The organism is Gluconobacter oxydans DSM 3504, from assembly GCF_000583855.1.
Lineage (GTDB): Bacteria > Pseudomonadota > Alphaproteobacteria > Acetobacterales > Acetobacteraceae > Gluconobacter > Gluconobacter oxydans.
Genome location: NZ_CP004373.1, coordinates 2395233 through 2509936 on the forward strand (window position 1 = coordinate 2395233; position 114704 = coordinate 2509936).

General features: G+C 62.1%; 103 protein-coding genes and 1 pseudogene (1 of these 104 only partly in view). 44 read left to right on the forward strand and 60 right to left on the reverse strand.

All coding sequences use genetic code 11. The features are described 5' to 3' along the window. Positions 1-90: 90 nt before the first annotated feature. Positions 91-633, reverse strand: a complete 543-nt coding sequence (locus GLS_RS10635; protein WP_226986573.1) for a hypothetical protein — start codon at positions 631-633, stop codon at positions 91-93. A gap of 144 nt (positions 634-777) precedes the next feature. On the opposite strand from GLS_RS10635, the gene fabI reads away from it, so the two are divergent. Both fabI and aroC read left to right on the forward strand, forming a co-directional pair. Then, a complete protein-coding gene (fabI, locus tag GLS_RS10640; RefSeq protein ID WP_041112199.1) occupies positions 778-1629 on the forward strand; it encodes an enoyl-ACP reductase FabI in 852 nt (283 codons plus the stop codon). 1 nt (position 1630) lies between these two features. Next, entirely contained in the window at positions 1631-2713 is a 1083-nt protein-coding gene (gene aroC, locus GLS_RS10645; RefSeq protein WP_011253504.1) for a chorismate synthase, read from the forward strand. A 25-nt stretch (positions 2714-2738) separates the two neighbouring features. On the opposite strand, the gene GLS_RS10650 is transcribed toward aroC, so the two are convergent. Then, positions 2739-3170, reverse strand: a complete 432-nt coding sequence (locus GLS_RS10650) for an OsmC family protein (RefSeq protein ID WP_148295927.1) — start codon at positions 3168-3170, stop codon at positions 2739-2741. 460 nt (positions 3171-3630) lie between these two features. On the opposite strand from GLS_RS10650, the gene GLS_RS10655 reads away from it, so the two are divergent. Both GLS_RS10655 and GLS_RS10660 read left to right on the forward strand, forming a co-directional pair. Further along, a complete protein-coding gene (locus GLS_RS10655) occupies positions 3631-5484 on the forward strand; it encodes a ribonucleoside-diphosphate reductase subunit alpha (protein ID WP_228119209.1) in 1854 nt (617 codons plus the stop codon). Positions 5485-5509: 25 nt separating this feature from the next. Further along, on the forward strand, positions 5510-6529 hold the full coding sequence (locus tag GLS_RS10660; RefSeq protein WP_041112201.1) for a ribonucleotide-diphosphate reductase subunit beta: 1020 nt from the start codon (positions 5510-5512) through the stop codon (positions 6527-6529). A 21-nt stretch (positions 6530-6550) separates the two neighbouring features. Here GLS_RS10660 and GLS_RS10665 read toward each other — a convergent pair whose 3' ends face one another. Further along, on the reverse strand, positions 6551-7393 hold the full coding sequence (locus GLS_RS10665; RefSeq protein WP_052327560.1) for a tRNA1(Val) (adenine(37)-N6)-methyltransferase: 843 nt from the start codon (positions 7391-7393) through the stop codon (positions 6551-6553). A gap of 150 nt (positions 7394-7543) precedes the next feature. Between GLS_RS10665 and GLS_RS10670 the strand changes: the two genes are divergently transcribed. Then, positions 7544-8599, forward strand: coding sequence for a polyprenyl synthetase family protein (locus GLS_RS10670; protein ID WP_052327561.1), 1056 nt, complete (start codon positions 7544-7546; stop codon positions 8597-8599). A gap of 45 nt (positions 8600-8644) precedes the next feature. Here GLS_RS10670 and GLS_RS10675 read toward each other — a convergent pair whose 3' ends face one another. Both GLS_RS10675 and GLS_RS10680 read right to left on the reverse strand, forming a co-directional pair. Beyond that, positions 8645-9427 carry a glutamate racemase gene (locus GLS_RS10675; protein WP_041112869.1) on the reverse strand — a complete coding sequence of 261 codons (783 nt, stop codon included), beginning with the start codon at positions 9425-9427 and terminating at the stop codon, positions 8645-8647. Between the two features lie 62 nt (positions 9428-9489). After that, positions 9490-10236, reverse strand: a complete 747-nt coding sequence (locus GLS_RS10680; RefSeq protein WP_041112205.1) for an orotate phosphoribosyltransferase — start codon at positions 10234-10236, stop codon at positions 9490-9492. A 207-nt stretch (positions 10237-10443) separates the two neighbouring features. On the opposite strand from GLS_RS10680, the gene GLS_RS10685 reads away from it, so the two are divergent. Next, a complete protein-coding gene (locus tag GLS_RS10685) occupies positions 10444-10680 on the forward strand; it encodes a hypothetical protein (protein ID WP_024716776.1) in 237 nt (78 codons plus the stop codon). A gap of 16 nt (positions 10681-10696) precedes the next feature. Here GLS_RS10685 and GLS_RS10690 read toward each other — a convergent pair whose 3' ends face one another. The 12 genes from GLS_RS10690 to GLS_RS10745 form a co-directional block, all read right to left on the reverse strand. Then, positions 10697-11992 carry a citrate synthase gene (locus GLS_RS10690; RefSeq protein WP_041112206.1) on the reverse strand — a complete coding sequence of 432 codons (1296 nt, stop codon included), beginning with the start codon at positions 11990-11992 and terminating at the stop codon, positions 10697-10699. Positions 11993-12083: 91 nt separating this feature from the next. Continuing rightward, entirely contained in the window at positions 12084-12593 is a 510-nt protein-coding gene (locus tag GLS_RS10695) for a SixA phosphatase family protein (protein ID WP_041112207.1), read from the reverse strand. Then, the gene (locus GLS_RS10700) at positions 12593-12928 is read right to left on the reverse strand and encodes a chorismate mutase (RefSeq protein WP_024716777.1); all 336 of its coding nucleotides are present in this window, start codon (positions 12926-12928) and stop codon (positions 12593-12595) included. The genes GLS_RS10695 and GLS_RS10700 overlap by 1 nt, the downstream gene beginning before the upstream one ends. Before the next feature lie 10 nt (positions 12929-12938). Beyond that, entirely contained in the window at positions 12939-13625 is a 687-nt protein-coding gene (locus GLS_RS10705) for a metallophosphoesterase (RefSeq protein ID WP_011253515.1), read from the reverse strand. 112 nt (positions 13626-13737) lie between these two features. Continuing rightward, positions 13738-18273, reverse strand: a complete 4536-nt coding sequence (locus tag GLS_RS10710; protein ID WP_041112208.1) for an AAA family ATPase — start codon at positions 18271-18273, stop codon at positions 13738-13740. Positions 18274-18307: 34 nt separating this feature from the next. Beyond that, positions 18308-18943, reverse strand: a complete 636-nt coding sequence (locus GLS_RS10715) for a thioredoxin domain-containing protein (protein ID WP_041112209.1) — start codon at positions 18941-18943, stop codon at positions 18308-18310. After that, entirely contained in the window at positions 18944-19579 is a 636-nt protein-coding gene (locus tag GLS_RS10720; protein ID WP_041112870.1) for a DsbA family protein, read from the reverse strand. It abuts the gene before it with no gap. 55 nt (positions 19580-19634) lie between these two features. Beyond that, complete coding sequence (locus tag GLS_RS10725) at positions 19635-20582, reverse strand: hemolysin family protein (RefSeq protein ID WP_041112210.1); 948 nt, start codon at positions 20580-20582, stop codon at positions 19635-19637. After that, complete coding sequence (gene ybeY / locus GLS_RS10730; RefSeq protein WP_011253520.1) at positions 20579-21085, reverse strand: rRNA maturation RNase YbeY; 507 nt, start codon at positions 21083-21085, stop codon at positions 20579-20581. Before ybeY ends, GLS_RS10725 begins: the two co-directional genes overlap by 4 nt. Then, entirely contained in the window at positions 21054-22235 is a 1182-nt protein-coding gene (locus GLS_RS10735) for a PhoH family protein (protein ID WP_041112211.1), read from the reverse strand. Before GLS_RS10735 ends, ybeY begins: the two co-directional genes overlap by 32 nt. Further along, positions 22229-23629, reverse strand: a complete 1401-nt coding sequence (gene miaB / locus GLS_RS10740; RefSeq protein ID WP_148295959.1) for a tRNA (N6-isopentenyl adenosine(37)-C2)-methylthiotransferase MiaB — start codon at positions 23627-23629, stop codon at positions 22229-22231. The genes GLS_RS10735 and miaB overlap by 7 nt, the downstream gene beginning before the upstream one ends. A gap of 273 nt (positions 23630-23902) precedes the next feature. Continuing rightward, positions 23903-24859 (reverse strand): lysophospholipid acyltransferase family protein, encoded by a 957-nt coding sequence (locus tag GLS_RS10745; RefSeq protein WP_041112213.1) that lies wholly within the window; start codon positions 24857-24859, stop codon positions 23903-23905. 305 nt (positions 24860-25164) lie between these two features. Here GLS_RS10745 and GLS_RS10750 point away from each other — a divergent pair, with 305 nt between their 5' ends. Continuing rightward, positions 25165-27330 (forward strand): autotransporter assembly complex protein TamA, encoded by a 2166-nt coding sequence (locus tag GLS_RS10750; RefSeq protein WP_226986574.1) that lies wholly within the window; start codon positions 25165-25167, stop codon positions 27328-27330. Further along, a complete protein-coding gene (locus GLS_RS10755) occupies positions 27330-31475 on the forward strand; it encodes a translocation/assembly module TamB domain-containing protein (protein WP_041112215.1) in 4146 nt (1381 codons plus the stop codon). The genes GLS_RS10750 and GLS_RS10755 overlap by 1 nt, the downstream gene beginning before the upstream one ends. Before the next feature lie 3 nt (positions 31476-31478). Here the strand turns inward: GLS_RS10755 and GLS_RS10760 are convergent, their stop codons facing one another. From GLS_RS10760 to GLS_RS10780, 5 genes are all read right to left on the reverse strand, one after another. After that, a complete protein-coding gene (locus tag GLS_RS10760) occupies positions 31479-33107 on the reverse strand; it encodes a tetratricopeptide repeat protein (RefSeq protein WP_041112216.1) in 1629 nt (542 codons plus the stop codon). 9 nt (positions 33108-33116) lie between these two features. Further along, the gene (locus GLS_RS10765) at positions 33117-33497 is read right to left on the reverse strand and encodes a response regulator (protein ID WP_011253527.1); all 381 of its coding nucleotides are present in this window, start codon (positions 33495-33497) and stop codon (positions 33117-33119) included. A 6-nt stretch (positions 33498-33503) separates the two neighbouring features. Beyond that, positions 33504-34304 carry an SDR family NAD(P)-dependent oxidoreductase gene (locus tag GLS_RS10770; RefSeq protein WP_041112217.1) on the reverse strand — a complete coding sequence of 267 codons (801 nt, stop codon included), beginning with the start codon at positions 34302-34304 and terminating at the stop codon, positions 33504-33506. A gap of 173 nt (positions 34305-34477) precedes the next feature. After that, the gene (locus tag GLS_RS10775) at positions 34478-35065 is read right to left on the reverse strand and encodes a CarD family transcriptional regulator (protein WP_024716784.1); all 588 of its coding nucleotides are present in this window, start codon (positions 35063-35065) and stop codon (positions 34478-34480) included. Positions 35066-35140: 75 nt separating this feature from the next. Further along, complete coding sequence (locus GLS_RS10780; RefSeq protein WP_041112218.1) at positions 35141-36016, reverse strand: bestrophin family protein; 876 nt, start codon at positions 36014-36016, stop codon at positions 35141-35143. Positions 36017-36196: 180 nt separating this feature from the next. Here GLS_RS10780 and GLS_RS10785 point away from each other — a divergent pair, with 180 nt between their 5' ends. Genes GLS_RS10785 through GLS_RS10795 form a run of 3 tightly spaced genes read left to right on the forward strand, consistent with a single transcriptional unit; the run spans position 36197 to position 38924 of the window. Further along, complete coding sequence (locus GLS_RS10785; protein ID WP_041112219.1) at positions 36197-37312, forward strand: S-(hydroxymethyl)glutathione dehydrogenase/class III alcohol dehydrogenase; 1116 nt, start codon at positions 36197-36199, stop codon at positions 37310-37312. A 2-nt stretch (positions 37313-37314) separates the two neighbouring features. Next, positions 37315-38163, forward strand: a complete 849-nt coding sequence (fghA, locus tag GLS_RS10790; RefSeq protein ID WP_041112220.1) for an S-formylglutathione hydrolase — start codon at positions 37315-37317, stop codon at positions 38161-38163. Next, positions 38160-38924: a ribonuclease T2 family protein gene (locus GLS_RS10795; protein WP_041112221.1), complete on the forward strand. Its 765-nt coding sequence runs from the start codon at positions 38160-38162 to the stop codon at positions 38922-38924. Before fghA ends, GLS_RS10795 begins: the two co-directional genes overlap by 4 nt. On the opposite strand, the gene hisI is transcribed toward GLS_RS10795, so the two are convergent. Beyond that, a complete protein-coding gene (hisI, locus tag GLS_RS10800) occupies positions 38912-39322 on the reverse strand; it encodes a phosphoribosyl-AMP cyclohydrolase (protein WP_024716786.1) in 411 nt (136 codons plus the stop codon). The two genes, GLS_RS10795 and hisI, sit on opposite strands and share 13 nt — an antisense overlap. Further along, positions 39319-40212 carry a CAF17-like 4Fe-4S cluster assembly/insertion protein YgfZ gene (gene ygfZ, locus GLS_RS10805; protein ID WP_226986575.1) on the reverse strand — a complete coding sequence of 298 codons (894 nt, stop codon included), beginning with the start codon at positions 40210-40212 and terminating at the stop codon, positions 39319-39321. The genes hisI and ygfZ overlap by 4 nt, the downstream gene beginning before the upstream one ends. Before the next feature lie 195 nt (positions 40213-40407). Here ygfZ and GLS_RS10810 point away from each other — a divergent pair, with 195 nt between their 5' ends. Genes GLS_RS10810 through GLS_RS10830 form a run of 5 tightly spaced genes read left to right on the forward strand, consistent with a single transcriptional unit; the run spans position 40408 to position 46114 of the window. Then, positions 40408-42726 (forward strand): cache domain-containing protein, encoded by a 2319-nt coding sequence (locus GLS_RS10810; RefSeq protein WP_041112222.1) that lies wholly within the window; start codon positions 40408-40410, stop codon positions 42724-42726. Further along, the gene (locus GLS_RS10815; protein ID WP_011253537.1) at positions 42723-43547 is read left to right on the forward strand and encodes an MlaE family ABC transporter permease; all 825 of its coding nucleotides are present in this window, start codon (positions 42723-42725) and stop codon (positions 43545-43547) included. The genes GLS_RS10810 and GLS_RS10815 overlap by 4 nt, the downstream gene beginning before the upstream one ends. Then, on the forward strand, positions 43540-44259 hold the full coding sequence (locus GLS_RS10820; RefSeq protein ID WP_041112223.1) for a P-loop NTPase family protein: 720 nt from the start codon (positions 43540-43542) through the stop codon (positions 44257-44259). Before GLS_RS10815 ends, GLS_RS10820 begins: the two co-directional genes overlap by 8 nt. After that, positions 44259-45215, forward strand: coding sequence for an MlaD family protein (locus GLS_RS10825; RefSeq protein WP_041112224.1), 957 nt, complete (start codon positions 44259-44261; stop codon positions 45213-45215). Before GLS_RS10820 ends, GLS_RS10825 begins: the two co-directional genes overlap by 1 nt. Next, positions 45212-46114: a tetratricopeptide repeat protein gene (locus GLS_RS10830; protein WP_052327562.1), complete on the forward strand. Its 903-nt coding sequence runs from the start codon at positions 45212-45214 to the stop codon at positions 46112-46114. Before GLS_RS10825 ends, GLS_RS10830 begins: the two co-directional genes overlap by 4 nt. A gap of 57 nt (positions 46115-46171) precedes the next feature. Here the strand turns inward: GLS_RS10830 and GLS_RS10835 are convergent, their stop codons facing one another. The 4 genes from GLS_RS10835 to bioB all read right to left on the reverse strand — a co-directional run bounded on the left by GLS_RS10835 (position 46172) and on the right by bioB (position 50935). After that, positions 46172-46453: a hypothetical protein gene (locus GLS_RS10835; protein WP_226986576.1), complete on the reverse strand. Its 282-nt coding sequence runs from the start codon at positions 46451-46453 to the stop codon at positions 46172-46174. A gap of 157 nt (positions 46454-46610) precedes the next feature. Next, positions 46611-48170: a carbohydrate porin gene (locus GLS_RS10840; RefSeq protein ID WP_226986577.1), complete on the reverse strand. Its 1560-nt coding sequence runs from the start codon at positions 48168-48170 to the stop codon at positions 46611-46613. Positions 48171-48469: 299 nt separating this feature from the next. Next, a complete protein-coding gene (locus GLS_RS10845) occupies positions 48470-49771 on the reverse strand; it encodes an Hsp70 family protein (RefSeq protein WP_041112226.1) in 1302 nt (433 codons plus the stop codon). Between the two features lie 123 nt (positions 49772-49894). Then, positions 49895-50935: a biotin synthase BioB gene (bioB, locus tag GLS_RS10850; RefSeq protein WP_041112227.1), complete on the reverse strand. Its 1041-nt coding sequence runs from the start codon at positions 50933-50935 to the stop codon at positions 49895-49897. A gap of 103 nt (positions 50936-51038) precedes the next feature. On the opposite strand from bioB, the gene GLS_RS10855 reads away from it, so the two are divergent. From GLS_RS10855 to GLS_RS10870, 4 genes are all read left to right on the forward strand, one after another. After that, on the forward strand, positions 51039-51860 hold the full coding sequence (locus tag GLS_RS10855; protein ID WP_041112228.1) for an acyl-ACP desaturase: 822 nt from the start codon (positions 51039-51041) through the stop codon (positions 51858-51860). A gap of 58 nt (positions 51861-51918) precedes the next feature. Continuing rightward, positions 51919-52596 carry a Dabb family protein gene (locus GLS_RS10860; RefSeq protein WP_226986578.1) on the forward strand — a complete coding sequence of 226 codons (678 nt, stop codon included), beginning with the start codon at positions 51919-51921 and terminating at the stop codon, positions 52594-52596. A 71-nt stretch (positions 52597-52667) separates the two neighbouring features. Further along, positions 52668-54764 (forward strand): M13 family metallopeptidase, encoded by a 2097-nt coding sequence (locus GLS_RS10865; protein WP_041112229.1) that lies wholly within the window; start codon positions 52668-52670, stop codon positions 54762-54764. A gap of 75 nt (positions 54765-54839) precedes the next feature. Beyond that, positions 54840-55565, forward strand: coding sequence for a glycine betaine ABC transporter substrate-binding protein (locus GLS_RS10870; protein WP_041112230.1), 726 nt, complete (start codon positions 54840-54842; stop codon positions 55563-55565). Positions 55566-55610: 45 nt separating this feature from the next. Here the strand turns inward: GLS_RS10870 and GLS_RS10875 are convergent, their stop codons facing one another. After that, positions 55611-56390, reverse strand: coding sequence for an acetoin reductase (locus GLS_RS10875; protein WP_041112231.1), 780 nt, complete (start codon positions 56388-56390; stop codon positions 55611-55613). A gap of 246 nt (positions 56391-56636) precedes the next feature. Here GLS_RS10875 and GLS_RS10880 point away from each other — a divergent pair, with 246 nt between their 5' ends. From GLS_RS10880 to mltG, 7 genes are all read left to right on the forward strand, one after another. Continuing rightward, the gene (locus GLS_RS10880; protein WP_041112232.1) at positions 56637-57515 is read left to right on the forward strand and encodes a class I SAM-dependent methyltransferase; all 879 of its coding nucleotides are present in this window, start codon (positions 56637-56639) and stop codon (positions 57513-57515) included. 41 nt (positions 57516-57556) lie between these two features. Then, the gene (locus GLS_RS10885) at positions 57557-58303 is read left to right on the forward strand and encodes a hypothetical protein (RefSeq protein WP_041112233.1); all 747 of its coding nucleotides are present in this window, start codon (positions 57557-57559) and stop codon (positions 58301-58303) included. A gap of 72 nt (positions 58304-58375) precedes the next feature. Beyond that, positions 58376-59320, forward strand: coding sequence for an ACP S-malonyltransferase (fabD, locus tag GLS_RS10890; RefSeq protein ID WP_041112234.1), 945 nt, complete (start codon positions 58376-58378; stop codon positions 59318-59320). Between the two features lie 12 nt (positions 59321-59332). Further along, a complete protein-coding gene (gene fabG, locus GLS_RS10895; protein ID WP_041112235.1) occupies positions 59333-60073 on the forward strand; it encodes a 3-oxoacyl-[acyl-carrier-protein] reductase in 741 nt (246 codons plus the stop codon). Between the two features lie 222 nt (positions 60074-60295). Further along, entirely contained in the window at positions 60296-60535 is a 240-nt protein-coding gene (locus GLS_RS10900; protein ID WP_011253554.1) for an acyl carrier protein, read from the forward strand. A gap of 124 nt (positions 60536-60659) precedes the next feature. Beyond that, the gene (gene fabF, locus GLS_RS10905; protein ID WP_011253555.1) at positions 60660-61946 is read left to right on the forward strand and encodes a beta-ketoacyl-ACP synthase II; all 1287 of its coding nucleotides are present in this window, start codon (positions 60660-60662) and stop codon (positions 61944-61946) included. A gap of 17 nt (positions 61947-61963) precedes the next feature. Continuing rightward, the gene (gene mltG, locus GLS_RS10910; protein ID WP_041112236.1) at positions 61964-63013 is read left to right on the forward strand and encodes an endolytic transglycosylase MltG; all 1050 of its coding nucleotides are present in this window, start codon (positions 61964-61966) and stop codon (positions 63011-63013) included. A gap of 35 nt (positions 63014-63048) precedes the next feature. Here mltG and GLS_RS10915 read toward each other — a convergent pair whose 3' ends face one another. The 3 genes from GLS_RS10915 to GLS_RS10925 form a co-directional block, all read right to left on the reverse strand. Beyond that, positions 63049-63933 carry a lipid-binding SYLF domain-containing protein gene (locus tag GLS_RS10915; RefSeq protein WP_041112237.1) on the reverse strand — a complete coding sequence of 295 codons (885 nt, stop codon included), beginning with the start codon at positions 63931-63933 and terminating at the stop codon, positions 63049-63051. 89 nt (positions 63934-64022) lie between these two features. Then, positions 64023-64811, reverse strand: a complete 789-nt coding sequence (locus GLS_RS10920) for an inositol monophosphatase family protein (RefSeq protein WP_041112238.1) — start codon at positions 64809-64811, stop codon at positions 64023-64025. 9 nt (positions 64812-64820) lie between these two features. Beyond that, positions 64821-65360, reverse strand: a complete 540-nt coding sequence (locus GLS_RS10925; RefSeq protein ID WP_041112239.1) for an MmcB family DNA repair protein — start codon at positions 65358-65360, stop codon at positions 64821-64823. Between the two features lie 82 nt (positions 65361-65442). Here GLS_RS10925 and GLS_RS10930 point away from each other — a divergent pair, with 82 nt between their 5' ends. Beyond that, on the forward strand, positions 65443-66333 hold the full coding sequence (locus GLS_RS10930; protein WP_041112240.1) for a glucosamine inositolphosphorylceramide transferase family protein: 891 nt from the start codon (positions 65443-65445) through the stop codon (positions 66331-66333). Between the two features lie 21 nt (positions 66334-66354). Here GLS_RS10930 and GLS_RS10935 read toward each other — a convergent pair whose 3' ends face one another. From GLS_RS10935 to GLS_RS10960, 6 genes are read right to left on the reverse strand one after another with little or no spacing between them, the layout of a single operon-like run. After that, positions 66355-67425 (reverse strand): glycosyltransferase, encoded by a 1071-nt coding sequence (locus tag GLS_RS10935; RefSeq protein ID WP_041112241.1) that lies wholly within the window; start codon positions 67423-67425, stop codon positions 66355-66357. Beyond that, positions 67422-68177, reverse strand: coding sequence for a nucleotidyltransferase family protein (locus tag GLS_RS10940; protein ID WP_041112242.1), 756 nt, complete (start codon positions 68175-68177; stop codon positions 67422-67424). The genes GLS_RS10935 and GLS_RS10940 overlap by 4 nt, the downstream gene beginning before the upstream one ends. Then, positions 68174-68989 (reverse strand): sterol desaturase family protein, encoded by an 816-nt coding sequence (locus GLS_RS10945; RefSeq protein ID WP_041112243.1) that lies wholly within the window; start codon positions 68987-68989, stop codon positions 68174-68176. The genes GLS_RS10940 and GLS_RS10945 overlap by 4 nt, the downstream gene beginning before the upstream one ends. Continuing rightward, complete coding sequence (locus tag GLS_RS10950) at positions 68986-70095, reverse strand: LptF/LptG family permease (RefSeq protein WP_193363817.1); 1110 nt, start codon at positions 70093-70095, stop codon at positions 68986-68988. Before GLS_RS10950 ends, GLS_RS10945 begins: the two co-directional genes overlap by 4 nt. Beyond that, entirely contained in the window at positions 70092-71246 is a 1155-nt protein-coding gene (locus GLS_RS10955) for an LptF/LptG family permease (protein ID WP_041112244.1), read from the reverse strand. The genes GLS_RS10950 and GLS_RS10955 overlap by 4 nt, the downstream gene beginning before the upstream one ends. Then, positions 71243-72184 carry a metallophosphoesterase family protein gene (locus GLS_RS10960; protein ID WP_080691961.1) on the reverse strand — a complete coding sequence of 314 codons (942 nt, stop codon included), beginning with the start codon at positions 72182-72184 and terminating at the stop codon, positions 71243-71245. Before GLS_RS10960 ends, GLS_RS10955 begins: the two co-directional genes overlap by 4 nt. A gap of 139 nt (positions 72185-72323) precedes the next feature. Here GLS_RS10960 and GLS_RS10965 point away from each other — a divergent pair, with 139 nt between their 5' ends. Together GLS_RS10965 and GLS_RS10970 are read left to right on the forward strand one after the other, a co-directional pair. Continuing rightward, positions 72324-73271, forward strand: a complete 948-nt coding sequence (locus GLS_RS10965) for a diacylglycerol/lipid kinase family protein (protein ID WP_041112245.1) — start codon at positions 72324-72326, stop codon at positions 73269-73271. Continuing rightward, on the forward strand, positions 73264-74202 hold the full coding sequence (locus GLS_RS10970) for a hypothetical protein (RefSeq protein WP_041112246.1): 939 nt from the start codon (positions 73264-73266) through the stop codon (positions 74200-74202). The genes GLS_RS10965 and GLS_RS10970 overlap by 8 nt, the downstream gene beginning before the upstream one ends. Before the next feature lie 40 nt (positions 74203-74242). On the opposite strand, the gene spt is transcribed toward GLS_RS10970, so the two are convergent. From spt to GLS_RS10995, 5 genes are all read right to left on the reverse strand, one after another. Next, positions 74243-75436: a serine palmitoyltransferase gene (spt, locus tag GLS_RS10975; RefSeq protein ID WP_041112247.1), complete on the reverse strand. Its 1194-nt coding sequence runs from the start codon at positions 75434-75436 to the stop codon at positions 74243-74245. Next, positions 75433-75687 carry an acyl carrier protein gene (locus tag GLS_RS10980; protein WP_011253570.1) on the reverse strand — a complete coding sequence of 85 codons (255 nt, stop codon included), beginning with the start codon at positions 75685-75687 and terminating at the stop codon, positions 75433-75435. Before GLS_RS10980 ends, spt begins: the two co-directional genes overlap by 4 nt. 114 nt (positions 75688-75801) lie before the next feature. Further along, a complete protein-coding gene (locus GLS_RS10985) occupies positions 75802-77613 on the reverse strand; it encodes a fatty acyl-AMP ligase (RefSeq protein WP_193363818.1) in 1812 nt (603 codons plus the stop codon). After that, the gene (locus tag GLS_RS10990) at positions 77613-78743 is read right to left on the reverse strand and encodes a hypothetical protein (protein ID WP_041112249.1); all 1131 of its coding nucleotides are present in this window, start codon (positions 78741-78743) and stop codon (positions 77613-77615) included. Before GLS_RS10990 ends, GLS_RS10985 begins: the two co-directional genes overlap by 1 nt. Continuing rightward, complete coding sequence (locus tag GLS_RS10995; protein ID WP_041112250.1) at positions 78740-80107, reverse strand: lipopolysaccharide biosynthesis protein; 1368 nt, start codon at positions 80105-80107, stop codon at positions 78740-78742. Before GLS_RS10995 ends, GLS_RS10990 begins: the two co-directional genes overlap by 4 nt. A 239-nt stretch (positions 80108-80346) precedes the next feature. Between GLS_RS10995 and alr the strand changes: the two genes are divergently transcribed. Continuing rightward, positions 80347-81450, forward strand: a complete 1104-nt coding sequence (gene alr / locus GLS_RS11000; protein WP_041112251.1) for an alanine racemase — start codon at positions 80347-80349, stop codon at positions 81448-81450. 6 nt (positions 81451-81456) lie between these two features. Here alr and GLS_RS11005 read toward each other — a convergent pair whose 3' ends face one another. The 3 genes from GLS_RS11005 to GLS_RS13595 form a co-directional block, all read right to left on the reverse strand. Next, a complete protein-coding gene (locus GLS_RS11005) occupies positions 81457-84111 on the reverse strand; it encodes a TonB-dependent receptor (RefSeq protein ID WP_041112252.1) in 2655 nt (884 codons plus the stop codon). A 154-nt stretch (positions 84112-84265) separates the two neighbouring features. Further along, the gene (locus GLS_RS11010; protein WP_041112253.1) at positions 84266-84853 is read right to left on the reverse strand and encodes an HD domain-containing protein; all 588 of its coding nucleotides are present in this window, start codon (positions 84851-84853) and stop codon (positions 84266-84268) included. A gap of 48 nt (positions 84854-84901) precedes the next feature. Further along, positions 84902-85027: a hypothetical protein gene (locus GLS_RS13595; protein WP_255314064.1), complete on the reverse strand. Its 126-nt coding sequence runs from the start codon at positions 85025-85027 to the stop codon at positions 84902-84904. A gap of 208 nt (positions 85028-85235) precedes the next feature. On the opposite strand from GLS_RS13595, the gene GLS_RS13445 reads away from it, so the two are divergent. The 3 genes from GLS_RS13445 (at position 85236) to GLS_RS11025 (ending at position 88154) form a co-directional block, all read left to right on the forward strand. After that, positions 85236-85484: a hypothetical protein gene (locus GLS_RS13445; protein WP_041112877.1), complete on the forward strand. Its 249-nt coding sequence runs from the start codon at positions 85236-85238 to the stop codon at positions 85482-85484. A 139-nt stretch (positions 85485-85623) separates the two neighbouring features. Further along, positions 85624-87045, forward strand: a complete 1422-nt coding sequence (cysG, locus tag GLS_RS11020) for a siroheme synthase CysG (protein ID WP_041112254.1) — start codon at positions 85624-85626, stop codon at positions 87043-87045. 152 nt (positions 87046-87197) lie between these two features. Then, positions 87198-88154, forward strand: coding sequence for a glutaminase (locus GLS_RS11025; RefSeq protein WP_011253579.1), 957 nt, complete (start codon positions 87198-87200; stop codon positions 88152-88154). A 3-nt stretch (positions 88155-88157) separates the two neighbouring features. Here the strand turns inward: GLS_RS11025 and GLS_RS11030 are convergent, their stop codons facing one another. Continuing rightward, on the reverse strand, positions 88158-89492 hold the full coding sequence (locus GLS_RS11030; protein WP_080691962.1) for an Nramp family divalent metal transporter: 1335 nt from the start codon (positions 89490-89492) through the stop codon (positions 88158-88160). Positions 89493-89661: 169 nt separating this feature from the next. Here GLS_RS11030 and mntR point away from each other — a divergent pair, with 169 nt between their 5' ends. Continuing rightward, positions 89662-90153 carry a manganese-binding transcriptional regulator MntR gene (gene mntR, locus GLS_RS11035; protein ID WP_041112256.1) on the forward strand — a complete coding sequence of 164 codons (492 nt, stop codon included), beginning with the start codon at positions 89662-89664 and terminating at the stop codon, positions 90151-90153. Between the two features lie 9 nt (positions 90154-90162). Here mntR and GLS_RS11040 read toward each other — a convergent pair whose 3' ends face one another. The 6 genes from GLS_RS11040 to metH all read right to left on the reverse strand — a co-directional run bounded on the left by GLS_RS11040 (position 90163) and on the right by metH (position 99192). Beyond that, positions 90163-90981 (reverse strand): DeoR/GlpR family DNA-binding transcription regulator, encoded by an 819-nt coding sequence (locus GLS_RS11040; protein ID WP_011253582.1) that lies wholly within the window; start codon positions 90979-90981, stop codon positions 90163-90165. 118 nt (positions 90982-91099) lie between these two features. After that, on the reverse strand, positions 91100-92602 hold the full coding sequence (mqo, locus tag GLS_RS11045) for a malate dehydrogenase (quinone) (RefSeq protein ID WP_041112257.1): 1503 nt from the start codon (positions 92600-92602) through the stop codon (positions 91100-91102). 56 nt (positions 92603-92658) lie between these two features. After that, entirely contained in the window at positions 92659-94077 is a 1419-nt protein-coding gene (locus GLS_RS11050; RefSeq protein ID WP_041112258.1) for an FAD-binding oxidoreductase, read from the reverse strand. A gap of 143 nt (positions 94078-94220) precedes the next feature. Continuing rightward, positions 94221-94667 (reverse strand): hypothetical protein, encoded by a 447-nt coding sequence (locus tag GLS_RS11055; protein WP_148295928.1) that lies wholly within the window; start codon positions 94665-94667, stop codon positions 94221-94223. 101 nt (positions 94668-94768) lie between these two features. Beyond that, a complete protein-coding gene (gene purU, locus GLS_RS11060) occupies positions 94769-95647 on the reverse strand; it encodes a formyltetrahydrofolate deformylase (protein ID WP_041112260.1) in 879 nt (292 codons plus the stop codon). A gap of 38 nt (positions 95648-95685) precedes the next feature. Then, positions 95686-99192: a methionine synthase gene (metH, locus tag GLS_RS11065; protein WP_041112261.1), complete on the reverse strand. Its 3507-nt coding sequence runs from the start codon at positions 99190-99192 to the stop codon at positions 95686-95688. 176 nt (positions 99193-99368) lie between these two features. On the opposite strand from metH, the gene GLS_RS11070 reads away from it, so the two are divergent. Then, positions 99369-99731: a hypothetical protein gene (locus tag GLS_RS11070; RefSeq protein ID WP_041112262.1), complete on the forward strand. Its 363-nt coding sequence runs from the start codon at positions 99369-99371 to the stop codon at positions 99729-99731. A gap of 55 nt (positions 99732-99786) precedes the next feature. Next, positions 99787-100416: a TetR family transcriptional regulator gene (locus GLS_RS11075; RefSeq protein WP_041112263.1), complete on the forward strand. Its 630-nt coding sequence runs from the start codon at positions 99787-99789 to the stop codon at positions 100414-100416. A gap of 19 nt (positions 100417-100435) precedes the next feature. Here GLS_RS11075 and GLS_RS11080 read toward each other — a convergent pair whose 3' ends face one another. Then, positions 100436-102643, reverse strand: coding sequence for a TonB-dependent receptor (locus GLS_RS11080; RefSeq protein WP_052327564.1), 2208 nt, complete (start codon positions 102641-102643; stop codon positions 100436-100438). Positions 102644-102794: 151 nt separating this feature from the next. Then, positions 102795-103349: a 5' nucleotidase, NT5C type gene (locus tag GLS_RS11085; RefSeq protein ID WP_011253591.1), complete on the reverse strand. Its 555-nt coding sequence runs from the start codon at positions 103347-103349 to the stop codon at positions 102795-102797. Positions 103350-103644: 295 nt separating this feature from the next. Here GLS_RS11085 and GLS_RS11090 point away from each other — a divergent pair, with 295 nt between their 5' ends. Beyond that, positions 103645-103923 carry a con-10 family general stress protein gene (locus GLS_RS11090; RefSeq protein WP_024717102.1) on the forward strand — a complete coding sequence of 93 codons (279 nt, stop codon included), beginning with the start codon at positions 103645-103647 and terminating at the stop codon, positions 103921-103923. Positions 103924-104018: 95 nt separating this feature from the next. On the opposite strand, the gene GLS_RS11095 is transcribed toward GLS_RS11090, so the two are convergent. From GLS_RS11095 to GLS_RS13175, 4 genes are all read right to left on the reverse strand, one after another. Further along, positions 104019-105641, reverse strand: coding sequence for a TolC family protein (locus GLS_RS11095; protein WP_080691963.1), 1623 nt, complete (start codon positions 105639-105641; stop codon positions 104019-104021). Beyond that, the gene (locus tag GLS_RS11100; RefSeq protein WP_041112880.1) at positions 105641-107350 is read right to left on the reverse strand and encodes an FUSC family protein; all 1710 of its coding nucleotides are present in this window, start codon (positions 107348-107350) and stop codon (positions 105641-105643) included. The genes GLS_RS11095 and GLS_RS11100 overlap by 1 nt, the downstream gene beginning before the upstream one ends. 100 nt (positions 107351-107450) lie before the next feature. Then, entirely contained in the window at positions 107451-108500 is a 1050-nt protein-coding gene (gene mdtN, locus GLS_RS11105; protein ID WP_024717100.1) for a multidrug transporter subunit MdtN, read from the reverse strand. Between the two features lie 2 nt (positions 108501-108502). Continuing rightward, the gene (locus GLS_RS13175; protein WP_080692005.1) at positions 108503-108778 is read right to left on the reverse strand and encodes a YtcA family lipoprotein; all 276 of its coding nucleotides are present in this window, start codon (positions 108776-108778) and stop codon (positions 108503-108505) included. 165 nt (positions 108779-108943) lie between these two features. On the opposite strand from GLS_RS13175, the gene GLS_RS11115 reads away from it, so the two are divergent. The 3 genes from GLS_RS11115 to GLS_RS13295 all read left to right on the forward strand — a co-directional run bounded on the left by GLS_RS11115 (position 108944) and on the right by GLS_RS13295 (position 110787). After that, the gene (locus tag GLS_RS11115; protein WP_041112265.1) at positions 108944-109498 is read left to right on the forward strand and encodes a YceI family protein; all 555 of its coding nucleotides are present in this window, start codon (positions 108944-108946) and stop codon (positions 109496-109498) included. 85 nt (positions 109499-109583) lie between these two features. Further along, positions 109584-110528 carry a ribokinase gene (locus GLS_RS11120; protein ID WP_041112266.1) on the forward strand — a complete coding sequence of 315 codons (945 nt, stop codon included), beginning with the start codon at positions 109584-109586 and terminating at the stop codon, positions 110526-110528. 76 nt (positions 110529-110604) lie between these two features. After that, positions 110605-110787, forward strand: coding sequence for a hypothetical protein (locus GLS_RS13295; RefSeq protein WP_024717098.1), 183 nt, complete (start codon positions 110605-110607; stop codon positions 110785-110787). 100 nt (positions 110788-110887) lie between these two features. Here GLS_RS13295 and GLS_RS11125 read toward each other — a convergent pair whose 3' ends face one another. Then, the gene (locus tag GLS_RS11125; protein ID WP_041112267.1) at positions 110888-111319 is read right to left on the reverse strand and encodes an RcnB family protein; all 432 of its coding nucleotides are present in this window, start codon (positions 111317-111319) and stop codon (positions 110888-110890) included. Positions 111320-111562: 243 nt separating this feature from the next. Here GLS_RS11125 and GLS_RS11130 point away from each other — a divergent pair. From GLS_RS11130 to GLS_RS11140, 3 genes and pseudogenes are all read left to right on the forward strand, one after another. Continuing rightward, positions 111563-112336, forward strand: a pseudogene (locus GLS_RS11130) (DeoR/GlpR family DNA-binding transcription regulator); the annotation flags it as partial. Between the two features lie 130 nt (positions 112337-112466). Then, entirely contained in the window at positions 112467-114047 is a 1581-nt protein-coding gene (gene glpD / locus GLS_RS11135) for a glycerol-3-phosphate dehydrogenase (RefSeq protein WP_041112268.1), read from the forward strand. Positions 114048-114083: 36 nt separating this feature from the next. After that, positions 114084-114704 carry the 5' portion of an MIP/aquaporin family protein gene (locus GLS_RS11140; protein ID WP_041112269.1) on the forward strand. The gene runs 276 nt beyond the window's last position, so 621 of the gene's 897 nt are visible here — the first part of the coding sequence; its start codon is at positions 114084-114086; the stop codon falls past the right edge of the window.

Below are 114704 nucleotides of genomic sequence, written 5' to 3' on the forward strand. Positions count from 1 at the left end.
GCAGTAGGAGCAACGCAGACCGGTTCGCCAGTGTGAGGATCATAACGCGGATGGCACGTTCCAGCCATCCGGCCCGCTATGGGCACAAGTTTACGCGCTCCGCTCACACCGCGCCTTGATCTGGGACAGCATGCGTCGTCGCAGCAGGCCACTGACGGGGCGGATCACGAGCCAGTAGGGCAGGAAGCACCGCCGGACATGGGAAGTGGGGCACAGGACATGTGTCTGCGTAACAAGGCGCGTCCGTTCCCGCGTGGCTGGCACTGTCATGAAGGACAGGATCAGGGTTGCAGCGGACGCATCCCTGTCACCGAGAAACTCCATGGGTGTGTCAAAACGGCGCAGGCCGTAATCCGTCCGCCAGAAGGCCCCTTTCAGCCCGTAGACCAGACTGCGATTGGTCTGGGAAAGGAGCGTGAAGTCCTGAAGCTCCAGAGGTGGCGGAGAGGGGGCATGCAGCAGGCGGGCCGGCACTCCACGCAGGTAAAAGGCGGGGCGGAGAAGCGGATCATCCCCCAGATGGTAGCAGCGTACGGAGTTCAGAATGGTCCCGGGCCGGGCGCGGATCAGGATGGAATGGCGTTCGGAAAAATCGAACGGGTCCATGGTGGCGCGGGCGGATTTCGAACACATGGGCGGAAATTCCTCAGCGCCGGAGTGATGCCTTAATGCCCTGTCAGAGGGCAAAAAACGGCGCAATCGTCGCAAAGTCTTGTCTGTCACGGGCGCTTGTGCAACCACGGCCCTCAATACGCCAACGCGATTCAGGAAATCACCATGTCTGAAACGGAAGACAACATCCCGGCTCCAGTGACCGGCACGCTCATGAAGGGCAAGCGCGGTGTGATCATGGGTGTTGCCAACAAGCACTCCATTGCCTGGGCCATTGCCAGTGCCTGTGCGGCACAGGGCGCAGAACTTGCTTTCACCTATCAGGGCGAGGCGCTGGGCAAGCGCGTCCGTCCGCTGGCAGAGAGCGTCGGGTCTGAACTCGTCATTCCCTGTGATGTCAGCAATGACGATGCCATCAACACCACGTTCGACGAGATCGAGAAGGTCTGGGGCAAGATCGACTTCGTGCTCCATGCCATCGCTTTCGCCGACAAGCAGTATCTCCGTGGCCGCTATATCGACACGCCGCGCGATGCCTTCCTGCAGGCCATGGACATCTCCTGTTATTCCTTCGTGGCTGTTGCACGCCGTGCATCCGCAATGATGAATCCGGGCGGGGCATTCCTGAGCATGACCTATCTCGGCGCCGAGCGCGTCATGCCACATTACAATGTGATGGGTGTGGCCAAGGCGGCTCTGGAAGCCTCCGTGCGTTACATGGCTGCCGATCTGGGCCGTGACGATATCCGCGTGAACGGCATCTCTGCTGGTCCGATCATGACGCTGGCTGCCAACGGGATCAGCGATTTCCGCTACATCCTGCGCTGGAACCAGCTTAATGCGCCGATGGAGCGTAACGTGACCCTCAAGGATGTTGGCGGTTCGGGCATGTATCTGCTCTCCGACCTGTCCAGCGGTGTGACGGGCGAGATCCATCACGTGGATTGCGGCTACCACACGGTCGGCATGAAGAACCCGGACGCTCCGGACATCGCAGCGGTCGGTTCTGGGAACTGACATGTCGGACAACAGCTTCGGGAAGCTCTTTCGCGTCACCACCTGGGGTGAGAGTCACGGACCGGCCATCGGCTGCGTCATCGATGGCTGCCCACCCCGCCTGAAGCTGTCCGAAGAGGACATCCAGCCTTGGCTCGACCGTCGTCGGCCGGGGCAGTCCCGCTTTACCACGCAGCGGCGGGAGCCGGATCAGGTCCGGATCCTCTCAGGCGTGTTTGAAGGGCAGACGACCGGCACGCCCATTTCGCTGATGATCGAGAATACCGATCAGCGGTCGAAGGATTACGGCGATATCGCAACCCGCTATCGCCCCGGTCATGCCGACATTGCCTACGACATGAAATACGGCATCCGCGACTATCGTGGGGGCGGACGTTCTTCGGCGCGCGAGACGGCCATGCGGGTTGCGGCGGGTGCCGTGGCGCGTGTGCTGCTCAGAACGCTGGTGGGTGAGGGCGTGAAAATCCGTGCCGCCCTGACGGGAATCGGCGGCCAGACCATCGATCCGTCCCGCTGGGACTGGGACGAGGTCGAGCGCAATCCGCTGTGGTGTCCGGATGCGGAATCCGTGGGGCCATGGGAAGCGTTGCTCGACTCCATTCGCAAGGATGGATCATCAATTGGGGCGACCGTCGAAGTGGTGGCGGAAGGTCTGCCTGCCGGACTCGGTGCGCCGGTCTATGGCAAGCTTGATGCCGATCTGGCCGGGGCCATGATGGGCATCAATGGCGTGAAGGGCGTCGAAATCGGAGACGGTTTTGCTGTGGCTGCTTTGCGCGGTGAGCAGAATGCTGATCCGATCGCACCGGGGCCGCAGTTCGCATCCAATCATGCCGGCGGCATTCTGGGCGGTATCTCGACGGGACAGCCCATTGTGGCCCGTTTTGCAATCAAGCCGACCAGTTCGATCCTTACGCCTGTTCCGAGCATCACGCGCGATGGCGAGTCTGTCGAAGTGATGACGAAGGGGCGGCACGATCCCTGCATTGGTATCCGGGCCGTGCCGGTCGCTGAAGCGATGATGGCCTGTGTGCTGGCCGATCACCTGCTGCGCGATCATGCGCAGTGTGGCTGGGGGCGCTAGGCCCCAGCCATAGGTGCCGGGCGCCTCAGCTTTCGAATGTGGCGTCCAGGGTGATCTTGGCCTTGATGACCTGCGACAGCGGGCAGCCTTCCTTGGCTTTGTTGGCAATTTCCAGAAACTGCGCTTCCGATGCGCCGGGAACCTTGCCGCGCAGGGTCAGGTGAGACTGCGTGATGGCAAAACCTTCGCCGGACTTGTCCAGAGACACTGTGGCTTTCGTCTCCAGGGATTCGGCCTTGAAGCCCGCCTGCTCGAGCATCATGGATAACGCCATGGTGAAACAGCCGGCATGGGCCGCGCCGAGCAGCTCTTCGGGGTTCGTGCCGGGCTTGTCTTCGAAACGGGTGTTGAAGCCATAGGGCTGATTCTGCAGGGCGCCGCTCTGCGTGGAAATCGTGCCTTTTCCGTCCTTGAGGCCGCCGGTCCAGTGGGCTGAGGCTGTCTTCTTGATGGTCATGATGGGCTCTTCCATGTTGTGGGCTCGCCCGTTTAAACGTGACATGTCATGGATCGTTTCCCGCGTCGGTGTTCACGAAATTTCCCGATCCTGTGACCGCCATCACACAGTGGAAAAAGTGCCTTGGGAAAACTCGTGGGATAACAGTCTGATAGGGGCGGTTTTCTGCGATTGGTACTATATCTAGGGGCATTCACGAAATCCTTCCCTAGATATAGGAGAGGCCAAATTCACACCTCTTCCGATTTTGCAAGCGAACTTCGTGCTTGCGGTCGGGTTCGGAGTGATGGAAATGAGAGCTCAAGAATTCAAAAATAGATGCCCGGCGGAGAGAGCGATGACCCTTCATGACGTGACGATGGACGTGTCCGACAAGGCCCACCGCGCCCATGATGTACGTCCGCCTCTCGATCATCCCATCGGTGAAGCGCCGCTTCCGGGTGATGCCGATTCCGCGGGCATGTTCGACGATGTCGTGCAGCTTCCTGGCCATCATGCCGTGCGAGTGGACCGTTCGCGCGACTCCCTGCTGACGGATTTCGGCAAGGCGACGCTGAACAACCGCTATCTGCTTCCGGGCGAGGACTATCAGGCGCTTTTTGCGCGTGTGGCCTCCTATTACGGCGCGGATGCGGGACATGCACAGCGGATCTATGACTACATTTCCCGCCACTGGTTCATGCCGGCCACGCCCGTTCTGTCCAATGGTGGCACCGAGCGTGGTCTGCCGATTTCCTGCTTCCTGAACGAGGCTGAGGACAGCCTTTCGGGAATCGTGGGGCTGTGGAACGAGAACGTGTGGCTTGCGTCCAAGGGCGGTGGCATCGGGTCCTACTGGGGTAATCTGCGCTCCATCGGCGAGAATATCGGCCGTAATGGCAAGACGTCCGGCGTCATTCCGTTCATCCGCGTTATGGACAGCCTGACGCTGGCGATTTCGCAGGGCTCCCTTCGCCGTGGATCGGCTGCGGTGTATCTGCCGGTCTGGCATCCGGAAGTGGAAGAATTCGTCGAGATGCGCCGCCCGACGGGTGGTGATCCGAACCGCAAGGCACTGAACCTGCATCACGGCGTGCTCGTGACGGATGCGTTCATGCGGGCGGTTGAGAATGACGAGGAATGGGCGCTGCTGTCGCCGAAGGATCACAGCACGATCCGCAAGGTTTCGGCGCGTGGTCTGTGGATCCGGATCCTGACGGCACGGATGGAGCAGGGCGAGCCTTACATCATCTATTCCGATCATGTGAACCGCGCCCGTCCGGAGCATCACAAGCTGGCCGGGCTGGAAGTGAAGACCTCCAATCTCTGCGCCGAGATCACGCTGCCGACCGGTATCGACCATCATGGCAAGAACCGTACGGCCGTCTGCTGCCTGTCCTCGCTCAATCTCGAGACCTGGGACGAGTGGAAGGATGATCCGCAGTTCATCGAGGACGTGATGCTGTTCCTCGACAACGTGCTGCAGGACTTCATCGACCGCGCACCGGACGACATGGCGCGGGCGAAATACGCCGCTGCGCGTGAGCGTTCGGTTGGTCTGGGCGTGATGGGATTCCATTCCTTCCTGCAGGCCCGGATGATTCCGTTCGAGTCCGTGATGGCGAAGGTCTGGAACCGGAAGATTTTCGAACACATCCGCAAGCAGGCCGATGCGGCATCGAAGCATCTGGCGGAAGTGCGCGGTCCGTGCCCCGATGCTGCCGAATACGGCTTCATGGAGCGTTTCTCACACAAGCTCGCTATTGCGCCGACGGCCTCGATTTCCATCATCACGGGCAATGCCAGCCCGGGCATTGAGCCCATCAGCGCGAATGTGTTCCTGCAGAAGACGCTCTCGGGTTCCTTCTCGGTGCGCAATCGCCACCTGAAGAAAATTCTGGAAGAGCGCGGCTACGATACGGATGAAGTCTGGTCGGCGATCACGCTGAACAAGGGCTCCGTGCAGAACCTCGACTTCCTGACGCAGGATGAGAAGGACGTGTTCAAGACGGCGTTCGAACTCGATCAGCGCTGGGTTGTGGAACATGCCGCTGATCGTGCGCCGTTCATTTGTCAGGCGCAGTCGGTGAACCTGTTCCTGCCGGCCGACGTTCACAAGCGCGACCTGCATCAGATCCATTTCCAGGCGTGGAAGAAGGGCCTGAAGTCCCTGTACTACTGCCGCTCCCTGTCCGTGCAGCGCGCGGATGCCGTGTCCAACCTCGCGGTGAAGAGCGACATTCTGGAAGACGAAAAATACGAAGCCACGGCTCAGGCTGCCCCGCGCGGCGAGATGAGCAGCGGCGATTACGAAGAGTGCCTGTCCTGCCAGTAATGGCGGGATGTGAAAGGACGCGATCATGAGCGACACGACCCCGACAACCGATCATCAGGGCGAGCAGCATTTCGACCTGATGACCGCCAACCCGGTCTACAAGCCCTTCCGCTACCCCTGGGCCTATGACGCCTGGCTGACCCAGCAGCGCGTCCACTGGCTGCCTGAGGAAGTCCCGCTGGCGGATGACGTGAAGGACTGGCACCGCACGCTGACGGAAGCCGAGCGTCATCTCGTGACGCAGATCTTCCGCTTCTTCACGCAGTCGGACGTGGAAGTGAACTCCGCGTACATGAAGTATTACAGCCAGGTCTTCAAACCGACCGAAGTGCTGATGATGCTGTCCGCGTTCTCGAATATCGAGACGATTCACATCGCTGCGTATTCCCATCTTCTTGATACCATCGGGATGCCCGAGACCGAGTATTCGGCCTTCCTGAAATACAAGGAGATGAAGGACAAATACGATTTCATGCAGTCGTTCAACATCGACAACAAGCGTGAAATCGCCAAGACCATGGCGGCCTTCGGGGCATTCATGGAGGGGCTTCAGCTGTTCGCATCCTTCGCGATCCTGCTGAACTTCCCGCGCTTCAACAAGCTCAAGGGCATGGGGCAGATCGTGTCCTGGTCGGTGCGCGACGAGACGCTGCACTGCCTGTCCATGATCCGCCTGTTCCGCACCTTCGTCCGCGAAAACAGCGAAATCTGGACGCCGGATTTCCGCGAGGAACTGACGCAGATCTGCCGCACCACGGTCGAGCATGAAGATGCGTTCATCGATCTGTGCTTCGAGATGGGACCGGTCGAGGGCATGTCCTCCGAGGACGTGAAGAAGTACATTCGCTTCATTGCCGACCGTCGTCTGACGCAGTTGGGCCTGGATCCGGTTTATGGGCAGGAAAGCAATCCGCTGCCGTGGATCGACGACATGCTGAATGCGGTCGAGCACGCAAATTTCTTCGAGAACCGCTCGACCGAATACTCCCGCGCGTCCACGTCCGGAACCTGGGAAGAAGCGTTCGAAGGCAACGTCTTCAGCTAAGACCCTTCGTGCGGAGAAGCCCTAGCCTTCGGGCAGGGCTTCTCCGTCACGCAGAACGCGCTCGGCCGCGGCAGTGAAGCGGCCGTCTGCCTCGTGCAGGACCAGCCCGGCCCGCAGTCGGAAAATCCCGCGGCCACCATGGACTGCGCGGACCAGAACCAGTTTCGCTTCCCGGCCTGCTCGTGGCCAGAAGGGATAGAACTGGATCGAACCACATCCATTTTCCAGCAATGTCTGACAGGCCCGGTCCGCGACGGCGGTGGACAGGACAAAGGTCAGTGTTCCACCCGGAAGCACCCATTTCGTCAGGGCACGGATCCACTCTTCCGGCGCGGTCGTTTCTGCGCTCAGGGCCAGACGGCGCCGGCTGTCGGGCGATGGTGTCCCGGAAGGGCTGTGCCATGGCGGATTAGCCATGATGTGATGGAAGCGGCCGTTCGCCGTGGGGGTGAGGACACGCAGACTCCTGGGGATAGCCGGCAGATGGGCCTGAAGGATCCGGAGCTTCGGGATGCCGTCCGAAAGCAGGTTGTTGCGGATATTCTGTTCGGCCAGTGCCTGTGTCTCGGGATCAGATTCCAGACCGACTCCATGCACACCCGGAATACGGGCCGAGAGGCAAAGCAGGGCAGCCCCTGCGCCGCATCCTCCCTCCAGTACCGTTTCGCCAGGTCTTGCGGGGATCGAGGCCGCCATGAGGACAGGCTCAAGGCCGGTCCTGTAGCCTTTGGCGAACTGGTCGTAGCGCACACGCCCGCCCAGCAGGAAACCCTCTTCCCGGGCGGGGGCAGGAGGGGCAGATGGGGTCCCGGTAAGGGACTTCGGGGGGGGGAATGGGTTGACCGTCTTCCTGCTGCCGCTCATATGGTCTTCCCAACCTGTCGTCCGGCGTTACATGGTCCGTTCGTTCTTCCCGCGACAGGAGAGAAAGAACGGGGCTACGCCACATCATATCGTGCCCGTGCGGTCCTGGGCCAGTCTCCGGGTCCGTTGCGGGAACTGGAGTAATCACCCTTGGATTCTGCCGCACCGGACGTTTCTGCGACCGTTGAGAAAGCTGTGGTCAGGGATGCAGGGGGCGAGAGCGCCCTTTCCGCTCTGTCCGCCTACCTGGAACAGGATATGCAGGCTTGCAACCGCGCCATCATCGCGCGGATGGAGAGCCCGGTCCCGCTCATTCCGCAGCTTGGCGCCCATCTTGTCGCGGCTGGCGGCAAGCGTCTGCGACCCCTGCTGACACTCGCCTCCTCCCGTCTGTGCGGCTACCAGTCGACACCGGAAAACCAGCGCCATGTCGGCCTCGCCGCCTGTGTGGAGTTCATCCATACCGCCACGCTGCTTCACGATGATGTGGTCGATGAGAGCAACCTGCGTCGGGGTCTGGCCTCGGCCAATGCCGTGTTCGGCAACAAGGCCTCCGTCCTGGTGGGCGACTTCCTGTTTGCGCGGTCGTTCCAGCTGATGACGGCGGACGGCTCGCTCAAGGTCATGGCAATTCTGTCTGATGCTTCGGCGACCATTGCCGAAGGCGAAGTCCTGCAGATGGTGACGCAGAACGACCTGTCCACACCGGTCGATCGCTATCTTGAAGTCATCCATGGCAAGACGGCGGCTCTGTTCGCGGCGGCCTGTCGCGTGGGCGCAGTGGTCGCGGATCGTCCGGAAGTGGAAGAGCTGGCATTGGACCGTTTCGGGACCAATCTGGGCATGGCGTTCCAGCTTGTCGATGATGCTCTGGATTACGCAGCCGACCAGCAGATCCTCGGCAAGACGGTCGGTGACGACATGCGCGAAGGCAAGATCACGCTGCCGGTTCTGGCCGCCTATGAAGCCGGATCTGCGGAAGACCGGGCATTCTGGGAGCGTGTGATCGAGAAGGGTGAGCAGACGGAAGCCGATCTGCCCCACGCTCTGGCCCTGATCGAGAAGACCGGCGCCATTGCAACGACGATCGCCCGCGCGCAGGCCTATGCCGCCGAGGCTGTGGATGCGCTGTCGATTTTCCCGGACAGTGAACTGCGTCGTCTTATGACGGAGACGGTCCAGTATACCGTTGATCGCGCCCGCTGAGGCGCTCTGAAACGCCCTGTTCCTGAATGGACAGGGCGTTTTCTTTCAGGCTTCCGCCATGCTTGGTGCGGGAGCTGCGAACACATCCCATTGCGAAAAACCGAGTCTTTGCGCTGCAGCTTCCAGTCTTGCGGTGTCCTGTGGTGCGCAGGTCATCAGAAGCCTGCCGGGGCGGGATGGTGCTGAGGAGCAGGGTGCGTCCTGAAGGACAGTCCGGACCTGCCGTGCGACGGCGGGGGCGGGGTCCAGCCAGGTGATGCCGGGAGGAGACAGGCGTTCGAAAGCATCCATCAGGAATGTGTAATGCGTGCAGCCCAAGCCCACGGTGTCGATTTCGCTGCCATGGGGCTGACTGAAGAGGCAGGTCAGTTCGTATTGTACGTCTGAATCTGCGGTGACCTCACCCAGAAAGGCGCGCTCTGCCAGATCCGCCAGTCGGCGTGCACCATGGGTGATCAGACGGCAGTCGGGCGCAAAATCGCGATGAAGCTGGAGGATGTAAGGGCGTCGCGCCGTGGCCGACGTCGATAGCAGACCGATGACCCGGCTCTCGGAAACACGCCCGGCCCAGCGGATCGGTGGTACGCAGCCGACTACGGGAATGTTCAGGCGCTGCCGCAGGGCAGGCAGGGCAATCGTGCTGGCGGTATTGCAGGCAATAACCAGAACGTCGGGCTGGAGGCGCTCGCAGGCGGCAACCAGAAGACTGACGATCCGGGAGGTCAGCAGATCGTCAGGCTGTTCGCCATACGGGAACAGCGCCGTATCGGCGAGATAGTCGATATGCAGGGCGGGGAGGAGGTCGCGCAGGGCCTGCACGACACCCATCCCGCCAATGCCGGAGTCAAAAACCAGACTCCGGTCGGCTGGCACGGAGGCGCCAGTGTCCATCAGGCTTCGGCTTTGGCCTTGAGAGCCAGCGCTTCTTCCGCGCTGCTCACGCCGCCATGCTTCTTGGACCAGCCGCACGGATCTTCCAGGAAGCGGCGGACTTCGGCGCTGTCCTTTTCGGAGAAGTAGTCACCGCCTGCGCATGCTTCCAGAACGTCCCACCAGGTGCAGAGCGAATGCAGCGAGATGTCCATGTCGGCCAGGGTCTTATGAGCGCCCGGGAACACGCCATAGAAGAACACAACGAAGGTGTGGTTCACGATGGCGCCGGCATCGCGCAGGGCATTGGCGAATCGGATCTTGGACGCGCCGTCCGTCGTCAGGTCTTCGACCAGCAGGGTGCGCATGCCTTCGGGCACATCGCCTTCGATCTGCGCGTTGCGGCCAAAGCCCTTCGGCTTTTTGCGGACATAGGCCATCGGCGTCATCATCCGGTCCGCAATCCAGGCAGCGAACGGAATGCCGGCAGTCTCGCCACCCACGACGGCGTCGATGCTTTCATAGCCGATATGACGGCCGATCTTCTCGACGGCCAGTTCCATGATCTTGGTGCGGGCGCGCGGGAAGAAAATGATCTTGCGGCAGTCGATATAGACCGGGGACTTCCAGCCGGACGTCAGGGTGTAGGGCTCTTCCGGACGGAAGTTGATGGCCTTGATCTCAAGCAGGATACGGGCCGTGGTGAGGGCCGCGTCACGGTCCCACTGGGTGCGGCCCGCCATCGGGCTTTCGGCGAACTGGGTCATGCTTGTCTCCGCTGACGTCGTTTTCTCGTGGTTTACCGGGCTGTTGCCGGGAAGGGTAGGGGCAATATGTTCCGCTTCCGGGCTGTGTGAACTTTATCTGCTGCCTGTCAGTGTTACCGGTCCCATCGATCTTCGTGCTTGCATGGGAGCGTCCGGAGTTCTAGGGAGAGATATCGATATTCATTCTCATTTACGGCAGGAACAGAAGTGAGCATAGAGACCAGTCGGATCGGCCGGAAATGCGAACGCGCTGTTGTGACGGCCTATCAGGAACTGCGTGAAGTCGGCCAGCCGGACATGCAGGCCTTCGCGGCCTGCACGACGCTGTATCGCATCCACCATCCCGAATCTTCCGTGAAGGAAGCACGCCGCCTCGTGGCCGAATGGATCGACCATCACGTTGTCCGTCAGGCCCGCGGCCAGACTCCGGGATGCGACTGCTGAACGCCGCGGAGGCGCTTCAGCGCCTCTCGCTCATGGGGACGAAACTCCGTTCCGCCGCACCGATATAAAGCTGTCTTGGACGGCTGATGCGCACGGACGGTTCCTCGATCATTTCCTTCCACTGACTGACCCAGCCGACTGTCCGCGCAACGGCGAACAGCACTGTGAACATGCTCTTGGGAATCCCGAGCGCCTTGAGGATCAGTCCGGAATAGAAATCCACATTCGGATAGAGACGGCGGCTGACGAAATAATCGTCTTCGGTCGCCACGCGCTCCAGCTCCATCGCCAGATCCAGAAGCGGATCGCGCTTGAGCCCGAGTTCCTCGATGACTTCGTGGCAGGTCGCCTGAAGGATCTTCGCGCGCGGATCGAAGTTCTTGTAGACGCGATGGCCAAAGCCCATCAGGCGTACGCCGGAATTGCGGTTTTTGACCTCGTTGAGGAAGGCGGGGATGCCGTCGCGGGTGCCGATGGTTTCCAGCATGCCGAGCGCGGCCTCGTTGGCGCCACCATGCGCAGGCCCCCACAGGGCGGCAATGCCAGCCGCGATGCAGGCATAGGGGTTCGCACCGGTCGAGCCCACGAGGCGGACAGTCGTCGTGGAGGCGTTCTGCTCGTGATCGGCATGCAGCAGCAGGATGCGATCCATCGCGCGGGCCAGCACGGGATTGACCCGGTAGTGATTGCCCGGGCGGGCGAACAGCATGTGCAGGAAGTTCTCGGAGAACGACATTTCTTCATCGGGATAGATGAAGGGCTCGCCGATGGAATATTTATAGGCCCAGGCTGCGATGGTCGGGACCTTGGCGATCAGCCGGCGGGCCGAGAGATCGCGGGCTTTTGGCTCTGAAATGTCCAGCCCGTCATGATAGAAGGCCGAAAGCGCGCCGACCGTTCCGCACAGGATCGCCATGGGATGCGCATCGCGGCGGAAGCCGTTGAAGAAGTTCCGGATCTGCTCGTTCAGCAGCCGGTGGGTGTTCATGTCCGTGCGGAATGCCTGATACTGCTCGGCGGTTGGCAGTTCGCCATAAAGCAGCAGATAGGCCGTCTCGGTGAAGCTGGCGTTGAGGGCCAGGTCTTCGATCGGATAGCCACGATGCAGCAGGACGCCCTTGTCGCCGTCAATATAGCTGATGGCGCTGGTACAGGTCGCGGTGCTGCCCAGCCCCGGATCGAAGGAGAAGACGCCCGTTTTCTGGGACAGGGCGCGCATGTCCACGACGTCCGGACCGATCGTCCCTTCCAGAACTGGAAACTGACGGCTGAGGCCATCGAGACCAAAGGTTGCGGAACGGTTTTCGGACATGCAGTTGATAACCCGCCTGGAATGTAAGGATGTTGTTCTATTTTATCTCTGAAAGGTTTTTTATGTCCAGAGAAGCCCTCTGGACGCTCTTTCAGGGCTGGAGGAGCGTAATGGGCTGGATCGTGGACGGTCGGACGTCCAGCCATTGCCCCGGAACGCCCAGAACCGTCAGGCCAGCCAGCGGATAAGACCGGTAGAGCGTGGAAAACCGGGCGCTCTGAAGGGCAGGGCCGAGAAGATCGCGGGCAAAGTCGCCGATGGTCGGGTTATGGCCGACGATCAGCAGGGTCTCAACGGTTTCCGGCGTGGCGTGAATAAGGCCGTAAAGATCGTCAGCCGTAGCGGCATACAGGCTGTCTTCGATTTCAAGCGATGCGGCTGTGTCAGAAGCGGCAAGCACGCCCTGCGCGGTCTGCCGGGTGCGGATGGCAGGGCTGTACAGGATCCGGATGGGGGAAGGCAGGTCCAGCGTGGCAAGCTGTCTGCCGATGCTGGCGGCCTGCTCCTGTCCCTTCGGTGTAAGCGCACGGGCGCGGTCACCCTTCTCCGTCAGGACATGGGGGACGGCCTCGGCGTGGCGCAGAAGCAGGAGGCGGCGCATCAGCCTTCCGATGCCCGGCGGGCGTCTGCGGCGATGGCTTCGTGATGGCGGATGACCTCACGGATGACGAAGGCAAGGAACTTCTCGGCGAAATCCGGATCCAGATGGGCATCGCGGGCAAGCTGGCGCAGGCGTTCGATCTGGCGTGTCTCACGGGAAGGGTCAGCCGGCGGGAGATGGGCGCGGGCCTTGAGCTTTCCGACTTCCTGCGTGCAGCGGAAGCGTTCCGCCAGCATGTGGATCAGGGCGGCATCGATGTTGTCGATACTCGCGCGCAGGCGTTCGAGTTCGGCCAGGGCAGGGTCGGAGCCAGCCGGCTTGGAGGTGTGAGGCATGTTGGAGGGCTCAGGGCTCATTCAAATCGATCCATGCAAGATGGCCGCCTTTTCCGGCACCAAGATCGGTAAAGACGGCCGTGCCCCCCAGACGTCCCGTCCGGCGCCAGGGGCGTCCGTCGGTCGAGCGGCGGTCATGGCCGACATAGACCGTCATCCCTTCGGGGATGCGGTTGATCCAGGTCAGGCGGCGTTCGGGATAGCCATCCGGCTGCATGCGGCCGGTGGTTTCACCAAAAAGGGCGCGGGACAGCGGCGCGGACATCTCGCCCAGACCCGGCACCGGGGAATGGGAGAGCATGGCCGTATGAAATCCGCCATGCACAAACAGGGAGCGGCCGATCCGCAGCCATGTCGGCGCCTGATCGATGGCCCTGTAGGCGCGTTCGGGAAGCCCCTCATATTCCGGCAGCGAAATCTGGCGCAGCGTTTCCTCAAGCGGTGGATCGCGCCTCAGGCGCCTGCCTTCGAGGGCACGGCCCAGCTTGCGGTCATGGTTGCCGAGAATGAACAGACCGCGCTGCTGCTCCAGAAGTTCGAGCATCAACTCCATCACGCCGGCGCTGTCGGGGCCATGATCGACGAGGTCTCCGAGCTGGATGACAAAGCGGTCGGTTGCGGTGGCATGACGGAAAGCGTTGAAATCACCATGCACGTCTCCCACCACGCGGATGCCGTGTTCACGGATTCGCGTCATGATGGGGTCGGGAAGAGGTGGATCAACGAAGATGGCGCGTGCTTTCCGGTTTTCCTTCTATCAAAGGGCCAGAACGGTCCAACGTCAATTTATCTGTTTGAGAAAATTGACCTCAGCCGTCCACAAGCGCGACGGCGCGCCCCAGATCGACTGACAGGACCCGGCTTACACCACGTTCCTGCATCGTGACACCATAAAGACGATCCATGTGCGCCATTGTCAGCTGATGATGCGTCACGACCAGGAAGCGCGTGCCGGCTTCCTTCGTCATGTCGGACAGCAGGGAGCAGAAACGCTCGACATTCGCATCATCCAGCGGCGCATCAACTTCATCAAGCACGCAGATGGGCGCGGGGTTGCAGCGGAAGGTCGCAAAGATCAGCGAAAGCGCGGTCAGGGCCTGCTCGCCACCCGAAAGCAGGGACAGTGTCGAGAGCTTCTTGCCCGGTGGCTGGGCAAAGATTTCCAGTCCCGCTTCCAGCGGATCATCGCTGCCGACCATGCCCAGATGCGCCCGTCCGCCGCCGAACATGCGCGCGAACAGGGACTGGAAATGCCGGTCCACTTCCGAGAAGACCGCCAGCAGGCGCTCGCGTCCTTCGCGGTTGATCGTGCCGATCCCGCCGCGAAGCCTGTTGATGGCCGCCGTCAGTTCGGCATGCTCGCGGGCGATGGTCTCGGCCGTTTCGCGCGCTTCCTCGAATTCGGCTTCGGCCCGCAGATTGACCGCGCCAAGGTCTTCGCGCTCGCGGGTCAGGCGGGAAAGGCGGCGGCGGGTCGAGGTCTCGGCCTGTTCGGAAAGATCGGACGGATAGGCAGCGCCCTGTGCCCCGCCTTCGGGAGGTTCGCTGTCGGCCAGGAGGCGCTCACGGGCAGCGACGGCCTGCTCCGCGCGTTCGGTCAGGCGTGCGATCGCTTCCCGACCTGCTGCCAGTGCGAGGTCGGCGTTGCGGCGCTGCTCCTGCGCTTCCAGTCCCGCAGCCCCCGCCGCTTCGTCGCGGGCGCGTGCTGCGTCATAGGCGTTCTGGGCGTCCGTCAGGGTCTGATCGTGACCGGAGAGTTTCCGTTCCAGCTCGGCAGGTACTGCGCTGTGTGTCTGAAAGCTGTCCCGCAGTTCGTCCCGCCGGCTCCTCAGATGCGCAAGACTGGCTTCTTCGCCGGCGATCCGGGTGCCGAGTGCCTCAAGCCGGACGCGGACCGCAGCCAGGGCGCCGGTCAGACGGACGTCTTCAAGAGACAGGCGGGCGCTTTCGGTCCGGGCGGCATCCAACAGATGGCGTGTTTCGTGAAGGGGCGCCGTGGCGTCCAGAACCGCCTGTTCCAGCACCGCAGGATCCGGCCTTTCGGCCAGTTCGGCCGTCCGTCTGGCATGATCGTCACGCAGGCGGTTTACGAGATCGTGCAACTCCCGCTGACGCGGTTCCAGCGCGGAACGCCGGGCGAGGGCCGTTGCGGCGGACTGGTCGAGCGCCTGAAGTTCCCGCGTCAGGCGGGTGGCGTCTTCGCGGCTTTCCCGTGCCGCCTGCGATGCTGCCTCGGCAGAGGAACGTGCCTGATCGAAAACCTCCTGCGAGGCCTGAGACGCGGCTTGCAGTGCCGGGATATCGGGCCGGTTGTCCTGCTGTTGGATTGCAGCACGCTGGGCCGTCAGACGCTCGTGTTCCTGCTCCAGCCGAGTCAGTCCTTCATCCAGATCCCGCAGGCGGGTGAGCGTGCTGTCATGCCGCAGAAGGGCCTGATCCAGGGCGCGTGCTGCGGCGTCTGCGGCGCTCCGTGCATCCTGAAGCCTGCGGCTGGCGTCCCGCAGGGCATTGCGGGCGTTTTCAGCGTCCTGAGCGCTGGTCTGCGCCTTGAGCAGCAGATCATCGAGAGCGGGATGGGCTTCCAGTTCGGCTTCGGCCTGCGTGGCCGCATGCTGGGCAGATTCCAGTGCAGCCTCGGCGTCCTTCAGGCGTTCTGCGGCCTGTTCCCACTGGGTGCGGGCCAGGGCCGCTTTCTGCTCGATCCGCGATGCCACGGTCCGGGCTTCGGCAAGCTGCGGCTCCAGCGCTGTGCGGTCGCGACGTAGGGCTGCGAGTGCCGTTTCGGCCTGTTCGCGCGCCTCGATGGCTGTAGTGCAGGCCTGGCTCAGGCGGGGCTGATCGGCCTGATGGGATTGAAGCAGGGCATGGGCTTCGGTCAGACGGCGTCGCTGCTCCAGCCGGGCGGCTCCGGCATCGGGCGCATCGGCGGAGCGGGTAAATCCGTCCCAGCGCCAGAGCGCGCCGCTGCGGCAGACCAGAACCTGTCCCGGCTGAAGGGTTTTCTGCAGATCCGGTCCGGCGCTGGCATCCTCAAGCAGGAACGCGGCGTCCAGACAGCGTTGCAGCGCCGCAGGGGCCTGAACGAGATCCGAGAGCGGACGACAGCCCGCCAGTTCCGCGACGGTAAGACGATCCAGAGACCGCCAGCGCCGATCGGCTGGAACGTTGTCGGGAGCCAGGGACGCATCCAGCCCGTCCGCCAGCACTGCCGCGACGGCGGGGGCCATGTCTGCCGGGAGGTCCAGCGCGTCTTCCAGTGGATCGGGCTGGGCGGCAACGGCGTTGAGGCTCTGCTCCAGCCCCTCGCATTCGCCCTGTGCGCGCAGGATGAGCGTTTCCAGTGCGGACAGCGCCTGCCGGGCCTGTGCTTCCTGTTCGCGTGTCTCTGCCAGTGTGGCTTCGGCCTCTGTGAGGGTCTTTTGCAGACCCGTCAGACGCTCTTCGGCCTGCGTGACGGTATTGCGGGCATCCTGAACGGCCTGTTCGGGTACAAGGGCGGCCCGGGCCGTTGTCTCCGCCGTAGACGCCAACTGAACTTTCTGTCGCGCCTGATCGAGGGACTGCCGAGCCTGTTCAACGGTTCGGAGAAGCGCCTTGCGACGCTGCGTGCCTTCTTCTGCTGCAGCACGGGTTTCCAGCCAGAGAGCGCCGAGCCGCTCCTGCTCCTGTCTTGCGTGGTTTTCCCGCGTCTGGGCCTCGGTCAGGGCCTGTGCCGTGCTGTCGCAGGCCGCTTCAAGCCCGGCTCTTGCGTCCTGGGTCAGCAGTGCGGCCTGAGCCGCATTCCGTGTGGTCCGGTCCTGCGAGATTTGGGTCTGGGTCGTCTGAAGACGTCTGTCCAGATCGGCTTCCGTGGCCTGAAGTGCTTCGAGGCGGCTTCTGCCTTCAGCCAGTGCCCGCCCGTCCAGCTCGGCTTTAAGGCGCGCCTCCTGCAACGCAGTCGTGCAGTCCTGTTCCCGACGGCTGGCGAGTTGCGCCTGTTCCTGCATCGACGCGGCTTTGCAGCGCAGCGTCTCCAGTGTGGCGTTATCGGGTGTCGCCTGATCCAGTGCCGCGATTTCCGCTTCAAGAGCGTCCAGTGCGCCGATTTCCGCATCCAGACGAAGGGTCAGGGCATCCAGCCCTTCCATCACACCGTCCCTGCGGATGGCTTCGGCATCACGCAGGCGGGTCGCATTTTCCAGAGCGAGGGCCTGCTCCTTTTCGAGCGCATCGAGACGTTCGCACTCTGCTGTACAGGATGAGCGCAGACCGGGCAGTGCGGCCATCTCGGCTTCAAGGCCCGCACATTCTTCCGTAGCATTCTGCCGGGCTTCCCGGTCCGCCGTTAGGCTGGCTTCGCTGCGACGCAGGTCTCCTTCGGCCTGTTCAAGACGCAGGCGGGTTTCGGACTCGGTCTGCCGGGCGCGGTCGAGATCCTGCTTCAGGATTTCGGACTGGACCTTCAGCCGCTCCAGAGCGCTGCGTAGACGGTCCGTTTCCTCGCGGGCCTGCGGGGCGGCCTTGCGGGCCTCGAACTCGGCCGTGGCGGCGGCTTCTGCGGCCTGCTCGGCCTTTTTCAGGTCTTCGCGTGCTTTTGCCAGAGCGTCCCGGCTGCGCTGGACGGCCAGATTGGCCCGGGCATGAAGCAGGGCGTGAAGTTCGGTTTCCGTCTGGCGGATCTTCTCGGAAATCTCACGGTATTTCCGGGCCTGAACCGTCTGGCCCTCAAGGCTTTCCAACCGTTTCTCAAGCTGAAGGCGCAGGTCTTCGGCGCGGGAGAGGTTCGTCTCGGTCTGACGCAGCTTGAGTTCGGCATCGTGGCGCCGGGCGTGCAGGCCGGTGATGCCTGCCGCCTCTTCGAGCAGCAGGCGCCGTTCCTCGGGCTTGGCCGCGATGAGCTGGCCGACGCGGTTCTGGCTGATGATGGCGGAACTGCGTGCACCCGACGCCAGATCGGCGAACAGCGTCTGGACGTCACGGGCGCGCATGACGCGGCCGTTGATGCGGTATTCGCTGCCCGATCCGCGCTCGGCCCGACGGCTGATTTCCAGCTCGTCCGCGTCCTGGAACGGGGACGGGGCCAGTCCGGCGGCGTTGCTCAGATGCAGCGTGACCTGAGCGATATTGCGGGCCGAGCGCGCGCCGGTGCCCGCAAAGATCAGATCGTCGAGTTCCCCGCCACGCAGGGCGCGGGCGGAAGTTTCGCCCATGGCCCAGCGCAGGCCTTCGACGACATTGGATTTTCCGCAGCCGTTCGGCCCGATGATCCCCGTCAGGCCCGGAAGGATATCGAGACGCACCTCATCGGCGAAGCTCTTGAAACCGCCAATGCTCAGGCGGTCGATCGTCGTGGCGCGGCTCGACATCAGGGTATGGAAATACTGGTCCTACGTTAGAGGATCAGGACGCCTTGGCGACGAGATCGGCGAACTTTTCGTAGGTTTCCGGATCCTGGTCGTAATGCGTGTTGTTGAAGCGGAAATACGGCGTGCCCTGGATGTTGTAGGTGTCCGAGTCCTTCTTGACCTGATCGAACAGGGCCTCGGCGAACACGTTGTCCTTGCTGATGGCGTCGAACTGCGCAGCCGAAACGCCGGCGAGGGCGGACATCTGCTGCAGGCGCTGCATCGGATCACCACCGGCAGCGAAGGCCCACTGCATCTGGCTGGAGAACAGGGCTTCGAGGAAGGGGACGTAACGCTCTTCCGGCAGGGAGCGAGCCACCATGGCTGCCGTCAGGCCGACGCGATCGCCGCAGAAATCATGGAACTGATAGCGGATCTTGCCGGTATCGATGAGCTGTTCCTTGATCTTGGGGAACTCTTCCGTCGCGAAATGCGCGCAATGCGTGCAGGTCAGGGAGAACCATTCCTGAACCAGGACCTTGGCATTCGGGTTGCCGATGATGCGCGGGCTGAGCCGGGCGTCGGTCGAACCTGCACCGGCCGCGCGGGCCGTGCCGGCGGCAGTTCCGGCCACGACGAGAGCCGGTGCGGCGGACACGAAAAAGCGGCGGGAAAGGGAGAGACGGGTCATTCAGGAGGCCTTTGCAACTGCTTTGGCGAAATCATCATAGCTCCCGACCACGTCGGGTGCGGGAACATCATTGATACGGAAATATGGCGTGCCCTGGATCTGGAGGAAAGCACCGTCATGATCCTGTTTGTTGATAATGGACTCCCGCAGGGCATTATCGGCATTGATTTTGTCGAACTCTGCCGCGCTCACGCCGAACAGCGCCGCGCGCTTTTTCAGTTCCGCGACGGGATCGATGTTCTGTGCGAAGGCCCACTGGTCCTGATGATCAAGCAGGTCCGTCACGAAAGGCTCGTACCGGTCGGCAGGCAGGGAACGTGACACCATGGAGGCCAGCAGGGCGACCTGATCCAGCGGAAAATCATGAAAGCGGTAGCGGATCTTTCCCGTGTCGATCAGGTTTTTGCGGATCTGGGGAAAGATTTCCTGCGCGAAGTGGGCGCAGTGCGAGCAGGTGAGCGAGAACCACTCGTCCACGATCACTTTCGCATCCGGCGAGCCGATAACCCGGGGGCCCATGCGCGGATCGCTGGCGGGCAGGTCATCTGCCCGGGCGAACGGCACGGCCGCACTGGCCACAAGGGCCATCGCGGACGCGAGAAGGGTACGGCGGCCGAGAGGCTGGTCGGCAGACATGGGCGGGGCTCCGCTGGAAACGATGTGATACTCGAACGATGAACCGGGGCTTCCGTCAAGAGCTCCGGTCATCTTCCTGCGTCTTGAGAGCGGGAAGCGGCTTGTTTTCCCAGCCTTCCGGAACCCGCATGCGCAGGGAACGGATATGCCGGGCATCCGCATCCAGCACCCGGAATTCCAGGCCGCTTTCATGGGTCAGCACCTCGTCCTTGGCCGGGACATGCTCGGCCAGACGGAAGACCAGCCCACCGACCGTCTCGATCTCGGCCTCGCGTTCGGCATCCGTCAGTACGGCGCCAAGCCGTTCTTCAAGCTGCCGGACAGGGAGACGGGCATCGATATCGAACGAACCGTCCGGACGTTCCACCCACATGGTCGTGACCGGATCGTCATGCTCGTCGGAAATGTCGCCCACGATGGTCTCGATCAGATCCTCGATCGTCACGAGCCCGTCGATGCTGCCATATTCGTCGATCACGAGGGCCATGTGCATCTGGCGCTGGCGCATCTGAAGCAGCAGATCCAGCACAGGGATGGTCGGCGCGATCATCAGCGGCTGACGCAGGAGCGGGCGGATATCGAAGGCCTCCGGCTCGCCGACATAGGCGATCAGGTCCTTCACATGGATCATGCCCGCGATGTCATCGAGCTGGTCGCGATAGACCGGAAGGCGGGAATGGTTTTCCCGGCGCATCAGGTCCAGTGCCTCATTGAATGGCAGGGCCTCGGGCATGGCGACGATGTCCGCGCGCGGGATCATGACGTCATCCGCCGTGATGTCCCGCAGACGCAACACGTTCATGATGAGGGCGCGTTCCTGCCGGTCGAGTTCCGGCTCGTCGCCCGCATCCTCGGTCGGCTGTCCGGCTTCCTGAACGAGGGTGGCGATGGACTCGCGCAGGCCCTGATCGCGCCCGCGGCGGTTGAAAAGTCCGAAAAGGCCGCGGGAAGGGCGGCTCTTGCCCGACTCTTCGGTCGGGCGGTCGTGTGAATCGTCACTCATATCCGGACACTCCCAGCCTGCTGCCAGTTCCCCTGGCGCCAAGGATCCCCAAAACCGAGGGACCGCAGGGTACGGGTCTCAATTCCTTCCATTTCCCGGGCCTCGCCGGGATGATGATGATCGTAACCGGCAAGATGCAGTGCGCCATGCACCACAAGATGCGACAGATGCGCCCTCAGCGAGCGCCGGGCAGCCGCAGCTTCGCGGCGTACCGTCTCGTAACCCAGCACGATGTCTCCGCCATGCATGGGCGAGAGAGGCTCGAACGTCAGGACGTTCGTGGGCTTGTTCTTGTCCCGAAAGCGCGCATTGAGGCGCTTGACGATCCGGTCTGTCGCCAGAAGGATCGAAGGCGCCGGAGACTGCGTGAAGTCGGGTCCACCCTGACGGGCGACCGCGACGAGGGCGCGCCGGATTGCACGCTCCGTCCCCGGAACCGAGGCGCGCCAGCGCGCGTCCTCGATGATGATGTCAGTACCGGCGTGTCGACTTGGAGGTTCCATTGTTTTCCCGGCGCAGCCTGTTCCGGAACACGTCCCGGGGGGCTGGCGCTTTCTGTTCATAGGCATCGACGATACGGGCAACCAGCGGATGGCGCACCACATCTTCGGAAGAAAAGCGCGTGATGCCGATTCCCTTGATGCCTTCGAGGGTCTCGACCGCTTCACGCAGACCGGATGATACACCATTCGGCAGATCGATCTGACTCAGATCGCCCGTAATGGCCATGCGTGTGCCTTCACCCATACGGGTGAGGAACATCTTCATCTGGGCTGCGGTCGTATTCTGGGCTTCGTCCAGAATGACGTAGGAATGAGCCAGGGTACGCCCGCGCATGAAGGCAAGCGGTGCCACCTCGATCTCACCCGTCCCCATGCGGCGCACCACCTGATCGCCCGGCATCATGTCATGCAGGGCGTCGTACAGAGGACGCAGATAGGGATCGATCTTTTCGCGCATGTCGCCGGGCAGGAAGCCCAGGCGCTCACCGGCCTCGACGGCCGGGCGCGAGAGAATGATCCGGTCGACCTGTCCGGCGAGCAGCATGCCCACGGCCTGCGCCACGGCCAGATAGGTCTTGCCCGTACCAGCCGGGCCAATGCCGAACACCATGTCGGTATTGGCCAGCATTTCCATATAGGCGGCCTGACCATGCGAACGCGGTGCGATGACGCCGCGCTTGGTCTTGATGGCGGGCAGATCCCCGAATGCCGTTGCGGGCATGTTCTGCGGCTTGCCATGGCTCTTTTCCGGACGTCGGTGGCCGTTGTGGCCGCGCGGGCGTTCTTCGGGAGCGGGCCGGGCCTGTCTTGTGTCAACCGGGCGCTCCGGACGGCTCGGCAGGGCTGTCAGACGGATCACGCCATCGACCTGCGAGGCATCGATCGTTCCGCCCTGTTCGAGCTGGTTGTAAAGCGCGATGATGGCCGCCTGTGCGCGACCGACCGATTCCGTCTCTCCGGAAATGGCGATCTTGTTGCCACGACAGGACAGCTTGACGTCGAATCCTTCCTCAAGCCGGACGAGATGCCGGTCATGGTCCCCCAGCAGGCGCTGGAGCAGGATGTTGTCGTTGAAGCGAAGGGCAACGGTGCGGTTGCCTTCGGAGCCACTGCTGGTGGCGACGGGACGGGGCGGGTGCGTTGTCAGCAAGCGGAGGCTGTCTCCCGGATCAGGGTGCCGCCCAGGGAGTTGGTGCGGCGCGTGGTGATGGCGACCTTGACGGTGGACCCGATCAGATGATCCGGCCCGTCGAAATGAACGGGTTGCAGATAAGGGGAACGCCCGGCGATCTGCCCGGGCTTGCGGCCCCGGTTCGTCACCAGGATTTCCTGCACCGTTCCGACCATGTCGGCATTGAAGGCGTCCTGCTGTTCGCGCAGAAGCGCCTGCAGTTCGGCCAGACGGCGATCCTTCACGTCCTCGGGCACCTGCATCGGCTGGCCGGCAGCCGGCGTGCCGGGACGGGGGGAATATTTGAAGCTGTAGGCCATGGCGAAACCGATATCGCGCACGAGCTGCATGGTCGCTTCGAAATCCTCTTCCGTCTCGCCGGGATGGCCGACGATGAAATCGGAAGAGAGGGCCAGATCCGGACGGGCCTCACGCAGCTTGCGGACGCTCTCGCGGTATTCATCCGCCGTATGGCCGCGGTTCATGGCCTTGAGGATCCGGTCCGAGCCGCTCTGCACCGGTAGATGCAGGAACGGCATGAGGGCCGGATTGTCCCGGTGCGCGTCGATCAGGCTCTGGTCCACGTCGCGCGGGTGAGACGTCATGTAGCGGATGCGGCCCAGACCGGGGATCTGCGCGAGCTGTTCGACCAGCCCGGCCAGAGTCTCACTGCCGCCCTTGCCGTCATCGCCATGATAGGCGTTGACGTTCTGCCCGAGCAGCGTGATCTCGCGTACGCCGCTTTCCGCCATCCGGCGTGCCTCGGCGAGAACCGAAGCGACCGGGCGGCTCGTTTCCGCGCCCCGGGTGTAGGGCACCACGCAGAACGAACAGAACTTGTCGCAACCTTCCTGAATGGTCAGGAACGCCGTGAGATTGCCCTGCGTCTGGGGAGCGGCATCCGTGGGCAGGAAATCGAATTTCTGCTCGACCGGGAAGTCGGTCTCAATCACGGCACCACCGGCGCGGGCGGCGCGGGCCACCATTTCGGGCAGCTTGTGATAGGTCTGCGGGCCGAGCACCAGATCCACATAAGGTGCGCGGGAGAGGATAACCTCGCCCTCAGCCTGCGCCACGCAGCCAGCGACGGCGATAATGGTCCGGTCAGCCCCATTGCTCATCCGCTCGTCGCGGATCTTGCGCAGGCGACCAAGCTCGGAAAAGACCTTTTCGGTCGCCCGTTCGCGGATATGACAGGTGTTGAGGATGACCATGTCGGCGTCTTCGGGGCGCTCGACCGGGCCATAACCCAGCGGCCGCAGGACATCGGCCATGCGCGCGCTGTCATACACGTTCATCTGGCAGCCCCATGTAATGACATGAAGGCCCCGTGGAGCAGGGCCGGGGGGCGCAGTGTCGGAAGAAGCGGGCAGGGCTGGGGAAGTCGGGGCGGTGGTCAAGGTCTCGGTCCGGGAATGGCAGAATCAGGCACACACATCGGGGCAGGCATCCGCGCGGTCAAGCCTGTTCCGTGGAACGGCGTCCCGAATGCGATGGGCCGACGGATGATCAGACGGGCCTGAATGGGTATCACCACCTCCGGACACGAAAGCCGGATTGCTGCCGTGTCGTGTTCCGAAGGTGACGCGGGGGCAGGCTTCAAGTCAAGATAAACCTGATTGTCGGCCCGGTTCTGGCGCAGATTTTCAGGACTCTGTCACTTTCGGCTGACCGCGACGCAGCTCTGCGGCACCGTTGTTGACGGCTTCGAAGGTGGCGCGGGACAGATCCTTGCGGGAGCGGAAATCGTCCGGCGTGATCGGGTCATGCAGCATGAGCGACGCGCCCATGGAGCGCCACTGGCCGAAGGACCACAGATGCGGCGCAAGATCCATGTCGCCATACCATGAGAAGACGTTCCGGCGGCTCCGGCCGACCGGCAGGCCTTCAAGGCTGTCATAGACGACGGAGACGGGCTGGATCAGAACAGGCGGAGCCTTGGGCATGCCGACCTGTTCCAGGCGGCCGGGTTTGGCGACGGCAAAGAACGAGGACAGGAACGGCAGGACGCGCGAGCCGTCCGAAGACGTGCCTTCGGGGAACAGCACAATATCGTCGCCATCCCACAGGCGCGCGGCCATGTCATGAAGCTCGCGTCCGGTTTCCTGACGGTTGCGGCTGACGAAAATGGTGCGGCCCAGTCGCGAGGCGGTCCCGATGAGGGGCCATTTGCCGACTTCGCCCTTGGCCACGAACACGACGGGCAGGGTGCTGCCGATAATGGCGATGTCCAGCCAGGAGCAGTGATTGGCCACGAACACGACCGGCCGCTTGCCTTCACGCACGTCCCGTGCCGTGCGCACGCCGCCGGCGCTGTGCCCGATGACCCTGATCCGGATGCCCAGAATCCGGCAGACGCCCTTCCAGAAAATGCGGGGCATCATGATTTTCAGGCGCCCGGGCAGACGCACGAGGATCGCCTGCATGCTGCACGCCCAGAACGCCCAGATCAGGACAAGCGACAGGCGCCCCGCACAGCGCAGGCGGCTGTACAGGGTGGTCGACGTTGTCGGCTGGGAGGCCGGAAAGTCGGGATTTCCCTCCAGGACAGGACGGTTGTGACCGCGCCGGCCGTTCGGGGTCTTGGCATCACGATGGGACATGGGTGCTGAGTGATACGGTTTTCACGGGGGCGACACAATCTTGTTTGTTGGCTTGTTTGCCTGCCTGCCTGTCGGGGTGTCTGCTGCGCGCCGTCGGTGCAGGGCAGTTTTCCGGACCGCTCCTGTCCGGGAGGACTTGACAGGGAGCGCCGTGCAAGGTTCCTCGGATGGTAGCAGCCGCCTTGTTCGGTCTGCGCTCTCGTGTTCCGGTTTTCACAAGGCCGGAAATGCCCTCAAGACGGATTTCAGGACGCACGGTGAAGTCAGGCCGCAGCCCCGTTTCTTTTTCTGTGTCAGTTGCTTCGATGTCCTGCATTCTGGGCATCGTGACGGTATTCTGCGCGCCCCTGCCGGCGGAAGCGAAGGCGTCGAAAGCGGCTGCAAACGCAAAGCCGGTGACGGATGGCACGTCCGATCCTGCCATTCCCTATGCCGTGACGCTGACGCCGACGAAACAGGCGGATCTGGACGCCGCGATCGCCGCATCCTCACAGCTCAAATCCCTTCAGACGTCCCACACCGTCGGAGCCTATGCTCTCGCCGGGCGGATCCGCAGCGATTATGATCGCGTCAACAGCGCCCTTGAATCGCAGGGATATTATGCGGGCTCGGTGAAGATCAGCGTCAAGGCGGGCGCACGGACCGTGGATGGCAAGGATCCGTCCCTGCCGGATATTCTCAAGGCGCTCGGCAAAAACCAGAAGGTCGCGATCACGATTTCGGCCACGATCGGGCCGAGGTTCAGTCTGGGAAATGTGGCGCTGACCACACCGCCACAGGAAGCCCCCGCCGCATCCGTTCCAGCACCCACGCCAACGACTCCCACGGCGACGGCGCCTGCCATGAAGGACCCGACCGCGAAGGCGCCTGTTGCGAAGACATCAGCCAAAACCCCTGCGGGGAAAGCGCCTTCTGACGGAAAAGCCGTTCCAACGCCGCCGCCCGCTGCGGCGGTGGCGGCGACCTCGGAACAGGCGATCGCACAGGCCCAGCCGGTCAGCCTTCTGCCTGAAGAGCGCAAGGCGTTCGGTCTGTCTTCGGGGCAGCCTGCCGTGGCGGCGGACGTTCTGGCCGCACAGAACAGCCTGCTCAACCAGCTTCAGGAAGAAGGCTACGCTACGGCGAGTGTCTCGACCCCTCTGGCCTATCTGAAGCCCCAGACGCATACGCTGGATATCGTGTTCCGGGTGAACCGCGGACCAAAGGTCGTGATCGGCCCGATCAGCATGACGGGGCTGGCGCATACCAAACAGCGCTATCTCATGAACCGGCTGGAACTGAAGGAAGGCGAGCTTTACCGCCCCTCCCGGATCGAAGCCGCACGGCAGGATCTGGCGAGTACGGGCGTTTTTGCGTCCGTTCAGGTCCGCAATGCCCCGCCGATCATTACCCTTCCGCCCTCGCGCACCCTCATGCCCGGCATCCTTCAGGCCATGCCGATCGAGTTCGGGTTCAAGGAAGCCAAGCGGCGGACCCTGTCTGCCGAAATCGGCTACTCGACCGATCTCGGTGGGCGTGTCGGTGTGAGCTGGACGCATCACAACCTGCTCGGCAATGCCGAGCAGCTGCGTCTGACAGCCCTGATCACGGGGCTTGGCGGCTCTGCCCAGCAGGGGCTGGGTTATGACGTCTACGCCGATTTCATGAAGCCGGATTTTCTGTCCAAGGGGCAGAACCTGAGCGTGCGTCTCGAAGGCATCCGCCAGCTTCTCTATTCCTATCATCAGACCGCCATTATCGGCCGCGCGGGGCTGAACCGGCATGTCGGAAAATACTGGAACGTCTCGGGCGGCGTGATGGGTGAGCAGGAACAGATCCAGCAGTTCGGCGATACGCGGAGCTACTTCATTATCGCCGCCCCCCTGAACGCCACATTCGACAACACCCAGCTCTCCAACCCGATCGACCCGGCGACGCATGGCGTCCGCGCCTCGCTTTCGGTCACGCCCTCGGAATCGCTTGAGAGCGGATCGTCGTTTTTCACGCTGCTGTCGGCGCAAGTCTCGACCTATTTCGATCTGAAGCATCTCGGCATTTCCCGCCCTGGACGCAGCGTGATTGCCGTGCGCGGGATCGTAGGCTCGGTGCAGGGCGCGTCCACCTACCAGATCCCGCCCGATCAGCGTCTGTATGCCGGTGGCCCGGCGACCGTGCGCGGGTTCCGTTATCAGGGTGTGGGGCCGCAATACGGCAAGACGAAATACGGCATCGGCGGCACGTCCATGGATGCAGGCAGTGTCGAGTTCCGCCAGCGCCTGCCGATGAATCTGGGTTTTGCCGGGTTCGTGGATGCCGGTCAGGTCGGTACGGGATCGCGGCCGGGGCAGGGCACGCTGCGGGTGGGTTATGGTGGTGGCGTGCGCTATTTCACGCCGATCGGGCCGATCCGCGTGGATGTGGCGCTGCCGATGAACCGTCCGGCTTACGGCGATAAATGGGAACTGTATTTCGGCCTCGGGGAGACGTTCTGATGCGTGTTCGCAGGATTCTTTTCCGTGTCGCGGCCGGTCTGGTCATTGTTCCTGTAGGGCTTGTGGCCGTGGCGGTTACGGGCGTTCTGGTCGGCATCAACATCTCGCCCGGCCAGCGCCTGATCGAGCGCAAGATCGGCCCGCTAACGGGGGGCATGGTCGAGATTTCCGGCCTTTCGGGCTTCCTGCCGCATCATCTGGCGGTGGCGAAACTGCTCATCAAGGATACGAAAGGCCCCTGGATCGAGCTGGATAATGCCGACTTGCGCTGGTCGCCGCTGTCCCTGCTGCATCTGGATGCGAAGATCACCAATCTGAGCGCCTCGAGGGTCGCCATCCTGCGCAAGATGGTCTCCGGTCCGGAAACGACGCCTGCAAAGCCCACGACGACCAGCACGGCACCCTCGAAGCTGCATCTGCGTGTCGATCTGGCATCGCTGCATGTCGGGCGGCTGGAAATCGGGCCGGATTATACCGTCACGCCGACGGCTTTCTCGCTGGACGGTCACGCCCATATCCACAGCATTGCGCCGTTTCTGGATGGCGTGACGGTGAAGACGCTGCCGGTCATGGATGTGGCGCTGGCGCTGAAGCGGCTCGATCAGCCGGGCAGTCTGACGCTGAACGTCCAGACGCCGAAGAAGCGCATTGCAGTCGGGATCCGGTTTCAGGAAGGCGATAACGGCTTTGCCACGACGCTGGGCCAGATGCCGCAACTTGACCCGCTGGATCTGCACCTGAACCTCAACGGGCCACGTACGGCGTCCGTGCTGGATTTCGGCCTGGGCGCAGGCCCCATCAAGGCTTCGGCTACTGGTACGATGAACCTGCTGACGCGTGTCGGGGACCTGCATGTGAAGGCCAACGCGCCGTCCATGACGCTGCGTCCTGGGATTGCGTGGAATGCCATCGCACTGGACACGGATCTGCATGGGCCGCTGACGGCACCGAACGGGCAGGGCGTTCTGGATATCGACGCGCTGACGGCGGCGGGTGCCGGAATCGGGCATCTGCATGCGCAGTTCGAGGGCGTCGAGAGCGATCAGCCTAATGATGCGACGGGTCATCTGACAGCGTCTCTGGACGGGCTGAGAATCCCGGGTTCACAGCCCACGCTTCTGGCCGCAGCTCCCCTGACGCTGGATGTTCTGGCACACCCGCTGGCACCGTCCGCGCCGATCGTGGCGAAGCTGGATCATCCGCTGGTCCATGCCACGGCCACCGCGGATCTGAAGCCGGCTGCGAAAGGGCATCTGGATCTTGACCTGCCGGATCTGCATCCGCTGGCGGCGATGGGCAGCACGGACCTCAAGGGAAATGCCGGGCTGCATGCCGATTTCGCCATGCCGGTCACGAAACGCGACGACCTGACGCTGAAAAGCACAGGAACGCTCGCGATCACGGGCGGTCAGGCACAGGCCGTGAACCTGATCGGCAAGACGGGCACGTTCTCGCTGGATCTGACGAAATCCCCGGCCAATGTCCTGACGCTGAAAAGCTTCGGACTGGATGGCGCGGCCCTGCACATGCTGGTGTCGTCCGTCATCGATATGGCGCATGGCAACCGGATGCAGACGAAAGCCTCCGTCCAGTTACCCGATCTCGCCAAGGCCAGTCCCGCCATTCTCGGCAATACGACGCTGACCGCCACAGCCGAGGGGCCGACGGATGATCTTGCGGTCAAGGCTGACCTGAACGGTGATTTCGGCACAAAAGAAGTCGCGAAAGGGCCGGTGGAACTGCACGCGGACTTCCAGCATCTGCCCTCCCATCCGGATGGGACGCTGACGGCCAAAGGCACCCTGGACCACGCGCCACTCGTGCTCGATACGGCGCTTCAGCAGGATGATGCGGGCGCGTATCATCTGGATCTCAACACGCTGGGCTGGAACAGCCTGACCGGGAAGGGCAAGCTGCGTCTGCCCAAGGGGGCGAAAGTCCCGCTCGGGGATCTGGACGTCTCGATCCGCAATCTGGGCGATTTCCAGCGTCTGATCGGGCAGGCGATTTCAGGTCATCTGACGCTGGGCCTGCACACGACCGAAGCTGAAAATGCGCCGCCTGTCGTGAAACTTGGACTGGACGGAATGTTGTCGATGGCGCAGGCCGCCGTCCAGTCCCTGAAGGTCAGCGGCACCATCACCAATCCGATCGACGCCCCCGAACCCGCGCTGGTGCTGGATCTGGCCGGGATGCGCTATCAGGCCATGACGGGCAAGGCCCATGCCACGATCAAGGGCCCGCAGACCGCGATGGCCATTGCGCTGAACGCGGCCTTCCAGAACGTGATGGATGCCCCGGCGAATATTGACACCGCCCTTGTCCTGAACGTGCCTGAAAAGACAGTGCGTCTCGGTCAGCTGACGGCTCTGGCCAAGGGCGAGAGCCTGCGTCTGAGCCGTCCGGCTGTGGTATCGTTTGGCAAAACGATGGGTGTGGACCATCTGCTGGCGACGGTGGCCCCGCAGGGTGTTGCACCAGCGACGATCGATGTTGCGGGTACGCTGAAACCGGCGCTCGCCCTGACGGCGCGTCTGGACCACATCACGCCTACGATCGCCAAACCTTTCGCGCCGGACCTGTCGGCCACGGGCGCGATTTCGCTCAATGCCAAGCTCGGCGGAACCCTCGCCGCGCCGACGGGCACTGTCTCGCTGACCGGGCGTGACCTGCGGATGCGGACCGGCCCTGCGGCGTCCCTTCCGGCCGCGCAGATCCTGGCCAATGTGGGGCTCGCCGGCAGCTCCGCGAAGGTTGATGCGACTCTGGGCGCCGGTCCGTCCGTCGCGCTGGCCGTGCGGGGCACAGCGCCGCTTTCCAGCACGGGCGCGATGGCGCTTGCGACCACGGGGCATGTTGATCTGTCCGTGGGCAATGCCGTTCTTGGCGCCAGCGGCATGGGAGTAGCCGGTAAGGTTGGCATCAATCTCAATGTCGCCGGAACGGCCGCGCAGCCACGGGCGACGGGACAGGTGACGCTGGAGAATGCCTCCTTCGATCACTACGCCCAGGGTGTGCATCTCAATCACATCGATGGCGCGCTTGTCGCTTCCGGGGACAGCATCGCCGTCAATCACATCGTCGCCCATGCGGGCCCGGGGACGATCGTTCTGGAAGGAACAGTCGGCGCCTTCCGGCCTGATCTTCCGGTCGATCTGCACATCACGTCCGAAAAGGCGCGGCCGGTTTCAAGCGATCTGCTGACCGCGACGGTCAATACCGATCTGCATATCCATGGGCAGGCCACGACGCGGCTGGATGTGGACGGGAAAGTCAATATTCCCAACGCCACGATCAACATTCCGGACTCCATGCCGGCCTCCGTCCCACAGCTCGATGTCATCCGTCCGGGCCAGAAGCCGCCGTCCAGTTCCAGCTCGAGCCTGATCATCGGGCTGGGCGTAGATGTGATTTCGCCGGGTGAGTTCTTCGTGCGCGGGCATGGCGTCTTTGCGGAAATGCAGGGCCGTCTGCGCGTGCGCGGGACAAGCGCGGAACCTGCGGTCAGCGGTGGCTTTGATCTCAAGCGGGGCAATTTCAATCTGGGCGGCATCAACCTCAACTTCACCAACGGGCGCGTGGCGTTCAACGGCTCGGGCGTGAACCACAAGCTTGATCCGACGCTGGATTTCCGCGCCGACCGCAACGCCAGCGGCACACTCGCCAGCCTGTTGGTGACGGGCTATGCCAGTGCGCCCAAGATCGACTTCGCGTCCACGCCAAGCCTGCCGCGCGATCAGGTCCTGTCTATCCTGCTGTTCGGCACTGATAGCCATTCGCTGTCCACGACGCAGCTGGCCGAGCTGGGTGCGGCCGTGGTGCAGCTTGCCGGTGGTTCGGCCTTCGATCCGCTGAGCAAGGTCCGCAACCTGCTGGGGCTGGACCGTCTGGCCGTGGGCGGTGGCAGCGGCGTGGATAATGGCGGCACCAGTGTCGAGGCCGGAAAATACGTGATGAAAGGCGTCTATGTCGGCGCCAAGCAGGCGACATCCGGTTCCGGCACACAGGCGCAGGTGCAGATCGACCTGACGAAGCGGCTGAAGTTCAACACCACGGTCGGCACGGGCGGTCAGGTCACGGGCTTCACGACCCCGGAAAACGATCCGGGATCGAGCATCGGCTTGTCTTACGGATACAGCTACTGAGCTCTAATGGGCGGAAACGGCGTCTTCGAGGCGCCGTTTCACGCGCTCCACGACGTCCGACCAGTCCCCGAAACGGGTCTGACGGACGATCGTCATCTGCGGATACCAGGGCGTATCCTCACGCCCGTGCAGCCAGCGCCAGCAGTTGTTGACGCGGTCCATCATGATGACGGGTTTGCCCAGCCCGCCCGCCAGATGAACGGCTGACGTATCGACCGAGACGATGATATCCAGGTTCACCATCAGCGCCGCCGTGTCGTCCATCGTGTGACATTCGGGCATGAAATTGATCAGCTCGCCCGGGAAATCGGGGATCTGTTCGGCCGGGCGATCTTTCTGCAGGGAATAGAAACTCGCGCCTTCGATACTAGCTAAGGGCGCAAGGGCGGAAAGCGGCATGGAGCGCTGGCGGTCCACCATGAGCGCCGCCGTATCCTCGGGACGTGCTGCGCCAGCCCAGACGAGACCGACCCTGAATTTGTGATCATCCTGCAGGCGCTGACGCCATATCTCGGCTTTGCGGCGGTCTGCGCTGAGATAGGGCACGGGCGCGCCCATCGCGTCAGGCGTGCCGGAAAAGGCACGGGGCAGGCTGATGAAGGGGCAGTGATAGTCGTATTCTGGCGTCTCGCCGCCAAACTGGACTTCCGCTACCCCGACGACACGTTCGCAGATCGCCGCCAGTGTCTCGGTGCCCCAGATATGGACGATGGCGCCTGTCCGGGCGAGGGGCGGGATGTAGCGCAGATACATCAGCGTATCGCCCAGACCCTCCTCCTGCGTGACGAGGACGCGTTTGCCCCTGAGATCCAGCGATGGGGAAATGTTGGGCAGGAGGCGGTCCAGTGGCATGCTGGTATGCCCTGGTAGCCCGAAACGCCATTCATGTTCTGCCCAGCCCTGCGCCATGCGCCCGCTTTTGAGCATGGTAATGGAATGGTTCAGACGCAGGCGTGGGTCTTTCGGCGCCATGGGGACCGCCTGCCGGTACAGATTGGCCGCTTCTTCCATCCGCCCGAGGCTGCTGAGGATGCAGGCCATGTTGCAGATCGGTTCCCAGTCCTGCGGATCGCTCTCGCGCAGGTCGTTCATGACCGCGAGCGCCCCCTCGAAACGGCCTGTTTCCGTCAGAAGAAGGGCAAGCAGGTTGAGCGTGCTGCGGTTGCCGGGGCGGCGGTGCAGACTCTGGCGCAGCAGGAGTTCCGCCTCGTCAAAGCGTGCGAGCTGGATCAGCACCGTCGCCTCGGCATCCATCAGCCGGGCATCATCGGGTTTGCGTTTGCGGCAGATTTCCAGAAGCGGCCGCAGATCGTCCCGCCGGCGCATGGACACGGCTTCGTCCAGCAGCAGCGCAATGGCATGGGGGCCGACATTGGCGCTGGCTTTTTCAAGCTCTTCCGCACATTCGGCGTAGCGGTGAAGGTGAAACAGTGCGCGGGCCCGGACATAATGCAGGGCCGGGATTTCAGTCGTATCGTCCGCGGAGGCGTCCACGATGGCCAGCGCTTCTTCAGGGTTCCTGCGGGCGAGGGCATCCTGTGCCCGGGCCAGGCGGCTGGCTGATGTAAGCTGCTCTTCTCCGGATGTCAGGGCCGGATCATCAGGGGCTGGTCTGTCCAGACTGGCAGACATGCGGATCTCCTAGTCCGAGGCCGCCGATGTCATTTCCAGAAGGGCCTCCAGGATGCTTGCTAGCGTATAAGGCTTCGAGATGAAACGGTCCCGCGCGGGATCGCCGGAGGTCTCGTCACGCCGCAGGTCGCCATGGCCGCTGATATAGATGACCGGAAGATCGGGCCAGCGCTCACGGGCCGGCTGGACAAGGGTCATGCCATCCCCGTCCGGGAGGGTCATATCCGCCACGAGGGCATCGAGCTTCGGCTCCGCGCCGATGATGGCGCGGGCTTCGGCACAGTTGTCCGCTTCCCTGACCGTCAGGCCGCTGTCGAGCAGGAACTCCGCCAGGCAGGTCCGGATGAGGAAATCATCCTCGATCAGCAGAACGGTAAGGGAAGGGGCCATATAAGTTTACGAGGACCAGTTGTTTTCGAAATCGCCGTAGAGCGTCAGACCACCATCGACATACAGGGTCTGACCCGTGATGTAGGTGCTGTCCTCGGCGGCGAGGAAGGTGATGGCATCCGCGATTTCGCGGCTTTCGCCCGGGCGCTTCATCGGGATGTGGCTTGAAACGGCCTTGTACTGTTCGGGATCATCGATCCACGACATGTTGATCGGCGTCACGATGGCGCCGGGCGCCACGGCGTTCACGCGGATGCCGCGGCTGGCATATTCCAGCGCCAGCGTGCGGACGATATTACCGACAGCACCCTTGGACGCGGAATAGCCCAGATAATGCGGCTTGGGGATGATCTGGTGGACGGAGGAGTTCACGATGATCGTGCCCTTGATGCCGTTTTCCAGCCAGTAGCGGATGACTTCGCGACAGGGCAGCATCACCCCCGTGACGTTGACGGCCATCACGCCTTCAAAATCTTTGAGCTTGATGTCTTCGGAGGGAGAGGGGATCTGATAGCCCGCATTGCAGACCAGAACGTCGAGACCGCCCATGGCCTTGATGCTCTCGGCAACCAGACGTTTGACGTCGTCTTCTTTGGAAATGTCACCCGTGGCGATCGGGTGCTCTCCGCCGGAAACCTTGGGCAGCTTCTCGCGAACGGCGATCAGCTTGTCTTCCTTGCGGCCGTTGAGGGCGACCTGCGCGCCTTCTTCGGCAAAACGAAGCGCGGTGGCCTCGCCAATTCCCTGGGATGCCCCGGTGACGAGGACTTTCTTGCCGGCGAAACGGTCTTTGTAAGGGGCAGGCATCTGGCCTCACCTCTCCTTGTGAATGCAGGTTTGAAACCGTGACTGAAAACGCATCACGGAAAAGATCTCTCGTGTCGCCAACGCGAGAGACCCCGTCCGGGATGCGAAGAAAACCACAGCCTGATCCATATTGGAGAAGTGCAGCCTTTTCAAACTGCGCTCCTGACTGCGATTCAGGCGGCCTTCATGGTCTTGGTCAGGTTTTCGAGAACCTGTGCGGGATCGACGTTTTCGAGAACGGCGACCTCGGCCACGAAACGCTCCTGCGCGGCTTCGAACAGCTTGCGTTCGGAGAAGCTGCCATCGAGGCTGTCGACGTTGCGACGCAGGTCACGCAGCACTTCGGCGATCTGGATCAGGTCACCGGAGTTGATCTTTTCCTGATAGGCCACGGCGCGGCGGGCCCACATGCCCTTGCTGACATGCGGCTTGCCCTTGATGACGGTCATCGCCTTGTCGACGATGTCGCGCGTCACGATCTTGCGCAGGCCGGCCTTGCGGGCCTTGGCCAGCGGGATGCGCAGCGTCATCTGGTTGCCGGGGAACGAGATCTGGATCATCTCGATGACGGTATCGGCGACTTCGACCATGCCGATCTTGTCCACGCGTCCGACGCCATGCGCGGCGTAGACAATGGAGTCACCTTCGCGGAACGGGTCCGCGTCGTGTTCCGGATCGGTCTGACGGGCAGTGTTGTTGGCTGCGACACGAGCCATTTCATCGGTCATGCCGCCCTTCTGGGGGCTTTTGAACGTGTTCATAGCCCCGGCTTATAGCAGAAAAACCCCCTGCTGTCTTGTCTGATCGCAAGGGGCAGCCGGGGGCTCCTGTGTCCGTCAGGGCTGAACGCCGTGGATGGCCTGGATGGGATCGGGCGGGAGATCCCCGATCGGTTGCAGAAGGTCGCGCTCGATCGTGCGGGCCATGGTCAGCATGGGCAGGGCGTGGACGCTCTTCGTGAACGGTTCCTGAAGGTCGCGTCCACTGCGGTCGAGCATCTGGAACAGCATGCCGATGATGCTGGAGCCCAGGGGCGTGATCCAGCCGAGAGTCTGTACGGCCGAGAGCGGCAGGATGATGCAGAACAGATGCGTCGCGATTTCGGGCAGCAGGGAATACTGCGCGGGGAGCGGCGTGTTCTTGATCCGCTCCAGGCCGCCCTGTGCGTTGGCGATGTCGGACAGGATGCGGTCCACGGTGCCATGCACCGCGCCGTCGATTCCCTTGCGTTCGACTTCGTCCCGGACCCCCAGGCCGATCTGGTAGAGCAGCATGTTGGCCGTGTTCGAGCAGGAAAAGACCTTCTCGTACATCTCAGGCGTCAGCAGTCTCCTGGTGTCCTCGTTGGGCGGATCGCCCCTCAGCGCCGCGCGCAGGACATGCGGATAGGCGGCCATGGCGCGGGCCAGATCCGGACGTCCGCCCAGAAGGGTCGCGGCTTCGCGGCCGAAGGAGCGGCAGTTGTTGGTGATCGCGCCCCACAGCGTCCGGCCTTCCCACCAGCGGTTATAGGCCGCGTTGTTGCGCATGCTCAGAAAGATCGCGAGTGCTGAGCCCATCAGCGAAATCGGAAGTGCCGGCTGCTCCATCCAGTCCTGGTGAAAGATCTGGAACAGGACGACCACGACGAAGTCCCACAGGGTCAGGATGATCAGGGGAGGAAGGGATTCCCGGAAAAGAATGGCCAGTCCATGTGGACGGTTGACGATCAAACGGCTGTCTCCTCGGATGACGGGATGTGCAGGGAAGTTGTGCGGAAGCGTAGCGGCGAAGTCAGTCCCCGGCCAACACCAAAGGGTGTCTGTCACTTTACTTTCTTTTGCAGCGGCCTCTTGCCGCCATGCCATTTAATACGACACCCTGTCCGGACCGTTTCAGAGGAGAGTGATGTTATGGACGTGACCGCCGCCATTGCGTTCGAGGCCGGCAGGCCGCTGGAAATCGACACGGTTCAGCTCGAAGGCCCGCGTGACGGAGAAGTGCTGGTCGAGATTATGGCGACCGGTCTGTGCCATACCGACAAGTACACGCTCTCCGGACAGGACCCCGAGGGTCTGTTTCCGGCCATTCTCGGGCACGAAGGCGCGGGCATCGTCCGGGAAGTCGGGGCCGGGGTGAAGCATCTCAAACCCGGCGATCACGTCATTCCGCTTTATACGCCCGAGTGCCGGGAATGTCCGTCCTGCCTGTCGCGCAAGACCAATCTGTGCACGGCCATCCGCAGCACGCAGGGCAAGGGCCTGATGCCGGACGGCACATCCCGCTTCTCTTATAAAGGTCAGCCGATCCATCACTATATGGGCTGCTCGACCTTCGCGAATTTCACGGTTCTGCCGGAAATCGCACTGGCGAAAATCCGCCCCGATGCGCCGTTCGACAAGGTCTGTTATATCGGCTGCGGCGTGACGACCGGCATTGGCGCCGTGCTGTTCACCGCCAAGGTTGAGCCTGGATCGACCGTTGCGGTGTTCGGGCTGGGTGGCATCGGGCTCAATGTCATTCAGGGCGCAAAGATGGTCGGCGCGAACCGGATCATCGGCATCGATATCAACCCGGAGCGCGAGACGATTGCCCGCAAGTTCGGCATGACGGATTTCGTGAATCCGAAGGATCTCGGACCGGATGGCGACCTTGTGGGGCATCTGATCGAGATGACCGGTGGTGGTCTGGACTACACATTTGAGTGTGTCGGCAATCCGACGCTGATGCGTCAGGCGCTGGAAAGCGCGCATCGTGGCTGGGGCGTGTCCTGCGTCATCGGTGTGGCCGGGGCAGGGCAGGAAATCAGCACGCGCCCGTTCCAGCTTGTGACGGGACGCCGCTGGATCGGCTCGGCATTCGGTGGGGCGCGCGGGCGGACCGACGTGCCGAAGATCGTGGACTGGTACATGGAAGGCCGGATCGATATCGACGATCTCATCACCCACAAGCTCAAGCTCCCTGACATCAATCTGGGCTTCGACATGATGAGCCGCGGTGAGAGCATTCGCACCGTCGTGGAGTACTGAGCATGTCCGATATCGAAGTTCTGGCGCATCACGCCTGTTTTGACGGCTCCCTGCGGTTTGTCCGGCACAATTCGCAGGCGCTCGGTGTTCCCGCGACGTTCGGAATCTTCCTGCCGAAAGAGGCGCTTGCGGGGCAGAAAGTCCCCGTCATTCATCTGCTGGCCGGACTGACCGCCACGCAGGAGACGTTCCTCATCAAGGCCAATGCCATCCGCTTTGCCGCCGAACATGGCATCGCACTTGTCGCCCCGGACACGTCCCCGCGCCATACGGGCATCAAGGGCGAGGATGACAGTTACGATCTTGGATCGGGGGCCGGCTTTTATATCGACGCCACGTCCGAACCCTGGAGCCATCACTACCGGATGGAGACCTATGTCGGCGAGGAACTACCCGCGCTGACGGAGCGGCTCTATCCGTTGGACGGCGCGCGGCGCGGCATTATGGGACATTCCATGGGCGGCATGGGCGCACTGCTTCAGGCGCTGAAATATCCCGATCGCTGGAAGACCGTCTCGGCTTTCGCGCCGATCTGCCATCCGAGCATCGTGCCCTGGGGGCAGAAAGCGTTTGATGCATATTTCGGCGGTGATCCGGCGAAATGGCAGAGCTGTGACCCCACGCTTCTGCTGCGTTCAAGGCACACGCATCCGTCCACCATTCTCGTGGATCAGGGGCTGATGGACCAGTATCTGGCAGATCTCTGCCCCGATGCGCTCGAAGCTGCGGCCAGGGAAGGCGGACAGTCCCTCGAACTGCGCCGGCATGCCGCGTATGACCATTCCTACTGGTTCGTGCAGAGTTTCATTGCGGACCATCTGACCCATCATGCCAAGGGACTATCTGCGTGAAGCGTTCTGTTCTTGCCGCTCTTTTCCTGCTGGGAGGCTGCGTTTCGCAGGCTCCAACCGGGCCTTCGATCACACCCACGGCCCATACCGATTTCCGACATGACACGCTGGCGCTGACATGGCAGCCGGGTTTCTGTGCTTCGGGTGCAGGATGTGAGTGGGACCAGACCCATCGGATTTCGATCGGTCTGCACGGGCTGTGGGCGTCCGAACCACATGCGCTGGAAGCGCAGGGGGTGCCGGTGCAGGAGTGGTGGTCCAAGGGGTGTGATCTCTACGATCACAACGACACCCCGCCGCAGCTTCTGCCGACAACGGTTGAGGCGCTCCGGGGTGTTGTGCCGCATCTGAAGAAGCCGCTTTACGTGCATGAATACACGAAGCACGCCCGCTGCTTTGGCTATGATGCGGACCGCTTCTTCATCACGTCCATGGAAATGCGGGACCGGTTCGCGGCCTCGGCTTTCGGGCTGTGGCTGGCGCAGCAGGCCGGATTTCAGGTCAACCGCGATGACATGCTGGCCACCTTCGCGCGTCTTATGAACGTCCGGGACAGCCGGGCGCTTCAGGTTCGCTGCGAACCGGCCCATAACGGCCAGATGGTGCTGACGCAGCTCTGGTTCACGCTGGATCCGAAGAAGCTCTCGCGCTTCCCCTATGAAGGCGCCTATCTGTCCTCACCGGACGACCAGAACGGCTGCCCGGCCACGTTCCTCGTGCCGGGCTGGACGGCGCCGTCTGCGGCTGATCAGCGGCCGTAAAGCTCTTCGGCGCTGATTTCGGGCTGCGAGGTGTCGCGCAGCCCGTCCGGCGTCACCCCGTGATAGAAACAGCTCCGGCGCCCGGTGTGGCAGGCCACGCCGGTCTGGTCGACGATCATGAGAACGGCATCCATATCGCAGTCGAGCCGGGCTTCGATAAGCTTCTGCTGCTGGCCCGAGGTCTCCCCCTTGCGCCACAGCTTCTGGCGGCTGCGGGACCAGTAACAGACCCGGCCCGTCAGCAGCGTCTCGCGCAGGGCGTCTGCGTTCATCCAGGCCAGCATCAGCACCACGCCATCCGGCGCCTGTGCGAGCGCGGAAATCAGACCGTTCGCGTCGAACTTCACCTGCGCGATGATGTCATCGACGATGGACGGGGCAGGGGGAACATAGGTCACGAACGCATCTCCTCGGGAAACCAGACGGGCCAGACTACAGAAAGTGGCTGTCCATTGCATGTCAGGTCCGATGCGGACCAGGCGTCACGTCGCAGCATGGCGAGCGCCCGATTGCCGCTGCGGGAGCGGATGTCGCCCACTTCACGCTCACCGGAAACGATGATGCCGCCTTCGTCGGGGAACGTGCCCTCCGACAGGACAACCGGTAGGAGGCGGCGTTTGACGAGGCCGCGGTAATGGGTGCGGGCGGTGAGTTCCTGCCCCATATAGCAGCCTTTTTTCCAGGACACGCCGTGCAGCAGGTCCATGTCGGCTTCGAGCGCCAGTGTCTGCTCGCTTTCAAAATCCATGACGTCTGGCAGGCCCAGCGTCAGACGCCGTTCCAGAAATGCAGGCGCCGTCTCACCGCCCTGGGCGGGTTCCGTCACGACCGCCCGCCATCCAGCCCCCTCGCAGCGCGGGTCGGGGGCACTCGTGAGGACGGTTTCCGGAACCGCGTGGTCTTCCGCGCCGGTGATGACCTGAAAAGGCGTGTTCTCGATCTGCACGTCCGCGCGCAGACGGAAGCGGGAGAGGCGCTTGACGAGCATCTCCGCGTGATCGGCCGGACAGTCCATCAGGATGCGGTCAGGCGTGGCATACAGGAAGAATTCGCTCAGCCAGCGTCCCTGCGGGGTGAGCAGCGCGCTCCAGACGGCTGTCGTGTCCGTCAGGTTCTGGACGTCATTGGTGATGAGTCCCTGAAGAAAGCTGGCGCGGTCCGTTCCCGTAAATGACAGGACGGCGCGGTGAGAAAGATATTCGTGCATGTGAGACACCGCTGTTCCGACGGCTTCCAGCAAAACCACCCTGCTGGAAAAGCGCCCGACCATAGCGGGCAAATCCGTCATCCGCCATCTCTGTGTCGGGCTGGAATGCGTGGAAGACCTCTGACCGGATTATGTGGAAACAGTAAACTTCGGACGTGCAGGCGTGTTTCAGTTCATGGCTGCGGGTTGCAGTCTGGTAATAGTCGGAGGATATTGGCCTATCGCGGTAGTACGGCCCTGTTCCGCGACCCCGTCTCTGTTCGGAGTGAAAGAACGTTGTCAGCCGCAGAAATCGTGGATCCCACCCAGAGCCCTGCCAGTGACCGGCGAAGGATATTCCAGATCCTGGGTCCTCTCGTGGGCGTGCTTCTGGTCATCGCCGCGATTACAGGCATCAGCCTTCACAATTACCAGACGACCCGCAAGGGCGCGATTTCGCTCTCTAACGATCTTCTGCGCAGCCAGCAGCGCTATGTGACACAGGAGGTCAGCGACTATCTCGCCCCGGCCTCCATTGGTGCCCTGATCGCGCAGGACATGTTCCGCGATCCGCTGACGAATGCCACGCCTGACACGTTCATGCTCTATGGCCGCTCCATCCTGACGCATACGCCGCAGGTGGACAGCTTCTATATCGCGAATGATCAGGGCCAGTTCTGGATGATCACGCGGCACGGTCAGGACGGGTTCGAGCAGACCCATTTCCAGACCGATGACGGCAAGCAGGTCTATCATCACGTCTATACGGACAAGGACGGCAACGTTACGGGTGAAAGCTCGGACCCGGCGGAGGGCTACAATGTCGTCACCCGCCCGTGGTTTGCCAAAGCCGTCAAGCATCAGAACGACCCGGAACGGCAGCTCCACTGGACTGATCCCTACGCCTATATTTCGACCCATCAGTTCATCATCACGGCCTCGCTCGCCTTTGACGGACATGACGGGCACAAATCGGTCTTTGCGATCAACATTTCGCTGAACCAGCTGACCTCGTTTCTCAACAAGCTTCAGGTCGGGCGCAGTGGACAGGCGGTGATCGTGGACATGCACGGCCAGATCATCGCCGGGCACAATGTCGCCGCCGGGCAGGATCCCAAGACCTTCGATCCGGGGAATGTGTTCCTCGATCCCAAGACGCAGCCCGTCTTTATTCATGCGCTTAATCGTTTCCGGATCAAGGGACCGGGTACAGGCGTGGTGCAGGCGAGGGGCAAGAATTACGTCACCATCGCTTCCGAACTGCCCTTCGTGCATCGGCACTGGGTGCTGCTGCTGAATGCGCCGGAAAGCGATTTTGCCGATTTTGCCCAGACGGCCCGGCGGCAGAATATCGGGTTCTCGCTGCTGGTCGTCGGACTGGCCTCGGTGCTGGCGCTCGCGCTGGTCGCGCAGGGGCGGCATGTGGAACGTCTGAGAAAGCGGCTCCAGCGGGGGCGGGATCAGGTCAAGGCGGAGAATGCCTCGCTGCTGGAAATTGCCAGCACGCCGGACCTGTTCGATCCCGCGCATGAAGTCCCGATCCTGACGGAGGCCCTGACAGCCCGGACCAGCGCACGGCGTGCCAGTCTGTGGCGCCTGCTGCCGGATGGCGACCGTCTGCTCTGCGAAGATGCTTTCGATCCGTCGCGCGACGTGCACAGCACGGGCGTCGAGATCAGCCGGCGGGACAATGGCAAGCTGTTCGAGGCTCTGGACGAGGGGCATACCCTGTCGATCGCGGATGCCTCGCAGGACGAGCGCACCCAGAACTTCCAGCGTGTCATCATGCGGGCCGTGGGGGCAAATACGCTGCTATTCCAGCCGGTCCGCAACGCGCACAAGACCGTTGGCGCGATCGTGCTGGAAGATCCCGGCCAGCCGGAGACGATGGAGCACATCATCGCCATCGTGGGCTCCATCGTGGCTCTGCGTTTTGCCAAACCGTTCGATGCGGCGGGGGGCGAAGGGCCCTCCGGTCTGGCGATACCGGCAGAAAAGCATGACACGCGGTTTGACGAGGGTTTTCTTCTGGAGCCGTCGGCCACGGCCGGTGAGCCGGTTGCGGCGGGTGTGTATCCGCAGGTTCCGGTCATGGTCATTTCCTTCGTGGACCCCTATGCGCCGGATCGTGACAGCATCGCGCGCGCCATGAACGTCATCCGCACGCTCAGTCTGGAAATCCAGAAAATCGCGCGTGACAGCGGACTGTTCTCCGTTCAGGTCGTAAGCAACCGGCTCGTCCTCGTGGGCGGCTGTTCGCAGACGCCGGACCCGTCCGCGGCTGTGCGGCTGGCGGATGCGGCGGTCTCGATCCGTGAGGCGTGCCTGTCCTCGCTGGCCGCGGCGGATCTGGATCCCGTTTTCCGGATCGGCATGGATGTGGGTTCGGTCATGGCATCGGAGCTCGGAGAAGGGCCTTCGGTCTTCAACATCTGGGGTGATGCGCTCAATGGTGCCGAGTTGCTGACCGGCAGTTCGCCGGATGCGGGGACGATCCAGGTGTCCGAACAGGCCTATATGATCCTGCGGGAGCATTTCCTCTTCCGTGAGAGGGGAATGTTCTACCTGCCCCATAGCGGGATTACCCGCAGCTTCATTCTGGCGGGCCGTCGATGAAAGTGCTGCGCAATCTCGACCGGATCACGATGGTCCGGAGCATGCTGGTGCATCTGGGATATTTCTCCCGCACGCAGATGCGTTTTACGCTCATGATGATCGGCGCCGGCTGGGGCATCATGCGCGAGGCGACGCGGCTGACGACCTGGCGGCGGACGGTGCGGATCGAGTTCTGGGCCTCCCTGCATCAGGCTGTGGGCGGGGGCATTCTCAGCACGCTGGTGACGGCGGCGCTGACGGGTTTCGGTATCGTGGCGCAGACTGTCTACTGGCTCGGTTTCGCAGGCATGGCACAGATGACGGGCTCCATCCTCTCCACGGTTCTGGTGCGCGAGATCGCCCCGGTTCTGGTCGGCGTGATCCTGCTGGGACGGTCGGGCATGCTGATGCTCACCGAACTCGGCACGCTCACGACGGGTGGGCAGATGCGTGCCATGACGGGGATGGGGATCGATCCGTTCATCTCGTTCCTGCTGCCACGCAGTCTCGCCATGACGATCAGCGGCTTCACGCTTGGCGTTATTTTCAGCATGACGGCCCTTCTGGTCGGCTATGCCGTCTGTCGTGTCGAGGATGCGATTACGATGCCGATCTGGGCGTTTCTGGATCAGGTCGTCAGCAGCGTGAAGCCGATCGACTATTTCGTGATCCCGGCCAAGTTCATTTTCAGCGGCTATGCCGTGGGCGTGTGTTCGTGTCTGTCCGGCATGGATGTCACCACCGAGGACGACCTGTCGAGCATGCTGCCGCGCGGATTTGCACGCGGGATGCTGTCCATCATGGTCATCAACGTCGTTTTCAGCGTGTGCTTCGATGGCTGAGACTGACGATGTCTTCCCGAATACGCTGGATGCCCGGCTTGAGCTGCTGGATGCTAGGCCGCAGTTCGATGAGAGCGGTCTGGTGTCGAGCCGCTATAACCTGCGTCTCAATGCCGGCGAATGCGCCCTGATCGAGTGCCGGGACATGGGGCAGGCTGCGCTGTTTGCCGATATGTGCGTTGGCCTTATTCCGCTCGGCGATGGTCATGTCCGCTGCATGGGGCTGGACTGGGCCGATCTTGATGAACGGCGCAGCAACGCGCTGCGGGGCCGGATCGGGCGGGTCGTGATGACGGGCGGATGGGTGGACCTGTACGGGACGCACATGAACATCCTGTGGCCACAACTGCACCATACACGCATCCCGATCGACAGGCTTCAGTCCCAGGCTGTGCATCTTGCCGTCCGGCTTGGCCTGCCTGGCCTTCCGGTGATCCCGCCGAACCGCCTGTCGGCCATGGACCGCCAGCGCGCGGCCTGTGTGCGGGCCATGATGGGTGAGCCGGCGCTTCTGCTGCTGGAGCATCCGATGGAAGGGGCCTCGGCCGGGCTGATGAATGCGTTCCTGTCTCTCGTGACCGATCTGCGGGACCGGGGATGCGCGGTTGTGTGGATGGCTCCGGATGAAAGCGGGTGGGGGGATTATGCGTCCGACGCCACCATCCGCCTGCGCCTTTATGATGACGGACTGTTTTCGATGCGAGGTTCCTGATGTTTCGCGTACGCCAGACCGAAACCGCCCGTCCGCTCTTTCAGAACCGCTATGCGGATGAATGGGTCGGGCTGCTTGTCCTTGCCGCGATCGTCATGTTCTCGGTCGCCGTCGTGGAGGCCGGTTTCCTGCGCCAGTGGCTGACGCCGGAAAAGAAACTGCATTTCGTGCTCCCCGAAAGCGGCGTGGCCGGGCTTGCGATCGGCAATGATATCGAGGTCATGGGGGTTCATGCGGGTGAAATCCGGCGACTCAAGCTCAACGAGACGGGCCGGATGTATGCGGAAGGGGATCTGGACCCGCAGTTCGCCAACTTCATCCGCCAGGACAGCACGGCCATCATCCGCCATCGCCTGATCGTGGCGGGCGCAAGTTACATTGAGCTGGGCCGTGGCAAGGGCAAGCCGCTCGACTGGGATTACGCGGTCCTTCAGGCGACGGTCGAGGCCAACCCGGCGGATGTGATTACCCAGACCGTCATGGATCTGCGCAACAAGCTCGTGCCGGCCATGAACAACGTCCAGCTCATTACGACGCAGGTCAACGACATGCTGACTGACATGCGAAAAGGGCAGGGCACGATCGGCGGACTGCTGGTCAAGGATGACGTGCTCGACAAGGCCAATGCGGCCCTGGCGCATCTCGATGCTGTCATCGCGGATCTCAGACCTATTGAAAAACAGGCAGGCGGCGTCATGACGAAGGTTGATGGAACGATGGCCAATGCCAGGGCCGCCACGGCCAGCCTGCGTCAGAGTATGCCGCAGGTGCAGCAGACCGTGGCGCATGCCAATACGGCTACGGCGCAGCTTCCGGCCCTGCTGGCGCAGGCGGAGGCCAGTGCGAGCAGTCTGCGCAAGCTGACGGATCAGCTGCGCGGGTTGTGGCTGCTGGGCGGTGGGGGCAGCAGGCAGGAGCCCTCTCGTCGTCTGCCGGCACAGGCGGTGCGGCCATGAAGCGCGTTCTTCTGGCCTGCACGGGCGTGATGGTCCTGACGCTGGGCGGCTGCTCATCTTCGACCGCGACGAAGGGGCCAAAGCCCGATCAGCCTTATGAAGATGCCATGGATACCGGCAAGAGCGTCTATGGGATCGGTCAGGCCACACAGGCCGAGGCCCAGTACCGGACCGCGATGGACCGTGCCCTGATGCGCGATGATGCGCCGTCCATTCACGAGGCCGGTTTCAATCTGGCGACAGTCCTGCTGGCGGAAGACGAGCCGCAGAAAGCCCTGCAAAGTCTTGGGGAGACCGAAGCCGCGCTCAGCCTGCGCGGTGTTTCGGATACGTCCGACCTGGCCGTGATCCGCGCGGCCGCCTTGTACAGGCTTCATGACACGGTGTTTGCGTCCCAGGCTGTGGCGCGGGCGCTTCAGTCTCCGGATATGGGAATCCGTGAACGGGCGCTTTACCTGTCAGGTCTGATCGCAGCGGATCTGAGGCAGGACACGGTTCTGGCCCAGCGCGTGAATGATCTGGCGGCCTTCCGTGAAAGCAGCGCGCAGGTTGACCAGCAGGAACTGACGGCCCGTCTGAACCTGCTGCGCGGGCAGCCTGAACTGGCCAGCAGCGAGGCCCTGTCGGTTGTGAAAAGCCGCCGTGATGCGCTGGATTATCGCGGGATGCGCCGTGCGCTCACTCTGGCGGCGGATGCGGCCGAGGCGGCGGGGCATCAGCCACAGGCTGCGGCCCTTCGCCAGCAGGAAAAAATCAGCGAGCAGGTGGCGGCAAAGCAGGCTGGAGACGATGGGGCCGCGCCCAAAGAGACTTCATCTGAAAAGGCGGAACCCGGAAAGGTTACGGTGCAGGTTCATGGAACCCCGGTCGACCAGTCAGGTCTCGGCGCATCCGACTGACCGATCACAGGCTTCAGACCCCATACCTCATGAGGTCTGAAGCCTGTTGTAACGTTGTCAGAACTGGCCGCGGGTATTGCCTGCACGCTTGGCGTCCGCTTCACACATATAGGTCCCGTGGGCCGTGGCGCCGTACCAGAAGCTGCCCTGAACGTGATAGACATGCGTGGCGGTATTGACCCAGACCTGATTGCAGGTCTCGCTGTTGGGGCGGTCTGCCGCCTGTGTAACCCGGGGCTTCTCGCCTGAAGTCGTGCTGGCGACAGCATTCTCAACCTTGGGCTCCTGCGCAAGGGCTGTGCCGCCCAGAAGTCCAAGAACGAAAAAAGAAGCAAGCATCGTTTTCATGCTGAAAGTCCCTTGGCTGTAATCCTTATGGGATTTCAGATTATGTAAATGGATGTCCTGCTCCAAATCACGAACGGGTAATTACTATGTGGTAGAATAACGTTTCTGTTAAATCACAAGTAACGGATTCGTTATCTATGACTTAATATTACAGGTTCCCGAGGACCTTGAGGCCCACCAGTGTCGCATTCGGAATAATCGAGGTCTGGCCGGGGCGCATCATGTATTCAAACTCCGGCTGCGGAACGAGACCCGGCCGGATGGGGACACCGTAATAGGCTTCCAGAATGGCGGAATGGGTCTGCGGGCCGTTGACGAACGCCCCCATGGACATGCCTGCAAGCTGTCTCAGACGCTGACCGACCGTGATGGCCGGGCTCATCTGGTAATAGGAATACATTACGCCGAACCGGTCGAACGGGCGGCGGGGGATAATGCCGAGGAGTGATGCGCCGACATAGACCTGATCCGAGAACGTCGAAACGCTGGGCGTATTGTGCACATAGCCGGCGAGGATGTATCCGCCTGCCATCTGATGCTGGCCGCCCTTGCGATACACCATCTGGTCCGCTTCGATATAGAACGTGTCGCGCGGTTTTGTGGCGTCATGGAAGACTTCCTTCGCGAACATTGCCGGAATGGTCCCGAGGCGATCCGCATAAGGCGATGTGTCATGCGCAAAGCCGAGCTTGTAATGGCCGGGAAGGTTATCTGGACCGATAAAGGGCTCCCAGGTCAGTTCGATCGGAAGCATGACACCGGTTGAGTGTTCACTGCCCCAGGCCCAGCCGCTGGGATTTTCCGTCAGCGCACCGACCCGGTAGACGCCGGTTCGCAGGGTCAGGTCCCGTGTGGGTTTGAAACGCAGCGTGCCGCCCCAGTTGGCTTTCGGATAGACGCTCCAGCCCTCGTCAGCCTTGATGGCGGGCGGCGCGGAGCACTGCACCATGAACGTGCAGAGCAGCACGGACGTCGCATAGGTATGCGTCAGCGTGATGCGGCCGATATTGATGTTGAGGCGGTTATTGAAAAACGATTTTTCAAGATAGATGTCCGCCAGATGGGCTGCTGCATGGCCCGAGAGGCTGTAGACCTCGCTCAGCAGGATATGGTGGTCCCCGACATGGTCATAGGAGACCTCGCGGCCAGCACGCTCCATCATCACGGCGTGCAGGATCCAGCCATCCAGTCCGAGCAGCTTGCCCAGATCCCATCGTGTATTGAAGGTCAGTTCATGGGCGTAGGACATGCCTTTGCTGATCCCGCCGCCGACATTCGCCATGGCTTCCCCCTTGTAGGAGAACTCGAAGCTGAAGCCGCGCTCTGCCAGCCAGTTCCGGTAGGGCGAGAGCTGGGGCGCGATATGGCCGAAGGCTTCCGCCGGTACGTAATAACCGGCGGTGAGATCGCTGCGCCGCAGAGCGTCATCATTGCGATTGAGCAGCGACGAAATACTCTCCCTATCGAAAATCGCGCCCAGATGATCGGCAGATGGTGCGGGCGGATGCGCAGGGTGAGCCGGGGCTTTCTGGACGGGTGGCAGGGCGATGGCCGAGCCTGTGGAGGGCAGTTGGCGAGGCGCCGCAGGGAGAACATGCTGGGGAGCGACGGCGGATGTATCCTGAGCATGAACGGTCAGGGGAAGGGTGCCAATAGCCGAAAGAATATTAATCTGCAGGAATATTTTTAAAAAATACTTACAAGACATCTTGGTATTCTTTCCTGCGATCATAGTAAATATGGCGCGTTATTTTAAATATAGTGGACGAGCACAGAAGGCCCAATGAACGTGCATGGTGCGTTTGTGGCGTTTCATGGAAAGATAAAGTCCTTAATGAAGAAAATTCCCAATCACATAATCTGGAATTTTCTTCACTAAATAAAAAAGTATAATTTATTGTCGTGGATTTGCTCAGCCATTCCGCAACTTGCAGGATGGCTGACGCAGCTTTTCCGAAGACCGGTTTGGTACGGATTCAGAGGGCGCTTGACTGGATCAGGACCTGTTCAGGCCTGATGGTGCTCACGTTCGATGAGGGCCAGGCCTGCGGCGACCGAGACGAATTCCGATCCGCCGTCTACACGCTCCGCCCCGAAACGACGGTCGAACAGATCGCGGACAGCAGGCACGAAGGACGTGCCCCCGGTCAGGAAGACCCGGTCGATATCGTCCGGTCCAAGCCCGGCCTGAACCATGGCGTCTTCGATGGCGTCGTCCAACCGCGCCAGATCAGGCGCAATCCAGCTTTCAAAATCCGCGCGCGTGATGGTCTCTTCGATCTTCAGATCGCGGTGAATGAAGCGCAGGACGGTGCTGTCCTGACGCGACAGGTCGCTCTTGGCCTGTCCGACCGCGCGATAGAGGTTCTGGCCTTCCTGATCCTCGATCAGTCGCAGCAGGCTGCGCAGCTTTTCCGGCTCGGACGATGTCTTGGCCACATCGGCGATGTCCCGCAGGGTCTGGGGCGTGCGCATCAGCGACAGGCGATGCCAGCGGCCGAGGCTTGCGAACCATTCGGCAGGGACGGGCAGGGGCTGACCACCCATGACGCGATAGGTCGCATCGCGTCCCAGAGCCGGGGCGACGGCATGGCTGATGATGCGGTAATCGAACTGGTCACCGGCGATGCCGACACCCGAATGGCCCAGCGTTGTGACACGCTGGCTTCCATGCGGATCAAAACGCATGACCGAGAAATCGCTGGTACCACCGCCGAAATCGCCGACGAGAACCGTGGCGGGCTTGTCGAGACGCTGCATGAAGCGCCAGCCTGCGCCTTCGGGTTCAAGGACGATATTGGGCTCGGGAAAGCCTGCTTCCAGAAAGCTCTCGCGCAGACGGGTGACACCGAGCGAATCATCGGCCAGCTCGCCCGCAAACCGCACGGGACGGCCGATCGTGGCACTTACATCGCCCGGGTTCAGTCCGGCCTTGTCCATGAGCGACGTCAGGAAGCGCGCAATCAGGGCTTCAAGCGTCATGACGCTGCTGAAAACCCGCGTCTCACGGAAAGACCCCTGCGCGAGATAGGTCTTCATGGACATGATGAGGCGGCTCTCGGCCGGATCGTCCAGATAGGCCTCGATGGCGTCCAGCCCGATCGCATCCTTCATGACGCGGCGTCGTCCCTCCTGATCCATCCACAGGCAGAGCAGCGTGCGGCAGGTTTCGCTGGTCGCATGATCCGTGAAGACGAAGCGGGCAGGGTGCGTATTGCCGTTTTCATCGGCGATCACGACCACGCTGTTGGTGGTGCCGAAGTCAATTCCGACGCGGATTTTGGTCTGGTTGTGTCCGGGCGCCGTCATTGGTTCTGCTTTCTTCCGGTTTGGGCAAAGGGCGTGGGTTTAGGGAAGAAGCGGGCAAAGGCCAAGCATAAAAAAGGGGAAGCGCCCTTTCGAACGCTTCCCCTTTCAGACGTGGACCAAGGATCAGGAGACGGCCATCTCGCAGACGGCGTCTTCCGTCACGGCCGGGCGCATCGTGCCCATCTCGGCTTCGGACTGCACCATGGGCGACATGCCAAGCGCGGAGAGGAGCTGCCGATCACGGTGTTCGGCCGGGTTCGGCGTGGTCAGGAGCTTCTCGCCGCAGAAGATCGAGTTCGCACCCGCCAGGAAGCACAGCGCATGCGCTTCGTCCGTCATGTTCTCGCGGCCTGCGGCGAGGCGGACATGGCTTTCCGGCATCATGATGCGGGCCGTGGCGATGATGCGGACGAAGGTGATCGGATCGACGGCTTCGGCCTCACCCAGCGGGGTGCCTTCGACGCGGACGAGCAGATTGATGGGCACGCTCTCGGGGTGCTTGGGCAGGTTGGCGAGCGTCATGAGCAGGCCCGCGCGATCGGACAGGTCTTCACCCATGCCCACGATTCCGCCGCAGCAGACATTGATGCCCGCGTCGCGCACGTTCGAGAGCGTATCGAGGCGCTGCTGGTAGGTGCGGGTGGAAATGATGGAGCCGTAGAACTCCTCGGACGTGTCGAGGTTGTGGTTGTAGTAGTCCAGCCCTGCGGTCTTAAGGCGCTCGGTCTGCTGGGCGTCGAGCATCCCGAGCGTCACGCAGGTTTCCAGCCCGAGGGATTTTACGCCCTCGATCATCTCGCAGACGGTGTCGAGGTCATGATCCTTCGGCGTGCGCCAGGCGGCCCCCATGCAGAATCGGCCTGCACCGGCCTTCTTGGCAGCCCGTGCTTCCTTCATGACGGACTCCACGGCCATCAGGCGCTCGGCCTTGACGCTTTTTTCGTGCAGCGCGCTTTGCGGACAATAGGCGCAGTCTTCCGGGCAGCCACCCGTCTTGATCGAAAGAAGCGTGGAAATCTGCACTTTCGTGGGGTCAAAGTACCGGCGGTGCAGGGTTTGCGCGCGGTACATCAGCTCCGGAAAAGGCAGGCTGATAAGGGCTTCGACTTCGTCGCGGGTCCAGTCGTGGCGGACGTCTGGCTTGGTCGTGGTGGTGGCCGTCACGGATCAATCTCCAAGGGTTGCTGCATCACACCTACCCAAAATTGTCCCATCGTGTCATCTCATCGTCACTCTTGATGAGCCGGAAAACGGACGAGGTCGCAGAATGAAACACTGGCATATCGATCAGATGGACTGGAACTCCTTTGATCCTTCCCGCGTCGATCCCGAGATCATCCCCCTCGTGAAGGCAGCTTCCGTGGTGGAAAAGAACGGTCTCGACTACGCCCAGTATCTCCGTCGCGTCTTCGTGGGCGATCCGGATTTCAGCAAGGCAGCCGAGAACTGGGCCGTCGAGGAAGTGCAGCACGGGGACGCGCTCGGCCGCTGGGCCATGCTCGCCGATCCGTCCTGGGATTATGAAAAGGCGTTCGACCGCTATCGCGCGTCGTACAAGATCGATGCCGATGTGGATGCTTCGATCCGCGGGTCCCGCACGGGCGAACTGATCGCGCGCTGTATGGTCGAGACCGGCACGTCGTCGTTCTACACGGCGCTGGCCGATGCGACGGATGAGCCGCTGCTCAAGGCCATCTGCAAGCAGATCGCGGCCGATGAATACCGGCATTTCAAGCTGTTCTACGATCACATGCGCCGCTACCTGAAGCGCGAGAAGCTCGGTGTCTGGGCGCGGACGCGCATTGCGCTGGGCCGTGTGACCGAGAGCGAGGACGACGAGCTGGCCTCCGCCTACCACACCACCAATGAGCCGCCTGGCATGGCTTACGATCACCAGCGCTGCATTGCGGCCTACATGTCCAAGGCCATGGGGTTCTACAAGCCCAAGCATATCGACCGGGTAACGGCGATGATCTTCAAGACCATCGGTTTCACGCCCCATTCGCGCTGGCAGAAGCTGGCCGCGAATGTTGTCTATCGTCTGATGCAGTGGCGCCGGAAGGTCTTCCAGAAGGCCGTGGAAGCCTGAGTCCGGAAACGAAACATTGGGATACTGAAAAAAGAAGACGAAACAGGGCGGTTGTGCCATGAAAGGCAGCAGTTTTCCCACCCTGCGTCCGGAGATCGAGATGACCGTTTCCGCCCTTTTCTCCCGTCGTGCCGTCTATGGGGCCACTCTGGCGCTCTGTGCCGTCGGGCTGTATCAGTTTCCGGCCGCAAAAGCGGATCCGTATTCGCTTCCAATCGCCTCATCCGGGCCGGTCAAGACCGATATGCTCAGCCCCGCCACCCTGTCCGCCCAGCAGCTTGCAAAGCAGGTCGGCTACGCACAGTTCACGGCGCCTGACTGGCATGTCGGTCCGGTCCGCCACATGGTGATGTTCCGCTACACCAAGGACTCAACGACAGCCCAGCGTGCCGAAGTCTCGGGCCGTTTCCTGCATCTGGTGCAGGACAGCCGCCGCATGGACGGAAAGCAGGTCGTCGCCAGCATTGAAACCGGCTTCCAGAGCAGCGGGGAAGGGGCGGATGCCGGCCTGCAGCAGGCGTTCCTCGTGACGTTCCGTTCGGAAGGCGACCGCAACTACTATGTCGGCAAACCCATTGTAACGGATCCTGCATTCTTTGACCCGGCCCATGAAGCCTTCAAGGAATTCGCGGCCCCGTATCTCGAGAAGGTTGTCGTGTTCGACTACACGGTTGCGGCTGAAGTCACTCCTGCCGGGACGGGCACAAAGGCGAAGAAAGCCAGGCACAACCGCTGATCGCGCGGTTTACGTTCCGTCCTTTTGACGAAATGATATTTTATACCTCATTCTAGGGGCACCACTCTGGAATGAGGTTTAATGTGAAACGATTCCTTACGTCACGACATGCTCTGAAACACGGAGCCAGCCTGTTTGCCCTGGCAGCAGGACTGATGGTCTCTGGCGCGCAGGCTGCAGGATACAACGCGGGCTGGGGCTTTGACGAAGCCGGAATGAACCGCGCTGTCCAGCCGGGCGACAATTTCTTCGAGTATGCCAACGGCACCTATCTCAAGAACCTCAAGATCCCTGGCGACATGAGCAGCTACGGCCCGTTCCGTATCCTCTACGAACTGTCCCTGTCGCGTCAGAAGACCATTCTTGACGAAGCCGCAAAGAAGTCCGTTGACCAGCCGACGGACGACATGGGTAAAATCGGCACCTATTACGCCAGCTTCCTGGACCAGAAGGCTGTGGATCGCCTGGGTGCCAAGCCGCTCGCTGCCGATCTTGAAGCCATCCGCAACGTCAATGACGGCAAGGGTCTGGCCGCGGCATTCGGTTCATCGCTCAAATCCATGGCTTTCACGACATTCCAGATCGGCGTGGAGCAGGACCAGAAGGACCCCGAGCACTATATGCTGATGCTCGATCAGGGCATGAGCATTGGTGTGGGCGGCGGGCTCGGCCTGCCGGATACGAGCTACTATACAAACCCCAAGCTGGCGGACAAGAAGAAGGCCTATCAGGCCTATATCGCCAAGATGCTGACGCTTGAAGGCTGGCCGGACGCCGAAAAGAACGCACAGGCCGTCGTCGATCTCGAGACGGCTCTGGCCAAGGTCGAGGTCCCGCGTGACCAGACCCGTGATCCGATCAAGACCTACAATCCGATGCCGGTTTCCGAACTTCAGAAGCTTGCTCCGGACTTTGACTGGGCCACGTTCCTGATCAGTGCCGGCCTGCCGGCCGAAGGGCTGGAAAACCGCAAGATCGACGTGCGTGAGCCGGCCGGGATCAAGGCCATGGCCACGGTCCTGAAGGGTGCGGATATCGGAACGCTGCGTGCCTGGCTCGCTTTCCATCTCGGCGACAATGCTGCGGCCTATCTGTCCAGCACGTTCTATGACGCGTCGTTCGAGTTCAACAGCCATACGCTGTCGGGCGTGGCGCAGCAGTCCCCCCGCTGGAAGCGCGCCGTGCGCGTGACGAACGGTGCTCTGGGCTGGGCTCTGGGCCGCGAATATGTCGCGCGTTACTTCCCGCCTTCCGCACAGGCGCAGATCACGTCGCTGGTGCAGGAAGTGAAGGCGTCCTTCCACGAGCGCCTCGAGCACAACAGCTGGATGGACGAGCCGACCCGCAAGGCAGCCCTGAACAAGCTCGATCATTTCGCCATTCAGGTCGGCTATCCGAAGAAATGGTGGGATTACAGCAAGCTCGAGATCCGCAAGGGCGACGTTTACGGCAATGCCGTGCGTGGCGTGGCGTTCAACTGGCAGCACGATCTGGACAAGCTCGACAAGCCGGTCGACCGTGACGAATGGGGCATGACGCCGCAGACGGTGAACGCCTACAACGATCCGACGATGAACGAGATCGTGTTCCCGGCCGCGATCCTTCAGCCGCCGTTCTTCGATCCGAAGGGTGATGTCGCCGTCAATTACGGTGCCATCGGCGGCGTGATCGGTCACGAAATGAGCCATGGTTTCGACGACCAGGGCCGTCATTACGACGAGCATGGCCGCCTGAGCGACTGGTGGACCAAGGCCTCCACGGATGCGTTCCAGAAGCTGGCCGACCGTCTGGGTGCGCAGTACGACGCACAGGAAGTCCTGCCGGGGGCGCATGTGAACGGCAAGATGACCATGGGCGAGAATATCGCGGATTCCGGCGGGCTGAACCTAGGTCTGCAGGCTTATCATGACTCGCTGCACGGCAAGCCCGCGCCGGTCGTGCACGGTCTGACCGGTGATCAGCGCGTGTTCCTCGGCTGGGCTCAGGTCTGGCGTGAGAAGGATCGTCCGGATGCGCTGCGTCAGCAGATGCTGTCGAACGAGCACGCCCCGGCCATCACCCGCGTCAACATCCCGGCTCACAACATCGATGCCTGGTATGACGCGTTTGGTGTGAAGCCCGGCCAGAAGCTCTATCTGGCACCGGATCAGCGCGTAAAGATCTGGTAAGGTCGTGACAAATCGGAACGTGGGGCCTAATCACGGTCTCACGTTTCACTTTTTCTACCTGACGGACCCATTCTCATGACGCAAATGACGATCGGCCATCTGTACACCTCGTTGCATGCGGGCTGTGCCAGCGCGGTCGCGCGCGTTCTTGAGGCTTACGAGGTCGAGGTCGAATATGTCGATCTGGACCCCGATGATATCGAGGACGCTCTCGAAGGGGCGGAAGTCGATCTTCTCGTCTCTGCATGGTTTCCGCGGGACGAAAAATTTGCCGGTCCGGGGCGTCGGGTTCTGGGCGATCTGTACCAGCCTGTCGTCAGTTTTGCGGCCCTGTCACCGCTGGGTGCCGTCGGGACGCTCACATCCGCGGACGTGGACCGCATCATCGTCAGCGATGACAGCCGTCAGGCGCTGGAAGATGCTCTCAAGCAGCTTCCGGCCCTCTCGGTGCTGCCGATCGAAAGCATCGGGGAAGGGGCGCTGATCGAGCGTCTGGAAAAGGCCCGCGATGCCGGAGAGAAGCCGCTGGTCGTGGCGACGCAGCCTCATGCGGTCTTCCATACGGATCTGCTGACGGTAATCGAGGATCCGGCCCATCTGCTGGGCGGGGAAATGTCGGCCCGGATGATCATGCGTGAAGACGTGGCCCGTCAGGCGGACAGCGATCTGCTCGACGAGCTTTCGGAAATGATGCTCGGCAATAGGGTCATGAGCGCCCTGGACTATGTCATTTCCGTGGAAGGGCAGGACCCGGAAGGGGCCGCCGAAGCCTGGCAGCGCGGCCGTCTCATCGGTCGCTGATAAAAAAAAGGGGCGCGGGAAACCGGCCCCCTTTTTTTTATGATCTCAGCGGAAAACGAGACCACCGTCGATCAGGACGGACTGACCCGTCATGTAATCGGCGTCGCTGCTGGACAGATAGGCGACGAAGCCCGCCACATCGTCCGCCGTCTCCACGCGGCCCAGAGCAATTCCTTCAACGTATTTCTTGTAGGTCGCGCCGATTTCCGTACCGGTGATTTCGGCCATGCGCTTGTCGATCGTAACCCACATGTCGGTTCCGACAATGCCGGGGCAGTAGGAATTGACGGTAATACCCGAGGAGGCGAGTTCTTTGGCAGCCGACTGCGTCAGGGCGCGGACGGCGAACTTGGTTGCGGAATAGGCGCCCAGAAGGGGATAGCCTTCGTGACCGGCGATCGAGCAGGCATTGATGATCTTGCCCTTGGTGCCCTTCTCCTTGAAGAGGGCCGCAGCCGCCTGCATGCCCCAGAGCACGCCCTGAACGTTGATGCTGAAGATCTTCTCGATTTCCGCAGGCTCGATGTCCAGGATCGGCTTGACCTGACAGATCCCCGCATTGTTGACCATGATGTCCAGGCCGCCGAGCGTCTTCGCAGCATCGGCCAGTGTGCTGCGGAACTGGTCGCGGTTGCTGATATCGGCCGTCAGGGCCACAGCGCGCCGGCCGAGAGCTTCAACTTCCTTTGCGGTTTCGGCAAGCGTGTCCTGCTTGACGTCGAGCAGGATGACATCCGCGCCATCCTTGGCCAGACGAAGCGCAATGGCCTTGCCAATACCCTGGGCTGCACCCGTGACTGCGGCGATTTTTCCAGAAAGGGACATTGAAAAAAGATCCTTCGATTGTCCGTCATCGGCATGTGACTGCCATGACGGCGGGAACCATCGACCCTTTGCTTTCCGTATTCCACAAAAAATCGCCTGTTCGGCAGGCCTGACACAGGATTGTGTCAAAGAGGACGGGGGCTGTCCTGGGTAAGGATAATTTTCATAAACCTGCTCTGGTCATCTGTTTCCGGGCCTGCGAGGATGCGTTAAATAAACGTTACGAAGAAGCCTCGGCAGGACTTGATGAACCACCCGGACAGCATTAGCGCCGTTTTTGAGACCTTTGGTGGCATCAGCGATGAGGAATGGCTTCAGGTTCTGGTGTCGTCCGTCCATATCCCCGAAATCCAGGGTGTGACGATGCCGTCGTTTCCGCCGGATGATCTTCAGCGGGAAATCCATGGGCATCACGGGGAAATTTCCATCCATGAGGCGCATGTCTTCTTCCGGGAAATCAAGGCGTACTGCGCCTATGCCGGGCGTCCGGTCCGCCCCGAGACGACGCTGCTGGATTTTGGCTGTGGTTGGGGACGCATCGCACGGCTGTTCATGAAGGATATCCGGCCGGCCAATCTGTACGGCGCGGAAACTACGGACCGTTTTCTTATGGCGGCGCGGCGGGCCAATCCCGCGCTCAACTTCCTGGGGAGCAGTCTGGTGCCGCCGATGCTCCTGACGTCCGAAAGCTTTGACCTGATCACGTCATGGTCCGTGTTTTCGCATCTGGACGAATTTCTGGCCGGGCACTGGGTGCGGGAGTTCCATCGCCTGCTCAAACCGGGCGGGATGCTGGTCATGACGACGCAAAGCCGCAGGTTCATCGCCTTCTGTGCCGAGCAGAGGCTCAAGCGCGCGTCCGGGATCAGGCTTGAACACCCCTGGCATGAAGTCTGCGCGGACAGTTTTATCGACGAGGCGCGGGCCAACGCAGAATTCGAAGCCGGGCGCTTCCTGCATGCGGCGTCCTCGAAACCACCACAGCCCCAGTCGCATTATGGCGAGGCGATCATTCCGCGCAATTATATCATCAAGACCTGGGGCGGTCTGTTCCGTCTGATCGAATACATGGACAACCCTGTGCGGTTGCCACAGGTCCTGATCGTGATGCAGAAGATCGGGTAGTCATCATTTGTCATGAAGCGACGGGACGTGAGGAGAGGGGTTTGAGAAAAGCCGGTATCGGTGCGGTCCTGTTCGCAGCTCTCGTGCTCTTGTCTTTCTCCGCTGCACCTGCCCAGACAACGGAGACCGTCACCGTCACCGGGCAGCATGCGATGCGCGTCGGCAGCTACAAGGGCATACACTGGGTCTATGACCGGTTCGACCGTCTGCCCGAACGCGCGCGGAAGGACCTGTCGCTGCATTTTCTGGGCGATATCCTGCCGGATCATGGCGTGCCGTCCGAGGCGCATGTCGTGCTCCATGCCAAAGGCGGCGATATTCCGCTCTTCGTAGGGCAGGACCGGGACATGCATTTTCCCCGTTCCGATGCGCTTCTGGCCGAAAATCCGCCCGTTCTGCTGACCCTGTCGCCCGATCGGAAAGTCCAGCTTGAACTGGCGATCGAGGTGGCTCCTCTGCCCACGCCCTCTTTCACGAAAGAGCAGGCCGGGGTCTGGATGGGGGAGATCAACGCCGCTATCCGGGATTTCTTTGGCGTGATCCTCGCCTTTCTGGCCCCGGACGCCCATCGCCTGAAGGTCGATGTCGCCCCCGGCGCACGGTTCGAGGCTGTGGAGAACGGAACGACGCGGCTTCTGGTCGATAATCAGGGATCCGTGCCCTACACCTTCATTCTCCGGCCTCAGGACTATCAGGACGGCACGGTATTCCGCTCGGACCGGCCGTTTTCCATGATCCGCGTGAAGGTGCCGACGAACGAGTTCTTCACGCTCAAACGGAAAAAGTGACGCGGGATTTGACAGATGGCCCACAAGGACGCATCACGCGGAACCTTAAATTCACTGCCAGCAGGGGGATCCATGTCGGTTCACGCGTTCGTCTTTCCGGGACAGGGGAGCCAGTCCGTCGGGATGGGTCAGGCCCTGAATGAGGCTTTTGCATCCTCCCGCGCCGTTTTTCAGGAAGTGGACGAGGCGCTCGGCGATCATCTGTCGCGCCTGATGTTCTCCGGCGATGCGGACGAGCTGACGCGGACCGAAAACGCCCAGCCGGCGCTGTTCGCGGTTTCGCTGGCCGCCGTGCGTGCTCTGGAAAGCGAAGGTGGCTTCAAGCTGGCAGACAAGGCGGCTCTGGTGGCCGGTCATTCGCTGGGTGAGTATTCCGCCCTGGCTGCCGCTGGTACGCTGGGGATTGCGGAAGGCGCACGTCTACTGCGTCTGCGCGGACAGGCCATGCAGCGCGCGGTTCCGGCGGGTGAGGGCGGCATGGCCGCTCTTCTGGGTGTTGATGCCGCGCAGGCCCGTTCGATCTGCGATGAAGCCTCCCAGGGCGAGACGCTTGAGATCGCCAACGACAATGGGGGTGGCCAGATCGTGGTCTCCGGTGTGATGAGCGCCATTGACCGCGCCATCGTCGTCGCCAAGGAGCATGGCATCAAGCGCGCCGTGAAACTTCCGGTCTCCGCACCGTTCCATTCGTCGCTGATGGCGCCGGCTGCCCGCGAAATGGAAGAGGCGCTGGCGACCGCGACCCTCAACGCACCGTCCATTCCCGTCATCGCCAATGTCACGGCCGCCAAGGTCACTGACCCTGCCGTAATCCGCGACCTGCTGGTCAAGCAGGTGACGGGTACGGTACGCTGGCGCGAAAGTGTGCAGACGATGGTGGCCATGGGTGTGACGAACATGCACGAGCTTGGCGCAGGCAAGGTCCTGTGCGGTCTGGCCCGTCGCATTGCTCCGGAACTGGTGACCAGCAATGCCGGGACGCCCACTGAAATCGAAGCCCTGCTCAAGACCCTGTAAGGACAACCGATCATGTTCTCTCTTTCCGGCAAGACTGCTCTCGTCACGGGTGCCTCCGGCGGCATTGGCGCCGCGATTGCCCGTCAGCTTCATGCACAGGGTGCGACGGTCGTGCTCAGCGGCACGCGCGAAGCTGCTCTTCAGGAACTGGCTGACAGCCTGGGCGAGCGCGCCCATATCGCCGTCGCCAACCTGTCCGATCCGGCCGAGGCTGATGGCCTCGTTGCCAAGGCTGAAGCCGTTGCGGGTGCGCCGCTGGACATTCTGGTCAACAATGCCGGCCTGACGCGTGATACGCTCGCCATTCGCATGAAGGACAGCGACTGGTCGCAGGTCATGACTGTGGATCTGGAAAGCCCGTTCCGTCTGGCACGTGCCGCGCTCAAAGGCATGCTGCGTCGCCGTGCGGGGCGGATCATCTCCATTGCCTCCGTGGTGGGCACGACGGGCAATGCCGGTCAGGCCAACTATGCCGCTGCCAAGGCCGGTATCGTGGGCATGAGCAAGTCGCTCGCGCAGGAAGCCGGTCCGCGAGGTGTGACGGTCAACGTCGTGGCGCCCGGTTTCATCGAGACGCCGATGACGGATGTGCTGCCGGAAACCGTGCGCGAGAAGCTGGTTGGCTCCATTCCGCTTGGCCGGATGGGGAATACTGGTGACGTGGCGTCCGCAGTAGTATATCTGGCTTCCGATGAGGCGGCATGGGTCACGGGTACGACCCTGCACGTCAATGGTGGCATGGCGATGGTCTGAATGCTTGGCCTTTTTGGTTAAAGCATGCTAATCGCGCGCTGCTTTGCCCGGCCTGCTTAAGGCTGATGTCCGGTTCTTCCGGCGGCAACGCCTCCCCTGCGAAGGGGGCGGTCCTGCGCTGGAGGAACCTCCGGGCTTCCGGACTGGCAGATGGCAGTACGAGTTTTGATGTAACGCACCGGACGGGCAAAAGGGTCCCGGATGGGCAGAAGGAACGAACAGATGAGCGATATTGCTGACAAGGTAAAGAAGATCGTTGTCGAGCACCTCGGTGTGGACGAAAGCAAGGTAACGCCGGACGCGTCGTTCATCGACGACCTGGGCGCTGACAGCCTCGACACGGTCGAGCTGGTCATGGCTTTCGAAGAAGCCTTCTCCGTCGAGATCCCGGAAGATGCAGCCGAGAAGATCGCAACCGTCAAGGATGCCATCGACTACATCGAGAAGCAGAAGGCAGCCTGAGGCTGACCGGAGCCGGTTTTCCGGCTCCGGATTCCCGTCTCGTCATACGAGGCGGAAGACCAGCCGGGCCTTTTCCTGAGGCCCGGCTGCAAGACCCGGACATAACGTGAGACAAGAGGCATCGATGAGCGGGACTGCAACTAACGGGCGGCGTGTCGTCGTAACCGGTATCGGTGTTGTCAGCCCACTGGCTGTGGGCGCGGAACTGACATGGAAGCGGCTGATCGAAGGACAGTCCGGCATTGGCCGGATCACGCATTTCGATCCCTCCGAACTTCCTGCCCAGGTCGCCGGACAGGTTCCGGACGGCCCGACGGCGGAAGGCGGTCTCACGTTGTCCGACTGGGTGCCGGTCAAGGACCAGAAGAAGATGGACCGCTTCATCCATCTGGGCCTTGCCGCAGCCATCCAGGCTGTCGAGGATTCAGGCTGGAAGCCTGAGGACGAGGATGGTCGCTGCGCCACGGGCGTGATGATCGGCTCGGGTATCGGCGGTCTCCAGACGATTTATGACGGCTCCCTGACGGTTTCGAGCGGCAAGGCCCGCCGTCTGTCGCCGTTCTTCATTCCCTCGGCCCTGATCAATCTGATTTCCGGTCACCTTTCGATCCGCTACGGGTTCAAGGGACCGAACCATGCTGTCGTGACGGCCTGCGCGACCGGCGTTCATGCCATCGGTGATGCCTCGCGCCTCATCCAGTATGGTGATGCCGACGTGATGGTGGCTGGCGGTGCGGAAGCCGCGATCTGCTCGCTCGGTATTGCCGGGTTCTGCTCGGCCCGTGCACTTTCTACCGGCTCCAACGATGATCCGACCAAGGCCTCGCGCCCGTGGGACAAGGACCGTGACGGCTTTATCATGGGTGAGGGCGCGGGTGTGGTCGTGCTTGAGGAACTCGAGCATGCCAAGCGCCGCGGTGCGAAGATCTATGGTGAGATCGGCGGCTACGGCATGTCCGGTGATGCGTATCACATCACGGCTCCTGCCGAAGGTCACAACGGTGCATTCCGTGCCATGAAGGCCGCGCTGCGCAACAGCGGTGGCCTGACCACGGCCGATATCGACTACGTCAACGCCCACGGCACCTCCACCATGGCGGATGATCTTGAGCTTGATGCGGTCGAGCGCTTCTTCGGCGATGACGCCAAGCGTCTGGCCATGTCCTCCACGAAGTCGGCCATTGGCCATCTTTTGGGTGCGGCCGGTGCGGTCGAGGCCATCTTCTGCCTTCAGGCCATCCGTGACGGCATCGTGCCGCCCACGCTGAACCTGGACAACCCGGCGCGGGAAAGCGTCATCGACCGTGTGGCGCATGTGGCCCAGGAGCGCAAGATCGACGTTGCCCTGTCCAACAGCTTCGGCTTTGGCGGCACGAATGCGAGCATCATCCTCAAGCGCTTCAAGGACTGAGGAAGGGTTCGTTTTCAATGTCTGAAGGTCAGCCTGACGGCGAGGAACCGCGGAAGCTTGTTCTTCCGCCAAAGGCTGGCCGCAAGCTGGCGCTGTTCGGGGCGCCACTGCTCCTCGTCGCAGGACTGGCCGCAGGTTACGGGCACTACACCGATCCCGGACCGCTGCAGGACGAGAAGACTTTCGTCATTCCGCATGGCAACAATGCCCGTGTGACAAAGGCGCTCCAGGACGACGGGATCCTCTCCCCGACCTGGGCATCCGGCACGTTTTTCCGGATTGCCGCGTTCCTGACGCATCGTGATGGCCAGATCCACGCCGCGGAACTGCAGTTTCCGGCCCGGGTTTCGGTCGCACATACCCTCGAAATCCTGCGTCACGGAAAGCCCGTTTCCCATCAGCTTACGGTGCCCGAGGGGCTGACGGTCCTCAGGATTGCGGCCATTCTGAACAAGGCTCCGGCGCTGAGCGGTGAAGTGCCCACGCTTGCCGAGGGCAGCGTTTTTCCGCAGACGGTCTCTTACGTCTGGGGGACGTCGCGGCAGACTCTGGCCGAAAAATTGCAGAAAATGATGGCGGCCAAGCTCGCCGCGGCCTGGGACGGCCGTAATGTCGAAGCGCTGGACGGGCTGATCCAGTCTCCACAGGAATTGCTGGTTCTCGCATCGCTGATCGAGCGTGAGACGGCCGTGCCGTCCGAGCGGCCGATGGTGGCACGTGTGTTCCTGAACCGTCTGAAACTGGGCATGCGTCTTCAGACGGATCCGAGCGTGATCTACGGGCTCAGCAATGGCACAGGAACGCTGGACGCACCGTTGACCCATGAGGATCTGCAGACCCCGGGGCCTTACAACACCTATCTTCAGGCGGGACTGCCGCCCGGCCCCATCTGTTCGCCAGGACCGACCTCACTGGATGCCGCAGCGCATCCGGCTGACGGGAAGATGCTGTATTTTGTGGCGACGGGGACGGGCGGGCATAATTTCGCCGAGACGCTCGCCGATCAGGATAAAAACATCCGCGCCTATCACGCGCATCTATCAGCGACACCCCAGAACCAGAACTGAAACCCCGTCCTCCGGAGAGGACGGGCGTAATGGCCTCAGTGCTTCAGCGGGGCGAGAGTCTGGCTCTGTACGCTGGATGTCTGTGCCGAGTAGGGGCGACTGGCGTCATAGCTCGCCGGATAGGGATTGTTGCCGACGACGTCCTGCGTGGCAGTTGTACGCGCGGCGGTGGCAGCCTGTGACACGCGGGACGTCGCTGTGGCTGCGCTGCTGGTGGGCAGCTTGGCTACGGACATCAGGGCGCGGCGCAGCGGATCGGCAGACGGGTTGTTGACGCGCATCGTTACGACGATGTCTTCGGGGCCGACGGTCTGGTTGTAATAGGCCCGGTTGGCGCCACTATCGACCGTCAGCTTGGAACCACCCAGCGCTGCACCGGCATACAGGCCCTCGTTCTTCTGGGCGGCGTAGATGTCGGTATTGTGCGCACCAGCCGTGCTGTCCTCCAGACCCGAGCCGATGCTGGCGAAGGAGGCGGAGGCGGAGGCATCAAACTTGAACTGGCTGTCCAGAATGGCCTGGATGCCGCGCTGGGACATGATGAACAGGATTGTTTCCGTGCTCTGCACACCAAGCTGAAGCCCCATCGAGGCCGTACCCAGACGGTAGAATGCCGGGTCGGACCATGACCCGCGGGCATCGCGGCTCAGAAGCACGCAGCGGCCACCCGAGCCGCCGATCCCGAAGGACATGTTCAGCACGGAGGGGCAGACCATGACGGCCTTGGCTTCTGCCAGCAGTTTCTGGGAGCGGGACTGCGCTGTTGTTCCCGTGAAGAGATCCTGAACCGCCAGCGTGGCGCGATCGACAATGATCTGCTGCTGGCTGGCCGTGGTCTGGGGAGCATCGGAACAGGCTGACAGGGCGGCGCAGCCCGAAGCGACGAGCATGGTCTTACGCAGGAGACCGGACAGGGTCATGGAGGATACCTTCTGCAGTCATCGTAGGAATATTTCCCCGCACTATGCGCCAAATGCGGCCAAATCACGAGTGCGGGGCGGAAGGGATGTCAGATTTCCACGTCAACGGCGGCGGACAGGGCCTTCGCAATGCCGGGCGCGGCAGCAAGAATGGTTGCCCCGCCCGTCAGGCCGCCTGTCTGAAGGAAAGGCGAGACCGCGGCCCCGGCTTCCGAAAGGATGACCAGTGCGGCTGCCACATCCCAGAGCTGGATGACGATTTCCAGATACCCGTCGGAGCGCCCGCAGGCCACGTCGGCCAGGGCCAGCGCACCCGATCCGCCGGAGCGCGGCATTGCGCCGAGCGCCATGATGGCGGCGATCTTCTCGTTGAAGGTTTCGGTCGTCACGCGCGCGGACCAGCCCATTTCGATCATGGCTTCCTGCGTGTTCGTGATGGGGGACGCCTTGATCGGCTTGCCGTTCAGGAACGCGCCCTTGCCCTTCTGGGCCGTGAAGACTTCGCCAAGCGCCGGAGCATCGATTATGCCGGCAACGGGCTCGTCTCCGTCCAGCAGGCCGAGCGACACGCACCAGCGGTCACGGCCGCGTGCATAATTGGAGGTACCGTCGATCGGGTCCACGACCCAGCGGAAGCCGCCCTGACGCGTCGCACCATTTTCCTCGCCCTGAAAGCCATCCTCGGGGAAAAGCTCCTGGATGCGGCGGCTGACAAAGGCTTCGACGGCGCCATCCGTCTCGGTCAGGTAGTCCTGCCGGCCCTTGAGGGTCCCGGTCGGACCACCCGGAGCAGGGCGCAGGGAGAGGGCAAGCCGGGCCGCATCGCGCACAACGGAACGGGCGGCTTCGAGGCGGACGGCAATCGGATCGAAGGTCATGGAACTGTCCTAGTCTGTGCGCCGTGCAGCGCGGAGAGATGCCGTAATGGCGGGGTCTTCAAGGCTCATGAGACGGCTTGCGGCCGTTGTCGCAAACAGATGCAGCAGCGTGCGTCGTCGTGCGGGAGCCAGCTTGTGGAGCGCGGGCTCCCGAATGATCGTGCATTCTGCCAGAATATTGTCGCGCAGGGCAGCAGGGACGGCGCTGACGCTGACGACGATCAGGCCCACATCCGGCGGAATAAGATCCAGCGGAAAGCCATCATCCACCGCGAAAAACAGCCGGTCGGACCAGTCCCGGTATTCGGGCCATTTCTGATCGGTTTGGAAATCGCGCAGGCCGGATTTGATCTCGATGCAGTTCAGGGAATGATCGGGCAGGAGCGCCATGATGTCCGCGCGGCGTCCCGCGGCGGGAAGAGCGAATTCATTGATGGCGGCCCAGTTCATTGTCCGGCACAATCCGAGGACGGCGCGCCGGATGGCCAACTGCGTTTCCGGCAGGCCACAGGATGTTGCAGCGGGATTTTCGGCAAGAACCGTACTCATGGTTCCATCCTGCCCCGATCTGCGCTCTACGTCTGCCCCGGCAGGCTTTTTTTGAAGCTGTATTTTTACGGGAGAGTGCCTCATGCCATTTTTGCGAACGGATCACTGGCGATGCGCCATCGTTCATGCGCCTCTGGCTGAGGTGGTCGAAGCGGCCAGTCTGAACGGCTTTCCCATCACGACTCTGCCCGATATCGGGGATCACTGTTTTCTGGCCGATCCGTTCGGATTCTGGCGGGACGGAAAGCTGTACGTCTTTGCCGAGGCCTTCGATTACCGCAGCCCCACGGGAACGATCGAGGTCCTGATCTATGACGGAACGGGCCGTCTGCTGTCGCGTGAAACCGTTCTGCAGGAGCCCTGGCATCTGTCCTACCCGTTCGTGTTCGCGCATGAGGGCGAGGTCTATATGCTGCCCGAGGCCAGCGCTTCGGGGCGTCTTTCGCTTTATCGGGCAAAGTCGTTTCCGCGTGAGTGGGAACGGGTCGAGGCCTTCGACTTCCCCGAAGCCGCGATCGATGCCACGCCATTTCAGTATGCCGGTCGCTGGTGGATGTTCTGGACGCCTGCAGGGAGCAAGGACGAACGGCAGAGCCTTCTGAACATTTCCGTGGCCGACACCCTGATGGGGCCTTGGAAAAACCTCGGGCTTTTCCTGAACGACCGGGCAGGGGCACGTCCCGGGGGCACGCCGGTTCTCGTGGATGGAAAGATCTTCCTGCCCACGCAGGACTGCCGGGGAACCTATGGCCGCGGGATCCGGCTGCTGGAAATCGAAGGGCTGGAGCGGGGGCTGCCGAAAGTCACGCCTGGCCTGTCTATTTCCATCCCGGCGTCTTTGAGGAAGCGGTATCCGGACGGGATGCACACCCTGTCCGCAGCCGGGCAGGTGACGCTGATTGACGTCAAGAAAATCGGGATTGGCCCTAGGCGGGACCTGCTCAATCTGAAGCGCCGGATTTTCGGCGCCTGAGAAGTGCGTATCCCCGGGCGCTCAGAAGCCCGGGATACGATCCAGCACGGCATTGCCATGCCTGACGAACGCTTCAGGCCCGAAGCGTTCCAGCACCCGCTTGCGGGACCGGGCGCCCATGGCCGCGAGATCGGCCGGTCTGCCGATCAGGTCCGCCAGAGCTGCCGCAAGGGCAGGGGCATTGTCGAACGGCACGATGCGTCCCGTCTCACCGTCGAGAATGCTCGACGCCAGTTCGCCCGCAGGGGTGGAAACGACCGGAAGGGCACAGGACATGGCTTCATGCCCCGCGACACACATGCCCTCCCAGTGCGAGGACTGGACGTAAAGATGCAGCGTCTTCAGGAAATCAAACGGCTTTGACTCGTAGCCCAGCAGGTCGATCGGCAGGTTGCCGGCCGTAATGCGGGCCTGAAGCGCTGCATGTTCGGGACCATCCCCTGCAATCTGAAGACGGAATGGCGGTAGGTCCGGATGGTCTTTGAGAAGGGCTACGGCCTCGCACAGAATGTCATACGCCTTGACCGGGTTCAGACGTCCCAATGTCCCGACGCGCACAACTTCGCCTTCTTTCCACGGCGTGGCCACAGGGGCGTCCGGATCGGCACGGAAAATGGGCCAGGCGACGAAATTGTCCGTGAGGCCCAGTTCCTTCGCGGCAAAGGTGATGACGGACTGGGAGTCGGCGACCCAGAGCGTCGTGTAGGGGCGGCACAGGCGCAGCAGGAAGGCGTTGACCTTCTTCAGCCGTCCGCAATGCTGCCAGTGAACCGTCGGGGTCTTGTGACGCAGGGCAACCAGCTGCCCCAGAAGCGTGGCGCGACTCAGCGACGTCCAGATCAGGTCCGGCTGAAACGCCTCCATCTCGTCCCGCAGCCAGCGATAGGCCGCGATATGGTCCCGCGTCGTGCCTTCCCGGACGCGCACGGGGATGCCGGCGGCTTCGATCAGCGGGATGGCGAGGCCGTCCTTGCGGGCCAGGGCGAAGACGGTCACATCCCCGCCGCGCGCCTTCAGAACGGATACGATGTCCGGAATGGGAAGCTGTGCGCCACCACATTCGAGGGAATTTATGATGTAGGCGATTTTCATGGGGTCGTCTGGGCCAGGATTTTTTCAGCCAGCGTCAGGTCGGAGGGCTTGTCCACGTCCACGGCAGCGCGCCCGTCCGAGAGTGTCACCAGACGCACATTTGCGCCCGTCAGCGTCCGGATGCGGCGATACAGGGCCGTGGAATCGAGTGTACGGGTCACGGCCCGCAGCAGAGTGCCGATCCCAAGCGTCAGGGCCATCCGGAGCGGGCGCTTGCGGTTCTGCTGAAGGCGCTTCCACAGTTCGATGATATTCCGACCCTTCGGCGTATTGATCAGGAACAGGTTGCAGCCGGAAAAGCTCATGTCAGACAGGTGGATATAGGTCCGTTTCGTGCCGGGCACATCGCGTTCAACCGTCGCACGCAGCGCCACGCCCGCCGCAAGATCGCAGCCCTGCGCCTTGGCGAGGAATTCCTGAATCCATTCCGGACGCAGGAGGGCGTGATCGGCTGTCGTCACCAGACAGGGCGTGCCGATCCGGACAATGGCTTCAGCCACGCTCTCGCTGGGAGAGGGGGCAGAACGCAGGATGGTAGCGTTACCGGCAAGATCCCTGATGCAGTCCGGATTTTCGATGCTGATCGTGACGGGGCCAAGGCCGGGCGTGCGGGCAATCGTATCGAGCACGCGGGCCAGCATGGGCTGACCGCCGACGGGAAGGAGAGCCTTGTGGGAAACCTGACCGAGTTTCGCAAGCACATCGTTCTCGCCGTCCCGGGACCCGGCGAGAACCAGAACCGGAAGCGTCATGCCGCGCGGTTACGGTCTGCTGCGGCGCGGGCGGAGGCCGGACGTGCGCCATCGGGACGGTCACGCGGGGGGGAGCCTGTCAGGTCCATGACCCACGGATAACGATGGGCTTCCTCAATGTCGTAACCAAGGTTGAAGACATGCTTGCTGCGGGGCCGGTCGCGGGCTTCGCGGTAGAAACTGCTGAACAGACGGTCCGGCACGTAGTTCGTGATGCCGTAATTGCCGTCTTCATCGTGGAAATGGTGCAGGACGTGAAGCTGCTTGATGTCCGCCACCCATTTCCAGCGCGGCTTGTAGGCCAGATGCTGGATGCAGTGGAAGAATTCGTAGATGCAGGTCATGACCAGCGCGGTCGAAAGCGCACAGAACGCACCGCTCCATCCTGCGATCAGCCCGCCGATCGGCATTGTGATGATCGCCATGGTCGGCACCGTGTTCAGCGGGGAGCCGAAAAGCACGTCCAGCAGATGCGGGTCCTGATGATGGTCGAAATGGATGCGCTTCCACAGGGAAGCGGTCCAGTGGTTGCGGTACAGCCAGCGCCCGTGAAGGATGAAGCGGTGGATCGCATACCAGGCCAGCGGATAGACCACGATCACGACGGGAACGGGAATGAGCGTCGCCCACAGCGCGGTCGAGAAATGCAGGGCGGCCCAGGCGGACACTGCGATCAGCGCGAAATAGAGCAGGATCGTCGGATAGGTCAGATAGGCGAACCACAGCTGCGGGAGGTTCATCTTTCCCAGATCGAAGCTGCGACCCGTCCTGATGGCGGACATGTTGCGCCAGGGCGCCTTGAAGTTGCTCATCGTTCCTCCATCCGCAAAAGCCAGGTCAGCCCGAGAAGGGTCCCCAGGAGCGGTCCGACGCTGACGGCCAGCGGAGCTGGCAGCGTCCCCGCGTTTCCAAGTGCGGAAATCATTCCCTGCAGGATGACGAAACCCATTCCAGCGGCCAGAACATACACCGGCAGCGGATTTCGAAGTCCTGCACGGGGAGGGATATAGATCACCGGGAGCGTCAATAGAAGCATTACTGCAATTTCGACAGGTAAAATCATCCCGCTGAAGAGGGCCATACGATACGTGGCCCGGGGTAGACTTGCGGGTGCGCCCTTGTGAAGAATGGCGCTGACCTGCGCCGGCGTGACGGTCGCTCCGTTCTGCGAGAGCGTCATGATGACCGAGGGAGTGGCCGGGATGACGAAGGTGCTGTCGCCCTTTGTAACATTCACGTACGACTTGTCATCGGACAGGGAAAGATCCTGCGCCCCATCGGGATGCCACTGTCCGTCACGGTATGTCAGGACATTCGTGTGTTCGGTGCCGGTCAGCAGACCCGTGTTGTCCCGGTGATAGATCGTCACGTCCCGCAGGAACGTGCCGCCCTGGGCGATCTGCCCGATCCGGACCAGCATGGGCCCCGCGCGAAACCACAGGATATTGTCCTCGGGCTGCCCGTCCTGCCCCGCGAGCGGATCCGTGCGGTTCCACCACGTTGTGAGGGCGTTTTCGCAGGCCGGGACCAGCCAGTACTGGGCGCAGGTTCCCCCGATCCCCGCGATCAGCACCGCGGGAAGGAGAAGACGGTACAGCGCAGGGGTTGAAAGCCCGGCCGCCCGCAGGGCCGAGATTTCGCTCGACAGGGTCATCTGCGTGAGCAGGAACAGCGCGCCCACCATGAAGGCGAGCGGCAGGATGTCGATGCTCAGGGCAGGCAGGTGCAGGAAGGCGAAGGTCAGGATGCCGCGAAAGCCGAGATGTCGGTTCAGGATTGGCGTCGTCTTTTCAAGAAGCGCCAGAATTTCCAGCAGCGAGACGAGGACGGCCCCGCACAGCAAAAAGCGTCCCAGAAGGGCACGGTTGAGCGCCTTGATGAGGACATGGCGCGGCATGGCAGGTGTGGAGTCGCTCATGCCGGCGCCCTTGTAAGCTTGCGCCGTCGCCACGACCCACGGGAACGGCGCAGCAGGGCCGCCAGACAGCCGACGCAGAACAGCAGTTCCGGGACCCAGATCGCCAGCCAGATGGGAAGACGTCCGGTCGAGGCGAGGCTGTGGCCGAACATGAGTGTCTGGTCGAAGCCGATCAGGATTACGGCCACCGCAATCAGCCCCCAGACGGATTTTCTTCGCCGGGCGCTGATGGCCAGCGCGACAGCAAGCGGCGGAATGAACGGAATGGCGATGGCGCGGGCCATACGGAAATCCATTTCGGCCCGGAGTGTGCGGTATTCGATGCCAGGCAGGCCATAACGCAGGTCATGCGCCAGTTCGAACAGGGTCAGTTCACGCTCGTCGGCCCCGCGGGAGCGGAAGGAGGTTTCCTTGTTCGGCCGGTCGATAACGCGGACGACGTGTTCGAAATGCGTCACGGTCGGCTTGTGGGGTTTGGTGGCCTGGAACGGATCATCCACGATTTCCCCGTTCCACAGGTCGAGGCGGGTGCTGCGGGTCTTTTCCGAAATGGTCAGCGCGCCGGTTCGGGCCGTGATGATGTGAGCCACGCCATTGGCATTCACTTCCCGGATGAAAACCCGTCTGAGGCGGGTGCCGGCATGGCTGACACTGTCGGCCGTCATGACGGCCTTGCTGGACGTGGAGGCGAACATTCCCGCCTGAAGATGTGGGGCCCAGCCGGTATGCTCGGCGAAATAGAAGCCCGCGCGATAGTCATAGCGGGCCACGGGCTGGATATAGCCGTACAGGAACACGCTGGCCGCCCCGAGAAGCAGCCCCACGATCATGAAAGGGCGACTGATTCGCATCAGCGAGACCCGCCCGGCCTGAAGCGCGTCGATCTCGTTGTTGTCGCTCATGCCCCGGATAGTGAGGAACACCGCGATACACAGCGCCGCGGGCAGGGCGATACCGAAATAATGGGGCAGAAGATCCGTCAGGAGCGCGATACAGGTCCCGAGCGAACTTCCCGCCGAAGCCAGATAGTCGAAGAGCGACAGCAGGCGTTCCAGCAGCAGCGCGACCAGCATCGCCAGAAGCGCGATCGCAAAGGGCGGTGCCATCTGTGTCAGCAGATACCGGTCCAGAATATGGGCCCGCTGTTTCACGCCTCTGTCCTTCCCGAGCGGTTCCATGACGCCCGTTCACTGACGGAGCCATCGAGCCGGTGACGTGCCAGAGTGATTGTCCAGCCCTTCCTATATGGGTGGATGCTCAGGCGATTCCAGCAGGCCTGACGGTGCGGGCGTTCATCCGTCAGCGAGGCAGACGCCACACCGAGCAGCGGAATGTCCGTGCCGGCGATATGGGTCAGCGTTGCGTCATGGGAGTGTCCGTGCAGCACGATTTCCGCTCCGGCCCGCCTGAAAACGGCGGCGACTTCCCTGTGATCGAGCAGGGACTTCCGCCAGGGCACGAGCCCGCGCCGGGGAGGGTGATGGATCATCACGACCCGGCACAGCCCTTCCCGGCCGAGCTCTTCCAGCAGCGCCTCAAGCCGCTCACGCTGCCGGTGTCCGACGCGCCCGCAGGCCATGAACGGCGCAGTCGGAATGCCGGAATTGACGCCGACGATCGCAACCCCGTTCTGGATGCGGACATACGGATACTGCCGGGCCGACCAGCGTTCCCACTGGTGCAGACCGGCCGAGGCCGGCTGGCGGACCATGCAGTCATGATTGCCGGGAATCACGAGTGCCTGAGCAGGCAGGGCATCGAGCCAGCGTGCGGCTGCGGCAAACTCGTCGTGCGTTCCGAAATTGGTCAAATCCCCGCTGACGAGGATGGTGTCCACGTCCGAGCGCCCGATATCTTTCACCAGCGCAGCGCAGGTCTGTTCGAGATGGACGTACCGGCGGTGCTTCTTCCAAGACAGAAGGCTCAGGGCGCGCTTGTTGAGCGCCTCACGCCAGTGGACCGGGGGCGGGGGCAGGTGCGGATCCGAAATATGGGCCAGTGTGACAGTGGGGGTGACAGCGGGCGCAGGCGTGATGACAGGGGACGTTTGCCGCGACGAGATGGGATCTGCGGGCAGGTCAGGGGTCATGATCAGAAAAGGGCCTTGTCAGTATCCACGTCAGAAGCCGGCATCCGGGCGCGCCGGGATGCCATGTTCTGGCAGTTCCATCATAGCCGTGCTAGACCCGCCCGCATAGCCGAACGCCATACGAAGATTGCCTCACCTAGTGCGCATTGCCTTGATCCATAATGCCCGTAGCCGGAAAAACCGCCGGAACGGTTCCAGTTTTGCTGTCGAGGCCCAGGCCCTTCTGGGGAAGGATTTCGTGCCTTCCGATACTCGGGAGGGGACAACCGAACATGTCCGCCAGCTTTATGAGCGTGGGATCGACACCATTCTCATCGATGGCGGCGACGGGACGGTCAGCACGGCCCTGACCGCCATCGCACGCGCTTATCCTGCCGACAGGCTTCCGGATATCGTGGTCCTGGCGTCCGGCAACACGAACCTCATTGCAGGAGACGTTGGTTTCGGCCTGCGCGGAATGGAGGCAATCCAGCGTCTGCGGCAGGGCGCGCTGCGCTCCAGCGTGCGGACGCCGATCCGTCTGTCCTGGCCCGGAACCGACCGCATGCCCGTGCTTGGCCTGTTCGGGGGCTGCGCGGGATATGCACGTGCCGTCCGCATTGCCCATTCGCCGACCGTCCTGCGTTTCGCGCCCCATGATCTTGCGGTCGGCATCACGCTGCTCTCGACATTCGTCAGCCTCATGTTCCGCAAAAGCCGCGAGGAATGGCTCCGTGGCGACCCGCTGCGGATCGAAACCGGCGGCCATGTCTATGACGGGCAGAGCTTCATGTTCCTGACGACAGGGCTTTCGCGCCTGTCCCGCGGGATCTGGCCCTTCTGGGATGCCGAGCCCAATGTCGAAGGACTGCGCTATCTGGACGTGAGCGCCTGGCCGGACAGTCTGCTCCGGGCGACGGCTGCCCTTCTGTGTGGACGCGCACCGCGCTGGCTGCGTCGTCACCCGGATTATGTGAGCGGACGGACGGACGACATGACGCTGGTGACGGAAAGCGATTTCGTGCTCGATGGCGAGGTCTTCAGTGCAGCACCAGGCGGTGTGCTGCGTCTGGAGCGTGCGTCCCGCTTCCGGTTCCTGCATGCCTGACGCGCTCGAACAGCGCCTGATCGGCGAACTGACGACGCCGGTCGATCCGGGCGTCGTCGCCTTTGCCGATGCGCTGGCCCGTGCCTGTCCCGTCCTGCCGCTGGGCGTAGTGTTCTATGGCTCGCTTCTGCGCAAAGCTGATCCGGACGGTATTCTCGACTTCTATATCATTACCGAAAACGCCGCGGGTTTTGCGGGTGGACTGGTGGCCCGGACCGGTAATCTCGTCCTGCCGCCCAATGTCCGTTATTCCGAATTCCGTCATGACGGCCGGGTTCTGAGAGCAAAGATCGCAGTACTGTCACAGGCGCAGTTCGAAGCCCGAACGGGGCTCGGCGCGCTCGACACAACGATCTGGGCGCGGTTCTGTCAGCCCGTGCGGCTGGTCTGGGTGCGGGATCCGCAAAGCGCGGATGCCATCCTGTCGCTGATCGCAGGCTGCGTGACGACGGCGGCGTGCTGGGCGGCTCTGCTGGGCGATGTGTCCATGACGGCGCTGGAGTTCTGGCAGACCCTTTTCGCCCATACCTATGCGTCCGAACTGCGGGTCGAGAAGAAGGGACGAGGTAACAGCATTCTTGAAGGGCAGGAGGCGCGTTACGCTGCCCTGCTGACACTGGGATGGGCACGGGGACATCTTCAGTTCTCGGCTCATGGCGACAGGCTTGAACCCGTCATCCACGAGGAACTTCGCCGGAAAGCGGCCCGTCGCTGGGCGCTGATCCAGACATCCGGGCGGCCACGCAATGTGGCCAGACTGCTGAAGGCCGCCTTCACTTTTGAAAACGGCGCGTCCTATCTGGCATGGAAGATCCAGCGCCATACGGGTTTTGACATGCAGCTGTCGCCCTTCGAGAGCCGCCATCCGCTTGTGATGCTGCCCCGGCTTCTGTGGCGTGCGCGGCGGCTTCTGGTTCGTCCGAAAGCCTGAAGCAAAAAGGGGGATCCGGTGGATCCCCCTTTTTTATGGATTACAGTCCGAAGTGCCGGGCAACTTCGCCGAAGACGGCCACGGCGCGGTCGATTTCCTCGGGGGAATGGGCCGCCATGACCGAGCAGCGCAGCAGCGGCCGGTTGTCAGGCGTGGCCGGCGGGAGCGAGAGGTTCACATAGACCCCGTTTTCCAGCAGCGCGTTCCAGAAGCCCACGGCCTGATCCACGGTCTCCAGCGTCACGGCAACAACCGGGGAGACGTGCTCGCCTGTTTTCAGGCCGACCTTCTGGAGCCCGGAATGCAGACGGGTCGCATTTTCCTGAAGCTTCGTTCGCAGTTCCGGACGGGCCTGCATGTCTTCAAGCGCTGCCATTGTGGCTGCGATGATTTCGGGGGGCAGGGACGCCGTGAACATGTAGGGGCGCGAGCACAGACGCATCAGGTCTACGCCGTCATGGTTCGTGACGCAGTAACCGCCGACGGTCCCGAGGGACTTGGAGAAGGTGCCGACTACGAAGTCGATCCCGTCCTCGCAGCCCTGCATTTCAGCAACGCCACGGCCATGCGCGCCCAGAACGCCGAACGAATGGGCCTCGTCAGCCATCAAATACGCGCCGTAGCGCGTCTTGATGTCGACGAACTTGTCCAGCGGGGCAACATTGCCCGTCATGGAATAGATGCCCTCGGCGATGATGAGCTTGGCGCCCTGGTGGTCCTTCAGGCGTGCCAGACGCTTTTCCAGATCGACCGGATCGTTGTGGCGGAAGCGGATGACCTGCGCGCCGGACAGCTTGGCGCCGTCATAGATGCTGGCATGGCTGTCCGCATCAAGCAGCAGGACGTCGTCCTTGTTCACCAGAGCCGAGATCGTGCCCAGATTGGCCTGATACCCGGTCGAGAACACCATGCAGTACTTGCGGCGGAAGAACTCGGCGAGCTTTGCTTCCAGCTTGCGGTGCAGACCGAAGGTGCCGTTCGCAATGCGGGAGCCCGTCGTGCCGACGCCCATCGTCTCGGCCGTTTCCACGGCTGCTTCGATGGCTTTCTTCGACTGGCTGAGACCAAGATAGTTGTTGGTCCCGAAGAGCAGCGTCTCGCGCCCTTCGATGATCCCGACGCTTGCGGAGATCGGACGTTCGATCACGACCTCGAACGGGTTGCGCGGGGAAGCGGCCGTGAGGCCTTCATAGGCTTCGCGCAGCCCCTGGTGCTTGGCGAAAATATCCGTCACGCGTGGGCGACCTTCAGCGTGTGCAGGCAGCCGGCAAGGTCGTTGATGGTGCGGATATCGGCCAGCTTGTCGAGTGGGACGGAGACGTCGAGCTCGTCTTCGATTTCCATGACGAAGTTCATGACGGCCAGGCTGTCAAAGGCCAGGTCTTCGACAATCTTGCTGTTGCCATCGATGTCCCGGGGAACTTTCGGATTGGCAAGCAGTTTCTCAATGATCATTCCGGAAATACCGGCGACGCTGTCAGTCATGGACTTCAACTCTCGGTGTCTGTGCAATCTTGGGCAAGCCTTATGCTCCAAACCGGCCCCCTTCGCCACCCCTTTGCCTCTTCAGGCAGCAGGGCGGTCGGAGCCGGTCCGGGATCAGGCGACCGAAGACGTGGTTTCGGGCTGCTGCTCGAACTGACCGGAGAGCAGCATGGTCTTGGCCTTCGCGCGGGTCAGCTTGCCCGACGAGGTCTGGGGAAGCGTGCGGGGCGGTACAAGAATGACGTCGACATCCACGCCGTGCTGGCGGCGGAACAGACTCGTGACCTCGTCGCGGAGCTGGTTGCGGCTCTCATCCTCGGTCGCGCGGCACTGGACGAGTGCGACGATCTTCTCGCCTTCGTCGCCATCCACGGAGAAAACGGCCACGTCACGCGAACGCAGGCTCGGGATCTCGCTTTCGGCGGACCATTCCAGATCCTGCGGCCAGATGTTGCGGCCGTTGATGATGATCAGGTCCTTGGCGCGGCCGGTGACGACGATCTGGCCATTGAGGTGATAGCCAAGATCACCCGTGTTCAGCCAGCCATCCGCATCGAGGACGGCCTCGGTCTCGTCGGGACGGCGGAAATAGCCGCACATGAGACTCGGTCCACGGACATAGACGGTGCCGACCTGCCGGTCCGCCAGATCATGTCCTGCGGCGTCGCGGACTTCGATCTGATGATCGGGAAGGGCCTCGCCGCACAGGACGAAGGTCCGCAGCGGATGGGACGGATCGTTGGAAGGCTCGGCAATACCGTCCTTCTCAAGGCGGCGCAGATCGATCGTGTCGGTCTGGATGCCGGTGTTGAGCGGGGCGAAGCTGATGGCAAGCGTCGCCTCGGCCATGCCGTAGCTCGCGACGAAGGACGTGGCCCGGAAGCCGTTCGAGGCGAAACGCTCCGCAAAGCCTTCGAGGATATGATGGCGGATCATGTCACCGCCAATACCGGCAATGCGCCAGCACGACAGATCCAGATCGGCCTGACCGCTGCGGCGGGCGCAGAGCTCGTACCCGAAGGAGGGGCTGTAGGCGATTGTGCCGCGGTTGCGGGAAATCAGGTCCAGCCAGACATGCGGACGACGCGCGAATTCGCGGGTAGGCAGCAGATCGACGGAAAGCTGGCAGGTCAGGGGCGTCAGGAAGAAGCCGACCAGTCCCATGTCATGATAGAGCGGCAGCCAGGAGACGCAGCGGTCATCGCGCGGGTCTTCGGCTGGATAGACGTGAAGACCGTCGCGGGCGATGGCGCGGGCATTGGCCATGCCGGCCGCCTGCGTGACCGAAACGCCCATCGGAAAACGTGTGCTACCCGAGGAAAACTGGAGATAGGACAGGGCTGTCGGGGAGATTTCCGGCAGTTCGACACGGGCTTCGGCGTGGCGGTACAGATCGGCCGGCGAGCCGCCGAAGACCAGATCGAGACCATCGACGATATCCGCCGTCCAGCTTCCGATCACGTCGGGCACCACAACGGCGCGGGCCGCAGCGCTCTGGATCATGCCGCGCAGCGTCGTCACATAACCCTCGCGGCCGCCGAAGGCGACCGGCAGGGGGAGCGGCGCCGGGACCAGGCCAGCATACTGGCAGCCGAAGAAGATCCGGGCAAAGTCCCCATCGCTTTCCGCCACGATCGCAACGCGATCGCCCGGGACCAGACCAAGACCCAGCAGGCGGCAGGCCATGGAACGGGCCTGCTCGCGCAGCAGACGGTATGGCAATGCCTCGAGAAGCTGCCCCCGGCCGGAATAGATGTTGAATCCGCTCTCACCCTGGGCCGCGTAATCAAGGGCGGCCGCAAAGCTGGGGAAATCTCCGTAGCGTCTTTCCAGGCCGGAGCGGCTTGGCGTCGGAACGGGATTGGCGGTTGGGTTCTGGTTGGCCTCGGTCAAACCTGGACTAGCTCCGTTTGGATTACCTGACATCAGGCAGCCCTTTTCAGAAAATCGACAATTGCATCCGCGGCAGCGGGAGCAGTGGGCTCATCGCCCAGTGTTTCGAATGTCTCTAATACATATTGGCGCTGCGCCTCAAGAAAACGAGGATGCGTTTCGAAAGCATTCTCTATCTTGGAGCCCAGATCCGATACATTTTCCGTCACTGGCCCCAGTGTCCAGAACTGGTAGTCCGGATTTCCATGCCATTTGACATGGTGGGCGTTGAGAAAGAGACAAGGGCGCGGGCGGATCATGAACTCGGCCACCTGGCTGCTGACATCCCCCAGATAGAGGTCTGCCCCCATCGTATAGGTCATATCGATGCTCCGGTGGCTGCCCGGGTCGATCAGCATGTGCGGCAGATGCCCATACTGGCGCCTCAGGGCTTCCCCCTCTTCTCGGTGATTGTCGAAGAGACGGAAATGCGGTGCGAAAACAAGGTTGTAGCGATCCTGCGTGGCAAAGAACTGCAGGATATGATGACCCATTTCCGGCCAGGAGGACAGGCGGCGCAGGAAATGCGGATTATACAGGATCGTTGGCCGGTTGTTGTTAAAGAGTTTTGGCCGTTTCGCATCCATGCGCCGCACGAGATCAAACTTGGCGTAGGTGCCGCGATGATAGGCGCCGGGGCGGATGATACCCTTTTCCAGCATGCGCTGTTCCACCTTGCGTCCGGGAACCAGCAGGAAATCGAACTTTCCCAGATGCCGGGCAAAACCGATCGCCCGGTCCCCGGCGCCATGGCCCGTCCAGATCATTTTCGGACGCCGCACGCCCATGCGGCGGAGCTGCAGGGACGTCGCTTCCGGCACGATGATCGCATCGAAGGTCCGGAAATAATGCCGGGAGGCGAAAAGCCCGATCAGGCGGTCCACCACCCGAAGCCCGTGCAGTTCGATCCGGCGACGGAGCTTGGGGGAGATCGGGAGCAGATCGAACTGCACCCGGGCTTCCGGATAGAGCGTGGCCAGTGAGCGTGCCAGTTCGAGATGGCTCACGGTCAGGCATGAGACATGGACTGCAACGTCCGGATGGCGCGCGGAGACTTCCAGCGCGATCGGCAGGGCGTGGAGGGTCTGGTGACGCTGGCCGATAAGGGGGAAAGCCACCTTCATGCCGCAAGCCCCTGCGGGCTGCGGGCCGTGCGGATCACGAAGACAAGCTGGATCGTGATCAGAAGGGTGACGCCACATAATGTCGCCGGGCCGACGCCGCTCAGCCCGTAATGGCGAACCATCATCACCAGGGCCGGAAGGAAGAAGGTACATTCCAGAACACGGGCTCCGATCGCGGCGCCGGAGCGGTTCGTCGTGAACAGCAGCGGCTCCAGCGGCAGGCCCCAGACGGTGACCACTTCCGCGGCCAGCAGCCACAGCGTGACGGGAAGAGCCTCTGTCGCCCCCTTGTGGCCGATATAGAGCTGAAGGAGCGGGCGTCCGGCGAACAGCGTCAGCAGGAGCAGGGCCGTTCCGATTCCGCCAGCCATCAGGGCAATCTGGCCCGTCAGGCGATACAGCCGGTTCATGGCCCTGTCGCGCCACAGCCGGGCCATTTCGGGATAGACGGTCGTCTGGATCAGGGTCGCCGGTTTGGCGATTCCGGCCGCGATCTGGCTTGCGATCCGGTAGTAGCCAGCGCTCGTCGGACCGACGAAGGCGCCGACCACGAGGGTGCCGATATGGCCGAAGGCGAGGGCGAGCGTGGAATTGAGGTTCGTGTTCAGCGCGAAACGCCAGATCCCCGGATAGGTGCGGAAAAACTGTCCGCTCAGGATCTCTGGAAGGATACCGCGCATTTCATGGAAGAGGCCGCGGATCAGGTCCCGGCGATACATCTCGCGGGCCGCCATGAAAAAGATCGTGCCCCAGGCTGCCACTTCCGCTGCGATCCAGACACTGGCAAGTGCCGTCACGGACGCCCAGCCCAGAGCCATCGAGGCCGTGCCGATCACGCGGACGATGGTGGCCACGGTGCCCTGTACGGCCAGCAGGTCGTACCGGTCGAAAACCCGCAGAAGGCCCGTTGCGGTGGCGGATGCCATGAAAAGGATGGAGACGCAGTAAACCACGCCGATGACGTGAATCTCAGGTGGCCAGCCCAGAAGATTCATGGCCAGAAGGCTGATGAGGACGCCCCCGCCAAAACCCAGCAGACCGCCGACGCTGTCCAGCAGCAGACTGAAGGAGACGATTTTCTGGAAACCGCGACGGTCACCCTGCGTTAGGGGGCGCAGGCCATAATGCAGAACGGTCTGCCAGGACTGGAAATCCACGATGTCGCCCATCGTCCGTGCGAAGGCATACATCATCGCGACGAGTCCGAAGCTGTAGCTCCCCAGCAGATGGGTCGCCATCCAGATATGGATGAGGCTCAGCGGAGCATTGACTGCGCGCCCTCCCAGAAGGACGCCCAGATTGCTCATGACGCGCTGGACACCGCCGGGTCTTGCAGCCTGAGAAGACGATGAGTCGTCTGACATCAATTTATGGAAACTTTCGTGACAGTCTTGCCGTTAACTCCGTTGGGCACCAGAAATAGGCGTTTCCCCGGAAATCTGAACTCACTTTTTGTGACCGAAGATTGCATTCGCATGCAACGCATGGCGTCTTGTTGCGCAGAATTCCCGATGTGAAAAGTCCGGTGTGAAAAGAGGGGCATGACATTGCTTCATGGGACTGGAGTGCCATAAGAAAGCATTGCAGTCTTTTGGGCAGCCTCATGCAAACAGTTTTCCAGGACGCAGCATCGGCACGGGCCGGAGCCTGGCTGGGTGTCAGCCTGCGGGCCATCGCAGAAAATTACAATCTCGTTGCCGCTCTTGGCGCCGGCGCGGAATGTGCAGCCGTCGTCAAGGCCGACGCCTATGGGCTGGGCGCGGATCGTGTGGCGCCCGTTCTGGCCGCACGCGGGGCGGGAACATTCTTCGTGGCGCATCTCGACGAGGGGATCGTCTTGCGGGCCATACTGCCCGAAGTCCGCATTTTCGTGCTGCACGGTTTCATGCCGGGCTGTGAAGGCAGCATGCAGGCCCATAACCTGATTCCCGTCCTCAACGATCTTGAACAGGTTCGCAGCTGGCAGCGGCTTTGCGGGGAAAAGGGCTGTGCCTTTCCTGCAGCCCTCCAGTTCGATACCGGGATGTCCCGGTTTGGACTGAGTGATCACGACCTTCAGGACCGCTCGGTTTTCGAAGGGCTGAACCTGCAACTGGTGATGAGCCATCTGGCCTGTGCGGATACGCCGGACAATCCCGCCAACGCGATGCAGCGGAAGCGCTTTGTTGAAATGGCCGCCGGCTTTCCGGGCGTGCCGCGCTCCCTGGCGGCCTCTTCGGGGATTTTTCTTGGCCCGGACTACCATTTTGAACTGATCCGTCCAGGTGCCGCCCTTTATGGGATCGCGCCTTTCGAAGGGAGCCGCGCCCTGAAGCCTGTTGTTTCGCTCGATGCGCGGATCGTGCAGATCCGGACGGTGCAGGCTGCAGACCGCGTCGGGTACGGGCTGGGCTGGACAGCCACGAAGCCCACACGGATCGCCACGCTGGGGCTTGGTTATGCGGACGGGTTCTTCCGGGCCCAGGCGGGGCGGGGCGCTGTCTGGCACGGACAGACCCGGCTTCCGGTCATCGGACGTGTCTCGATGGACAGTATTTCCGTTGATCTGACCGATGCGCCTGCCGGTTTGAAAGCAGGGGACGTGCTGTCGGTGCTGGGGCCGGCGCAGGATGTGGATGCGCTGGCGCGCTCGGCAGGGACGATCGGCTACGAGGTCCTGACGGCGCTGGGAAGCCGTTTCCATCGTGTCTATGTGTCGGATGACTGAGCCGGGTCAGACCGATTTGCGGATGGAAAACGAGATGGTCCGTCCGAGCGGATCCAGAAAGGCCGGTTCATAGCCAGCAGGTGTGATGCCCGAGCCGTTGCGGGCCCGGATGCGGCTGTTGAACAGGTTGCTGACCGAGACCATGACCCGGAAATTCTTTGCCCAGTTCCGGTTCTGCCAGCGGGGGATTTCTCCCAGATCGGCGAAGGCCGTCATATCCACGGTCGCCAGATCGCTGAAGAACAGGCTGTTGGCGTGGGTGCTGGCGAGGGTGGAGGTCGCGGACTGCCATTTGGTGACGAGGCGGAAGCCCAGTCCGTTCTTGAACACGCCCCCCTGAAGCTCGACTTCATGGCGTGGCTGACCGCCGGTGCCGCCGATCGTCCCGCCATTGAGCAGATCGATTGGTGCCAGGCCTGACCGGAGCTGCACCGTGTCCTTAAGGCGCCAGACCTGCGTCAGAACGATGTAATACCGGCCGCCAGCGCCATGTTTACCGCCTTTTCCTTCGGGCTTTTTTCCCAGCGGTCTGGAAAACGAGAAAGTCGCATTCCATTCATTGCGCTTTTCCATGAGCGCATTGACGGGGCGGATATCGACGACATCCAGAATCCCGTCCGAATTGCGCTGGTAACGGTCCGGGAAGGCTTCCTCGATGGCCGCCGTTGCGGTTGGCAGGCTCATGACCGGGTTGTGGTTGCGGTCCCGGACATAATTGACATGCAGCCGCGCGCCTTCGAGAAAAGTGGGGGAAAGGATCGTGCCGATGCTGATCTCGTGCCGGTCCGCCGCCCGCAGGTTGCGGTTGCCGCCGGAGATGGTCGTTACCTGCACCGAGCGTCCCGTGATATAGTCATAGGTCGTGACGTTGGGGGTCTCGATCTGCGGGGCGACGAGACTGGTAGCGCTGGGCGCTTCTGTCCGGTCGGTCACGGAGAAGGGGAACTGGACCCAGGGGACAGGCTCCCACGTCACGCCTCCGCCGATCGTCCCGAGTGTGCCGAAATGGGACACCTGACTGACGGCGCCGTTGACGTTCGCATCCAGCTTTCCCAGGAACGACAGGACATGCTTGCGCGCATTGGCAATGGGAATGTCGCCGTTGATCTGAAGGGTGCCGACATCGCGGCTGATATGGGTGCGCTGCAGCTTGCCCTGGCTGATGGATGTCGCGTTCTGTTCGGTCAGGGTTCCGGTGGGGGCAATGCTGGTCGAGACATCACCGGCGGGCAGCGAGAACAGCGAGCCGGAGACGAGACCGCTGATCTTGCCGGTCGTTCCGGTGGTATGGCCCTGATTGACCAGCCGGCTGTTCAGCCAGCTTCGGTCCACTTCCGAGAACGGATCGAAGCCGACCAGACCTTCCGTCAGCGCCGTCTGGGCGGCGCTCAGATCAAGCCCGGTCTGGCTGTTGGTTGCGGTGGTGGAGCGGTCGAAACTTCCGGTGCTGTTCCACTTCCAGTTCCCCACGTCGCCATTGAAATTCACCCCGGCATGAACGGAATCCGTATGGGATCTCTGCTGAAGCGCGGAGACGTTGGTGTAGTCCCGGTACAGGAGTGTGTCCTGCGAGAACGGAGAGTAAAAGCTGCCGGCCGGGAGGGTCAGGATGCCGCGCGCCGGTCCCTGAAGGCTTTCGGAATTGCTGTGGGTGTAGCTGGCGTTGAAGGAGGCCGAGACGTCCTTGAAGATCTGGTCCGCATAGACACCGTTCAGGTTCAGTTCATGCGTTCGGGGCTGAAGGCTGTAATCCGAGGCATCTGAACTAACATGCGGTGCATTGGCATACGCCGTGAAATCCTGAAGGGTCGGGATCTGCCCGGATGCGAGCGACGGCACGCCCGCAGATGTCACGCTCTGTCCGGCAAGTGCATCAAGCGCCGGATCAAGGCTGCCGCCATCCGTGGATGTAACGTTGCCGGCATTGGAATAGAGACTGCTGGCGGAAGGGGGTGTGACGCCGCGATCGCTGTCCAGAAGCCGCGCCTGTGCCTCATAGCGCGCGCTCAGATTGATCCGCCGCTCTCCGGAGAGCTTCGTGAAGCTGGCGCCCAGAACACCATCATCGCCGCCGCCATCCGTGGATGTGCTGCCATAGGCCCGCATCCGCACGGCCCGGAAATTCTTCACGGTGATGATGTTCACCACGCGCTCGTCGGCCGGATAGCCGTAGCGCAGGGCCTCTTCCTCGGTGAAGATCTCGACCCGCGCGATGGCCTCGAAGGGAAGGTCATTGACTTCCTGCATCCCCGAAATGCGCTTGCCGTTCAGCAGGACGACCGGCGTGTTGCCGGTCGCGCCACGTCCTGAACGGGTTTCGGGCGCAATGGCCGTCAGCAGGTCCGCTGCGGTATCGACGCCATAAGAGCGGATTTCATCGGCCTGGATCTGCATGATCGGCTTGGCATCACCCAGCACGGCGCTGGCGGGTTTATGGGCTTTGACCTCGATTTTCTCGCCGCCATTGATGGACGTCGTGGACGTGGTCACGGTCGCCGCGCTGTTCTGGGTGGTGGACGGCGTGGTGGGGGTGTTCGCAGCGGTCTGCGCGAGGGCGGACGGAGCGGAGAGGAGGCTGCCGAGGCCCCAGACAAGACCGAGAGCCGGACGCAGCCCCGGCCGTGCCGGTGCTGCTGGGGTTTTCAGGTCATGATCTGGCATGCGCGCGTCTGCCGGCTCCTGTGTCTGGTGCGGGCCTGGAACGTCTGCATCCGATGCAGAATGTCACGAATCTGCAAGGATATCGTAACAGCGGAAGGCCATTTGGAGCCGTTTCTGGCGGATTTATGTTACGGTGTCGAGCATAAAGGGCCGTTCAGCCCGGAACCATGTTCCGGCTGCGCATCATGTTCCGCCGTGTTTCCTCGTCGAGAATGGCGCGGATCCGGCGCGTCAGTTCCGTGGCATCGGTATATTTGCGGCCATAGGTCAGATTGAACGTATGGTCGAAATCATCCGGATTGAGGCCGGCATTGTGCTGGCTGATGGTCTCGATCTTGTCGAAGGCCTTGGCCAGCCGGGCTTCGGGAGAGGCCGCGTTTTCATATTCGTCCCACAGCGCAAGAAACTCGGCCTGAAGCTCGTCAGGCAGCGGCGCCATGATCGTCAGCAGATCCTCACGTTCCTGCGCGGACTTGTTGGCCGAGGCGTGCAGCGAGATCGCGGGCACATCACCGTGAATGGCTTCCCCGAGATCATGCAGGATGCAGATTTTCAGCAGCTTCAGAAGGTCGATGCCCTCAAGCTGGTCGGCGAAGGTCATGACCAGCAGGCAGAGCGCCCAGGTATGCTCCGCCGTGCTCTCGGTCTGGCCGCCATGGGTGTAGGTCCGCCTCAGGATGTCCTTGAGGCGCGACGCTTCCCGGAGAAAGTCGAGACGCTTTTCAAGATCGCCTTTTGTCATGCTGGGGTCCTGTCTGTGGCGATGCGCATCGCGGCGGTCGCGAAAGCCTTATCCGACCAGCGCATGCAGGACTTCATATCCCACAAAGACCGCAGCGACCAGAAGCCCGAGCAACACAAGAAAACCGGGCCCCTCCTGAATGGACTTGAAGATTTTCACCATCAACTGAGCCATGAAACCTCTTTCCTGAAAAGAAGTGCAGTCCGGGAGCGCCAGTCAACAGGACCTCTGTTCGCGAACGGTTATAGCATTTCCACGCATCCGTCTGCCTGAATATCTGCGCAAAATCGCGTTCTGTCATTGTCCGTTACGTTCCTGTCCTTGAGAATACCACATTTCATCGGGCATCCTCGGCACCGAAACATTGCTGATGGAGCATCTTATGAAAAAGATTCTTGCTCTGGCTCTCGGAGCCGGCCTGACCCTGTCTCTGACCGCCTGTGACGGCCCTTACGATGACCGTCGCGGCGGCGGCCATCACCATCACCGTGGCGACGACCGCGGTTATGGTCAGGGTGGCATGGGCGGCCAGGGTATGGGTGGTCAGGGCATGGGTGGTGGCCAGGGGATGGGCGGCATGAATGGCGGCGGCGGCATGGGCGGCGGTCAGGGGGGGCAGGGCGGCTGGTAACAGCGCCTACCGGGACGTGCCGGGCAAAGGCACGTCCCCGAACCTGAAGGCACGGAACTGCCGGATTTGACCTTCCGGCCAGCCTGTCGCTGAATGCGGCACGCAAGCGTCTCCCCCGATCCGGAAAATCCGTGCCTCGATGAACACCCAGCCTCACCATTCCAGCCCGGATTCTCCTCAGGACGGCGGCTGGTTTCCTATTTCCATCCGTCTTTCGGGCGCACGGGTCCTGCTCGTGGGCGGCGGAGAAATTGCTGTCAACAAGGGACGGCTGCTGCTCGATCACGGAGCGCGGATCGATGTCCTGGCCGAAAAACTGCACCCGGTCGTACAGGGCTGGGTTGAGAGCGACAGGGTGCGCCATGTGGGCGAACGCGCGGATGAGGCGGTGTTGCGCCGTCTGCTTCCGGGCTGTCGGCTGGTCTATGCCGCGACCGACAACCGGGACACCAACCGTCAGGTTGCTGCCCTGGCGGATGAACTGAATATCCCCGTCTGCGCGGTGGACGATCCCGGACCTTCCAGTTTCATCACGCCCGCTCAGGTGCGCCGGGGCATGGTGCGTGTGGCCGTCTCCACGGGAGGCGCGGCCCCCGTTCTGGCGCGTCGCCTGCGCGAACAGATCGAGACACTGCTGCCCGAAGGCACAGGCCGTCTGGCGGCCTATATGCAGTCCCGCCGGGCGCTCGTTTCGGGGCGCTATCCCAATGTTCAGGATCGCAAACGCATCTGGGAGGATTTTCTGGATGGCCCTGGCGCGGAAGCCGCGCGCTCTGGTGATGAAAGCCGGGCGGATACGCGACTGGAGGCGCTGCTGGACGGGGAGCGCAAGTCGGGAGAAGTCTGGCTGGTCGGGGCCGGCCCCGGTGATCCGGATCTGCTGACCCTCAAGGCGCTGCACCTGATGCAGAATGCGGATTCCGTACTCTATGACAATCTGGTCTCGCCAGCCTTGTTGGACATGGTGCGCCGGGACGCCGAACTCGTCTTCGTTGGCAAGCAGCGGGACCGTCATGCCCTGCCGCAGGATGAGATCAACCGAGAGATGGTCCGCCGTGCACAGGCCGGCGAGCGCGTCCTGCGTCTCAAGGGTGGAGACCCGTTCATTTTTGGGCGTGGCGGTGAGGAAATCGAAGCTCTGGTCGAAGCCGGGGTCGCGTTCCGGCTGGTGCCGGGCATTTCCGCCGCCAATGGCTGCGCAGCCTATTCCGGCATTCCGCTGACGCATCGGGACTGCGCGCAGGCCTGCCTGTTCGTGACCGGACATGCAAAGGCGGACGGTGTTCTGGATCTGCCCTGGGACGACATGGCCGACCGGCGCCAGACAGTCGTGATTTATATGGGCATCTCGACCCTGCCGCAGCTTGCCGCCGGACTGCTGGGAAAGGGACTGCCGGCTGACTGGCCGGTGGCGATCGTGGAGCGGGGCACGCAGCCGCGGCAGCGGGTTTTCACCGGGACGCTGTCCACCATCGCGCAGCAGGCGGCCGAAGCGCAGGTGAAATCGCCCGCGCTGGTGATCGTCGGGCAGGTGGTCCGGCATCGGGTCGTTTCGCCCTGAGGCGACGGGGTCTGCATGGCTGGAAGACATACTCTTTCAGCCATGCTTTGAGTGCATATCGCTCCGTATGATCCTGCGGGTTGCTCACGGGCTCACCTGCCTGTGAAACTCCTGTTCTTTCAGTCACATCGCGTTTCACAGTCCGGGGCCCCATGAGCACAGTTGCGTCCATTATCGTCTCGATCGCAGAGGAGATGCGCACGGCCTCCGAACGGGGCACGGTCGCCAATTACATTCCCCCGCTCGCACGGGTGGATCTGAACCGGTTCGGCATGGCCGTGGTGGGCATGGACGGAGAGACACATACGGTCGGGGATGCGGAAGTCCCGTTCTCGGTCCAGAGTGTGTCCAAGGTTTTCAGCCTGAGCATGGCGCTCAATGCCATGGGTGACGAACTGTGGGGGCGGGTGCGTCAGGAGCCGTCGGGCAGCGCGTTCAATTCCATCGTCCAGCTTGAAAACGAACACGGCATTCCCCGCAATCCGTTCATCAATGCGGGCGCCATCGTCATCGCTGACATTCTGGTCTCGCGTTATGGCCGCGAGAATGCCCAAACGCGCCTGCTGGAGTTCCTGCGTCCGCTGGTGAGCGATCCGTCCTCAATCGACATCGATACCGATGTCGCCCGGCAGGAACGTGAGACCGGTTTTCGCAACATGGCTTTGGCCAACTACATGCGGACCTTCGGGAATATCCGCAATGTGGTCGAGGACACGCTGGATTTCTATTTCCATCAGTGCGCGCTCACCATGAGCTGCCACCAGCTGGCGCAGGTCGGGACCTGTCTGATGACAGGCGGCCGGAACCCGCTTACGGGTGAGCGCATCATGTCCGAGCGCAATGCCCAGACGATCCTCGCGCTGATGATGATGTGCGGACATTATGACGGCTCCGGGGCCTTTGCCATCCGTGTCGGTCTGCCGGGAAAATCCGGCGTCGGGGGCGGCATCCTCGCCATTGCGCCGGGCGTGGCATCCATTGCCGTCTGGTCTCCGGGCCTGAATGCTCAGGGCAACTCCCTGCTGGGGACCCGTGCGCTGGAACGGCTCGTGCAGCACACGGGATGGTCCGTCTTCAGGGCAAACCCGTGGGTCGCCAATCCGACCTGATCTTCAGCCTGCCAGCGTGTCGTAAAGCAGCTTGAAGTTCAGCAGCAGGATCAGCCCGGCAACACCCCAGGACAGGATGCGGACAGGGGCGGAAATCACGAACTCGCCCATCTTCCGGCGGTCCGAGACGAACATGACCAGCGGTATGACGGCAAAGGGCAGTTGCAGCGACAGGATGACCTGACTGGCCATCAGCAGATCGCCCACGCCCCGGTTGCCATAGATCAGCGTAACGATGGCCACGGGCACAATCGCCAGTCCGCGCGTCAGAAGCCGTCTGGCCCAGTGCGGGATGCGGAGGTGCAGGAAGCCCTCCATGATGATCTGTCCTGCCAGCGTACCGGTGATCGTCGAATTCGTGCCTGCTGCCAGAAGGGCAAGCGCGAACAGCGTGGACGCCATGCCAAGCCCGAGGATCGGGGAAAGCAGCCTGTAGGCATCCTGGATTTCCGCTACGTCCTGATGGCCGGAAGTGTGGAAGGCTGCCGCCGCCACGATCAGGATCGCTGCGTTGATGAACAGCGCCAGCGTCAGGGCAATCGTGCTGTCCCAGGTCGTCCAGCGGATCGCATCCCGCCGCCCCGCTGGTGTGCGCTCATAGGCGCGGGTCTGCACGATCGAGGAATGCAGATACAGGTTATGCGGCATGACCGTGGCACCGATGATGCCGATGGCGACATAGAGCATCCCTGGTGTCGTCACGATCTTCGGATCGGGGAGCAGACCGGCCAGAATGCTGTGTACGGGCGGGGCTGCGGCGACAAGCTGGATGCCGAAACACAGCGCGATGATGCCTAAAAGCGCGATCACGAAGGCTTCCAGATAGCGGAAACCCCGGTTCATCAGCAACAGCACGATCAGTGCGTCCAGAATGGAGAGCAGCGCGCCGCCCAGAAGCGGCAGGCCGAACAGAAGCTGAAGCGCCACGGCCGTACCGATCACTTCCGCCAGATCGCAGGCGATGATGGCCAGTTCACAGGCCAGCCACAGCACGATGTTCACGCCCGGCGAGAAATGATCTCGGCACGCCTGCGCTAGATCGCGTCCCGTTGCGATCCCGAGGCGGGCGGAAAGCGCCTGAAGCAGGATCGCCATCAGGTTCGACAGCATGATGACGCAGAGCAGCGTATAGCCGTAGCGCGACCCGCCCTGCAGGTCCGTGGCCCAGTTGCCTGGGTCCATATAGCCGACCGACACCATGAATCCCGGCCCCACAAAAGCCAGGAAGCGCCTGAACCAGGACGCATCCGCTCCCGGAACCCGGATGCTGGAAAAGGCATCAGGCAGGCTCGGGCGCATCTCCGGGGATGGTGTGTGGGGTGAGGGGGTGTCTGACATCAGGGGTGTATTCAATCCCATCGGGAATGAATATTCAACATGCTATATTGATGAGCCTCATGAAAAACCGGGATATCGGGAAAACGTGATGGATCCTACTGGCATACATGTCGGGAATGTTTTATTCCGCCGTGAATAATGTTTTCTGCATGGAGGCACAGGACGGCGCATGGAACGGAAAAGACGTCTCAAGGATATCGCGCCCAAGGAGACGCTGCCTGACGTCGAAACCCATTCCGAAGGGTTCCGCGCCAACCGCGAGGCGCGGCGCAATGTGCTGGTCGAGGACTATGTTGAGCTGATCTCGGATCTGCTGTCCGAAGGGCAGGAGGCCCGGCAGGTCGATATCGCCGGACGTCTGGGCGTCTCACAGCCGACGGTTGCGAAGATGCTCGCCCGCCTTGCGACGGAAGGCTACGTGACGCAGAAGCCCTATCGCGGTGTTTTCCTCACGCCCGCCGGGCAGGACATGGCGGACAGGGCGCGGCACCGGCACCGGATCGTGGAAGCGTTCCTGCTGGCGCTGGGCGTGAGCGAGGAAAATGCCCGCGTCGATGCCGAAGGCGTGGAGCATTATGTCGGGAGCGAAACCCTGACCCTGTTCGAAAAGGCGCTTCGCGGAAATCTGAAACAGTTCATGCAGGCGCTGCCCGACGCCTGAGAACGGGAGTCAGGTGCAGATTTCGAGCTTCACGTCCTCCTGCGCCAGGGCCTTGGCGATGGACGGCTTGAGATGGGAGTCCGTCAGAACCCGGTCGAATTCCGACAGGGACGCCAGACGGTGCAGGCCGCCTTTGCGGAACTTCGTGCTGTCCACCAGCAGGACGCACTGATCCGCGATGTCCATCATGGCCCGCTTGACCTTCACCACGTCCTGATCGTTCTGGAACGCGGTTCCGTTGTGGATGATGGATGTTGAGAGGAACATCATGTTCGCCCGCAGCGACTGCGCCGCCTGCTCGCAGACCAGACCGAAGAAGGCATTGCGCGGCGGGTTATAGTCGCCGCCAAGGCAGATCAGCTTCAGATTGGGATAGGGCGACAGTGCCTGGATCACGCCGACAGCGTTTGTGATGATCGTCAGTGGCGCCAGGGCCGGGAGCAGGGGCAGCATCGCGGCTACCGTTGTGGAGTCATCCAGGACCAGAACCTGTTCGGGCTGGATCAGCGAGATGGCCCGCTGGATGATGGCGTCCTTGAGATCCGTAGCGCGCGAGCGGCGGAAATTGACGGTTTTCTGTGTTGTAACCTTGTTGCGCAGAACGATGCTGCCATGCAGCTTGTCGATCAGACCCTGCTGGACCAGCGCATGCGCATCGCGATGGATCGTCATGCGGCTGACATCGAAACGCTCGGCCAGACCTTCGATCGTAGCACTACCGGTTTCGAGAAGAACGTCGAGGATCTGTTTCTGGCGGGCCGAATTATCCCGTCGTTTTGAACTCTGCGGCAAGGCGGTGGGGATCACGGAGCCCGGACCATCAGTCATGTCTCAAATCGATTCCTGAGCGTGAAAGCAAACAGATGAATGTAAAATCACATTCATCATATCAGGCCGGAACAGGTCTGTAACGCCTCATGAACACAATCCGGCCCCAAAAAGGTGATCATCCGGCCTCACTCGCAATGCCCAGCACCTGCGCCGTGTCCCGGCGAAGCGTTGCGCAGGCGGCTGCATCCTGCGTCAGATCCACGCCATAGGCAGGGAAAACCTGACGCAGACGGGGCAGCCAGTCGCCCTCGACAAGCCGTTTGGGGAAGCAGCCCTGCACGACCTGAAGTGCCACGGACGCCGCAATCGACGCGCCGGGAGAGGCACCCAGCACCGCGACGAGGGAGCGATCGGCGTTTTTGACGAGTTCGGTGCCGAAGCGCAGTTTCCCATGCAGGCCGCTGTCAGGCCGGATGATCTGCACCCGCTGCCCGGCCACGACCTTGCTCCAGTTCTCGGGGCGCGCGTTTGGATAAAAGTCCAGAAGGGCCTGAAAACGCGCCTCGTTGGTCTGGATGACCTGTTTCACGAGATAGTCCAGCAGGCCGAGATTGTCTTTTCCGGCCGTCAGGGCCGGGATGATGTTTTTTGGCGTGAGGGAGCGGAAATAATCCGTCCACGATCCGCTTTTGAGAAACTTCGTAGAAAAACCGGCATAGGGCCCGAATAACAGGCAGGATTTCCCGTCGATCACGCGGGTATCGAGATGCGGGACCGACATGGGTGGGGAACCGACGGGGGCCTTGCCATAAACCTTGGCGTGGTGCTGGCGGGTGATGGCCGGGTCGGTGCAGCGCAGCCAGAGCCCGCTGACCGGAAAGCCAGCGTAATGCGTCGCTTCGGGGATGCCGGATTTCTGAAGCAGCGGCAGGGCATTGCCGCCCGCGCCGATGAAGACGAAGCGCGTCAGAACCGTCGTGGCGTGGCCGCTTTCGGTGTCTGTCGCTGTAACGCGCCAGCGGCCGTCCTCGGTTCGGGTCAGATCTGTGACGCGATTGTTGTAGTGGATTGAGACGTTGCGGTCGGTCCTGAGCGATGCGGTCAGGGCATGCGTCAGGGCACCGAAATTGACGTCCGTGCCTTCTTTGATGCGCGTGGCCGCGACGGGCTGTGTCGTATCACGTCCGGCCATGGCGAGCGGGGCCCATTGCGCGATGACCGCCGGATCATCGGTATATTCCATGTCGGCAAAGCAGTGATGGGCGACCATGGCCTCATAGCGGGCCTTGAGGAACGCCACATTCTCCGCACCCCAGACCAGACTGATATGCGGGCAGGGTTGAACGAACGCGGCCGGATCTGCAATCCGGCCTTCACGGACCCAGTGGGCCCAGAGCTGCCGGGAGAGGTCGAACTCCGTATTGACCGCCAGCGCCTTGGAGATATCGACGCTGCCATCCGCGCGCTGGGGCGTGTAGTTCAGTTCGCAGTTGCCTGCATGTCCGGTCCCGGCATTGTTCCAGGCATAGGAGCTTTCCTGCCCGCAGTCGGAGAGGGTCTCGAACATCACCATCGAGAGCGACGGGTCCAGCTCGCGCAGCAGGGCGGCAAGCGTGGAGCTCATGATCCCGGCGCCGATCAGGACGATATCGGGGCAGAGGCTGGAGAGTGACGGCATGATGCTGAAATCCGGCAGGGACTGGAAAGAAAGGCGGCTGAAAGATCCCCGAAAGCTCAGCCCGTGTAAACAGGACCTGGCGGAAGAAGCTTGCCGGGGTTGAGGATATGGTGCGGATCCATCGTGTTCTTCAGAGCGCGCATCACGCTGAGGCTTCCAGGCCCATGCTCGGTTTCCAGAAACTCCAGCTTGCCCATGCCGACACCATGCTCCCCGCTGCACGACCCGTTCAGCGACAGGGCGCGGGCCACGATCTTGCGGTCCAGATCCAAGGCCTGCTGATGCCCTTCGGGAGTATCGTCCGTAATGATGAGCGTATGGAAATTGCCATCGCCCACATGGCCCAGAAGGGGCGCACGCAGGCCGGAGGCTTCAATATCGCGGTGCACGCCCTCGATCAGTTCGCCCAGACGGGAAATCGGGACGATGCAGTCCGTGGAAATGACGCGCGCCCCCGGAACGATGGCCTTGGCCGCCCAGTAGGCATCATGCCGCGCTTTCCAGAGGCGGGTGCGGTCTTCGGGGCTTTCGGCCCAGGCAAATCCCAGCCCGTTATTGCCGGACGCAATGGCTTCCGTCGTCTCGACCTGCTCGCGTACCGCTGCGGGCGAGCCTGTGAACTCGAAAAACAGCGTGGTCAGCGGCTGATATTCGTTCAGGCCGGAATACTGGATGGAAGCTGCCATCTGCACGCTGTCCATCAGTTCCACGCGGGTGATGGGGATGCCGCACTGAATGATTTCCATGGCGGTCTGGATGGCATCATGCAGGTTCTCGAACTGGCAGATCGCAGCCGAAACGCTGTCCGGACGCCCGTGCAGGCGGAGCTGGACTTCCGTGATGATCCCGAGCGTACCTTCCGAGCCAACGAACAGTGACGTCAGGTCATAGCCGGTGGACGATTTGCGAACGCGGCCGCCGGTGCGGATGACTTCGCCGGTTGCGAGAACGACGGTCAGGCCCAGCACATTCTCCTTCATCGTGCCGTAGCGCACGGCAGCCGTGCCTGAGGCACGGGTTGCGCACATACCGCCGATCGTGGCTTCTCCGCCCGGATCGACCGGAAAGAACAGGCCCGTATCGCGGATTTCCACATTCAGGGTCTGACGCGTGATGCCGGCCTGGACCCGGCAATCCAGATCCTCGGCGTTCAGGTCCACGATGGCGGTCATGCGGGACAGATCGAGGCTGATGGCCTGTTCGGGCGGCACGACATGGCCTTCCACCGAAGTGCCGGCCCCGAACGCCACGACCGGAACGCGCCATTCATGGCAGTGCTGCAGGACGGTTGCGACATCCTGCGTGCTTTCCGCAAACACCACCGCATCGGGCAGGTTGGAGGCATTCATGGCCTCGCCGTGACTGTGCTCTTCGCGAACGGACGGTGCCATGCTGATCCGCTCACCCATGACAGGCTGGAGGGCTTTGAGAACGGCCTGAAGGCGGTCCGGAGCGGAGGCGGAAGAGGCGGTCATGACTGGTTCCGGCATGAAGAAAGGATGCCCTTCATAAGCCGGATCGGAGCCCTGGGAAATATCTTCGGATCAATATGGGGGTATAAAATGGAATAATCTGTCGGCAAATGAATACACGATGCAAGATCAGATATTATCCGTGACTATCTCAGGAAAATATTGCTCGCCCGGCTGACGAAGATATAGGTCCGGTAATCGTCCTGGTTGTTTACGATGATCCCCTGTTCCAGATCCGCGCCAACCTTCATGGCCGACCCGATCACCAGGATCTTGCGGTTCAGGACCATCTTGCGGAAATCGCCGCCGAAACGGATATCGGCGTTATAGGCCACGGCGGACGTGATCTGCACGGCCACATTGGCCCGGTCCAGATAGGAGTCTTCCGAATTGAGGAAGACCATCTTGTTGAAGACATTCACGCTTTTCACGGTCATGACGAACGTGCCGGGCACGACGGTCCGGTTTGTGGTCTCACGCAGGGTATCCGCAGGGGTCAGCCGCTTCTCGAGAACCAGGTCACCGGAGCAGGCAGTCTGCGCGACCAGCGACGTGAACAGGGCAAGTGAAAGAAGGGTTTTGCGGACGGTCATCTGAATATTGCTGCCGGCTGTGAACATGCCGGGTCGAGCCTAGGAGAGAATATTCCGGGTGTCGTGCGAAATATTCATGTCCTGTCGACGAAAAGCAGGGCTCAGGGCGTGAAGACGACTGTCCTGTTGCCGTTGATGATGGTCCGGCGTTCGATGTGATACCGGACAGCACGCGCCAGAACGCGGCGTTCGATATCGCGCCCTTTGCGGATCAGGTCATCGGGCGTGTCGGCATGGGAAATGCGCTCCACGTCCTGTTCGATGATCGGGCCTTCATCCAGATCGCGCGTGACGTAATGGGCAGTCGCGCCGATCAGCTTCACACCCCGCGCGAAGGCCTGATGGTAGGGACGCGCGCCCTTGAAGCCCGGCAGGAAGGAGTGATGGATGTTGATGCAATGCCCCGACAGGCTGGCAGCCATCTCATTGGACAGGACCTGCATGTAGCGCGCGAGAATGACCAGTTCGACCCCGGTCGCGGCAAACAGGTCCAGAATTTGCGCTTCCTGCGCGGGCTTCGTGTCTTTCGTGACGGGAAGGTGGTGGAACGGGATGCCGTAGAAATCCAGATCCGTGAACACTTCCCGCGGATGGTTCGACACGATCCCGACGGGCTCGATCGGCAGTTCCCCAATCCGCCAGCGATACAGCAGATCCACCAGGCAGTGATCAAAACGCGAGACCATCAGCAGGACCTTCGGCTTTACGCTCCGGTCATGCAGCGCCCAGTCCATGCTGAACGTCTCACCCAGAATAGCCAGCGCCTCGCGAAGCTGCTCCATGCTGGTCCGGCCATCCGTGATCTCGAAGACGATCCGCATGAAGAAGACCGTGCTGTCCCGGTCATCAAACTGCTGGGCTTCGGTGATGTTGGCGTTCAGTTCCGCAAGCCTGCCGCTGATTGCCGCCACAATGCCCGGGCGGTTGGGGCAGGAAAGCGTCAGGACATAGGTGGTCTGCGGAACTGATGGGGCCGTCATGGACTGTCTTTTCTCGTCTTTTTTAAAGCCTGCCGTCCTCAGACGGTGAAGTATTTTGCCCGGGGGTTGAGCATCACGAGCGCGGATGTCGACTGTTCTGGGTGAAGCTGATAGCCGTCCGAAAGCGACACGCCGATGCGTTCGGCATCCAGCATTTTCAGGATCGGTTCCTGATCCTCAAGCCGGGGGCAGGCGGGATAGCCGAAGGAATAGCGCGAGCCGCGATAGGACTGCGACAGCAGCTTCTCCATGTCACGATCGTCTTCGCCGGCAAAACCCAGCTCAGCGCGGATGCGCTTGTGGGTATATTCCGCCATGGCTTCCGCCATTTCGACCGACAGGCCGTGCAGGTACAGATAGTCCTGGTAGCGGTTTTCCTCGAACCATACCCGCGCCAGATCGGACGCCTTCTGCCCGACGGTCACGACCTGAAGCCCGACCACATCGCGGACGTCATCGCTGATGTCACGCACGAAATCGGCGATGCACTCGCCGTCATCCTTGGGCTGGCGCGGCATGGTGAAACGCGCGGCTTCCGTCTTGCCGTCTTCCTCAAACAGTACGAGATCGTTCCCGTCGCCTGCGGCCTTCCAGTAGCCATAGATCGCCTGCGGCCGGATGATGTCCTGCTCCGCACTCAGCGCCAGCATGCGCTTCAGCACGGGGCGGAGTTCGGTCTTGGCGTATTCCATGAACTCGTCGAGCGAGCGGCCCTGTTTCCTAAAGCCCCACTGGAACTGGTACAGCGAGCGCTCATTGAGGAACGGCAGAACCGCATTGGGCGTCGCTTCGAGCACACGTCCGCCCCAGAAAGGCGGCGTAATCATAGGCTCAGAGCCTGAAATCCGCTCACGCCGGGCCTTGGCGGCTTCGCGATCCACCACGCCAAAGCCACGCGTTTCCGCGATTTCCGGTGCACGCGCCGTCTTGCGGCTTGCCTGGCTGGCACGGCGCGTCTGGATCGCGCCCAGATAGGAGTCGAGTTCCTTGTTGGCGATCTTGTCCATCAGGCCCAGACCGTCGAACGCATCGCGCGCATAGGCCACGCGCCCCGGTTCACCCGCGCCATAGGAGCGGGCACATTCTTCCTCGACGTAATTGCGTGTCAGGGCCGCGCCACCGAGAATGACCGGAACATCAAAGCCCTGACGGTGCATTTCCTCAAGGTTTTCGCGCATGATGACCGTGGACTTCACCAGAAGCCCGGACATGCCGAGCGCATCCGCCTTGTGTTCCTTCACGGCCGCGATCATGTCCGCGAGCGGCACCTTGATGCCCAGATTGATGACCTGATAGCCGTTATTGGTCAGGATGATGTCCACGAGGTTCTTGCCGATATCGTGCACGTCGCCCTTGACGGTGGCGAGCACCATCGTGCCGCGATGCTGGCCTTCCACACGCTCCATGTGAGGCTCAAGCCAGGCCACGGCGGTCTTCATCGTCTCGGCGGATTGCAGCACGAACGGAAGCTGCATCTTGCCCGAGCCGAACAGCTCGCCCACGACCTTCATGCCATCGAGCAGGACGTTATTGATGATGTCGAGCGGCGGCATTTCCGCCATCGCGTCTTCCAGATCCTGCTCGATGCCCTTGCGGTCACCATCCACGATCCGGTCTTTCAGACGCTCCGCCGGGGTCTCCGCGCGGCGCTTCTTTACGGCATCGGCAGCCTTTCGCCCGGCAAACAGCTCCAGCAGCTTCTGGAGCGGATCGTAGTCCTCGGTACGGCGGTCGAAGATCAGGTCTTCCGCGACCTTGACCTCTTCCGGGGCAATCAGATGCAGCGGACGGATCTTGGAGACGTGGACAATCGCCCCCGTCATGCCAGCCTTGACCGCATGATCGAGGAACACCGAGTTCAGCACCGCACGCGCAGCCGGGTTCAGGCCGAAGGAGATGTTCGACAGGCCGAGGATGATCTGGATATCCGGGAACTTGTCGCGGATCAGCTTGATGCCCTCAAGCGTCCACTGGCCGAGCTTGCGGTCATCTTCCACGCCTGTGGCAATGGTGAAGGTCAGCGGATCGATCATCAGGTCGGACTGCGGCAGTCCGTACTGGTTGCATGCAAAATCGACCAGACGTTCGGCAATGCGCAGCTTGTCCTGCGGCTCCTTCGCCATGCCGACTTCGTCGATCGTGAGCGCAATCATGGCCGCGCCAAATTTGCGGGCCAGCTTCATGCGGTCATGGGCCTGCTGCTCGCCATCCTCGAAGTTGATCGAGTTGATGATGGGCTTGCCGCCATGCAGCTTGAGCGCGGCCTCAATGACCGGCGTTTCGGTGGAATCGATCACCAGCGGCGCATTTACGGACGACGTAAAGCGTGTGACGACCTCGTTCATTTCGCGGACTTCATCACGTCCGACGAACGCCGTGCAGATATCGAGCGCGTTGGAGCCTTCAGCGGCCTGTTCACGTCCGATGGCAACGCAGCCATCCCAGTCGTTGGCTTCCTGAAGTTCACGCCATTTCTTGGAGCCATTGGCGTTGCAGCGCTCGCCAATGGAGAAATAGCTGTTTTCCTGACGCAGCGGCGTCTGGGTATAGAGGCTGGAGACCGACGGCATCCAGACCGTGCTGCGCTTGACCGGGGCAGGGCGGAGTTTTGTGCCACCAAGGCGACGCAACATGCCGTCCAGCGCCTGGATATGCGGCGTGGACGTACCACAGCAACCACCGATCAGGTTCAGCCCGTCTTCCTTGACAAAGCGCTCCATCCAGACGGCCATTTCCTCAGGGCTGAGCGGATAGACAGTCTTGCCGTCCACAAGCTCCGGCAGGCCGGCATTGGGCTGCATGGAAATGAGACCGGGCCAGTTCTCCGACAGCCAGCGGACATGCTCGCCCATTTCCTGCGGGCCGGTGGCGCAGTTCAGGCCGAGGGAGGGGACATCCAGCGCCTGCACGGTCGTGGCGGCGGCGGCGATATCGGGGCCGACCAGCAGCGTGCCCGTGGTCTCGACCGTGACCTGCACGAAAATCGGCGCATCGGAGCCGAGTTCGATCCGCGCAATCTTGGCGGCATTCACGGCGGCTTTGATCTGGAGCGTGTCCTGACATGTCTCGATCAGGAACCCGTCTACACCGCCGTCAATCAGGCCGCGGCACTGTTCGACCAGACCGGCTTCCAGATCGTCATAGGCAATGTTGCCCAGCGTCGGCAGCTTCGTGCCCGGACCGATGGAGCCCATGACATAGCGGTGCCGCCCGTCGGCGAAAGTCTCGGCGGCTTCGCGGGCCAGCGTGGCGGCCGTACGATTGATTTCGCGCGTGCGGTCCTGAAGCCCGAACTCCGCCAGCGTAACGATAGAGCCGCCAAACGTGTTCGTCTCGACCATGTCCGCACCGGCTTCGAAATAGCCGCGATGGATTTCACGGACGAGCTCGGGACGGGAGAGATTCAGGATTTCGGTGCAGTTTTCCTGCCCCCAGTAATCCCGCTCGACTTCCAGATCCAGCATCTGCACGCGCGATCCCATGCCGCCGTCACACAGCAGGACCTGATCGGCGAGGGCGTCAAGCAGATGGGGACGTGAGGACATGGGCAGAACGCTCTGTAGCTGTGGATGACTGGGAATGGATATGAGGGCCGCGATCGGGCTTGCGCCTCTATACACGGTCAGGGACAGGAGGGTGTAGCAAAACGGTTCCCCTCCGGCAAAGAGGCAACACCATGAAAATGCTGCCCGCTCTGTGCAGGGCTGCTACAGAAGATCGCATGACGTCTTCCGGTACCGCACTGATCCCGCTGACCCTTCTGTCCGATCCGGCGGAATGGCCCGAAGAGCGCAGGCGCGACGCCCTGCTCATCGGTGATCCGGGGGTAGCTGGCGGGTGGGGAGATGTGGCCGATATTCCGGCAGCCTCGCCTTTTATGAACCGTCATGCGGCGGGATGTCTGTGCTGTACGCGTGACCCCGTGACCATGGTTCTGGCGCAGGTGTTTCAGGATCGGGTGGTTGGCAGGCGCCCGTTTTTCCGCGAAGTCGCAGTTCTGGCCGGGGCCGGGGATCTTGTGGCGGTCCGGCAACAGCTTGAAAATGACGTTCTGGTCCGCGCCCGTTACAGGCTCATGCCCTGAAGGGTTTTTCAGATCGGGTCTATGCTCTTTGGGGACTTCGGGATAACTGGACGGCATGACGACTGACGCAGAACAGGACGGGCCGCTCCGGCAGCGCAAGAAGGACCGCACCCACGCCGCGCTGGTGCGGGAGGCCATGCGCCTGTTCTCGACCTATGGTTACGAGGAAACATCGGTCGACGAGATCGCAGAAGCCGCGCAGATTTCGCGGCGGACGCTGTTTCGGTACTTCCCGGGCAAGGCGGACATCATCCTGGCCTGGACCGGCAGCGTGACCACGATCCTGACCGAAGCCATCCGTGACGTGCCGCTGGATGTTCCGCTACAGGATGCCGTTCTGGCCGGACTGGTGCCGGTCGTGGCGTGTTATTCGTCCGACAGGATGGACGCTTATGCCGTTGTCAGGCTCGTGGAAGGGACGCCAGCCCTGAGGGATATGGCCCTGCGCCGATATTCCGAATGGGAGGAAACGCTGGCCAATGCCCTGATCGCCCGCTTGCCCGCGACTGAAATGCCGTCTCTCGTGGCCCGTCTGCTGGCCCGGACGGCGATTGCGACGTTCCGGACCGCGCTGGACGAATGGATGAAAACCGAGGGTAAATCCGATCTGGAAGCCATCCTGCGCCGGACCTTCACGCTCCAGCCCCTGCTGTGGCAGGACGACTTCCCCCTGAGTTCAGGCTGAGAGTTCGGGCTGGACCTCCTCAGAGGTCCAGTTCGATGCTGAAGTGATAGGTGCGCGGCAGACCGGCGACAGCCGAGTTCGTGGCCGTGCTCACACCATTGATGCTCGACGGATAGACGGACGCCCAGTAGCTCTGGTTCGTCACATTGTTCACCCCGAAACGGAACACCAGCGGCTGCCCGTAAGCGTGGGTCGCATAACGCGCGCCCAGATCCAGCGTGACATAGGACGGTGCGAAGGTCGTGTTGTACACGTTGGCGGCGCGACGGCCCATGTAATGGACATTCGCGTTCACGGCAGCGCCCTTGAGGAACGGCAGGCGATAGTCCAGCAGCGCATTCGCCATCAGCGGCGGCACGCCCACGACCTGCTTGTTGGCCGTCAGCGATGATCCCGTACCCAGCATCTGCGCATCCAGCCAGGTCATGCCGCCGAGGAAGGTCAGATCGTCGGTGATGTTGCCGGAAGCCTGGAACTCGACACCGTAGTTCCGCTGCAGGCCGTAATTGGCATAGACCTTGGTAACGGGGTCCGTGAAGCCGTACGGGCGGGCCATGCGGAAGCCGGCGATGTTTACCTGCATGCGCTTGGCGATCAGGATCTTGTAGCCGACTTCATATTCTTCCGAACGCAGCGGCGCCGTTACTTCATTGACGTTGACCGATCCGGCAGGTGCGATGGTACCGGCCTGTAGCGACTTGCCCCAGGTGAAATAGATGGTCTGGTTATCGGTCGGCTTGTACAGCAGGCTCGTCATCGGGCTGAACGCGGCCGAGCGGGTGTAGCTGGACGTCTTGGTGCCCGTCTTGGCGTAGTTGTTCGTGCTCAGCCAGCTCCAGGCGAGGGAGCCCATGATCGACCAGTGCTTTCCGAGCGAAATGGTGTCGCCCGCGAGAAGCGACTGGTTCATCGTATCGGCGGATTTGTAACGGCCGGAATAGTAGGGCTGCGCGCTGGCGAAGCTCTTGGGATGACCGATCGTGGCCTCACCCAGCGTCAGGGTGCCGGTGGAGGAGGTGGGGTTGTAGTTCCCCATCACATAGCCGTTCGTGCCGAGTTCGATCTGGTGGCGCAGCGGGCCGGTGCGGAACTTGCCGTTCAGGTAGGCCATGTTGCTGCCGGCCACGAAGTCATTGGCCGTGAGGGCCGCGGAGATCGTCTGCTTGTACAGGCCGGCGGAATTGAGAAGCTGGTTGGACGTGCTGAAGACGTTACGGGCCGCGTTCTGCCACAGACCACCGAGCTTGAGGCTCCAGTTGTCGTTGAAGTTGTGGATGATCTTGGCCATGGCCGTATCGGTTTCCATGTTATAGCCCGCCTGCGGCTGACCATAACCCTTCTGGCTCAGATCCGGCGCCTGGGGCAGCTGGATCGCGGTGCTGTAGGCGAAACCTCCCGGAAATCCGCGCTCGGCATAGGTGTACTGGCTGGCGTCGAGCTGGATGACGGTCTTGGGCGAGAGATGGATGTCGAAATCGCCGCTGACGAGATCACGCCGCAGATGCGAGCCCTCGACATAGCCTTCGCCGTTCTGGTTCAGCAGGTTCAGGCGATAGCCGAACCAGCCGTTCCGGCCGACGCGTCCGGAGACATCCGCGCTTTCCAGCGGGGCGCCGATGGAGTCCGTCCCCACGACCAGTCGCTCGGTCATGCGATCCGTCGGGCGCTTGAGCGTGAAGTCGAACGTGCCAGCCGGATTCTGGGGCCCGTAAAGCGCGCCGGCCAGCCCGTTCAAAACCTGCATGCTGTCGAACTGCTCGGCCGCATAAGGCGTGGTGATGACCATGTTCAGCCCGTCCATGCGGGTGTTGGCAATCACGTCACCTTCGAAACCGCGGGACTGCGGGCGGCTGGTGTTCGGATCGCCGCGCATTTCAAGCTGCGCGGACGGGACATAGGCCACAAGATCGTTGATATTGCGCGCCTGCTGGTTCACCAGGACGTCATGTGGCACGACCATGATGGACATGGGTGTGTCGAGGACGGAGCGCGTTCCAAGTGGGCCGAGCGCCACGTCCTTGGTCCGGTAATCGGCAGCCGTACCGGTGCCGTTGCGGCTGTGAACCGTGATGTTCTCGGCCTTCGGGGCGGCAGGGGCGGCCTTGGCCGGAGCAGCGGGATGTGCTGCTTTCTGCTTGGAAGCCGGTTGTGTCTCCGCTGCAAATGCTGGCATACTGCTCAGTACAGATCCGGAGAAGAGACAAAGCAGCAGGCGTGCGGATTTCATGGGCGGTCGGTCCTGATCGGTCTATATTGTAAAGCTGGACTTTCCTCTCTACTTTATGACACCTGGTGTCAAAATAATTCGTTCGCTTCAGCGACCCATCCGGTCCGCTTTGTCCATGGCTGTTTCCTGAAAGACACAGATGTGGCCGATTTTACCGATCCCCATCAATCCGGTCCACGATCTTCAGAACATCCTGCCAGTTATCCGCGCGCGGACTCCAGGTTTCCAGTGCGTTGTGAGGGGCCGTGAAAAGCACGCCCTGACCCTGAAACCGCCTGAAGTGGCGCAGGTTGTCATCGATCATCACATCGGCGGCCAGAATGCTCTTGTCGCCGCAGAAAACGATGTTCAGCGGCGAGATGCAGGGAAAATGTTCCCTCAGCCAGGCGAATTTGGGCGCGCAGGACGCCGGATATTCCATGGCGGCCGTCGTGATGAAGACTTCGCAGGTCTCGCACAGGGCAGAAATGGCATCCTGGGCGCCGGGCATGACGGCGAGTGAAGCGAAGAAATCACCCTGGTGCAGCATGGCTTCCATGGCCGCATAGTCTTCAGGGGAGACAAGATCCCTGAAGCGGCGTCCGCGCAGTTCCGCATCGGTCCACTCATAGCCGCAGGTTTTGCGGAACCACGTGCGTTGCGCAGAGAACGCATCGGCCAGGACTTCATCCATATCGACGGCCAGACGCAGGCGGAAGGGGGTCATGGGAAGCTCCGAAGCTGAAAGAGGTGCAAACTCTCGTCCTGATGGAGGGCCAAGGCAAGGGGGTGGGTATCGTGACTGGTAAAAATATCTGAATACTTTAATGAAAGCGTTCCACTCCCTGATGATCAAGTATTTCAAATATATCATTCCGAACAGAAAACTCTTTACTTAAAGTAAACTATTCTTGTTCTGTATTTCAGCAACTGCAAGCATGGGGTTCTGTTGTCGGATGGTCCGGTTCAGAACTTCTTTTTCCAGAAGAGGACGAACCGGCACCCGTAGAAGGAAAACCATCATGTTTCGTAAATATGAAGAGAATTTCCGTATCGTTTCCGCAGCTCAGGGCACCGGAAGCGGCAGCTCCGGCAATCCGGGCAATTTTTCGCAGGATCGCGAAAGGGCCTCGGAAGCTGGCCGCAAGGGCGGCGAGCACAGTCATGGCGGTCACTCCACCAAGGAGACCTCCAAGTCGTCCTCTTCAGGGGGAGAGCACTCCACTCGTGGCTTTGCCAAGGATCCGCAGAAAGCGTCCGAAGCCGGCCGCAAAGGTGGACAGGCTTCTCACAAGTCCTGAACCGACCTGCGCGCAGACAGGAGACAATTCTCTCTGCGCGACTGCTGCAAAACCTGCCGAGGGGCTACCCCCGGCAGGTTTTGTGCATTGGAGCCTTACTCCCGGCTGAGCGATCCCGTCCCAAAGGCCAGTCCGGCCGCCGCAATCAGCGCGGCATAATAGGCATCAGAATGGCTGAGGGTCGCGTCCAGATAGCCGTTCTGGGCAATGCTGGTCTGGGTCAGGGAGCCCACGCCGCTGCGATAGGCGGCGGATGACGCCTCAAAACTGGTGCGCGCTGCCGTCTCCAGCCTGCCGGATGCGGCATAGGCGCTCAGGCTGGTGCGGAGGGCATTTTCCGCCGCAACGATCTGCTTGACCGAACTGTCCACGGTCTGCCGCAGGGTCGCATCCGCGCTGTCCGACTGGTCCTGCGCCTGTTTCAGAAGGGCGGCCCGCGTGCCGCCGTCAAAGATCGGCACGGTAATGCCGCCGAGGATCAGGCTGCTGAACGCATTGCTGGACAGGTTGAGCGTCGGCGGCGCCTCGCTCCCCACACCGGGAATGGAAGACAGCGCCAGACGTCCGGTCGTGTAGGCCACGTTGCCCGTCATGAAGATCTTGGGCAGGAACTCGCTCCGCGCCGCCTGAACCCGGCTTTTTGCGGCCTTGGCGTTGGCATAGGCGGCCAGAACATCCGGCCTGCGCGAGACAGCCTGCTGTACGAACGCATCCGTCAGACGCATATCGTCCAGAGCGAGGGGGCGGCCGGAAATATCCAGCGTGTCCAGCTTCGTAGCAGGGGAAATGCCGATGGCATTGAGCAGTTCCAGCCGGGTATTTTCCTCGTCGCCCTCAGCCTGGACGAGCCGCAGTTCCGTCTGGGCTGTCGCCTGCCGGGCCTGTGTGACATCCACAATCGTGCCCTGGCCCTGATGCAGCCGGGCTTCCGCGGCCGCTTCCACAAAGCGCGCATTGTCCCGCGCCTGACGCAGGAGCCGCACCCGGCCCGTGGCGGCGGCATGCGTGTAATAGGCTGTTGTTACGCCATAGATGATCTTCTGATGCGCGGCGGTGAACAGCACGTTGCTGGCGATTTGGGCCTGTTTCGTGGCCTCGATCACGGCTTCGCGCTTGCCGAAATCGAACAGCAGCCATTCCATGCCAAGCGTCTGGACTTCACCCGCGCCCGAATTGTTGTTGCGTACGCCGCCCAACGCATTTTCCAGCCCGCTCAGGCCGGAATTGACGATGCCTTCGGCCGCGCCCGCATTGCTGATCGTGGGGTTCGCGCCGTCATTGCGACTGTGATTATAGCCGCCCACCACGGTTGCGGTCAGGCGGGGCAGATAGGCGCTGCGGGCAATGCCGACCGCCAGAGCAGAATCTCGGGCAAGATTCCAGGCCCGGCGTGTTTCCGGATTGGCGGATTGCGCAATATCGATCAGTTCCGCCAGCGAATAGGCATGCCCGTTCTGCACCGCAATTTCCGGGGCCGGGGGACGCACGCGGATCTGCGTGTTCGACGGCAGGGTGTATCCGGCCGGCAGGTTCAGGGCATGTGGATCGTGTCTGCCGGGCAGGATTTCGCCATTGGCCGCGATATTGGGCTGCCACGGTCGGTCAGGGGCCGCGGGCGCGCTGTCCAGAGCCTGCGTGGCGCAGGACGACAGCAGAAGCGGAGCCGAATACAGCGTGACCCGGATCAGGCACGGAAAAGGACGGGCAGGGCGGGTCATCAGGCAATCTGTTCCAGTCGTGCCATGCGGTCAGAAAAATCCGGTCGGCCCGGCGTGACGAGCAGTTCTTCCGAAAGTTCTGCCGCGTCGTCGAGCGCCTTTTGTGTTGCTTCTAGGCGGGGCAGATCGGTGCGCATATGGGCGGGTTCTGACATGGCATATTCCAGTGTGCGTTCGCTTTCCAGAAGGGCGGACTGGGTGCGGGCGATGGCATCCGAGCGGGCCTGCGGTGTTGAGGCATTCGCCTGACCCTTCAGGGAGTCCGCCAGCTTGCGCAGTCCGTCTCCAATTCTATCGAAGGCGCTGGCGGGCCAGAAACTGGTGAACATGGCGTAGGTGATGAAATTGCCGAGCATGATCCCCACGATCCGGTCCCGGGCGGTCGCCATGTCGGCCGTGGGGCCGTAGCCTTTCAGATCCGTCAGGTAAAAGGCCAGCCCGATCTGGAAACCGGCATAGGCAATGCGCTCATCGCCGGTCTTGACCCAGGCCGCGATCAGGGAAACCACGAAGACCAGCACCAGAAATCCGGTGATGTCGTTCAGATGCGGCATGACGAAAACGATGGCGGCAATCCCGAGCGCGCCGCCCACGAGGGCACCTGAAATGCGCAGGGTCAGCTTGGAGACCATTTCCCCCATCGTCGGAAGGGCGACGATGAAGCAGGTGATGATGCAGGTATGAATGCCCGGCCAGTTCAGGACCTTGAACGTCAGATAGCTCAGCATGACCGCCGCCGTGCCTTTGACGGCAAAGCGGACATGATCGGGGTTGCTGAAGGCATCATCGGCCAGAAACCCGGATTTTTTCTTCTGTGAGGGCGCTTTCGCATCATCCGCAGGGGGCGTGGCAAAATCAGGCAACAGATCCGCCAGAGCGCAGGCGGTGGGGGATGCTGCGCTGACAGCGGGCCGTTCGATGGCGGCCGGATAGTCCCCATCGGCGAAAATGGCGGCCATGTCCTCAAGTGTTCGGATCAGGCAGGCGGCGTCTGCCTGCGACAGTCCGCTTCGGCTGGCCTCGTCGGCCAGGGCGAGGATGGCCACGCTGCTGCTGGCGGCCTGTCTGAGGCACGCGAGATCGCGGGTGGACCAGATTTTTTCCAGCCCGGCCATTTTCGCTGATTTCATCATGTCGGTCGTGCCGGCGCGCAGCATGTCCGTGGCCTGCTCCCGGATGCGCTCATCCGGATCTCGCAGGAGACAGCATGCCATGCGAAGACGCGCGGCAATGCTGTCAGTCAGGATCCGGCGCGGGGACGGGCAGATCAAAAGGCCAAGCACGACCATGACCGCGCCGGGAACCGCAAGAAACAGGTCCGTATAAAGCAGCGCGCGCGTCACGACTTCGCCGACCGGAACCTCATCGATCGCGATCAGCCCGTACACGGTAATCAGCCCGAGCATGTAAGCCACGGGTTTGAGCTTGCTGGCCGAGCCCAGGAAGAAAAACAGGAAGGACAGCAGGGCAATGACGATGACCAGCCCCATCGGGTGATCCAGTGTCAGGCGGATCAGGCCGTAAATGATCGTCAGCAGGATCAGGACCGCGACATTTACTCCGACACCGGCCAGAGCATTGGTCACGCGGTCCTTCTGCCACAGTGCCATCGTCACGAGGGCCGGGACGGCGAGTTCCGGAACCTGCCAGATTTCCCCGACCAGCACCGTCGTCGTACACCCCGCCGCCATGCGAAGCGCATAGCCCATGCGTCCCGGAGCGGGATTGCACACCAGACGCCAGATGCGCGAAGGACTCAGTCCGGGGCGCATCAGGTCCGGACGTGGGTCCTCCAGTGAAGGGGCGGTTTCAGGGACAGGCAGCGCCATGCCGGATCTCGACCGTCGCGGTGGCGCCAAGCCGCAGCAGAAGGGGATTTGCCTTTTCCAGCCGGATGCGGACCGGGAAGCGCTGGGCCACATGCACCCAGTCCATCTGTCGTGGCACGATCGGCAGGGAGCGCGCAATTCCAGCGGAATCCGCCGAGAGCACACCCCATCCAATGCTTTCGACATGCCCTCGGAGCGGCGTGCGTCGGTCGATCATGGAATGGACCGTCACGCAGTCTCCGATCTGCACGGCGCCGAGATTGATCTCGCGGATATTGGCTGTGGCGTACCACTCATCATCCGCAATCAGCGTGAACAGAACCTGCGACGGCGCGAGAACTTCGCCCGGTTTGACCCTCAGGCTGGTGACGTAACCGTCAACCGGAGCGATCACCGTGGTCTGCCGCAGTTCATAACGCGCATGATCGAGTGCCGCCTGACTGGCATCGCGCGCGGCGATCGAGCTTTTCAGGTCCCCGATCGCAGTGGTCGCCGCAGCGGACTGGTTGCGGGACTGGGCCAGCGAAACTTCGGCATCATGCAGGGCGACACGGGCCTGATCGTATTGCTGCCACGGGATGTACGATTTCCCCGCCAGAGGCTGAAGCCGCTGGACGGTGCGCGCTGCAAGATCACGGTTGGTCTGGGCCCGGACGACCTGATCGTCGGCGGTGGCGGCATTGGACGTTTTGATGCTCAGCAGACGCGTCTGGTTTTCAACTTCCGCGCTGGCCAGATCCAGATTGGCCTGCGCCTGCCGGACGGTCAGTTCGTAGGGCTCGGGATCCAGCCGGTACAGTACGTCGCCTTTGTGAACGTGCTGGTTGACCGAAACATCCAGTTCCTTAAGGCGTCCGCCCACGGTAGAGGCGACATGCACCATTTCCGCGTCGATGCTTCCGCTGTCGGAGGAGGGGTGGGTGCTGTCTTCGTGGGAGACGTGGACGCCGAACAGGACGGCCACTCCCACGCAGACAACCGCGATGACAATGCCGATCGGCTTTTTGCCGGAGACTGAAATGCGCTGCACGGTCAGGGTCCGAATACCAGGGTCCACACGCCCAGTGCGGCGATGACACCCAGGGCGACATAGGTGAAAAGGCGGAAACTGAGCAGGGCGTCGAGCCCCGTCAGCAGAAAGAGGACCCGCAGTCCAACGGCTGTGGCGACACCCACGAGCCCGCAGACCATCCAGTCCGGAAAATAGGCGCCCACAACGGGAAAGGACGGAGCACCACGAAGAGAACATCCCCCTGTCGCCAGAAGGGTGAGCCCGGGAAGGCAGGGGCGGAGGCGGGCAGGTCGCATGAGGGGAATGGAAACTTTCGCGCGGCCATGAAGGGACTCGGAGCCTATCACATCCTTTTCCGAAAGCCACAGTCCAGCGGAAGGGACGGCCAGTCGGAAAAGAAAACCGGAGCGTCGCGCGGAAGTTTCAGTAGACAGGAACTGTGAAGACAATGGTGTGGAGCAATGACGGACAGATTTTTCCCTGCAATGTTTCTTCTGGGTCTGCTGGCAAGTGGGCCGGCCTTCGCCGCCCGGCAGGATCTTGTCCTGTCGCCGGTCAATACTCAGGCTCTTCTGCACGCGCGTTCGGCCCTGACGGATATTGACGGAAATTTCGGAGATGTGTCCGGAGCACTGACTTACGATCTGGACCGGCAGAGCTGTCATGTGGACATGACCATGAATGTCAGTTCCCTCAAGGTCGGCAGCGCTGTCCTGAAACAGGTCATGCTTTCGGGCATCATGCTCGACAGCGACACCCATCCTGTCATGAAATATCTGGGAGACTGCCGTCCTCGGATCGTCAAAGGGCAGCTCCGGATGGAGCTTGCGGGAAAACTGACCATGCGCGGACAGACGCATCCGCTCGTTCTGACGACGGAGCTTCAGTTCCAGGGCAATACCCTGATGCGCATCGTCAGCCATGGCAGCTTTGACCAGCGGCAATGGGGCATGAGCACGCTTCTTCATTCGGTGGATCCCATGGTCCGTGTCGAGACCGTGATCCTCATGAAGTAATCTCCGTCCTGCTTGAAGGGCTGCGGGCCATCCGATAAGCAGGCTCGGAAAAATCCCTGTTTCTCCAGCTTCTGGCCCTTTGGACATGACCTTGCGGACGCCCCTGATCCTTTCCTTCGGCAGCATCAACATCGATCTGACGGCCCGCAGCCAGCGGCTTCCGCGCCCGGGTGAGACCGTTCATGCCGAGAGCTATGCGATCGGTCTGGGCGGCAAGGGCAGCAACCAGGCGGCCGCGGCCGCGAGACTGGCGCAGGCATTCGACGTGGATGTCGCACTGGCGGGGCGTGTGGGATGCGATGCGTTCGGGGCTCAGGCCCGGGCCAGTCTTGCCGGGTTCGGGGTGGATCTGTCGCCCCTGCGGGATGATGCGGACAACCCGACCGGGATTGCCCTGATCGGGATCGATGCGGCGGCCGAAAACTGCATCACCGTCGCGGGTGGGGCGAACATGGCGGTGGATGAAACGGATATCGTGGCCGCGGCCCCCTGGCTGGATCGGGCGAAAGTCCTGCTGCTTCAGCTAGAAATCCCCCAGTCTGCCGTTCTGGCTGCGGCGCGTCGGACCCGGAGCGCGGGTGGCCTTGTCGTGCTGGACCCGGCTCCCGCGCCGGAGCATGGGCTGCCTGAAGCGCTGTGGTCCGAGATCGATATTCTCACGCCCAATGAAAGCGAAACCTTCAGCCTGACCGGCATCCGTCCTGCAACAGTGAAAGAGGCGCGCAGGGCAGCGGAAATCCTGCTGGCGAAAGGTGTCCGGGCGGTTCTGGTGAAGATGGGGGCGAAGGGCGTGTTCTGGCATGACGGGACCGGATCGGGCCATCTGGCGCCATTCCGGGTTGTTCCGATCGATACCGTGGCGGCCGGAGACTGCTTCAACGCCGGACTGGCCGTGGCACTGGCCTGCGGGGAAAGCCTGCCCGATGCGGCACGGATTGCGTCCGCCTGCGGGGCCCTCGCCACGACCCGTCATGGCGCTGCCGATGCTGCTCCGGAATGGAATGAGGTCGAAGCTCTGATCCGGGTTTGAAAAAACCCTGCTTGCGCCATCAGTTTTTTGGGTTCAGGGTCCCCGGCACTAAATTGCAGAATGGGCCTGTGGGAAAATGACCAGAAAACGCATTATCTGGATGGTTCTGTCCGGCGCTCTCATGACGGCGTTTTTCCTTGTCGCCTGTATGACGACGACGATGGATGCCGCGGGGCATATTCATGCCAGTTATTTCTGGATGACCGGCTTCGTCATTTTCGCCATCGTGCATGTTTACTGTACCTGCATGTCCAAATGATCCCGGATCACTTCCGTTTTGCGCAGGCCCTTTTGCGCAGGCACGAAAAAAGGCAGGGCCCCGTGGGAGCCCTGCCTTTCCGGTCTGGAACGGAGCGTGATCAGTACGGTCCGGGGCCATATCCCGGAGCCACGGTGCCCGGCGGGGGCGGCGGGGGAGCCACGGGAACGCCCGGCTGCACCACGCCGCTGTTGGCCGTCACGACGCCGGCGATGAGGCCGGTCGCCAGAGCCGTCAGCAGGAACTGGTTGCCGTAGCGCATCCAGTAATAGCCGCGCGGCGGAGCATAGAGGCCGCGATAGTTGCGCCAGTTGTTCACGGCCCAGCGGCTGCCACGGGGACCGTCATAGCGGTCGCCACGACGCCAGATGCGGTTCTGTCCGCCGCCATGACCGCCACCGCGGAAGTCCCCGTGACCGCCGCCGGGGCCACCCGGACCACCAGGGCCGCCGCCACGCGGATCAGCAGAGGCGAGAGGAGCTGCGGCGAGGAAGCAGGCAGCCATCAGTCCTGCAAAAAGTCTTGTCTTCATAACGCACCTTCAAACCCAGTCATGACCTCCCGGCTGAAACGGCCGGGGGCATGCTCTGAACTGTCATAAAGCCCTTCAAGCGTGGCTGGAATATGGCTTTATGGACCGGGCGATGTAACGGCCCGGAAGAGCCCCGGTTTCTTTTGGTGTGATGGAAAGGGCGGGGAGGGTCTTCACCGGCTTTCCGTGTGATACAATGTGCGCTTATGTTCGTTTTCTCACATTCGCTGCCCGGACCGCACCATGCCTCATGAGACCCTTCAGACCAGCCCCCGACAGGACCAGATTGTGCGTCTGGTCCGCAGCCAGGGCTACATGGCCAATGAGGACATGGCCCAGCATTTCGGCGTTGCGGTCCAGACCATTCGCCGGGATGTGACGTATCTCGCCGGGCTGGGTCTGCTGTGCCGGCATCATGGTGGCGCGACACCGGTTTCGACGGTCGAGAACCTGGATTATGACGCGCGTCAGATTCTCAATTCCGCGTCCAAGACCGCGATCGGGCGTTATGCCGCCGCGCTGATTCCAGACCGATCTTCGCTGTTCATCAATATCGGCACCACGACGGAAGCCTTCGCCCGTGCGCTGACAAACCACAGGGATCTGCGGATTGTGACGAACAACCTGCATGTCGCGTCGCTGGTTTCGGGGCGGGCGGATTTTCATACCGTCCTTGCCGGCGGGCAGTTGCGACCACGGGACGGGGCCATTCTCGGGGCGACCGCCATTGAGACCCTGTCGTCCTTTCGCACGGAATTCGGCGTGATCGGGATCAGCGGAATCGAGGAAGACGGAACCCTGCTGGATTTCGATCTGAGCGAGATCCAGTGCGCGCGGACAATCATCCGCAATTCACGCCGCGTCCTGCTTCTGGCCGATCACACCAAGTTCACTCGCCGCCCCATGGGGCGGGTCGGCAATCTTGAGGATATTGATGATCTGATTACCGACCGGCCGGTCTCAGAGGCGTTTCAGCGCCATCTGGACGCGGCAGGCGTCACGCTCCATGTGGCTGAAAATAACGTCTGTTTCCTCACAGCTCCACACTATTGCGTTACGAATCACATAAAACGCTTTCTTTATCGCTCAACATGCTCCAAAACGAACATCGACCGCTCGTTTTGGAGCGTGATGACAGGAGAGTGTGATGTCATCGATTCACGAGGTTTCATCCCCGGCCGGCGCATCCGCGCCTTACGACCTGCTGGTTGTGGGTGGCGGGATCAACGGCTGTGGAATTGCGAGGGATGCCGCGGGCAGGGGGGCAAGCGTGCTTCTCGTCGAGCAGGATGACCTTGCCAGCCATACGTCGTCCGCAAGCACCAAGCTGATTCACGGTGGCCTGCGCTATCTCGAATATTATGAATTCCGGCTGGTCCGTGAGGCCCTGATGGAGCGCGAGCGTCTGCTGAAGATCGCACCGCACATCATCTGGCCGATGCGCTTCGTGCTGCCGCATTCCAAGATGCTGCGTCCGGCCTGGCTGCTGCGGACGGGACTGTTCCTTTACGATCATCTGTGCCCGAACATGACGCTGCCGCGAACGAAGGCTCTGAACCTGCGAACGGCTCCTGCCGGGAAGCCGCTGCGTTCGGACTACGTGCGCGGTTTCGAATATTCGGATGGCTGGGTGCAGGACAGCCGGCTCGTGGTTCTCAATGCCATGGACGCCGTGCGCGTTGGCGCGAAGATCGAAACGCGGACCCGTCTCGTCAAAGCCGTGCGGGGGCCGCAGGGCTGGACCGCCACGCTTGAAAACACCCGCACGGGTGAGCAGAGCACGGTTCAGGCCAAGGCCCTCGTCAATGCGGCAGGTCCGTGGGTTGCCGAACTGCTGAAGGATCGCCTGAACGTGCCGAGCCGCAACCGCGTGCGCCTGGTCAAGGGCAGCCACATCGTGGTGCCGCGCGTTTTCGAAGGGTCGCAGGCTTACATTTTCCAGAACCCGGACAAGCGGATCGTCTTCGCCATTCCCTACGAGCAGGATTTCACCCTGATCGGCACCACGGATGTTCCGTGGGAGCAGGATCCGGGTCATGTCGAGATCTCGCCGGACGAAATCACCTATCTGTGCGAGAGCGTGAACCGCTACTTCACGAAGACCGTCCGTCCTGAAGACGTCGTCTGGACGTATGCGGGCGTGCGTCCGCTTTATGACGACAATTCGGGCAACGCTTCGGCTGTCACGCGCGATTACGTCCTGGATGTGGATGCGACTGCCGCGCCGATCCTGTCGGTTTTCGGCGGCAAGATCACGACCTTCCGCAAGCTGGCCGAACATGCTGTCGAGAAGCTTGCGCCCCATCTTCCGGTCCTGCGCAAGCCGGGCTGGACAGACGGCACACCGCTTCCGGGTGGAGAGTTCGCGCCGAAGGATTTTGACGCCCAGCTCAGCCGTTTCCGGGCTCATGCGCCGCATCTGTCCGAGCGCACGTCCTGGCGTCTGATGCGCAATTACGGTCTGCGCGCCTATATCATCGCCACGTCCACGCCCGAGGGGATGGGCCAGATGTTCGGTGACACGCTCAGCGCCCGTGAAGTGGACTACCTCATCGACAACGAATGGGCCCGTACCGCCGAGGATATCCTGTGGCGTCGCTCGCGGCTTGGCCTGTTTGTCAGCGATGCCGATCGCGCGGCCCTTCAGACCTATGTCGAAGGCCGTCTGCAGGGCGATGTCACCCCTCTTTCCAATCCAGGCCAGGTCGCACGTCAGAACGTGGCCTGAGCCTTATCGCTTCCTTTTTCATGGCGGATGCCAGTCATGTCAGAAAACAGGCGTTACCTTGGTGAACTCCTCTCGGAGTTCTTCGCTGTCGCAATCATCATCCTCTTCGGAGATGGGGTTGCGGCCATGTACTCGCTCTACGATCCCAGTCCGTACAAATCGGCCTACTGGGGCGTGTGCATCGTCTGGGGTCTGGGCGTGACGGTGGCGATCTATGCCACCGGCGCGATCAGCGGCACTCATGCAAACCCGGCGGTCACCCTTTCACTGGCCATGTTCCGTGGCTTCTCGTGGAAGAAAGTGATTCCTTACATGAGCGCTCAAGTACTCGGTGGCTTTGCCGGTGCGGCGCTGGTGTACTCGCTTTACGTGCCGGTCATCGACCACTTCAACGTGGCGCATAACCTGACGCGTGCCGTCGATGGTGGTTCGGCTGGCGTGTTCTTCACCCATCCCGGTGATTACGTGACGGTGGCGCATGCGTTCTGGGACGAGCTGGTCCTGACGGCGGCTCTGGTCTTCGGGATCTTCGCGATCACCTGCCAGTACAATACGCAGGCCCCTCAGGCGAACTCCAGCGCGCTGATCATCGGTCTGCTGGTTGCGATCATCGGTGCGTCCTGTGGCTATCTGGATGCCTGGGCCATCAATCCGGCC

Bases quoted from the DNA above. Each gene is read 5' to 3' on its own strand.
- GLS_RS10635 (WP_226986573.1), bottom strand. From the start codon at position 633: ATGTGTTCGAAATCCGCCCGCGCCACCATGGACCCGTTCGATTTTTCC.
- fabI (WP_041112199.1), top strand. From the start codon at position 778: ATGTCTGAAACGGAAGACAACATCCCGGCTCCAGTGACCGGCACGCTC.
- aroC (WP_011253504.1), top strand. From the start codon at position 1,631: ATGTCGGACAACAGCTTCGGGAAGCTCTTTCGCGTCACCACCTGGGGT.
- GLS_RS10650 (WP_148295927.1), bottom strand. From the start codon at position 3,170: ATGACCATCAAGAAGACAGCCTCAGCCCACTGGACCGGCGGCCTCAAG.
- GLS_RS10655 (WP_228119209.1), top strand. From the start codon at position 3,631: ATGTTCGACGATGTCGTGCAGCTTCCTGGCCATCATGCCGTGCGAGTG.
- GLS_RS10660 (WP_041112201.1), top strand. From the start codon at position 5,510: ATGAGCGACACGACCCCGACAACCGATCATCAGGGCGAGCAGCATTTC.
- GLS_RS10665 (WP_052327560.1), bottom strand. From the start codon at position 7,393: ATGAGCGGCAGCAGGAAGACGGTCAACCCATTCCCCCCCCCGAAGTCC.
- GLS_RS10675 (WP_041112869.1), bottom strand. From the start codon at position 9,427: ATGGGTGTCGTGCAGGCCCTGCGCGACCTCCTCCCCGCCCTGCATATC.
- GLS_RS10680 (WP_041112205.1), bottom strand. From the start codon at position 10,236: ATGACCCAGTTCGCCGAAAGCCCGATGGCGGGCCGCACCCAGTGGGAC.
- GLS_RS10690 (WP_041112206.1), bottom strand. From the start codon at position 11,992: ATGTCCGAAAACCGTTCCGCAACCTTTGGTCTCGATGGCCTCAGCCGT.
- GLS_RS10695 (WP_041112207.1), bottom strand. From the start codon at position 12,593: ATGCGCCGCCTCCTGCTTCTGCGCCACGCCGAGGCCGTCCCCCATGTC.
- GLS_RS10700 (WP_024716777.1), bottom strand. From the start codon at position 12,928: ATGCCTCACACCTCCAAGCCGGCTGGCTCCGACCCTGCCCTGGCCGAA.
- GLS_RS10705 (WP_011253515.1), bottom strand. From the start codon at position 13,625: ATGACGCGAATCCGTGAACACGGCATCCGCGTGGTGGGAGACGTGCAT.
- GLS_RS10710 (WP_041112208.1), bottom strand. From the start codon at position 18,273: ATGTCGAGCCGCGCCACGACGATCGACCGCCTGAGCATTGGCGGTTTC.
- GLS_RS10715 (WP_041112209.1), bottom strand. From the start codon at position 18,943: ATGACCCGTCTCTCCCTTTCCCGCCGCTTTTTCGTGTCCGCCGCACCG.
- GLS_RS10720 (WP_041112870.1), bottom strand. From the start codon at position 19,579: ATGTCTGCCGACCAGCCTCTCGGCCGCCGTACCCTTCTCGCGTCCGCG.
- GLS_RS10725 (WP_041112210.1), bottom strand. From the start codon at position 20,582: ATGAGTGACGATTCACACGACCGCCCGACCGAAGAGTCGGGCAAGAGC.
- ybeY (WP_011253520.1), bottom strand. From the start codon at position 21,085: ATGGAACCTCCAAGTCGACACGCCGGTACTGACATCATCATCGAGGAC.
- GLS_RS10745 (WP_041112213.1), bottom strand. From the start codon at position 24,859: ATGTCCCATCGTGATGCCAAGACCCCGAACGGCCGGCGCGGTCACAAC.
- GLS_RS10750 (WP_226986574.1), top strand. From the start codon at position 25,165: ATGTCCTGCATTCTGGGCATCGTGACGGTATTCTGCGCGCCCCTGCCG.
- GLS_RS10755 (WP_041112215.1), top strand. From the start codon at position 27,330: ATGCGTGTTCGCAGGATTCTTTTCCGTGTCGCGGCCGGTCTGGTCATT.
- GLS_RS10760 (WP_041112216.1), bottom strand. From the start codon at position 33,107: ATGTCTGCCAGTCTGGACAGACCAGCCCCTGATGATCCGGCCCTGACA.
- GLS_RS10765 (WP_011253527.1), bottom strand. From the start codon at position 33,497: ATGGCCCCTTCCCTTACCGTTCTGCTGATCGAGGATGATTTCCTCATC.
- GLS_RS10770 (WP_041112217.1), bottom strand. From the start codon at position 34,304: ATGCCTGCCCCTTACAAAGACCGTTTCGCCGGCAAGAAAGTCCTCGTC.
- GLS_RS10775 (WP_024716784.1), bottom strand. From the start codon at position 35,065: ATGAACACGTTCAAAAGCCCCCAGAAGGGCGGCATGACCGATGAAATG.
- GLS_RS10785 (WP_041112219.1), top strand. From the start codon at position 36,197: ATGGACGTGACCGCCGCCATTGCGTTCGAGGCCGGCAGGCCGCTGGAA.
- fghA (WP_041112220.1), top strand. From the start codon at position 37,315: ATGTCCGATATCGAAGTTCTGGCGCATCACGCCTGTTTTGACGGCTCC.
- ygfZ (WP_226986575.1), bottom strand. From the start codon at position 40,212: ATGACGGATTTGCCCGCTATGGTCGGGCGCTTTTCCAGCAGGGTGGTT.
- GLS_RS10815 (WP_011253537.1), top strand. From the start codon at position 42,723: ATGAAAGTGCTGCGCAATCTCGACCGGATCACGATGGTCCGGAGCATG.
- GLS_RS10820 (WP_041112223.1), top strand. From the start codon at position 43,540: ATGGCTGAGACTGACGATGTCTTCCCGAATACGCTGGATGCCCGGCTT.
- GLS_RS10825 (WP_041112224.1), top strand. From the start codon at position 44,259: ATGTTTCGCGTACGCCAGACCGAAACCGCCCGTCCGCTCTTTCAGAAC.
- GLS_RS10830 (WP_052327562.1), top strand. From the start codon at position 45,212: ATGAAGCGCGTTCTTCTGGCCTGCACGGGCGTGATGGTCCTGACGCTG.
- GLS_RS10835 (WP_226986576.1), bottom strand. From the start codon at position 46,453: ATGCTTGCTTCTTTTTTCGTTCTTGGACTTCTGGGCGGCACAGCCCTT.
- GLS_RS10840 (WP_226986577.1), bottom strand. From the start codon at position 48,170: ATGTCTTGTAAGTATTTTTTAAAAATATTCCTGCAGATTAATATTCTT.
- GLS_RS10845 (WP_041112226.1), bottom strand. From the start codon at position 49,771: ATGACGGCGCCCGGACACAACCAGACCAAAATCCGCGTCGGAATTGAC.
- GLS_RS10855 (WP_041112228.1), top strand. From the start codon at position 51,039: ATGAAACACTGGCATATCGATCAGATGGACTGGAACTCCTTTGATCCT.
- GLS_RS10860 (WP_226986578.1), top strand. From the start codon at position 51,919: ATGAAAGGCAGCAGTTTTCCCACCCTGCGTCCGGAGATCGAGATGACC.
- GLS_RS10865 (WP_041112229.1), top strand. From the start codon at position 52,668: ATGAGGTTTAATGTGAAACGATTCCTTACGTCACGACATGCTCTGAAA.
- GLS_RS10870 (WP_041112230.1), top strand. From the start codon at position 54,840: ATGACGCAAATGACGATCGGCCATCTGTACACCTCGTTGCATGCGGGC.
- GLS_RS10875 (WP_041112231.1), bottom strand. From the start codon at position 56,390: ATGTCCCTTTCTGGAAAAATCGCCGCAGTCACGGGTGCAGCCCAGGGT.
- GLS_RS10880 (WP_041112232.1), top strand. From the start codon at position 56,637: ATGAACCACCCGGACAGCATTAGCGCCGTTTTTGAGACCTTTGGTGGC.
- fabD (WP_041112234.1), top strand. From the start codon at position 58,376: ATGTCGGTTCACGCGTTCGTCTTTCCGGGACAGGGGAGCCAGTCCGTC.
- fabG (WP_041112235.1), top strand. From the start codon at position 59,333: ATGTTCTCTCTTTCCGGCAAGACTGCTCTCGTCACGGGTGCCTCCGGC.
- GLS_RS10900 (WP_011253554.1), top strand. From the start codon at position 60,296: ATGAGCGATATTGCTGACAAGGTAAAGAAGATCGTTGTCGAGCACCTC.
- fabF (WP_011253555.1), top strand. From the start codon at position 60,660: ATGAGCGGGACTGCAACTAACGGGCGGCGTGTCGTCGTAACCGGTATC.
- mltG (WP_041112236.1), top strand. From the start codon at position 61,964: ATGTCTGAAGGTCAGCCTGACGGCGAGGAACCGCGGAAGCTTGTTCTT.
- GLS_RS10915 (WP_041112237.1), bottom strand. From the start codon at position 63,933: ATGACCCTGTCCGGTCTCCTGCGTAAGACCATGCTCGTCGCTTCGGGC.
- GLS_RS10920 (WP_041112238.1), bottom strand. From the start codon at position 64,811: ATGACCTTCGATCCGATTGCCGTCCGCCTCGAAGCCGCCCGTTCCGTT.
- GLS_RS10925 (WP_041112239.1), bottom strand. From the start codon at position 65,360: ATGAGTACGGTTCTTGCCGAAAATCCCGCTGCAACATCCTGTGGCCTG.
- GLS_RS10930 (WP_041112240.1), top strand. From the start codon at position 65,443: ATGCCATTTTTGCGAACGGATCACTGGCGATGCGCCATCGTTCATGCG.
- GLS_RS10935 (WP_041112241.1), bottom strand. From the start codon at position 67,425: ATGAAAATCGCCTACATCATAAATTCCCTCGAATGTGGTGGCGCACAG.
- GLS_RS10940 (WP_041112242.1), bottom strand. From the start codon at position 68,177: ATGACGCTTCCGGTTCTGGTTCTCGCCGGGTCCCGGGACGGCGAGAAC.
- GLS_RS10945 (WP_041112243.1), bottom strand. From the start codon at position 68,989: ATGAGCAACTTCAAGGCGCCCTGGCGCAACATGTCCGCCATCAGGACG.
- GLS_RS10950 (WP_193363817.1), bottom strand. From the start codon at position 70,095: ATGAGCGACTCCACACCTGCCATGCCGCGCCATGTCCTCATCAAGGCG.
- GLS_RS10960 (WP_080691961.1), bottom strand. From the start codon at position 72,184: ATGACCCCTGACCTGCCCGCAGATCCCATCTCGTCGCGGCAAACGTCC.
- GLS_RS10970 (WP_041112246.1), top strand. From the start codon at position 73,264: ATGCCTGACGCGCTCGAACAGCGCCTGATCGGCGAACTGACGACGCCG.
- GLS_RS10980 (WP_011253570.1), bottom strand. From the start codon at position 75,687: ATGACTGACAGCGTCGCCGGTATTTCCGGAATGATCATTGAGAAACTG.
- GLS_RS10985 (WP_193363818.1), bottom strand. From the start codon at position 77,613: ATGTCAGGTAATCCAAACGGAGCTAGTCCAGGTTTGACCGAGGCCAAC.
- GLS_RS10990 (WP_041112249.1), bottom strand. From the start codon at position 78,743: ATGAAGGTGGCTTTCCCCCTTATCGGCCAGCGTCACCAGACCCTCCAC.
- GLS_RS10995 (WP_041112250.1), bottom strand. From the start codon at position 80,107: ATGTCAGACGACTCATCGTCTTCTCAGGCTGCAAGACCCGGCGGTGTC.
- alr (WP_041112251.1), top strand. From the start codon at position 80,347: ATGCAAACAGTTTTCCAGGACGCAGCATCGGCACGGGCCGGAGCCTGG.
- GLS_RS11005 (WP_041112252.1), bottom strand. From the start codon at position 84,111: ATGCCAGATCATGACCTGAAAACCCCAGCAGCACCGGCACGGCCGGGG.
- GLS_RS11010 (WP_041112253.1), bottom strand. From the start codon at position 84,853: ATGACAAAAGGCGATCTTGAAAAGCGTCTCGACTTTCTCCGGGAAGCG.
- GLS_RS13595 (WP_255314064.1), bottom strand. From the start codon at position 85,027: ATGGCTCAGTTGATGGTGAAAATCTTCAAGTCCATTCAGGAGGGGCCC.
- GLS_RS13445 (WP_041112877.1), top strand. From the start codon at position 85,236: ATGAAAAAGATTCTTGCTCTGGCTCTCGGAGCCGGCCTGACCCTGTCT.
- cysG (WP_041112254.1), top strand. From the start codon at position 85,624: ATGAACACCCAGCCTCACCATTCCAGCCCGGATTCTCCTCAGGACGGC.
- GLS_RS11025 (WP_011253579.1), top strand. From the start codon at position 87,198: ATGAGCACAGTTGCGTCCATTATCGTCTCGATCGCAGAGGAGATGCGC.
- GLS_RS11030 (WP_080691962.1), bottom strand. From the start codon at position 89,492: ATGTCAGACACCCCCTCACCCCACACACCATCCCCGGAGATGCGCCCG.
- mntR (WP_041112256.1), top strand. From the start codon at position 89,662: ATGGAACGGAAAAGACGTCTCAAGGATATCGCGCCCAAGGAGACGCTG.
- GLS_RS11040 (WP_011253582.1), bottom strand. From the start codon at position 90,981: ATGACTGATGGTCCGGGCTCCGTGATCCCCACCGCCTTGCCGCAGAGT.
- mqo (WP_041112257.1), bottom strand. From the start codon at position 92,602: ATGCCGTCACTCTCCAGCCTCTGCCCCGATATCGTCCTGATCGGCGCC.
- GLS_RS11050 (WP_041112258.1), bottom strand. From the start codon at position 94,077: ATGACCGCCTCTTCCGCCTCCGCTCCGGACCGCCTTCAGGCCGTTCTC.
- GLS_RS11055 (WP_148295928.1), bottom strand. From the start codon at position 94,667: ATGACCGTCCGCAAAACCCTTCTTTCACTTGCCCTGTTCACGTCGCTG.
- purU (WP_041112260.1), bottom strand. From the start codon at position 95,647: ATGACGGCCCCATCAGTTCCGCAGACCACCTATGTCCTGACGCTTTCC.
- metH (WP_041112261.1), bottom strand. From the start codon at position 99,192: ATGTCCTCACGTCCCCATCTGCTTGACGCCCTCGCCGATCAGGTCCTG.
- GLS_RS11070 (WP_041112262.1), top strand. From the start codon at position 99,369: ATGACGTCTTCCGGTACCGCACTGATCCCGCTGACCCTTCTGTCCGAT.
- GLS_RS11075 (WP_041112263.1), top strand. From the start codon at position 99,787: ATGACGACTGACGCAGAACAGGACGGGCCGCTCCGGCAGCGCAAGAAG.
- GLS_RS11080 (WP_052327564.1), bottom strand. From the start codon at position 102,643: ATGAAATCCGCACGCCTGCTGCTTTGTCTCTTCTCCGGATCTGTACTG.
- GLS_RS11085 (WP_011253591.1), bottom strand. From the start codon at position 103,349: ATGACCCCCTTCCGCCTGCGTCTGGCCGTCGATATGGATGAAGTCCTG.
- GLS_RS11090 (WP_024717102.1), top strand. From the start codon at position 103,645: ATGTTTCGTAAATATGAAGAGAATTTCCGTATCGTTTCCGCAGCTCAG.
- GLS_RS11095 (WP_080691963.1), bottom strand. From the start codon at position 105,641: ATGACCCGCCCTGCCCGTCCTTTTCCGTGCCTGATCCGGGTCACGCTG.
- GLS_RS11100 (WP_041112880.1), bottom strand. From the start codon at position 107,350: ATGGGCTATGCGCTTCGCATGGCGGCGGGGTGTACGACGACGGTGCTG.
- GLS_RS13175 (WP_080692005.1), bottom strand. From the start codon at position 108,778: ATGCGACCTGCCCGCCTCCGCCCCTGCCTTCCCGGGCTCACCCTTCTG.
- GLS_RS11115 (WP_041112265.1), top strand. From the start codon at position 108,944: ATGACGGACAGATTTTTCCCTGCAATGTTTCTTCTGGGTCTGCTGGCA.
- GLS_RS11120 (WP_041112266.1), top strand. From the start codon at position 109,584: ATGACCTTGCGGACGCCCCTGATCCTTTCCTTCGGCAGCATCAACATC.
- GLS_RS13295 (WP_024717098.1), top strand. From the start codon at position 110,605: ATGACCAGAAAACGCATTATCTGGATGGTTCTGTCCGGCGCTCTCATG.
- GLS_RS11125 (WP_041112267.1), bottom strand. From the start codon at position 111,319: ATGAAGACAAGACTTTTTGCAGGACTGATGGCTGCCTGCTTCCTCGCC.
- glpD (WP_041112268.1), top strand. From the start codon at position 112,467: ATGTCATCGATTCACGAGGTTTCATCCCCGGCCGGCGCATCCGCGCCT.